Origin of the sequence: Marinitoga aeolica (genome assembly GCF_029910535.1) — a bacterium.
GTDB lineage: Bacteria > Thermotogota > Thermotogae > Petrotogales > Petrotogaceae > Marinitoga > Marinitoga aeolica.
Genome location: NZ_CP069362.1, coordinates 1,672,472 through 1,787,814 on the forward strand (window position 1 = coordinate 1,672,472; position 115,343 = coordinate 1,787,814).

General features: G+C 26.1%; 120 protein-coding genes and 1 riboswitch (1 of these 121 cut by a window edge). Of the genes, 46 read left to right on the forward strand and 74 right to left on the reverse strand.

The window, feature by feature from the left end; all coding sequences use genetic code 11:
• Positions 1 to 77: 77 nt before the first annotated feature.
• Genes fliE through flgB form a run of 3 tightly spaced genes read right to left on the reverse strand, consistent with a single transcriptional unit; the run spans position 78 to position 1,234 of the window.
• Positions 78 to 386, reverse strand: coding sequence for a flagellar hook-basal body complex protein FliE (gene fliE / locus JRV97_RS07865; RefSeq protein ID WP_280997809.1), 309 nt, complete (start codon positions 384 to 386; stop codon positions 78 to 80).
• 12 nt (positions 387 to 398) lie between these two features.
• Positions 399 to 830: a flagellar basal body rod protein FlgC gene (gene flgC / locus JRV97_RS07870; RefSeq protein ID WP_280997812.1), complete on the reverse strand. Its 432-nt coding sequence runs from the start codon at positions 828 to 830 to the stop codon at positions 399 to 401.
• On the reverse strand, positions 830 to 1,234 hold the full coding sequence (gene flgB, locus JRV97_RS07875) for a flagellar basal body rod protein FlgB (RefSeq protein WP_280997814.1): 405 nt from the start codon (positions 1,232 to 1,234) through the stop codon (positions 830 to 832). Before flgB ends, flgC begins: the two co-directional genes overlap by 1 nt.
• Positions 1,235 to 1,296: 62 nt before the next feature.
• Between flgB and JRV97_RS07880 the strand changes: the two genes are divergently transcribed.
• Positions 1,297 to 2,316, forward strand: a complete 1,020-nt coding sequence (locus JRV97_RS07880; protein ID WP_280997816.1) for a polysaccharide pyruvyl transferase family protein — start codon at positions 1,297 to 1,299, stop codon at positions 2,314 to 2,316.
• Here the strand turns inward: JRV97_RS07880 and JRV97_RS07885 are convergent.
• Positions 2,300 to 3,352, reverse strand: coding sequence for a YncE family protein (locus JRV97_RS07885; RefSeq protein ID WP_280997818.1), 1,053 nt, complete (start codon positions 3,350 to 3,352; stop codon positions 2,300 to 2,302). The genes JRV97_RS07880 and JRV97_RS07885 overlap by 17 nt on opposite strands.
• Positions 3,353 to 3,535: 183 nt before the next feature.
• On the opposite strand from JRV97_RS07885, the gene JRV97_RS07890 reads away from it, so the two are divergent.
• From JRV97_RS07890 to mtnA, 3 genes are read left to right on the forward strand one after another with little or no spacing between them, the layout of a single operon-like run.
• The gene (locus tag JRV97_RS07890) at positions 3,536 to 3,952 is read left to right on the forward strand and encodes an OsmC family protein (RefSeq protein WP_280997820.1); all 417 of its coding nucleotides are present in this window, start codon (positions 3,536 to 3,538) and stop codon (positions 3,950 to 3,952) included.
• Between the two features lies 1 nt (position 3,953).
• Positions 3,954 to 4,775, forward strand: a complete 822-nt coding sequence (locus JRV97_RS07895) for an Mrp/NBP35 family ATP-binding protein (protein ID WP_280997822.1) — start codon at positions 3,954 to 3,956, stop codon at positions 4,773 to 4,775.
• Positions 4,772 to 5,809 (forward strand): S-methyl-5-thioribose-1-phosphate isomerase, encoded by a 1,038-nt coding sequence (mtnA, locus tag JRV97_RS07900; RefSeq protein WP_280997824.1) that lies wholly within the window; start codon positions 4,772 to 4,774, stop codon positions 5,807 to 5,809. The genes JRV97_RS07895 and mtnA overlap by 4 nt, the downstream gene beginning before the upstream one ends.
• Positions 5,810 to 5,846: 37 nt before the next feature.
• Here the strand turns inward: mtnA and JRV97_RS07905 are convergent, their stop codons facing one another.
• Positions 5,847 to 7,157: a chemotaxis protein CheW gene (locus JRV97_RS07905; protein WP_280997826.1), complete on the reverse strand. Its 1,311-nt coding sequence runs from the start codon at positions 7,155 to 7,157 to the stop codon at positions 5,847 to 5,849.
• Between the two features lie 203 nt (positions 7,158 to 7,360).
• A riboswitch (molybdenum cofactor riboswitch) is annotated at positions 7,361 to 7,478 on the forward strand.
• Positions 7,479 to 7,488: 10 nt separating this feature from the next.
• On the opposite strand from JRV97_RS07905, the gene JRV97_RS07910 reads away from it, so the two are divergent.
• From JRV97_RS07910 to JRV97_RS07920, 3 genes are read left to right on the forward strand one after another with little or no spacing between them, the layout of a single operon-like run.
• The gene (locus tag JRV97_RS07910) at positions 7,489 to 9,288 is read left to right on the forward strand and encodes an aldehyde ferredoxin oxidoreductase family protein (RefSeq protein WP_280997828.1); all 1,800 of its coding nucleotides are present in this window, start codon (positions 7,489 to 7,491) and stop codon (positions 9,286 to 9,288) included.
• Positions 9,285 to 9,566, forward strand: coding sequence for a MoaD family protein (locus JRV97_RS07915; protein WP_280997830.1), 282 nt, complete (start codon positions 9,285 to 9,287; stop codon positions 9,564 to 9,566). The genes JRV97_RS07910 and JRV97_RS07915 overlap by 4 nt, the downstream gene beginning before the upstream one ends.
• 1 nt (position 9,567) lies before the next feature.
• Positions 9,568 to 10,233: a HesA/MoeB/ThiF family protein gene (locus JRV97_RS07920; protein WP_280997832.1), complete on the forward strand. Its 666-nt coding sequence runs from the start codon at positions 9,568 to 9,570 to the stop codon at positions 10,231 to 10,233.
• 314 nt (positions 10,234 to 10,547) lie between these two features.
• Here JRV97_RS07920 and JRV97_RS07925 read toward each other — a convergent pair whose 3' ends face one another.
• Genes JRV97_RS07925 through JRV97_RS07960 form a run of 8 tightly spaced genes read right to left on the reverse strand, consistent with a single transcriptional unit; the run spans position 10,548 to position 15,733 of the window.
• Positions 10,548 to 11,030, reverse strand: coding sequence for a MogA/MoaB family molybdenum cofactor biosynthesis protein (locus tag JRV97_RS07925; protein WP_280997834.1), 483 nt, complete (start codon positions 11,028 to 11,030; stop codon positions 10,548 to 10,550).
• A complete protein-coding gene (gene moaC / locus JRV97_RS07930; RefSeq protein ID WP_280997836.1) occupies positions 11,030 to 11,503 on the reverse strand; it encodes a cyclic pyranopterin monophosphate synthase MoaC in 474 nt (157 codons plus the stop codon). The genes JRV97_RS07925 and moaC overlap by 1 nt, the downstream gene beginning before the upstream one ends.
• 1 nt (position 11,504) lies before the next feature.
• A complete protein-coding gene (moaA, locus tag JRV97_RS07935) occupies positions 11,505 to 12,446 on the reverse strand; it encodes a GTP 3',8-cyclase MoaA (RefSeq protein ID WP_280997838.1) in 942 nt (313 codons plus the stop codon).
• A gap of 5 nt (positions 12,447 to 12,451) precedes the next feature.
• Positions 12,452 to 13,228, reverse strand: a complete 777-nt coding sequence (locus JRV97_RS07940) for an ABC transporter permease (RefSeq protein ID WP_280997840.1) — start codon at positions 13,226 to 13,228, stop codon at positions 12,452 to 12,454.
• A complete protein-coding gene (locus tag JRV97_RS07945) occupies positions 13,200 to 13,862 on the reverse strand; it encodes an ATP-binding cassette domain-containing protein (RefSeq protein ID WP_280997842.1) in 663 nt (220 codons plus the stop codon). Before JRV97_RS07945 ends, JRV97_RS07940 begins: the two co-directional genes overlap by 29 nt.
• 1 nt (position 13,863) lies before the next feature.
• The gene (locus JRV97_RS07950) at positions 13,864 to 14,781 is read right to left on the reverse strand and encodes an extracellular solute-binding protein (protein ID WP_280997844.1); all 918 of its coding nucleotides are present in this window, start codon (positions 14,779 to 14,781) and stop codon (positions 13,864 to 13,866) included.
• On the reverse strand, positions 14,781 to 15,242 hold the full coding sequence (locus JRV97_RS07955) for an MOSC domain-containing protein (protein WP_280997846.1): 462 nt from the start codon (positions 15,240 to 15,242) through the stop codon (positions 14,781 to 14,783). The genes JRV97_RS07950 and JRV97_RS07955 overlap by 1 nt, the downstream gene beginning before the upstream one ends.
• Positions 15,239 to 15,733 (reverse strand): MOSC domain-containing protein, encoded by a 495-nt coding sequence (locus JRV97_RS07960; protein ID WP_280997848.1) that lies wholly within the window; start codon positions 15,731 to 15,733, stop codon positions 15,239 to 15,241. Before JRV97_RS07960 ends, JRV97_RS07955 begins: the two co-directional genes overlap by 4 nt.
• Positions 15,734 to 15,878: 145 nt before the next feature.
• On the opposite strand from JRV97_RS07960, the gene JRV97_RS07965 reads away from it, so the two are divergent.
• Genes JRV97_RS07965 through JRV97_RS07975 form a run of 3 tightly spaced genes read left to right on the forward strand, consistent with a single transcriptional unit; the run spans position 15,879 to position 20,114 of the window.
• Positions 15,879 to 17,795, forward strand: a complete 1,917-nt coding sequence (locus JRV97_RS07965) for a molybdopterin biosynthesis protein (RefSeq protein ID WP_280997850.1) — start codon at positions 15,879 to 15,881, stop codon at positions 17,793 to 17,795.
• Positions 17,792 to 19,021, forward strand: coding sequence for a molybdopterin molybdotransferase MoeA (locus JRV97_RS07970; protein ID WP_280997852.1), 1,230 nt, complete (start codon positions 17,792 to 17,794; stop codon positions 19,019 to 19,021). Before JRV97_RS07965 ends, JRV97_RS07970 begins: the two co-directional genes overlap by 4 nt.
• 7 nt (positions 19,022 to 19,028) lie before the next feature.
• Positions 19,029 to 20,114 (forward strand): tungsten cofactor oxidoreductase radical SAM maturase, encoded by a 1,086-nt coding sequence (locus tag JRV97_RS07975; RefSeq protein ID WP_280997854.1) that lies wholly within the window; start codon positions 19,029 to 19,031, stop codon positions 20,112 to 20,114.
• Between the two features lie 21 nt (positions 20,115 to 20,135).
• Here the strand turns inward: JRV97_RS07975 and JRV97_RS07980 are convergent, their stop codons facing one another.
• Together JRV97_RS07980 and JRV97_RS07985 are read right to left on the reverse strand one after the other, a co-directional pair.
• A complete protein-coding gene (locus JRV97_RS07980) occupies positions 20,136 to 21,500 on the reverse strand; it encodes a transporter substrate-binding domain-containing diguanylate cyclase (RefSeq protein ID WP_280997856.1) in 1,365 nt (454 codons plus the stop codon).
• A gap of 23 nt (positions 21,501 to 21,523) precedes the next feature.
• Positions 21,524 to 22,426 (reverse strand): phospholipase D-like domain-containing protein, encoded by a 903-nt coding sequence (locus tag JRV97_RS07985; protein ID WP_280997858.1) that lies wholly within the window; start codon positions 22,424 to 22,426, stop codon positions 21,524 to 21,526.
• Between the two features lie 80 nt (positions 22,427 to 22,506).
• On the opposite strand from JRV97_RS07985, the gene JRV97_RS07990 reads away from it, so the two are divergent.
• The 3 genes from JRV97_RS07990 to JRV97_RS08000 all read left to right on the forward strand — a co-directional run bounded on the left by JRV97_RS07990 (position 22,507) and on the right by JRV97_RS08000 (position 26,236).
• Positions 22,507 to 24,060 carry an ATP-binding protein gene (locus tag JRV97_RS07990; RefSeq protein WP_280997860.1) on the forward strand — a complete coding sequence of 518 codons (1,554 nt, stop codon included), beginning with the start codon at positions 22,507 to 22,509 and terminating at the stop codon, positions 24,058 to 24,060.
• A 681-nt stretch (positions 24,061 to 24,741) separates the two neighbouring features.
• Positions 24,742 to 25,617 (forward strand): ABC transporter ATP-binding protein, encoded by an 876-nt coding sequence (locus JRV97_RS07995; RefSeq protein ID WP_280997862.1) that lies wholly within the window; start codon positions 24,742 to 24,744, stop codon positions 25,615 to 25,617.
• On the forward strand, positions 25,601 to 26,236 hold the full coding sequence (locus tag JRV97_RS08000; RefSeq protein ID WP_280997864.1) for an ABC-2 transporter permease: 636 nt from the start codon (positions 25,601 to 25,603) through the stop codon (positions 26,234 to 26,236). Before JRV97_RS07995 ends, JRV97_RS08000 begins: the two co-directional genes overlap by 17 nt.
• A gap of 236 nt (positions 26,237 to 26,472) precedes the next feature.
• Here the strand turns inward: JRV97_RS08000 and trhA are convergent, their stop codons facing one another.
• The 11 genes from trhA to JRV97_RS08055 form a co-directional block, all read right to left on the reverse strand.
• The gene (gene trhA / locus JRV97_RS08005; protein ID WP_407081583.1) at positions 26,473 to 27,126 is read right to left on the reverse strand and encodes a PAQR family membrane homeostasis protein TrhA; all 654 of its coding nucleotides are present in this window, start codon (positions 27,124 to 27,126) and stop codon (positions 26,473 to 26,475) included.
• 13 nt (positions 27,127 to 27,139) lie between these two features.
• The gene (locus JRV97_RS08010; RefSeq protein WP_280997868.1) at positions 27,140 to 27,514 is read right to left on the reverse strand and encodes a methylglyoxal synthase; all 375 of its coding nucleotides are present in this window, start codon (positions 27,512 to 27,514) and stop codon (positions 27,140 to 27,142) included.
• Positions 27,515 to 27,693: 179 nt separating this feature from the next.
• Entirely contained in the window at positions 27,694 to 28,302 is a 609-nt protein-coding gene (locus JRV97_RS08015) for a V-type ATP synthase subunit D (RefSeq protein WP_280997870.1), read from the reverse strand.
• A 30-nt stretch (positions 28,303 to 28,332) separates the two neighbouring features.
• Positions 28,333 to 29,703, reverse strand: coding sequence for a V-type ATP synthase subunit B (locus tag JRV97_RS08020; RefSeq protein ID WP_280997872.1), 1,371 nt, complete (start codon positions 29,701 to 29,703; stop codon positions 28,333 to 28,335).
• 21 nt (positions 29,704 to 29,724) lie between these two features.
• Positions 29,725 to 31,473 carry a V-type ATP synthase subunit A gene (locus tag JRV97_RS08025; protein WP_280997874.1) on the reverse strand — a complete coding sequence of 583 codons (1,749 nt, stop codon included), beginning with the start codon at positions 31,471 to 31,473 and terminating at the stop codon, positions 29,725 to 29,727.
• Positions 31,463 to 32,047: a V-type ATP synthase subunit E gene (locus JRV97_RS08030; protein WP_280997875.1), complete on the reverse strand. Its 585-nt coding sequence runs from the start codon at positions 32,045 to 32,047 to the stop codon at positions 31,463 to 31,465. The genes JRV97_RS08025 and JRV97_RS08030 overlap by 11 nt, the downstream gene beginning before the upstream one ends.
• Positions 32,040 to 32,354, reverse strand: coding sequence for a V-type ATP synthase subunit F (locus tag JRV97_RS08035; protein ID WP_280997877.1), 315 nt, complete (start codon positions 32,352 to 32,354; stop codon positions 32,040 to 32,042). Before JRV97_RS08035 ends, JRV97_RS08030 begins: the two co-directional genes overlap by 8 nt.
• Positions 32,355 to 32,357: 3 nt before the next feature.
• Positions 32,358 to 32,798 carry an ATP synthase subunit C gene (locus tag JRV97_RS08040; protein WP_280997879.1) on the reverse strand — a complete coding sequence of 147 codons (441 nt, stop codon included), beginning with the start codon at positions 32,796 to 32,798 and terminating at the stop codon, positions 32,358 to 32,360.
• Positions 32,799 to 32,825: 27 nt separating this feature from the next.
• Positions 32,826 to 34,682, reverse strand: coding sequence for a V-type ATP synthase subunit I (locus tag JRV97_RS08045; protein WP_280997880.1), 1,857 nt, complete (start codon positions 34,680 to 34,682; stop codon positions 32,826 to 32,828).
• A complete protein-coding gene (locus tag JRV97_RS08050; protein WP_280997881.1) occupies positions 34,675 to 35,724 on the reverse strand; it encodes a V-type ATPase subunit in 1,050 nt (349 codons plus the stop codon). The genes JRV97_RS08045 and JRV97_RS08050 overlap by 8 nt, the downstream gene beginning before the upstream one ends.
• Positions 35,725 to 35,739: 15 nt before the next feature.
• Positions 35,740 to 36,057, reverse strand: a complete 318-nt coding sequence (locus JRV97_RS08055) for a hypothetical protein (RefSeq protein WP_280997882.1) — start codon at positions 36,055 to 36,057, stop codon at positions 35,740 to 35,742.
• 257 nt (positions 36,058 to 36,314) lie between these two features.
• On the opposite strand from JRV97_RS08055, the gene JRV97_RS08060 reads away from it, so the two are divergent.
• Complete coding sequence (locus JRV97_RS08060) at positions 36,315 to 36,572, forward strand: ArsR/SmtB family transcription factor (protein WP_280997883.1); 258 nt, start codon at positions 36,315 to 36,317, stop codon at positions 36,570 to 36,572.
• A gap of 15 nt (positions 36,573 to 36,587) precedes the next feature.
• Complete coding sequence (locus JRV97_RS08065; RefSeq protein ID WP_280997884.1) at positions 36,588 to 37,178, forward strand: sulfurtransferase TusA family protein; 591 nt, start codon at positions 36,588 to 36,590, stop codon at positions 37,176 to 37,178.
• A gap of 20 nt (positions 37,179 to 37,198) precedes the next feature.
• Here JRV97_RS08065 and gcvH read toward each other — a convergent pair whose 3' ends face one another.
• The 5 genes from gcvH to JRV97_RS08090 form a co-directional block, all read right to left on the reverse strand.
• A complete protein-coding gene (gene gcvH / locus JRV97_RS08070) occupies positions 37,199 to 37,558 on the reverse strand; it encodes a glycine cleavage system protein GcvH (RefSeq protein ID WP_280997885.1) in 360 nt (119 codons plus the stop codon).
• A 37-nt stretch (positions 37,559 to 37,595) separates the two neighbouring features.
• Positions 37,596 to 38,948, reverse strand: a complete 1,353-nt coding sequence (lpdA, locus tag JRV97_RS08075; RefSeq protein ID WP_280997886.1) for a dihydrolipoyl dehydrogenase — start codon at positions 38,946 to 38,948, stop codon at positions 37,596 to 37,598.
• A 116-nt stretch (positions 38,949 to 39,064) separates the two neighbouring features.
• Complete coding sequence (tusB, locus tag JRV97_RS08080) at positions 39,065 to 39,334, reverse strand: sulfurtransferase complex subunit TusB (protein ID WP_280997887.1); 270 nt, start codon at positions 39,332 to 39,334, stop codon at positions 39,065 to 39,067.
• 8 nt (positions 39,335 to 39,342) lie between these two features.
• Positions 39,343 to 39,699: an intracellular sulfur oxidation protein gene (locus tag JRV97_RS08085; RefSeq protein WP_280997889.1), complete on the reverse strand. Its 357-nt coding sequence runs from the start codon at positions 39,697 to 39,699 to the stop codon at positions 39,343 to 39,345.
• An 11-nt stretch (positions 39,700 to 39,710) separates the two neighbouring features.
• Positions 39,711 to 40,145 (reverse strand): sulfurtransferase TusA family protein, encoded by a 435-nt coding sequence (locus tag JRV97_RS08090; RefSeq protein WP_280997891.1) that lies wholly within the window; start codon positions 40,143 to 40,145, stop codon positions 39,711 to 39,713.
• Positions 40,146 to 40,457: 312 nt separating this feature from the next.
• Between JRV97_RS08090 and JRV97_RS08095 the strand changes: the two genes are divergently transcribed.
• From JRV97_RS08095 to JRV97_RS08125, 7 genes are all read left to right on the forward strand, one after another.
• Entirely contained in the window at positions 40,458 to 40,664 is a 207-nt protein-coding gene (locus JRV97_RS08095; RefSeq protein ID WP_280997893.1) for an SLAC1 family transporter, read from the forward strand.
• Between the two features lie 147 nt (positions 40,665 to 40,811).
• Positions 40,812 to 41,237 (forward strand): 4Fe-4S dicluster domain-containing protein, encoded by a 426-nt coding sequence (locus tag JRV97_RS08100; RefSeq protein WP_280997894.1) that lies wholly within the window; start codon positions 40,812 to 40,814, stop codon positions 41,235 to 41,237.
• Positions 41,238 to 41,350: 113 nt separating this feature from the next.
• Entirely contained in the window at positions 41,351 to 41,665 is a 315-nt protein-coding gene (locus JRV97_RS08105) for an ArsR/SmtB family transcription factor (RefSeq protein WP_280997895.1), read from the forward strand.
• A gap of 11 nt (positions 41,666 to 41,676) precedes the next feature.
• Positions 41,677 to 42,447 (forward strand): sulfite exporter TauE/SafE family protein, encoded by a 771-nt coding sequence (locus JRV97_RS08110; RefSeq protein ID WP_280997896.1) that lies wholly within the window; start codon positions 41,677 to 41,679, stop codon positions 42,445 to 42,447.
• Positions 42,448 to 42,545: 98 nt separating this feature from the next.
• Positions 42,546 to 42,896, forward strand: a complete 351-nt coding sequence (locus JRV97_RS08115; protein WP_280997897.1) for a hypothetical protein — start codon at positions 42,546 to 42,548, stop codon at positions 42,894 to 42,896.
• 104 nt (positions 42,897 to 43,000) lie between these two features.
• Positions 43,001 to 43,288, forward strand: a complete 288-nt coding sequence (locus tag JRV97_RS08120; protein WP_280997898.1) for a hypothetical protein — start codon at positions 43,001 to 43,003, stop codon at positions 43,286 to 43,288.
• Positions 43,288 to 43,707, forward strand: coding sequence for an OsmC family protein (locus JRV97_RS08125; protein ID WP_280997899.1), 420 nt, complete (start codon positions 43,288 to 43,290; stop codon positions 43,705 to 43,707). The genes JRV97_RS08120 and JRV97_RS08125 overlap by 1 nt, the downstream gene beginning before the upstream one ends.
• A gap of 39 nt (positions 43,708 to 43,746) precedes the next feature.
• Here JRV97_RS08125 and JRV97_RS08130 read toward each other — a convergent pair whose 3' ends face one another.
• A complete protein-coding gene (locus JRV97_RS08130) occupies positions 43,747 to 44,043 on the reverse strand; it encodes an ArsR/SmtB family transcription factor (RefSeq protein ID WP_280997900.1) in 297 nt (98 codons plus the stop codon).
• Positions 44,044 to 44,106: 63 nt separating this feature from the next.
• Positions 44,107 to 44,460: an SPW repeat domain-containing protein gene (locus JRV97_RS08135; protein ID WP_280997901.1), complete on the reverse strand. Its 354-nt coding sequence runs from the start codon at positions 44,458 to 44,460 to the stop codon at positions 44,107 to 44,109.
• 303 nt (positions 44,461 to 44,763) lie between these two features.
• Between JRV97_RS08135 and JRV97_RS08140 the strand changes: the two genes are divergently transcribed.
• Genes JRV97_RS08140 through JRV97_RS08150 form a run of 3 tightly spaced genes read left to right on the forward strand, consistent with a single transcriptional unit; the run spans position 44,764 to position 46,946 of the window.
• Positions 44,764 to 45,126 carry an ArsR/SmtB family transcription factor gene (locus JRV97_RS08140; protein WP_280997902.1) on the forward strand — a complete coding sequence of 121 codons (363 nt, stop codon included), beginning with the start codon at positions 44,764 to 44,766 and terminating at the stop codon, positions 45,124 to 45,126.
• A gap of 1 nt (position 45,127) precedes the next feature.
• Positions 45,128 to 46,165, forward strand: a complete 1,038-nt coding sequence (gene arsB, locus JRV97_RS08145) for an ACR3 family arsenite efflux transporter (protein WP_280997903.1) — start codon at positions 45,128 to 45,130, stop codon at positions 46,163 to 46,165.
• A 4-nt stretch (positions 46,166 to 46,169) separates the two neighbouring features.
• A complete protein-coding gene (locus JRV97_RS08150; protein WP_280997904.1) occupies positions 46,170 to 46,946 on the forward strand; it encodes a metallophosphoesterase family protein in 777 nt (258 codons plus the stop codon).
• Positions 46,947 to 46,969: 23 nt separating this feature from the next.
• Here the strand turns inward: JRV97_RS08150 and JRV97_RS08155 are convergent, their stop codons facing one another.
• Complete coding sequence (locus JRV97_RS08155) at positions 46,970 to 48,244, reverse strand: ArsB/NhaD family transporter (protein WP_280997905.1); 1,275 nt, start codon at positions 48,242 to 48,244, stop codon at positions 46,970 to 46,972.
• Positions 48,241 to 48,570, reverse strand: coding sequence for an ArsR/SmtB family transcription factor (locus tag JRV97_RS08160; RefSeq protein WP_320415412.1), 330 nt, complete (start codon positions 48,568 to 48,570; stop codon positions 48,241 to 48,243). Before JRV97_RS08160 ends, JRV97_RS08155 begins: the two co-directional genes overlap by 4 nt.
• 158 nt (positions 48,571 to 48,728) lie before the next feature.
• Between JRV97_RS08160 and JRV97_RS08165 the strand changes: the two genes are divergently transcribed.
• From JRV97_RS08165 to JRV97_RS08190, 6 genes are all read left to right on the forward strand, one after another.
• Complete coding sequence (locus JRV97_RS08165) at positions 48,729 to 49,976, forward strand: amidohydrolase family protein (protein WP_280997907.1); 1,248 nt, start codon at positions 48,729 to 48,731, stop codon at positions 49,974 to 49,976.
• Position 49,977: 1 nt separating this feature from the next.
• Positions 49,978 to 51,417, forward strand: coding sequence for a sensor domain-containing diguanylate cyclase (locus JRV97_RS08170; RefSeq protein WP_280997909.1), 1,440 nt, complete (start codon positions 49,978 to 49,980; stop codon positions 51,415 to 51,417).
• A 79-nt stretch (positions 51,418 to 51,496) separates the two neighbouring features.
• On the forward strand, positions 51,497 to 51,805 hold the full coding sequence (locus JRV97_RS08175; protein WP_280997911.1) for a MoaD/ThiS family protein: 309 nt from the start codon (positions 51,497 to 51,499) through the stop codon (positions 51,803 to 51,805).
• A 25-nt stretch (positions 51,806 to 51,830) separates the two neighbouring features.
• Positions 51,831 to 53,546 (forward strand): phospho-sugar mutase, encoded by a 1,716-nt coding sequence (locus tag JRV97_RS08180; RefSeq protein WP_280997913.1) that lies wholly within the window; start codon positions 51,831 to 51,833, stop codon positions 53,544 to 53,546.
• 77 nt (positions 53,547 to 53,623) lie between these two features.
• Positions 53,624 to 55,147, forward strand: a complete 1,524-nt coding sequence (locus JRV97_RS08185; RefSeq protein ID WP_280997915.1) for an AAA-like domain-containing protein — start codon at positions 53,624 to 53,626, stop codon at positions 55,145 to 55,147.
• Positions 55,148 to 55,170: 23 nt separating this feature from the next.
• On the forward strand, positions 55,171 to 55,902 hold the full coding sequence (locus JRV97_RS08190) for an SDR family oxidoreductase (protein ID WP_280997917.1): 732 nt from the start codon (positions 55,171 to 55,173) through the stop codon (positions 55,900 to 55,902).
• A 118-nt stretch (positions 55,903 to 56,020) separates the two neighbouring features.
• Here the strand turns inward: JRV97_RS08190 and JRV97_RS08195 are convergent, their stop codons facing one another.
• The 7 genes from JRV97_RS08195 to JRV97_RS08225 all read right to left on the reverse strand — a co-directional run bounded on the left by JRV97_RS08195 (position 56,021) and on the right by JRV97_RS08225 (position 62,713).
• On the reverse strand, positions 56,021 to 56,554 hold the full coding sequence (locus JRV97_RS08195) for a hypothetical protein (protein WP_280997919.1): 534 nt from the start codon (positions 56,552 to 56,554) through the stop codon (positions 56,021 to 56,023).
• Positions 56,554 to 56,763, reverse strand: coding sequence for a hypothetical protein (locus JRV97_RS08200; protein ID WP_280997921.1), 210 nt, complete (start codon positions 56,761 to 56,763; stop codon positions 56,554 to 56,556). Before JRV97_RS08200 ends, JRV97_RS08195 begins: the two co-directional genes overlap by 1 nt.
• Before the next feature lie 120 nt (positions 56,764 to 56,883).
• Positions 56,884 to 57,567, reverse strand: a complete 684-nt coding sequence (locus JRV97_RS08205) for an ATP-binding cassette domain-containing protein (protein ID WP_280997923.1) — start codon at positions 57,565 to 57,567, stop codon at positions 56,884 to 56,886.
• A 205-nt stretch (positions 57,568 to 57,772) separates the two neighbouring features.
• A complete protein-coding gene (locus tag JRV97_RS08210; protein WP_280997924.1) occupies positions 57,773 to 59,368 on the reverse strand; it encodes an ATP-binding cassette domain-containing protein in 1,596 nt (531 codons plus the stop codon).
• 9 nt (positions 59,369 to 59,377) lie between these two features.
• Entirely contained in the window at positions 59,378 to 60,943 is a 1,566-nt protein-coding gene (locus JRV97_RS08215; RefSeq protein WP_280997925.1) for an ATP-binding cassette domain-containing protein, read from the reverse strand.
• 2 nt (positions 60,944 to 60,945) lie between these two features.
• Entirely contained in the window at positions 60,946 to 62,220 is a 1,275-nt protein-coding gene (locus JRV97_RS08220; RefSeq protein WP_280997926.1) for a radical SAM/SPASM domain-containing protein, read from the reverse strand.
• Between the two features lie 361 nt (positions 62,221 to 62,581).
• Positions 62,582 to 62,713, reverse strand: a complete 132-nt coding sequence (locus JRV97_RS08225; RefSeq protein WP_280997927.1) for a hypothetical protein — start codon at positions 62,711 to 62,713, stop codon at positions 62,582 to 62,584.
• Positions 62,714 to 62,993: 280 nt separating this feature from the next.
• Between JRV97_RS08225 and JRV97_RS08230 the strand changes: the two genes are divergently transcribed.
• Complete coding sequence (locus tag JRV97_RS08230) at positions 62,994 to 64,418, forward strand: hypothetical protein (protein ID WP_280997928.1); 1,425 nt, start codon at positions 62,994 to 62,996, stop codon at positions 64,416 to 64,418.
• A gap of 219 nt (positions 64,419 to 64,637) precedes the next feature.
• Here JRV97_RS08230 and JRV97_RS08235 read toward each other — a convergent pair whose 3' ends face one another.
• The 5 genes from JRV97_RS08235 to JRV97_RS08255 all read right to left on the reverse strand — a co-directional run bounded on the left by JRV97_RS08235 (position 64,638) and on the right by JRV97_RS08255 (position 68,870).
• Positions 64,638 to 65,444 carry an ABC transporter permease gene (locus JRV97_RS08235; protein WP_280997929.1) on the reverse strand — a complete coding sequence of 269 codons (807 nt, stop codon included), beginning with the start codon at positions 65,442 to 65,444 and terminating at the stop codon, positions 64,638 to 64,640.
• Positions 65,438 to 66,202 carry an ABC transporter permease gene (locus JRV97_RS08240; protein ID WP_280997930.1) on the reverse strand — a complete coding sequence of 255 codons (765 nt, stop codon included), beginning with the start codon at positions 66,200 to 66,202 and terminating at the stop codon, positions 65,438 to 65,440. The genes JRV97_RS08235 and JRV97_RS08240 overlap by 7 nt, the downstream gene beginning before the upstream one ends.
• Positions 66,199 to 66,927, reverse strand: a complete 729-nt coding sequence (locus JRV97_RS08245) for an ABC transporter ATP-binding protein (RefSeq protein ID WP_280997931.1) — start codon at positions 66,925 to 66,927, stop codon at positions 66,199 to 66,201. The genes JRV97_RS08240 and JRV97_RS08245 overlap by 4 nt, the downstream gene beginning before the upstream one ends.
• Positions 66,924 to 68,216 carry a radical SAM/SPASM domain-containing protein gene (locus tag JRV97_RS08250; RefSeq protein ID WP_280997932.1) on the reverse strand — a complete coding sequence of 431 codons (1,293 nt, stop codon included), beginning with the start codon at positions 68,214 to 68,216 and terminating at the stop codon, positions 66,924 to 66,926. The genes JRV97_RS08245 and JRV97_RS08250 overlap by 4 nt, the downstream gene beginning before the upstream one ends.
• Before the next feature lie 522 nt (positions 68,217 to 68,738).
• Positions 68,739 to 68,870 (reverse strand): hypothetical protein, encoded by a 132-nt coding sequence (locus JRV97_RS08255; RefSeq protein WP_280997933.1) that lies wholly within the window; start codon positions 68,868 to 68,870, stop codon positions 68,739 to 68,741.
• Positions 68,871 to 69,150: 280 nt separating this feature from the next.
• Here JRV97_RS08255 and JRV97_RS08260 point away from each other — a divergent pair, with 280 nt between their 5' ends.
• Entirely contained in the window at positions 69,151 to 70,581 is a 1,431-nt protein-coding gene (locus tag JRV97_RS08260; RefSeq protein WP_280997935.1) for a hypothetical protein, read from the forward strand.
• 118 nt (positions 70,582 to 70,699) lie between these two features.
• Here JRV97_RS08260 and JRV97_RS08265 read toward each other — a convergent pair whose 3' ends face one another.
• Both JRV97_RS08265 and JRV97_RS08270 read right to left on the reverse strand, forming a co-directional pair.
• Positions 70,700 to 70,858 (reverse strand): hypothetical protein, encoded by a 159-nt coding sequence (locus JRV97_RS08265; protein WP_280997937.1) that lies wholly within the window; start codon positions 70,856 to 70,858, stop codon positions 70,700 to 70,702.
• A gap of 118 nt (positions 70,859 to 70,976) precedes the next feature.
• Positions 70,977 to 72,581: an IS1634 family transposase gene (locus JRV97_RS08270; protein ID WP_280997939.1), complete on the reverse strand. Its 1,605-nt coding sequence runs from the start codon at positions 72,579 to 72,581 to the stop codon at positions 70,977 to 70,979.
• Between the two features lie 306 nt (positions 72,582 to 72,887).
• Between JRV97_RS08270 and JRV97_RS08275 the strand changes: the two genes are divergently transcribed.
• Positions 72,888 to 73,124 carry an acyl carrier protein gene (locus JRV97_RS08275; protein ID WP_280997941.1) on the forward strand — a complete coding sequence of 79 codons (237 nt, stop codon included), beginning with the start codon at positions 72,888 to 72,890 and terminating at the stop codon, positions 73,122 to 73,124.
• Between the two features lie 120 nt (positions 73,125 to 73,244).
• On the opposite strand, the gene JRV97_RS08280 is transcribed toward JRV97_RS08275, so the two are convergent.
• Complete coding sequence (locus JRV97_RS08280) at positions 73,245 to 73,994, reverse strand: hypothetical protein (RefSeq protein ID WP_280997943.1); 750 nt, start codon at positions 73,992 to 73,994, stop codon at positions 73,245 to 73,247.
• Between the two features lie 2 nt (positions 73,995 to 73,996).
• Positions 73,997 to 74,929: an ABC transporter ATP-binding protein gene (locus JRV97_RS08285; RefSeq protein WP_280997945.1), complete on the reverse strand. Its 933-nt coding sequence runs from the start codon at positions 74,927 to 74,929 to the stop codon at positions 73,997 to 73,999.
• A gap of 122 nt (positions 74,930 to 75,051) precedes the next feature.
• On the opposite strand from JRV97_RS08285, the gene JRV97_RS08290 reads away from it, so the two are divergent.
• From JRV97_RS08290 to JRV97_RS08300, 3 genes are all read left to right on the forward strand, one after another.
• Entirely contained in the window at positions 75,052 to 75,786 is a 735-nt protein-coding gene (locus JRV97_RS08290) for a hypothetical protein (RefSeq protein WP_280997948.1), read from the forward strand.
• An 816-nt stretch (positions 75,787 to 76,602) separates the two neighbouring features.
• A complete protein-coding gene (locus tag JRV97_RS08295) occupies positions 76,603 to 77,007 on the forward strand; it encodes a transposase (protein ID WP_280997950.1) in 405 nt (134 codons plus the stop codon).
• A 17-nt stretch (positions 77,008 to 77,024) separates the two neighbouring features.
• Positions 77,025 to 77,999: an IS3 family transposase gene (locus JRV97_RS08300; protein ID WP_280997953.1), complete on the forward strand. Its 975-nt coding sequence runs from the start codon at positions 77,025 to 77,027 to the stop codon at positions 77,997 to 77,999.
• Between the two features lie 335 nt (positions 78,000 to 78,334).
• On the opposite strand, the gene JRV97_RS08305 is transcribed toward JRV97_RS08300, so the two are convergent.
• A complete protein-coding gene (locus JRV97_RS08305; RefSeq protein WP_280997955.1) occupies positions 78,335 to 78,499 on the reverse strand; it encodes a hypothetical protein in 165 nt (54 codons plus the stop codon).
• A 115-nt stretch (positions 78,500 to 78,614) separates the two neighbouring features.
• On the opposite strand from JRV97_RS08305, the gene JRV97_RS08310 reads away from it, so the two are divergent.
• Positions 78,615 to 78,776, forward strand: a complete 162-nt coding sequence (locus JRV97_RS08310) for a hypothetical protein (RefSeq protein WP_280997957.1) — start codon at positions 78,615 to 78,617, stop codon at positions 78,774 to 78,776.
• A gap of 91 nt (positions 78,777 to 78,867) precedes the next feature.
• Here the strand turns inward: JRV97_RS08310 and JRV97_RS08315 are convergent, their stop codons facing one another.
• On the reverse strand, positions 78,868 to 79,272 hold the full coding sequence (locus tag JRV97_RS08315) for a hypothetical protein (RefSeq protein WP_280997959.1): 405 nt from the start codon (positions 79,270 to 79,272) through the stop codon (positions 78,868 to 78,870).
• Positions 79,273 to 79,617: 345 nt separating this feature from the next.
• On the opposite strand from JRV97_RS08315, the gene JRV97_RS08320 reads away from it, so the two are divergent.
• Positions 79,618 to 80,043 (forward strand): 6TM ABC transporter family protein, encoded by a 426-nt coding sequence (locus JRV97_RS08320; RefSeq protein WP_280997961.1) that lies wholly within the window; start codon positions 79,618 to 79,620, stop codon positions 80,041 to 80,043.
• A gap of 198 nt (positions 80,044 to 80,241) precedes the next feature.
• Positions 80,242 to 81,864 (forward strand): IS1634 family transposase, encoded by a 1,623-nt coding sequence (locus tag JRV97_RS08325; protein ID WP_280997963.1) that lies wholly within the window; start codon positions 80,242 to 80,244, stop codon positions 81,862 to 81,864.
• Between the two features lie 134 nt (positions 81,865 to 81,998).
• Here the strand turns inward: JRV97_RS08325 and JRV97_RS08330 are convergent, their stop codons facing one another.
• From JRV97_RS08330 to JRV97_RS08345, 4 genes are all read right to left on the reverse strand, one after another.
• Complete coding sequence (locus tag JRV97_RS08330) at positions 81,999 to 82,649, reverse strand: ABC transporter ATP-binding protein (RefSeq protein ID WP_280997965.1); 651 nt, start codon at positions 82,647 to 82,649, stop codon at positions 81,999 to 82,001.
• Positions 82,649 to 84,238 (reverse strand): ABC transporter permease, encoded by a 1,590-nt coding sequence (locus tag JRV97_RS08335; RefSeq protein ID WP_280997967.1) that lies wholly within the window; start codon positions 84,236 to 84,238, stop codon positions 82,649 to 82,651. The genes JRV97_RS08330 and JRV97_RS08335 overlap by 1 nt, the downstream gene beginning before the upstream one ends.
• 11 nt (positions 84,239 to 84,249) lie before the next feature.
• Positions 84,250 to 85,266, reverse strand: a complete 1,017-nt coding sequence (locus JRV97_RS08340; RefSeq protein ID WP_280997969.1) for a Fe(3+) ABC transporter substrate-binding protein — start codon at positions 85,264 to 85,266, stop codon at positions 84,250 to 84,252.
• A gap of 292 nt (positions 85,267 to 85,558) precedes the next feature.
• Positions 85,559 to 87,307 (reverse strand): M3 family oligoendopeptidase, encoded by a 1,749-nt coding sequence (locus tag JRV97_RS08345; RefSeq protein ID WP_280997971.1) that lies wholly within the window; start codon positions 87,305 to 87,307, stop codon positions 85,559 to 85,561.
• Positions 87,308 to 87,580: 273 nt separating this feature from the next.
• On the opposite strand from JRV97_RS08345, the gene JRV97_RS08350 reads away from it, so the two are divergent.
• Positions 87,581 to 88,312 carry a metallophosphoesterase family protein gene (locus JRV97_RS08350; RefSeq protein WP_280997973.1) on the forward strand — a complete coding sequence of 244 codons (732 nt, stop codon included), beginning with the start codon at positions 87,581 to 87,583 and terminating at the stop codon, positions 88,310 to 88,312.
• Positions 88,313 to 88,331: 19 nt separating this feature from the next.
• Complete coding sequence (locus JRV97_RS08355) at positions 88,332 to 90,245, forward strand: BMP family ABC transporter substrate-binding protein (RefSeq protein ID WP_280997976.1); 1,914 nt, start codon at positions 88,332 to 88,334, stop codon at positions 90,243 to 90,245.
• Positions 90,246 to 90,330: 85 nt separating this feature from the next.
• Here the strand turns inward: JRV97_RS08355 and ppdK are convergent, their stop codons facing one another.
• The 6 genes from ppdK to JRV97_RS08385 are packed head-to-tail and all read right to left on the reverse strand — an operon-like array spanning position 90,331 to position 97,793.
• Positions 90,331 to 92,994: a pyruvate, phosphate dikinase gene (gene ppdK, locus JRV97_RS08360; protein ID WP_280997978.1), complete on the reverse strand. Its 2,664-nt coding sequence runs from the start codon at positions 92,992 to 92,994 to the stop codon at positions 90,331 to 90,333.
• A 30-nt stretch (positions 92,995 to 93,024) separates the two neighbouring features.
• A complete protein-coding gene (locus tag JRV97_RS08365) occupies positions 93,025 to 94,008 on the reverse strand; it encodes an NAD(P)H-dependent glycerol-3-phosphate dehydrogenase (RefSeq protein WP_280997979.1) in 984 nt (327 codons plus the stop codon).
• Positions 94,009 to 94,023: 15 nt separating this feature from the next.
• The gene (locus JRV97_RS08370; RefSeq protein ID WP_280997982.1) at positions 94,024 to 95,205 is read right to left on the reverse strand and encodes a metallophosphoesterase; all 1,182 of its coding nucleotides are present in this window, start codon (positions 95,203 to 95,205) and stop codon (positions 94,024 to 94,026) included.
• Entirely contained in the window at positions 95,198 to 95,593 is a 396-nt protein-coding gene (locus JRV97_RS08375; protein WP_280997984.1) for a MazG nucleotide pyrophosphohydrolase domain-containing protein, read from the reverse strand. The genes JRV97_RS08370 and JRV97_RS08375 overlap by 8 nt, the downstream gene beginning before the upstream one ends.
• A 10-nt stretch (positions 95,594 to 95,603) precedes the next feature.
• Positions 95,604 to 96,506 (reverse strand): ABC transporter substrate-binding protein, encoded by a 903-nt coding sequence (locus tag JRV97_RS08380; protein WP_280997986.1) that lies wholly within the window; start codon positions 96,504 to 96,506, stop codon positions 95,604 to 95,606.
• Positions 96,507 to 96,518: 12 nt separating this feature from the next.
• Complete coding sequence (locus JRV97_RS08385; protein WP_280997988.1) at positions 96,519 to 97,793, reverse strand: hypothetical protein; 1,275 nt, start codon at positions 97,791 to 97,793, stop codon at positions 96,519 to 96,521.
• Between the two features lie 69 nt (positions 97,794 to 97,862).
• Here JRV97_RS08385 and JRV97_RS08390 point away from each other — a divergent pair, with 69 nt between their 5' ends.
• Entirely contained in the window at positions 97,863 to 98,993 is a 1,131-nt protein-coding gene (locus JRV97_RS08390) for an MFS transporter (RefSeq protein ID WP_280997989.1), read from the forward strand.
• Between the two features lie 142 nt (positions 98,994 to 99,135).
• Positions 99,136 to 100,488, forward strand: a complete 1,353-nt coding sequence (locus tag JRV97_RS08395; RefSeq protein WP_280997991.1) for a glutamine synthetase family protein — start codon at positions 99,136 to 99,138, stop codon at positions 100,486 to 100,488.
• Between the two features lie 52 nt (positions 100,489 to 100,540).
• On the opposite strand, the gene JRV97_RS08400 is transcribed toward JRV97_RS08395, so the two are convergent.
• From JRV97_RS08400 to deoD, 10 genes are all read right to left on the reverse strand, one after another.
• Positions 100,541 to 100,780: a glutaredoxin family protein gene (locus JRV97_RS08400; RefSeq protein WP_280997993.1), complete on the reverse strand. Its 240-nt coding sequence runs from the start codon at positions 100,778 to 100,780 to the stop codon at positions 100,541 to 100,543.
• 281 nt (positions 100,781 to 101,061) lie between these two features.
• Positions 101,062 to 101,376, reverse strand: coding sequence for an STAS domain-containing protein (locus JRV97_RS08405; RefSeq protein ID WP_280997995.1), 315 nt, complete (start codon positions 101,374 to 101,376; stop codon positions 101,062 to 101,064).
• A gap of 44 nt (positions 101,377 to 101,420) precedes the next feature.
• Positions 101,421 to 103,409: a glycoside hydrolase family 13 protein gene (locus tag JRV97_RS08410; protein ID WP_280997997.1), complete on the reverse strand. Its 1,989-nt coding sequence runs from the start codon at positions 103,407 to 103,409 to the stop codon at positions 101,421 to 101,423.
• A 4-nt stretch (positions 103,410 to 103,413) separates the two neighbouring features.
• A complete protein-coding gene (abc-f, locus tag JRV97_RS08415) occupies positions 103,414 to 105,213 on the reverse strand; it encodes a ribosomal protection-like ABC-F family protein (protein ID WP_280997999.1) in 1,800 nt (599 codons plus the stop codon).
• Between the two features lie 21 nt (positions 105,214 to 105,234).
• A complete protein-coding gene (locus tag JRV97_RS08420; RefSeq protein ID WP_280998001.1) occupies positions 105,235 to 105,951 on the reverse strand; it encodes a DUF1175 family protein in 717 nt (238 codons plus the stop codon).
• Between the two features lies 1 nt (position 105,952).
• Complete coding sequence (locus tag JRV97_RS08425; protein ID WP_280998003.1) at positions 105,953 to 106,318, reverse strand: hypothetical protein; 366 nt, start codon at positions 106,316 to 106,318, stop codon at positions 105,953 to 105,955.
• On the reverse strand, positions 106,275 to 110,537 hold the full coding sequence (locus JRV97_RS08430; protein WP_280998005.1) for an MG2 domain-containing protein: 4,263 nt from the start codon (positions 110,535 to 110,537) through the stop codon (positions 106,275 to 106,277). Before JRV97_RS08430 ends, JRV97_RS08425 begins: the two co-directional genes overlap by 44 nt.
• Before the next feature lie 12 nt (positions 110,538 to 110,549).
• Positions 110,550 to 111,038, reverse strand: coding sequence for a GGDEF domain-containing protein (locus JRV97_RS08435; protein ID WP_280998007.1), 489 nt, complete (start codon positions 111,036 to 111,038; stop codon positions 110,550 to 110,552).
• A 126-nt stretch (positions 111,039 to 111,164) separates the two neighbouring features.
• The gene (locus JRV97_RS08440; protein ID WP_280998009.1) at positions 111,165 to 112,301 is read right to left on the reverse strand and encodes a PAS domain-containing protein; all 1,137 of its coding nucleotides are present in this window, start codon (positions 112,299 to 112,301) and stop codon (positions 111,165 to 111,167) included.
• A gap of 109 nt (positions 112,302 to 112,410) precedes the next feature.
• Positions 112,411 to 113,118 (reverse strand): purine-nucleoside phosphorylase, encoded by a 708-nt coding sequence (gene deoD, locus JRV97_RS08445; protein WP_407081584.1) that lies wholly within the window; start codon positions 113,116 to 113,118, stop codon positions 112,411 to 112,413.
• Positions 113,119 to 113,255: 137 nt separating this feature from the next.
• Here deoD and JRV97_RS08450 point away from each other — a divergent pair, with 137 nt between their 5' ends.
• A complete protein-coding gene (locus JRV97_RS08450) occupies positions 113,256 to 113,786 on the forward strand; it encodes a chromate transporter (RefSeq protein WP_280998013.1) in 531 nt (176 codons plus the stop codon).
• Positions 113,779 to 114,297, forward strand: coding sequence for a chromate transporter (locus JRV97_RS08455; protein ID WP_280998015.1), 519 nt, complete (start codon positions 113,779 to 113,781; stop codon positions 114,295 to 114,297). The genes JRV97_RS08450 and JRV97_RS08455 overlap by 8 nt, the downstream gene beginning before the upstream one ends.
• A gap of 278 nt (positions 114,298 to 114,575) precedes the next feature.
• Here JRV97_RS08455 and JRV97_RS08460 read toward each other — a convergent pair whose 3' ends face one another.
• Positions 114,576 to 115,343, reverse strand: partial view of a bifunctional 5,10-methylenetetrahydrofolate dehydrogenase/5,10-methenyltetrahydrofolate cyclohydrolase gene (locus JRV97_RS08460; RefSeq protein ID WP_280998017.1) — the 3' portion only. Its footprint extends 33 nt past the window's final position; the window shows 768 of its 801 coding nt (coding positions 34–801); the start codon falls outside the window, past its right edge — the gene reads right to left on this strand; it ends in the stop codon at positions 114,576 to 114,578.

A 115,343-nucleotide genomic window follows, 5' to 3' on the forward strand; every position in this document is an offset into this window, starting at 1 on the left:
TTCAAAATCAGCCTCTGGATGTTTTTCGAAAAACTCATCTACAGCTTTAATAATTTCTTCCATTATCTTACCTCACTTTAAATTTGCATTCTCATGATTTCTTTATAAGCTTGAACAATCTTATTTGTTACTTCTGTGGTTAATTTTAAAGATAAAGATGCCTTTTCTGCAGAAATAATGACATTATGAATATTATCAATTTTTCCTGCAGCATAATCAGCACTCATCTGTTGGGAAATTTTTTGAGTTTTATTAACATCATCAATTGCATTTCTTAAAATATCAGCGAAATTAAGATTTTTCGATGATGTTTTATTGTTTTTTTGCGTCCTTGCTATATTATTAACTCCATTTATTCCTGATACTCCAGGGATTTTCTCAATCATAATCTACACCTCCTAAGCTCCACGACCTATAGATAACGCAGAATTAAACATTGTTTTTGCAGAGTTGACTACAGCAACATTAGCTTCATAAGCTCTTTGGGCAGTAATTAAATCGACCATTTCTCTGAGAGGATTAACGTTTGGATATTTTACATAACCGTTTTTATCAGCATCTGGGTGTCCTGGATCATAAACCAGCCTAAAGGGACTTTTGTCTTCTTCAAGTTTTGCTACCTTTACACCAGATAATTGCTCATCTTCTGAATTAAATTGTTTATTTAAAACTTCTTTAAAAGTAACGATTTTTCTTCTATAAGGTCCTCCATTTTCTGTTCTCGTTGTATTTGCATTTGCAAGGTTATTTGATATAACTTCTGATCTAAATCGCTCTGCAGTCATGCCACTTGCAGCAATATCCATTATCTTAAATGCATTTAAATTCATTATCTAATTCCTCCTATAGCTGTTTTATAATCTGAAAATCTATAATTAATTAGTCTCGTCAAAGCATTGTATTGTAAAGTGTTTTCCATCATTTTCACCATTTCAACATCAATATCAACGTTGTTTCCATCTTCTCTATTAGATCTTGAATTATCTTCAATAATTTTATAATTAACTTCATTTATAGAAGGAATATTTTTTAAATGTTTACTGTTGTTCGTTTTTAATTTAATTTCATCAGAGTCGCCCATAGCTTTTCTTAATTCTTGTTCGAAAGTAACATCTTTTCTTTTATAACCAGGTGTGTTATAATTAGCTATATTATGTGAATAAATTTTTTGTCTTGTTTCTACAGCATCTAAAGCTTTTGGTATAATATTTATTGCAAGATCTTTTATAAACATTTTATCCGCCTCCTGAGTTATAATTCTATATGTTAGGACAAAAAACCTAAGGAGTTGAAAAAATGAAAAAAATATTTCTTATTGGATATTACGGTTATGCGAATTTTGGTGATGAAATGCTTTTTGAATCGATATTAGAAGTATTTAAAGAAATCAATTTTGATGGAAAAATCTATACAATTTCAGATAAAATAAAATTAAATAAAAAATATGAATTTAAGATTATAGGAATAGATAAATATGATTTTCCAAAAATTATAAGCACAATAAAAGAAATAGATTTATTAATTTATGGAGGAGGAAATCTTTTTCAAACAGAAACATCATTAAGGAGTTTCTTGTATTATGATTTTTTATTTAATGTAGCAAAACATTATAAAAAGAATGTACTATTTTTATCTCAAGGATTTGGACATTTTAAACATAAATATGCTACAGCTAGGTTAAAAAAAATATTGAAATATAAAAATTTATATGGAATATTAAGAGATGAGACAAGCTTTAAATTTGCCAAAATGTGTTCTGATAATTTTGATCTTGGAACAGATATAGGAATGCTTAAATATAAAAATATTATCTTTGAAAAAGATCCTCAAAAATGTCATATTTCATTAATCATAAAAAATAGAAAAAACTGGGATAAAATAATATACATATTAAAACAAGTTAATATTTCAAGAATAACTCCTATTGTTTTTAATAAATCTCAAGATTCAATTTTTGCATATGAATTTTTTGAAAAATATAAAGGCAAAATAAATATTTCTTTTCCAGTTTCGGAGGAGAATAAGATAATAAATGAAATATTAAAATCGCAGTTTATTATTTCAGATAGATTGCATGGCGGTATATTATCCTTATATTTGGGTGTTCCGGTTATAATGTATAAAAATCATAAGAATTATAGAGTTTTTAAAACAATAGACAAAGAATATGATTTATTTTTTAGATCTGAAGATGATATGATAAATTCTTTATCAAAATTAAATAGCTTTGAATTTGAAAAAATGCAAAAAAAGTATATAACTAAATTAAATGAAACACATGAAAAAATTGTAGGAATGGTCAAAACCTTCTTATAATATTTAATGTTTTTCCATCAGTACAGAGTACCAAAATAATATCATCTGTAGGAACTTCGACATCTATAGGATAATCATCTAATTTTAAAGTTTCATAAATTTGAAAATTTTTATCAATAACAAAAAACTCTCCGGTTATATGGGATATAGCGAACAAAAAATCATTTTTAGAATTATATGCAAAATCAGTAATGGGAATATTCTTCAAAATAACTTTTGTTGTTTTATCTTTTAAAGAATAAATATATAAACCACCAAAAAGAGAATTTCCTATGATATTGTCATTAAAAATACCTATGTTAATTAACATTTTCCCAAATTGTGCAATTTTCTTCTGATAATTATCCCAAAATTCATATATTCCTCCATCAAAATATTCTCCTAAATAATATTTATCTTTGTATTTTTCTATATCTATAGGAAATACAATTCTTTTTAAATTCATAATAAATTTTTTATCACTTACTCTGAATAAAAGTTTATATGTATTTAATATGTTATCTTTTTCGTTTTCATACATTGGAATTAATACGTCATTATTTATAATTGAAATAAAAGGTGTTTTTACTGGAAATTCGTAAAATTTTTCTATTTTTAAAGATTTTTTTTCCACAATATATAAACCATATGGATTGGTAGTAGTTATATAAAATTTATCATTTAACACTTTCATATTTATTGGTCTGGCTTTTAATCTTAATTTTCTGCTTAAATTGCCCCATTTGTTTATAACTTTAACGGATGGATCACCGTTATCTATAACATATAAGTAATTATTTATATAATAACCAGCCATTGGGCGAGAAATAATACCATTATCAACGTATAATGTAACATCTCCGTTAACATAATCGATTACCTTTACTGTCCCACTGTAATTACATATTGTGGCATAATTTCCATAAATATCAATATGAAAAGTCCTTTCGCCAACAGGAATCCTATCGACAATCTGGAAAGTATCAGGTGAAGCAAAAGATAATCCAGATATTAAAATAAATAAATATAGAATGATTTTTAAATTTGTTTTTAGCATATAATACCTCCAGCAATTCTTTATTTCAATTTTCGTTTATTACCACAATTCTTAAGTAATTATACATCAAAAATATTAAAAACTCAAAAAAGTAATTTTTAAAAATTTTGTTATCCATTATTATAAGTATAGCGTTATAATTAATTATACTTGACATAAAAAATCCTAATTAGGAGGGAAAATATGGAAATAGAATTAAAAAATACTTTGGGAATGCAATTTGTATCTAAAACACCATCAGGACATGAAGTAATAATTGATGCTTCACCAGAAGTAGGAGGAACAAATAGTGGTCCTCGTGCATTAGAATTATTTTTGCTTGGAATAGGTGGGTGTACTGGTATAGATGTTGCAATGATTTTAAAGAAAATGAAAGTTGATTATAAAGATTTAAGAGTAAAATTAGAAACAGAAAGAAATGAAGAACATCCAAGATATTTCAAAAGAATAAATGTGAAATATATATTTAAAGGTAAAGATTTACCAATGGAAAAATTAGAAAGAGCAGTAAAATTATCTCAAGAAAAATACTGTTCTGCTTCTGCAACAGTAAAAGGCATGGCAGAAGTTACATACGAAATTATAGTTGAGGAGGAATAATATGGCTGATAAAAAAATACCGTTTCACTTACCAGATCAAAATGAGTTGAAAAACATTAAACACATTATAATGGTAATGAGTGGTAAAGGTGGAGTTGGAAAATCAACAATTGCCGTAAATTTAGCAGTTGCTTTATCATTAGAAGGTAGAAAAGTTGGACTGATGGATATTGATATGCATGGTCCTAATGTTATGAGAATGTTAGGAGGTACAGAAAAAGATCATCCATATCAGGTTGGAGAAAAAATAGTTCCACCAGAAGTTAATGGAGTTAAAGTTATATCTGTTTCACAATTTGTTCCTGAATCAGGGAAACCAATTGTATGGAGAGGGCCAATAAAAACAGGGACAATTAAACAATTCTTTAATGATATTGAATGGGAAGATTTAGACTATATGATTATAGATGCACCTCCAGGTACAGGTGACGAACCATTAACAGTAATGCAAATGTTAAAAAAATTTGATGGTGCAATAATAGTAACAACACCATCAGAAGTTTCAAAAGATGATGTAGAAAGAGCAATAAATTTCTTTAAGGTTATGAATAAAAAAGTTTTAGGTTTAGTTGAAAATATGGCATATTTTGAATGTCCAAACTGTCATACAAAACATTATATTTTTGGTAAAAATGGAGCAAAATCATTAGCAGAAAAATATGAATTACCAATTTTAGCAGAAATACCAATTAGTGAAGAAATTAGAACAAATATGGATACAGGAAAACCTGCAGCATATTTTGGAAAACCGGAACATGTAGCTCCATATGTTCAATTAGCAAAAAGAGTTATCAATGAAGTTGAAAAGGATGATAAAGAATGAGCAAGTTAAAGACTATAACAATGGAATGGACAGGAGATTCATTGATTTTAGTCGATCAAAGATACTTGCCTTTAGAAGAAACATATGTAACATGTAAAAATTACAAAGAAGTTGCTGTAGCTATAAAAGATATGATTGTTAGAGGTGCTCCAGCTATTGGTGCATCAGCAGCTTTTGGATATGTACTAGGGGTAAAAGAGTTTATAAACACAGAAAATTTTGATGAAAAAATGAAAGAAGTAAAAGATACATTAGCAAATACAAGACCTACAGCAGTAAATCTTTTCTGGGCATTAGACAGAATGGAGAAAAAATTAAATGAAATAAAAAATGAAGAAAATTTAATAGAGTTAATTGAAAAAGAAGCTTTAGATATAGCCTATGAAGATATTGAAGCAAATAAAGCAATGGGGAGATTTGGTGGAGAATTATTAAATGACGGAGATACTGTATTAACCCATTGTAATGCAGGAGCATTAGCAACAGTTGATTATGGAACAGCATTAGGAGTTATAAGAGGCGCAAGGGAATTAGGTAAAGACATAAAAGTGTATGCAGATGAAACAAGACCATATTTACAAGGTGCAAGACTAACAGTATGGGAATTATATAAAGATGGATTTGATGTAACGTTAATTTCAGACAATATGGCTGGTTGGGTAATGAAACAAGGAAAAATAAATGCTGTAGTAGTTGGTGCAGACAGAATTGCTGCGAATGGTGATGTTGCTAATAAAATAGGAACATATTCTGTAGCGTTATTAGCAAAAGAACATGGAATTCCTTTTTATGTTGCAGCACCATTATCAACAATAGATTTAAATACGCCAACTGGAAATGAAATTCCTATAGAAGAAAGATCTCATAAAGAAGTTAGATATTGTCATAAATCGAAAATGGTTCCAGAAGAAATTAAGGTATATAACCCAGCATTTGACGTAACTCCAAATGAATTGGTAACAGCAATTATTACAGAAAAAGGTGTGGTAAGACCACCATATTCTGAAAATTTAAAAAAACTATTTGAAAAATGATTAAAATGGCTCTCAAAATTTTGAGAGCCATTTTTCTTTAAATGGAAAATTTATCAACATCAATAACAAAGATTAATACATCTTTCTTATTAATAACATTTCTTAGATATTTGCCATTAGCTGTATTTTTTAAAATTTCTTCAGGCACAGGTTCTATTTCATGTTTAAGAACATTCATTATTTCTTCTACTTCATCCACAATCATTCCAAAATCCTTTTCTTTTCCTTTTACTATAACAACATTTTTTGAGTTATTTTTTGCATGATAGAATTTATCTTTTAAATCTATTAATGGAATAATTTCTCCTCTAATGTTTACAACATCCTCAACATTATCTTTTTCTAATGTTGTAATTTCTCTAATTTTTTCTATTTCTATTGCATAATATTCTTCTAATAATTTAAATCTTAAGAATAATTTTGATTCTTCATGTGAAAAAGTGGCTTCTTTTGTTTTTTCTTCAATTTTTTCATTTATTTCTATTCCTAATTCTCCAAATACTTTTTCTAAATCTAATAAAGTAATTATTTCATCGCCTAAATTAACAATACCTATTACCTTAGAATTTTTATTTGTAACCGGTAATTTGTTTATTTCGTCTATATTTATACTTACAATATTTTTTACTTTTTCTACATGTAGTCCGAATTTTATTCCATGAATTTCTATTACTATTAGTTCTCTAAGATTTAAATTTTCTTTTTTGAATAATTCATTTAAATCGATAATCTGAATAATTTCTCCTCTTAACGAAGTAACTCCTTTTACAAAATCAGGCATGTCTGGAACAGAGTATATTGTTGGTTTTTTAACAATTTCCTGAACATTTTCTACAGGGATAGCCATTATTTCATTACCTAATTTAAATTTAAGAATTTGGACTAAATTTTCATTTATTAATTCTTGAGATTCTTTTGGGTTACTATTATTATCCACATATATATTTTTACTACCTTCAAATAATTTTTCTATATTTATTACTTTATATAATGAATCTTCCTTTTTTATAACAGAAGAAAAGTATTCAGATCCTTTTATTTTTTCTATACTTGACTCATCTTTTATATGCAACATCTCTGCAGTGTCATCAATAATTATACCTATTAAAGTACCCCTATGAGTTAAAATTACTATTTTTGAGTCAGGGACTATATTCTTTCCAATATTCATTTTGCTTTTTATATTCATTATAGGGATAGTTTTATCTCTTAAATTAATAATACCAATAATATGACTATCTGTACCTGGGACTTTTACAATATTCTCGTATTTTATTACTTCTTGAACGTTCTCCATTGGAATTGCATATTTTTCTTTTTCTAATATTATCGTGATAAATTGTAACATACTATTACCCACTTATATTAAATATTTTATAATTCTATTCTTTTAAAGAATTATTTTCTTTATTCATTAATATTATATCATATATTAATCTAATAATCAATAAAAAATTATGCTCTCTTTTTTCTAAAATATATAGAGTTCTTTATTAAGAATACTCATATATTTATTGAATTTTATGTGAAAATGTGATAAAATTAAAGTGAATACATTACCCCTTCCGAGCCTTTATACCTAAAGCTTATGCCATGGTAAAAGGCCAATGGGTATGGTTGGAAACGGCTATGCCTCCCGTGTTTGGAAAGGAAGGAAAAATTATAAGGGGGGGTAAAAAGTGTCATTTAACGGAAAAGTTTTAAGAGTAAACCTTACAGAAAGAAGTGTTAAAGTTGAAGAATTGCCAAAAGATGCAGAACTTTATTTAGGTGGTAGAGGTCTTGCAACAAAAATGTTTTACGATGAAGTAGATCCGAAAGTAGATCCATTATCACCAGAAAACAAATTATTCTTTTCCACAGGACCGCTTTCTGGAACTGCAGCACCAACTGGTGGGAGGTATATGGTTGTTACAAAAGGTCCATTGACTGGCACCATAGCTTCAAGTAATTCAGGAGGCTATTTTGGTGCAGAACTGAAGTTTGCAGGATATGATATGGTTATTTTTGAAGGAAAAGCTGATAAACCTGTTTATCTATGGATTAAAGATGACCATGTTGAATTAAAAGACGCTGCACATTTATGGGGAAAAGATGTATTTGAAACAACAGACACATTATTAGAAGAGGTTGGAGAACCAAAAGCAAGAGTTGCATGTATAGGTCCAGCTGGTGAGAAACTGGTTAAATTTGCTGCTGTTATGAATGATAAGCATAGAGCAGCAGGAAGAACTGGTGTTGGAGCTGTTATGGGTAGTAAGAATCTAAAAGCTGTTGTTGTTAGAGGAACAAAGAGACCTGAGGTAAAAGATCCTGCTAAGTTTATGGAAACGGTAAAAGAAAAGATAAAGAAATTAAAGGAAAATGGAGTAACAGGAGAAGGATTACCAAAATTAGGAACAAAAGTATTGGATAACATTATAAACCAAAATGGGTTATATCCAACAAGGAATTTTCAGGATTCTGTATTTGAATTAACGGATGAAGTTTCAGGTGAAGCTTTAGTTGAAAAGGGTTATTTAATAAAGAATATGCCGTGTTTTGGTTGTCCTATAGCTTGTGGTAGAAGAGTAACATTACCTAATGGAATAGAAACAGAAGGACCAGAATATGAAACTGGTTGGGCATTTGGTGCAGATTGTGGTGTTTCAAATTTAATTGCTATAGTTGAAGCTAACCATCTATGTAATAAATATGGTCTTGATACAATTTCTGCAGGTGCAACAATAGCAGCAGCAATGGAGTTATATGAAAAAGGTATTATTAAAAGGGATGAATTGGGTAATGGCCCTGAATTAAAATTTGGAAGTTCAGAAGCTATAGTATTTTATACAAAACAAATAGGATTAAGAGAAGGATTTGGAGACAAATTAGCAGAAGGCTCGTACAGATTAGCAGAAAGTTATGGTCATGTAGAATATTCAATGACAGTTAAAAAACAAGAGCTTCCTGCATATGATCCAAGGGGTGCTCAGGGACATGGACTTGAGTATGCTACAAGTAATAGAGGTGGATGTCATGTTAGAGGATATATGATATCACCAGAAATTTTAGGTGCTCCAGAAAAATTAGATCCACAACAATTAGAAGGTAAAGCAGAATGGGTAAAAACATTCCAGGATTTAACAGCTGTTATTGATTCAGCAGGGTTGTGTTTATTTACCTCATTTGCTTTAGGATTAGATGATTATAAAGATCTTATTAATGCAGCATTAGGTTGGAATTTATCCTCAGAAGAAACATTAAAGATTGGTGAAAGAATTTGGAATTTAGAAAGAAAATTTAATTTAGAGGCAGGAATTGATCCATCACAGGATACATTACCAAAAAGATTGCTTGAAGAACCTGCAAAAGAAGGTCCTAATAAAGGCCAAGTTGTGCATTTAGATGTATTGTTGCCAAAATATTATGAAGTAAGAGGATGGAGTAAAGAAGGAGTTCCAACAGAAGAAAAATTAAAGGAGTTAAATATTTTATGAAAATAGAAGTAAAGTTTTTCGCTACCCTGAGATTATATCTCGGGGTAGCTTCAATAAATCTGGAAATTAATAAACCGATAACAGTTGATAATTTAATAGATATGCTTGTAGAAAAATTTAATGACAAGAAGATAAGAGATTACCTTGTAGAAGGTAAAAAAATAAAGATTGGAACTATGATTTTGATAAATGGGAAAAATATTATTCATTTAAATGGATTGGATACGATGGTTGAAGAAGGAATTATATCTATATTTCCTCCAGCGGGTGGTGGATGATATGGATAGATATTCGAGACATATGAAATTATACAAAAACTTTGATAAAATTAGAAATGCTAAAATAATGGTTGCTGGTGCTGGTGGTTTAGGTAGTAATGTTTTAATGCATCTCTCAAGATTAGGGATTGGAGAAATACATATTTTTGATAATGGGATTCTTGACATGCCAGATCTTAATAGGCAAATATTATATGATCATGAAGATTTGGGTAAAAAAAAGGTTTTTGTAGCAAAAGAAAAATTAAATGAAATTAATCCAGAGGTTAAAATACATATTTTTGCCGAAAAAATTCAGGAAAAAACAGTATTGCCAGATGTTGATATTGCAATTGATTGTTTTGATAATTTTGAAAGTAGAAAGATTTTGGATAGAAAAGTACATGAAAAAAATATTCCTTTAATTCATGGCGGTGTAGAAAGATTTTTTGGACAGGTAACAGATATTATCCCAGGCAAAACTAAAACGTTAAGTGAAATTTTAGGTGATGTAAAAGATACGGATGAAATAAAATATGTTACACCTTATGCTGTTTCTATTATTGCTTCAATTCAAGTGAGTGAAGCAATGAAATTACTTTGTGGAGATTATGATAATGCGTTGATAAATAAGTTATTGGTTGTGGACCTTTATTTTAATACTTTTGATATTATACAAATAAAATAATATGTCAGACTGTTGACAAAGTATTTTCTAAAAAAATAATATGAGCGAATACTTGAAAATTCCCAAACTTTCGCTTCGCGAAATTTTAAATATTATAAACTAAAATAATTGCTCTATTTCAAACCTATATTAATTATTATAATTTTTTTAATATAAAAACCTTTATTTATTTTTAATGCTTCGCATTAAAAATATATCCATGAGTATTTTTGAGGTTTTAGAATTTTCCGTATGAGTGAATATTATTTTTGAAAATACTTTGTATTTATTTTTGAGTTTGTCTACAAACTAAGGTGATTGGTATCACCTCTTGTTTATCTTGCGCAATCGCCACCCAAATTTTTAATTTTTTCTACGGCATGTGGAATAGCAGGTAATAATACATTAAGGTTTTCTTTTACTGCTTTTGGGCTTCCTGGGAGATTTATAATTAAAGTGTTATTTGCAACACCTACAACAGCTCTTGATAGCATTCCGTGAGGAGTATGTTTTAAAGCTTCTATAATCATAGCCATTTCCATTCCATATATTCTTCTTTCAATAACTTCCATTGTTGCTTCTGGTGTAACATCTCTTGGAGTTAATCCGGTTCCACCAGTGGTTAATATAATATCTATATCTTTTTTTACCAAATCTTTTAATTCATTTGTGATTAATTCTTTTTCGTCAGGTAATATTTTATATCCTATTAATTCTCCGTTTATAGAATCCATGATTTCTTTAATAACTTTCCCGCTTAAATCTTCTCTTTCGCCTTTTGATCCTTTATCGCTTAATGTTAATACAAAATATTTCATTAATTACCACCTCTTTTGAAATGGCCGCTTTTTCCACCGGATTTTTCGAGTAAATATATTTCTGTTATTTCCATTTCTCTATCTATAGCTTTACACATATCATATATCGTTAAAGCTGCTATGTTTACAGCCGTTAATGCTTCCATTTCTATACCAGTTTTTGATTCAGTTTTAGCCATGGAAAAGATTTCTATATTGCCTTCATTTATTTTAAATTCTATATCTATTTTCGATATAAAAATATTATGGCACATTGGAATTAATTCTGAAGTTTTTTTAGCTCCCATAATGCCAGCGATTTTTGCCGTTGTTAATACATTACCCTTTGCAACTTTTCCAGAAACAATAGCATTAAGTGTTTCTTTTTTCATTTTTATTTTTCCATGAGCTTTTGCAATTCTAAGAGTAATATTTTTTTCTGATACATCTACCATTTTTACATTGCCGTTTTTATCTAAATGTGTGAATTCCATTTTATCCCCCCATTTTATGCATAGGTGTTACTTTTTTTATTTCGTTTAAATAATGTCTCTGTGGTTTTTCTAAAATGGCAAACTGTATTTTTTCTTTTAATTTTTCTTCTTTTAAAATTACATCCTTTATAGGAATATGATAATCGAAAGCAAGGCATGGATATATATTTCCATTTGCTGAGATTCTGATTTTATTACATGAAGAGCAGAAATTATGTGTCATAGCGGAAATAAAACCAATTTTTGAATTTAATTCTTTAATTATGTAATATTTTGAAGGACCAATTCCGAGCTTTTTATCATATGGAATTAATGAATACTTTTCTGAAATTTTTGATTTTAATATATCTTCGCTTATAAAATCGTTTTCGTTATAATTATTACCTATAGGCATTAATTCTATAAATCTTATGGGTAATTTATATTTTGCGGCAAATTCTATTAATTCAAAAACTTCATTAAAATTTCTTTTTTGAATTACAGTATTTAATTTTACATTCAATCCAATTTCTAAAGATTTCTCTAATCCATTAAGAACATTATTAAGGTCATCTCTTTTTGTAATTTTTGTAAATGTATATCTATTTAATGAATCCAAACTAAAATTTACATTTTTTAATCCGTTCTTTTTTAAATCTTGTGCCAATATATGCATTAAAGAACCGTTTGTAGTAATACTGAATTCACCAAAGTAATTTTTAATTATTTTAGCTATATCGATTATATCTGGTCTTAAAGTAGGTTCGCCACCAGTTAATCTGATATTTTTGAATTTTAGATCTTTTAATACTTTTACTAATTTTTCTATTTCTATTAATGAAAGTAATTCGTTATCTTGCATGAATCGCACATTTTCATTCATACAATAATTACATCTGAAATTACATTTATCAGTTATGGATAATCTAACATAATCAATTTTTCTATTATATTTATCTATCATATGAATTACCTCGATTCTGTATGTTTCCAAATATTTTGAATGATTCTAATAATAACAAAAATAATCATAGACATAATAAATATTAAAGCAGTAATAGCTAGAGCTTGTTTTAAACCATATCCCTGAAATTTATCATATGTAAGAACAGATAATGTCATTGGATAATATGCGAGAATAGCGACAGCTCCAAATTCAGAAATACCTCTTGCCCACATTAATAATGCTCCACTTATAATATCATGTTTTATCATGGGAAGGGTTACGAAAAAGAATGCTTTAAAAGGTGTAGCCCCTAAAGACCGGGCAACTTTTTCATATCTAATATCAATTTTTCTAACACCTTCTTTTACAGCGTTTACAAAAATACTAAAACTTAAAAAACCCATTGCCGCAACTACTCCCCAAAAGGTATGAACGAAAGATATACCTAATAATGAAGTTCCCTTACCAATGAAAGAAGAACGACCTAATGTCATTAATAATGCAATACCAGCGGCAGTGTGTGGTATTGTTTGAGGTATATCAATAATTGCCTCAAAAACGCTTTTAAATGGGAATTTATATCTGATTACCGCATAAGCAAAAGGAATACCAAAAATTATAGCAATTAAAGTTGCAACAAATGCTGCTAAAAATGTGGTTTTTACAGCATTAAGAAATTCTGCTGTTTTGGAAATTTTATATAATAAATGATAATCTACATTTAAAAACACAGTGATAAAAGGTAAGGAAATAAATATGATAAATAATAGACTAATAGTTATAATTAATTTCTTGAACATTTTTTTTCTCCTCTGTTAGCTGACCATTTTTAATTTTAAAAACTCTACAATTATTTATTATTTCATTCTTATCATGAGTAACATGAATTGTTGTTAAAGTGTATTCTGAATTTAGCTCATGTATCAATTTTAATATATCACTTTTTGTATCTTGATCAAGTGCGGATAATGGTTCATCTAAAAGTAATATTCTAGGTTTTATTACAAGAGCTCGTGCTAATGCTACACGTTGTTTTTCTCCTCCAGAAAGATTTTGTATCTTTCTATTTAATAAATGAGATATATTCAATTTTTTTATAATATAATCAAGAAAATTAGCATCTTTTATTTTTTTCATTTTTAGTCCAAATTCGATGTTCTTTTTTACTGTTAAATGTGGAAATAAATGATAATTTTGGTACATAAACCCAACATTTCTTTTTTCTGGAGGTAATTGAGTAACATCTATGTTATTAAAGAATATTTTTCCTGAAACTGGAGAAATAAAACCAGCTATACTTTCTAATAATAAGGTCTTTCCTGCTCCAGTTGGGCCGATAATATATATATATTCTCCTGAGGTTATTTTTAAGTCATCTATAAATAAACTAAAATTTTCGATGTTTATGGATAAGTTTTTAATATATAAATCCAAATCAATACCCCCAAAGTGTTTTTAAATTGTAAGGAAGATTTCCAGGATAATCCACATTCACAAATAAAGACATACCTTTATCTTTAAAGATTTTTTGACCTTTTTCAGAATACATAAATTTAATGAAGTTTATAGCATCTTTTTTATTATTAGCATTTTGAGGTATAGTGAAACTATAATTAATAGATTTACCGTATATTCTTGTTTTTTCTCCACTCTTTCCTGGAACTTCTACAAATGCCTTTTTGTAATTTTTTTCAAATTTTACAGATGATAAATTTATTTCTTCAGGAAGTTCCAGATAATTCAAATTATGTTGAAAAGCCTCGGATTTGTATAAAAAAGCATAATCCATTTCATTGGCTTCTAAATAAGCAATTAAATCTATAGATTTTTTTAATACCATTCTATTTTTAGAATTTAAAAAATTCTTATATAGTCCATTTAGATTATAATATTTTTCTGCCAATTGCATGGTTATTAATGTTCTATAACCACATGGGTCTAAATCTGGATTTGAATGACCAAAGATAACCCCTTTATTAAAAATAATCTTATACCAATTGTCTTTGTTTATTTCTTTTCTGTATTTTGAATTATCTGTATAAGCTAATACCATACTATTATTTGAAAAAATTACATTGAAATTAGCATATTGAGGATATAAAAAATTTGGAATTATTGAATAATCTGCAACAAAAGCTAAATCGGCAATTTGACCTAATTCTGTTATTTTTCTTGCTACAACAAGACTACCTGAACCCATTAATTGAACTTCTACATCAGGATTATCTTTTTCAAATTCCACAGCAATAGCTTTTAATACATTAGTTAAAGAACCAGCATGGAAAATAATTAGTTTTTTAGAAAAGGAAATGATAGTTAAAATAATGAATAAGAAAGTTATAAGTTTTTTCATCAAATGACCTCCTTTACTAAATCATCAGTATAAAATATTACTTTATCACCAACTTTTATTTCACCGCCTTTTAATACTTTAAGAAAAATTCCCTCCAGAGGCATTACACATTTTCCGATTGTTTGAGAAATTGCGCATGAAGTATGACATTCTTTCCCAATTTGAGTTATTTCTAATAAAGTATCTCCGATTTTTACTTTTGTTCCTATAGGAAGTTTGAAAATATCGCCATTTTTTACAGTAATATTTTCTGCAAAATCGCCATATTTTAATTCATAACCATATTTCCTCATTTTATCAATACTTTCTTCTGAAAGCATAGAAACCTGTCTATGCCAATTTCCAGCATGGGCATCTCCTATAATCCCCCAATTTTCTTTTAGAGTTGCGTATTTAATAGGCTCTTTAGTAATTCCTTTTTTTCTTGAAATATTAATAGATACAACATGAGTAGTAATCATATTTTTTCCTCCGCATAAAAGATAATTTCATCACCAACGTTTATTCTTCCACCTTTTAATACTTTTAAAAATACACCTTCTTCTGGGGTTATGCATTTTCCTGTTAATCTTCTAACGAGATTATCTTTTTCACATGCCTTTCCGATTTGTGTGATTTCTAATTCAGCATCGTTTATTTTAACTTTTGTACCAATTGGTAAAGTGTGTATTATTACATCTTTTACGATGATGTTAGCTGCAAAATCACCATAACTTAATGTTTTTAATTTTTCTTTATCAATTTTTTCTATACTTTTTGTTGAAAGCATAGAAACCTGCCTATGCCAATTTCCAGCATGAGCATCTCCTATGATTCCCCAATTTTCTTTTAATATAACATTTGATACTTCGTTTTTTCTGGTTCCCCTTTTCTCGGAAATATTTAAAGAAACAATATAGCTTTTTATAAAACTCCCCCCTTGAAAATTTAAAATTGATAAAAAAACTCCCACTTATCAAGAAAGATTATATCACTTTTCATTTTTTTTACAAAATAGCGTATTATTATTTCTCGGGTATTAAATTAAAAATAATCTTCATTTTTTTGTTATTTTGTTGTATAATTTAAGTTAGCTAACCTAACAAGGAGGGATAGGATTGAAAAGAAGATTTTATTTAAACAAAAAGGATTTAGAAGAGACTGTGGGAATATATTTTAATGAATTAAAGGACTATTTTTTAAAAGATGATATAGAATATATAAAAGCAAGGGAAGGTATAAATAGAATTACAGCTTTACCAATAATAGCAAATGAAAATGTGCCATCATATAATAGTAGCGCTATGGATGGAATAGCGGTTATAAGCAAAAGAACATATGGTGCAAATGAATCTAATCCTGTTATTTTAGAAAAAGGAAAAGATTTTGAATATATAAATACAGGATATCCTATAAACAATCCATATGATAGTGTTATAATGATTGAAAATATAGAAATAATAGATGATGGACATGTTCAGATAAGAAACAGTGTTTATCCTTATAAAGATGTAAGAAAAGTGGGGGAGGACATTTGTAAAGGCGAAATGGTATTTCCCAGATATCATACATTAACATCATCTGATATTTCATTTTTAATGATGGCAAAGGTTTTTGAAATTCCTGTTATTAGAAAAATGAAAATATTATTAATACCAACAGGTAATGAAATAGTTAAGCCGGAGGAATTGACGGAAGAATTTCAAATTCCTGAAACTAATTCTTTAATGATAAAAAATTATTTAGAACACTTTAATGCTGTTGTTGATATAAATGAAATTCTTCCTGATGATATAAATATAATAAAAAATATCATTGCTGAAAAAATAAAAGAGTATGATTTAATTCTTTTAAATGCAGGTTCATCAGCAGGTTCAAAAGACTTCACTTATCATGCAATAAATGATTTAGGAAAAGTTATTATTCATGGAATAAATATAAAACCTGGGAAGCCAGCTGTTTTAGGTATTGTTAATGAAAAACCAGTTATAGGGTTACCTGGATTTCCGGTATCTTGTAATATTATTATGGAAGATATAGTTAAACCATTAATTTTAAATAAAACTAAATATGAAATATATTATGATAATGAAATTATTGAAGGTATTTCTGCAAAAAGGATACATTCTTCGATTACAGAGAAGGAATATTTAAGAGTAGGTGTTGGAAAAGTAGGAGAAAATTATGTAGCTATTCCTTTAAAAAGGGGAGCTGCTAATATTTCTGCTATTTCTAAACAAGATGGAATAGTTTATATAGAAAAGGGAATTGAAGTGGTAGAAGATGGTGAAGAAGTATCTATACATTTAAAAAGAAGTAAAAAATTAATTGATAATAATATCTTGATTATAGGCAGCCATGATTTGTTATTGTATTTGCTTGCGGATTTTGTAAAAAAATATGATAAGAATATAAATATTGTATCTGCAAATGTAGGAAGTCTTGGAGGGATTTTATCAATAGCAAAAGGCTACTCACATTTAGCTGGTATGCATTTACTTGATCCGGAAACTGGAGAGTATAATATTTCATATATAAAAGAATATATGGATGATTTTAAATTAATGAATTTATCTTATAGAGAACAGGGATTTATAGTACAAAAAGGTAATCCTAAAAAAATTAAAGATTTTGAAGATTTGACAAAAGATGGAGTAAGATACATCAACAGACAAAAAACAGCAGGGACAAGAATATTGTTAGATTATAATCTTGATAAAAAAGGAATATCTCCAAAGGAAATACACGGTTATTCTGATGAAGAATATTCCCATGTTAATTTAGCTTTAAAAATAAAAAAAGATATGGCTGATGTAGGGTTAGGAATAAGAGCAGCTGCTAATATTTATAATCTTGACTTTGTTCCAGTGGCATTAGAAAGGTATGATTTGTTGATTCAAGATAGTTTCTTAAATGATAAAAGATTTGAATTAATTATGAATATTATAACTTCTAATGAGTTTAAAGAAGAAGCAGAAAAATTGGGAGGATACATTTTAAAAGATACTGGGAAAATATGGGAGGTTGTAAAATGAAAAAAAGATTTCAGGTATTCGTTCCAAGACAGGAAATTTATGAAAACTTTATTGATAAATTAGATATCAGAACAGAAATAATGAAAATAAAAACAGAAGATTCTCTTGGATATGCATCTGCAGAAGATATATATTCACCAGAAAATTTGCCAGGATTTGATAAATCTACAGTTGATGGATATGCTGTATATGCAGAAGATACATTTGGTTCTAGTGATGGGAATCCTGCATTTTTAAAGATTGTTGGAGAAGTTTTTATGGGAGAGGAATATATAGGAGAAATAAAATCTGGTGAATGTGTAAAAATACCAACAGGAGGTATGCTGCCAAAAGGTGCAAATGCCGTAGTTATGGTTGAAAATACTAAAGAATTTGGGAAAAGAGTGGAAATTTATAAATCAGTTGCTCCAGGAGAAAATGTTTTATCCAAAGATGAAGACGTAAAAAAAGATAGCATTATGTTAAACAAAGGCGAATCTATCAATATAGGTCATATTCATAATTTAATGAGTTTGGGAATAACATCTATAAAAGTATATAAAAAACCAACAATTTGTATTATACCAACAGGAGATGAAGTGGTAGAACCAACAGAACAAAGAATAAAAACACAGATTAGAGATGGTAATTCATATGCTTTAATGGCGTGGTTAAAGAGTTTTGGCTATGAAGTTAAAAGGTTTAGATTGATAAAAGATGATCCTGATGAATTTAAAGAAGGGGTGAAATGGGGATTAGAAAATGGTGATATAGTAGTTATTTCTGGTGGAAGTTCTTTAGGAGCAAGAGACTATTCATTATCCACCATAGAACATTTTGGTGAGGTGCTATATAATGGAGTACAGGTTAAACCAGGGAAACCTGTAATTTTTGGTAAAACTAAGGAAAAAGTAATATTAGGTTTACCAGGGAATCCAACTTCTTTTATTGTAAGTTCATTTTTATTTTTATTTCCTACTTTGAAGAAATTGTCTGGCCATAATTTATTTAAACCAGAACCTGATTTTTATGTAAGGATTACAACTAATGTTCCAACTGCCCAGGGTAGAGAGAGATTTATTTTTGTAAAATTAGAAAAGGGTAAATATGAAATTTTAGCTCATCCAATTTTAGGTGAATCAGGTATAGCTTCACCATTTAGAATGGCTGATGGAATAGTAAGAATACCATTAGGAAAAGAAGGATTGTATAAAGACGAATTGTGTGAGTTTTATTCATGGAGATGATAATAATATGAAAGAGTATATTTTTAAAATGAATGCAGGTGAATTAATTTTAAAACCACAAAAAGATTTAAAAAAATTATATATTGAGTTATCTTCAAGATGCAATCTTGATTGTCCTATGTGTTTTAAAAATACTTTTACAGATCCTGAAGGGTTTATGTCAAAAGGAACTTTTGATAAAATTATAAAAGATTTAAAAGAATTTCCAGAAGTTGATCATATAATTTTTGGTGGTATTGGAGAATGCACAATGAATCCGCATTTTCTTGATATGGTTAGAAAAGTGAAAAATGAAGGATATATGATAACCATTACTTCTAATGGTTATATGTTGTCAGATCTTTTGATAATGCAATTAATAGATTTAAAGGTTGATGAATTAGTTGTTTCTGTAGAGACAGGCGATGTAGGTCATCCCAGTTTTAAATATGTTGAAAAATTATTGGAGAAATTTTCTAAATATAAAGAACAAAGAAATACAGGAAAACCAGCGTTATCAATAGAAACAGTTTTAACTAAAAAGAATTATATGGATTTTGGGAATATAGTAAAATCATTATTACCATATGGCATAAGAAAGGTTGTTATATCCAATCTTTTACCAGTATACGAACATTTCCTTGGGCTCGAATTATATAGTGAAGATAGTAAAGAAAAAGATGTTGAATTAAGAAAATTAATATCTAATGCTGTAACAGCAAAGGTTAGTGCTGTAATACCGAATTTTAAATTAAAAACAGAAAGACATTGTAATTTTATTGAAAAGAATGCAACAGTTATCAGATGGGATGGAGAAGTTGTTCCATGTTATAGGTTTTTGCACGATGGAATTGAATATGTGTATGGACAAAAGAAAGAAATAAAAGCATATTCTTTTGGTAATATTGAAAAAAATACTTTATCTGAAATATGGACTTCGAAAGACTATACATGGTTTAGATATAAAGTTAAGAATTCTCTATTTCCGTCATGTACAGATTGTGATTTAAAAGATGGTTGTCAGTTTGTGGAAACAACACAACAGGATTGTTGGGGCAATGAACCTTCTTGTGCAGATTGTCTCTGGTGGAGAAATATAATAATGTGCCCATAGACCATAAAAGAAAAAAGAAGCTTAATGCTTCTTTTTTCTTTTATTTTGGTACATTATTTCATCGGCTTTTGAAATTATAGAATCCAATGTTTCTTTATGATCATACTCAATAAAACCAAAGCTTACACTATAATTAATATTTTCTTTTTTGCTAATTTGTATAAGATCATTTGTAATATTTTCTTCAATACGCTTTGCATCTTTTAATTTGCAGTTATAAAGAGCAATGAAAAATTCATCTCCACCAAATCTTGCAATTATATCTGATTTTCTCATATGCTTTTTAATGGTTTTAGCAACGACTTTTAAAACTTTATCTCCTACAGAATGGCCAAAAGTATCATTGATTTTTTTTAGATTATCAACATCAATAAATCCTATAGTAATAATTTTATTTTCTCTTTTTGCAATTTGGGTGAGATGGGCTAAAAATTGGAATCCTGCTCTTCTATTGTATATATTTGTGAGAGGATCAATTTGAGCAAGTTTTTCCAGTGTATCTTTTTGCCTTTTTATTATTTGATTTTGTTTTATTAATTCTTTGGTTTTTCTTTTTATAATCCTATCCATAATGGCAATAATTAAGAGTAATAAAAACAAAGTAATAATAGAAATTATCAAAAATAATTTTAGCCATTTTGGAAATTCATGAAAATTTATATATTTATCAATTATCTCATAATATATAGAATTTTTATTGCTTTTTAGTACTTTTAAATCTTTGTCTATTATAGAAATTATTTTTTTTAATTTCGGATTACGATAAATTATATATAAATCTATTAAATAAAATTCTAGAGGTGTTTCAGCAACCATTTTCTTTTTATAAAAATATTTTCCAATAAAATAATCAAACACTCCAGCGTCGATTTCCTTTTTCAAAACGGCATTGAATATATCAGAATAATTATCGTATTCAATAAATTTAATATTTAATCCCATGGTTTTAGCTATATTTTTAATCCCATAGGGTCCTTCATAATATATATCTTTTTTCAGAACTCCAACTTTTTTATTATTTAAATCTAAAAAAGAGTATATATCAGAATTTTTAGAAGTAAAAATTCCACCATGAGAATTTAAAAATGGTATTTTATTGTAATCAAAAATAGAATCTCTTTCTTTTGTATATCCAACACCCAGATAAATATCTATTTTATCATTTTTTAAATTATCGAATCCATCTGCAAAAGTTGAATATACATATTTTATGTCAAATCCTTCTTTTTTAGCAATGTATTCTAAAATTTCTGGTAGAATACCCTTTATTTCTTCTCCTTCTTTATAAATTATAGGAGGATATTCATATATTCCTACTTTTAAAGATAAACTAAAGGAAATTATTATCAGAAAAATATATAAATAAATAAGGAAAAATTTTTTCATTTTTAGACCACCGCCTGATGTTTTTATTGATAACTATTCCAGAGATTTTCAAATGGCCTTTGAAAAGCATTTTTTATTGTGTTTTTATATATAATCATAATATATTCATCATTTTTTTCTCGGGCTCTGTAGGTTAAATTATAACTTCCTAACAATACACCGTTTTCGTTAATTAGAACTTTTAAATGCATATTTCTATATTTTTTTATTATCTTATATTCTATACCTTTTAAATATTTAATATTTGAATAATTTGTAATATTCCATTTATCAGCTATTATTTTTATTTCAACGTTTCTTGAGGATAATTTTTCTAAATCATACAATATTCTTCCATCAGTGAAAGAGAAAGAAAAAATGTATAAAAATTTTTTTGAAGACTTTATAAATTTATCAACTTCATTATATATATTTTGCGATGGTCCAGTAACAAATTTAATTTTTCCTAAATCGTGAGATTTTACCTCTTTATCTATAATTCTTTTTTTATTACCAAAATTCCCATTTTTAAAGTTTTGAAACTCTTTTAAAAACAAATTAACAATTTTTATATCTTCTGAATATATAAAGACATTTAAATCTTCAAAAATACTACCTGATGTAAAATTACCTGTACCAAATAAAACGCTTTTATTATCAAAAATAATAAATTTTTCATGTAAATATCCATTTATATTTTTATCAGGTAATATGTTAGCGCTTTCAAAATTCATCATTTCATATTCTATGAAACCAGTTGTTTTATTATTATCAAGTATATCTATAAAAGGTTTGTCTATACTTAAAGAAACAAATTTTATATTATTTGATATTAAACTTTTTTCTTTTATAAAATCATATAATTCATATGATGGAGTCAAGAAAATTTTATAAGAAAAAGAAATTGAAAATATTAAAATATAAATTATAAATGCTAATTTTTTCATTTTACCCTCCTGATTATAAGAATCTATATCTAATTATATCAAATAAAATATATGGTATAATTAAATCGGAGGTGGAACCGATGAAAAAATTACCAATAGGGATACAGGATTATAAGGAAATAATAGAAGGAAATTACATATATGTAGATAAAACAAAATATATATTTGATTTAATAGATAATGGAAAATATTATTTTCTATCTCGACCAAGGAGATTTGGAAAGAGTTTAACAATATCGACATTATATTACATATTCAAAGGAGAAAAAGAATTATTTAAAGATACATATATATATAACAAATGGGAATTCAAAGAATATCCAATAATAAAATTAGATATGTCTGATAATATATTAAAAGATTTAGAATCATTTCTAAAATCATTGGATAATAATATAGAAAAAATATATAAAGAATACGAAATAACACCAGATATAGATGATGTATCAATGAAATTTGGTAATTTAATAGAGTTTTTGAATAAAAAATATAATAAGAAAGTAGTAATATTAATAGATGAATATGAATCACCAATATTAGAGCATATAAACAATAAAAAAGAAGCAGAAGAAATAAGAGGATTTTTAAGAGAATTCTATAAAAAAGTAAAAACAAAAGATGAATACATAAAATTTGTATTTATCACAGGAATAACGAAATTTACTTTAAAAAGCAATTATTCAGGTTTAAATAATTTAAATGATATATCTTTTGATAATGACTATTCGCAAATGTTGGGATATACACAAAAAGAATTAGAACATTATTTCAATGACCATATAGAAGAAACAGCAAAAGAAATGGGGATAAGTAAAGAAGAATTATTAAAAGAAATAAAAACATATTATAATGGATTCTCATTTGATGGAGAACACTTTGTATATAATCCATTCTCAGTATTAAGATTCTTTGATGAAAGGAAATTTCAAAATTATTGGTTTGAAAGTAGATCACCATCATTCATATACGAATACGTAAAAGGAAGAAAAATAGAATACGAAGATTTAGTAAAATACACAGTAGATTCATTAGACTTCACAACAAGAGAAATAGAAGAAGCAAATGCAAATATATTCTTTGCACAAGCAGGATACTTAACCTTTAAAGGAATAAAAAAATATGGAATAACAGAAAAGTATATATTAGACTATCCAAATCTTGAAGTAAAAAATAGTTTTTCAAAACTAATATTAGAAGCAAATTATAGCCTAAACGAAGAATCATATGAAAAAATATATGAAATATATGAATTAGTAGAAAAAAATAAAATAGAAGAAATAATAGAGGAAATAAAAAGGATAATAAGTGCAATACCGTATAACTTACAACAAAAAAGAGAAAGTTATTATCACTCATTAATATATACAATATTAGCATCAGCAGGATTAAATGTAACAGCAGAAGAATTAACGAATCTTGGAAGAAGTGACTTAGTATTAGAACATAATGACAAAATATATTTGTTTGAAATAAAATTAGATAAAAGCGCAAAAGAAGCAATTGAACAAATAAAAGAAAAAAAATACTATGAAAAATATAATGGGAAAGAAATATATATAATAGGAATAAATATAAACTCAGAAAAAAGAAATATTGATGAGTATATTATTGAAAAAATACAATCACAGCCTTAACTATGATCAGATTATTTACAAACGCTATATTTAAATACAAAGTATTTTCAAAAAAAATATTTCTCATACGGAAAATTCTAATCTTCAAAATAGGAATCAAAATAAAACTCATTCAAACGCTCGATTGCTAATCTGAAAAAATTAATCATTCCCGGTTTCCGTTCAGACTCGCATCCATGCTCGGCTTCACTCAAAATCATATCCATGTGATTTTGGAAACCTTCATTCATAATTTTTTCAGGCAATCTTCGAGTTTTCATTTGTTTTATTTTTGAATTCCAATATATTTAACTCTATTTATAATTTTTGGGAATTTTCAAGTATTTGCCTATATTATTTTTTTGAAAACATTTTGCCGATAGTTCAAAATCCCCTGAAAAGGGGATTTTGTTATATAAAAATTTATGTGTGAATTAAAGCATTTATTCCTTGTAAACTAAAAAATTAACAATAAAAATATATCATATGATATAATAAAGATGTAAATTTATTGAATTTAAGAAAAGAAAAATTTGCCACATGTTTACTTTAATGTTTTTATTTTTTGCTAAAATTATTATTAGATAAAATTTTATTTATATATTCTTTTGTCATATATTCATTAATTTATGTCATATTGTTAAATAAATCACATTTTGCTTTTTTAAAGAAAAACTTAAAATATATAGTTGAGGTGTTTTTATGAGTAAAGTGCTTGAAGTTATTGATTTAAAGAAAAACTATAAATATTTCAATTTGAATGTGAGTTTCAGTTTGAAAATAGGAAAGATTACTGGATTTATTGGAATCAATGGTTCTGGTAAAACTACTACTATAAAATCAATTCTTGGTCTTGCATTAAAAGATAGTGGAATAATAAAAATATTTGGAAAAGAGCTAAATGAAAAAACAGAAAGAGAAATAAAAAATCGAATAGGAGTTGTATTTGATGAAGGATACTTTTATGAAAATTTAACTTTAAAAGAAATGAAAGATATAATATCACCTGCATATACAAACTGGGATGAATCAATTTTTGAGGAATATATGAAAAGATTCAATTTAAGAATAGATCAAAAAATAGGCAATATGTCTAAAGGAATGAAAATGAAATATTCAATAGCCTTGGCTCTTTCTCATGAACCAGATCTTTTAATCATGGATGAGCCAACAAGTGGATTGGATCCATTAATAAGACATGAATTAATGGAAATATTATTGGAATTTATGAAAAATAAAAATAAAAGTGTATTTTTTTCGACACATATAACTTCTGATTTGGATAAAGTAGCAGATGATTTAATATTAATAAATAAAGGTAAAATAGTTTTTTGTGAAAACAAAAATGAATTATTAGATAGATATGCGATAATTAAGGGGCCAAAAGAGATTATTGATTCAAAAATAAAAAGTATGTTTTTAAGTTTGAAAATAAGGGAGAAAAGTTTTGAAGGAATAACAGATGAAAAAAATAAAATAATTAATATGTTATCAAAAAATATTAAAATCGAGAAGCCAACTATTGAAAACATAATGCTTGGACATATAGAAGGTGATAAAAATGAAATTAATATTTAATTTAGTAAAAAAAGATATTTTACTTGCAAAAAACTATTTGTTATTAACTTTTATTACAGCTATAATTATTCCTATATTTGTAAATAGCAAAGTAGGTAATATGGGTGGAAGTTTTTTAAATTTTTTTATTATGATAATATATACACAGTATTTATTATATAATTCCATATCTATAGTTGAGCATAAATATAAAGGGTCATATTTACTAAGTGCAACTCCATATGGAAGAAAATTACAGATAAAAGCAAAATATTTCTTTATACTATTAATTTTTATATTGTGCTTTTTTTTATATAATATTCTCTCAATAGCTTTTTCTATTCCTAAATTAACTTTGGTTTCAGTAGGATTAACCTTATTAATAATAAGTATTTTTTGGGGGGTTATAATTCCGCTTCAATATAAATTTGGATATGAAAAAACAAAATATATTTTAGCTATGTTTATTTTTTTAACTCCTTTTTTATTACCAAACATAATAAAAAATTTATTTGTTAAAGGATATAATTTAAGCATTTCTGGGGGGATTTTTGATATATTATTATATACTTTTTCAATATTATTTTTATATATATCTATGAAAGTATCAATATTTATATATTTAAGAAAAGATTTTTAATTAATAGGAAGGAGAATAAAAATGGAGACAATTTTATTTGTCATAGCCTTTATTGCTTTAGTGGGTATATCAGAATTAGTAAAAAAGTGGAGAAATAAAAACAAATTTTAATTATTTAGATATATAGCAAAACAAAAAATAATTAGATGATATATGATTACTTTGAAGTATAATAATAAAAAGTTTAAGAAAAATTTATTAAAACAAGCCACAGTTTTTAAACTGTGGCTTGTTTATTATTGATTAAGTACGTAAAAAAATACCGCTATAAAATGAGATATACTACCACCTAAAACAAATAAATGCCATATCATATGGCCATATGGCAACTTTCTCCAGACATAAAATATTGCACCAATAGTATATAATAATCCACCTGTAACCAGCCATGCAATTCCACCAAAAGGTAAAGTGGACACTAAAGGTTTAATAGCAAATACAATCATCCATCCCATTGCAATGTATAGAAGTGTCGATAATATTCTAAACTTTTTAACAAAAAAAGGTTTTAATGCTATACCGATAAAAGCAAGTGTCCATACAGTAATAAAAATAGTCCAACCAATTTTTCCATTTAAAGTTACAAGGGTAAAAGGTGTATATGTTCCTGCAATTAATAAATATATAGAAGAATGGTCTATAATTTCCAAAATTTGTTTTGCTTTTTTGTGTTGAATACTATGGTATAATGTTGAAGCTAAATATAGTAAAAATAAACTAATACCATATACAGTTACGCTAAAGGTTTGTAAAGGAGTCCCTTTTAATGCTGAAAACACGATTAAAATTATTAAAGCTGCTAAACTCAATAGAGCTCCGATTCCATGAGTAATAGAATTAGCAATTTCTTCACCTAAAGTATATTTTTCGTAATTATCTAAATCTTTTATATCAACCACCTTCTCACAATTTTTTTTCGATTTCTAAAACTAAGCCTTCTGCAGTAGCTAAATTAGTAGCTAAAGGAATATTATGAACATCACAAACTCTCATTAATGCAGAAACATCTGGTTCATGAGGCTGTGCAGTTAATGGATCTCTTAAAAATATTACAAAGTCCATATTTCCGGAAGCTATTAATGCTCCAATTTGCAAATCACCACCATATGGACCTGAAGCGAATTTAGTAATTTTTAATCCAACTTTTTCTTCTATTAAAGTACCTGTTGAGCTAGTAGCATATAGATTACATTTTTCAAAAACATGTTTCCATTCTTTAACGAACATTACTAAATCTAACTTTTTCTTATCATGTGCAATTAATGCAACATTTATCATATTTTTCCCTCCGATATCTTTTGTCTCATGTTATTATAACATAATTTAATGAATAAAATTATAAGTAGTTTTAAGTAAAATTTATTAAAAATAAAAAAACGACCTGAAAATTTCAGGCCGTTAAAAATGATTATCAATTAATATTATACCACAAAAAATAGTTTTTGTCAAGGGGTAATTTATTTTTTCAACATTTTTAATTTAAAGAATTCTTCTCTTTCAAATTCTTCTAAGGTATCTTGAATAAATTTTATGGATTCTTTTAAGTTTGGAATTACAACATTTTCAAGAGCAGACACTCTCTTTTTTGTTTTCTTAACTTCATATGCAAGCTTATATACTTTGTTTTCTATCATAGAAGCTTCGGTTATTAGTTCTAAAACAGTTTTAAAAGAAATATATGCCTGATCAAGAGCAGCATCCGTTCTGTATATTTCATAAGGTATATCTATTTGTTGCTTTTCTCTATATATTTCTGGTACTTCTACTCCCATAATGCTTCTAAACCTGATTTTTAAATTATCATATTCAGGCACGCCATTAGCATATTCTTCTACATTTTCTATACCTAAATCTAAATTTGCTAATTGTAAAGATTCATATGCTTTTTCAAAAATTTTTAAAATTCTTTCCTGAATTTCTTTAGCTTGATCTATTAAATCGACTAATTCTTTCATTATGATATTTCTTTTCTTTTCTAATAAATCATGTCCTTGTTTGGCAAGACTAAACTGTTGTTTTAAATTTATTAAATTACCTTTTGTAGGAATGGTTTGATTAAAAATCATATTTTCACCTTCAATCTATTGGTAGAAAGGTTAAACTTCATTGTAATACTTTTCTATATATTCTTTCTTTACTCTGGTTAATTCTGTTTTTGGAAGTATAGAAAGTATTTCCCAAGCTAAATTAAGTGTTTCTTCAAGAGGTCTTTCTTCATCAAACCCCTGATTAATAAACTTTTCTTCAAATTCTTTTCCAAATTTCAAGTATAATTTATCTGTTTCAGATAAATCATCTTCACCAATGATTGCAGCTAAAGATCTTATTTCGAAAACTCTTGAATATGATGCAAATAATTGAGAGGATACATCAGGATGATCATCTCTTGTATAACCTTTACCTATACCATCTTTCATTAATCTTGAAAGAGAAGGTAAAACATTGATTGGTGGATAAATATTTTTTCTGTGTAATTCACGAGATAATACAATTTGTCCTTCTGTAATAAATCCTGTTAGATCAGGTATAGGGTGTGTTATATCATCATTTGGCATTGTTAAAATTGGTATTTGTGTAACTGAACCTTCTTTTCCTCTTATCATTCCAGCTCTTTCATAAATAGAAGCAAGATCAGAGTATAAATAACCTGGAAATCCTTTTCTTCCAGGGATTTCGCCTCTATAGTTTGATAATTCCCTTAATGCTTCACAATAGTTTGTCATATCGTTTAAAATAACGAGCACATGTTTGCCTAATTCAAATGCGAGATATTCTGCAACTGTTAAAGCCATTCTTGGAGTTGCAATTCTTTCTACAACAGGATCACTGGCTAAATTTAAGAATACAACCATATTTTTGATTGCACCGCTTTCTTCAAAATTCTTGATAATAAAATTAGCGTCATCTTTTTTAAGACCTATTGCACCGAAAACAACGGCAAATTCTTCATTTGATTTTAATTTTGCTTGTTTTGCAATTTGAACAGCTAACTTATTATGTGGCAATCCGTTTCCGGAAAAAATAGGTAATTTTTGTCCTCTGATTAATGTTAGCATACTATCTATTGCAGAAATTCCTGTTTGTATAAAGTTTCTTGGATATTCTCTTGCTGCGGGATTAATAGCAGAACCGTTAATATCAATACTTTTTTCTGCTATAATTTCACCCATTCCATCGATAGGTCTTCCTAATCCATCAAATGTTCTACCAAGTATATCAGGTGATAAATTAATTTCTAATGGTTTTCCTAAAAATTTAATTTTTGGATCAATTAAAGATAAACCTTGAGTTCCTTCAAAAACCTGAATAACTGCAGCATCCTCGCTGACCATAATAACTTTGCCAGTTCTTTTGATATTTCCTGATTCTATTTCAACAACCTCATCATATTTAATGTCTTTAATGTTTTCTATTATCATAAGCGGACCATGAATTTGAGATACACCACTATATTCCCTTATTGCCATGAGCTCACCTCCGGTGAGATATTATTTGCTATATATTCCTTCTAGTTTTTCAAAGTGTTCATTTAGCATATTTTCAATATTTTCAAATTCATTTATTTCTTTTATTTCTTCTTTCATAGTCATTAATTTTGAAATAATTTCAGAAGGTAAAATTTGACTTAAAGCTATAGATTTTTCTACATATTTTTTTGCTTTTGTATAAGTATCCATTATTATTTTTATTAAATGATATTGTTTTTCCAAAGGACAATAAGAATCAACTTCGCTAAAAGCACTTTGTTGCAACACACCAACTTTAATGATTTTTGAAATTAAAACGACTAATTTTTGATCATCAGGTAAAACATCTTCACCAACGATTTTTATTATTTGTTGTAATCTGTCGTCTTCTGTTAATAATTTCATAGCTTCATCCCTATAATAATTCCAGTCATCAGTTACATTTTCAGAGAACCATTCTTTTAAGTCTTCTGTATATTCACTATAACTAGTAAGCCAATTAATAGATGGGTAATGCCTTGAATAAGCAAGGTTTTTATCCAAACCCCAGAAACATTTTACAAATCTTTTGGTATTTTGAGTTACAGGCTCTGAAAAATCTCCACCTGGAGGTGATACTGCACCTATTATAGTAACTGATCCTTTTGTACCATTTAAATTTTCTGAAAGACCAGCTCTTTCATAAAATTGTCCTATTCTTGATGCAAGATAAGAAGGATAACCTTCTTCAGCAGGCATTTCTTCAAGGCGTCCTGATAATTCCCTTAATGCTTCTGCCCATCTTGATGTTGAATCAGCCATTATTGCAACGTTATATCCCATATCTCTAAAATATTCAGCTATTGTAATACCTGTATATATAGATGCTTCTCTTGCAGAAACAGGCATATTTGAAGTATTTGCAATCAATACAGTTCTATCCATCAATGGAGCGCCTGTTTTTGGATCTTTTAAATTAGGGAATTCTTCTAAAACTTCTGTCATTTCATTACCACGTTCTCCACAACCAATATAAACTATTACATCGGCATCAGACCATTTAGCCAATTGGTGTTGAGTAATAGTTTTTCCTGTTCCAAATCCACCAGGAATTGCTGCAGTTCCACCTTTACTTATTGGGAAGAAAAGATCGATTACTCTTTGTCCAGTTATTAGTGGTATTTTTGGTTCTAATCTATTTTTAACAGGTCTTGGTATTTTAACAGGCCATTCCTGATACATTTTAACTTCTTCAATACCATCTTTTGTTTCGATTTTTGCTAAAACATCGGTAACCTTGTAACTACCATTTTCTTTAAGTTCAACAATTTTTCCATTGATATTTGGTGGAACCATTATTTTATGAATTAAACTTTGAGTTTCTCTGACTTCTGCAATAATATCGCCACCAGATACAATATCTCCAACTTTTTTAACAAAAGTAACTTCCCATAATTTTTTATCATCTAACCCAAAAGCATCAATACCTCTTCCAATAAAAGAACCTGATTTTTTTATTAATTCATCTAAAGGTCTTTGGATACCATCATAGATACTGCTGAGTAATCCAGGTCCTAAAGCTACAGAAAGCATTTTACCCGTGCCTTCTACGGGTTCTCCAGGTTTTAACATGGAAGTTTCTTCATATACTTGAACAGTAGCAATATCACCGTTTATTCCAATAACTTCACCTGTTAACTTAAAATTTCCTACTTTAACCATTTCATTCATAAATAAACCTTTTGTACCCTTTACTTTGACAACAGGACCATTGATTTCTTTAATTTGCATCAATATCACCTACCTCTTCTAAAACAAAGCCAAATATTTTATTTTTGTTTTCCTGAATATATGAGTCAATGGTATTTCTAATAATTAAATTTTTACCTTTTAAAATGATTCCGCCCTTGATATTTTCATCAGTTTCTATTTTGTGTTCACTAACAAATGATTTTACAATATCTATATCTTTTGGATTGCATAACACTACAAAATCTTCATTTATAATTTTAATAGCATCGTTATACAGTTTTTCATAAAAATATTTTTTCTTTTTAGGTTCAAGATTTATCAATTTTTCTTCTAAAATAGATAAAATTTTCATCAATAATTGATTTTTTAATTTTAATTTTTCTTGTTTTAATTGAAGTCCTGCTTTTGATTTAGCCAATTTAATAATATGATTAGCTTTTTCTTTAGCTTCTTTTAGTCTTTTTTTACTTATTTCTTTTGTTTCTTGTTCGTAATTTTTTAGAACTTTATTATATTCATCGTCATATTTTCTTTTTAAAGAATCATATTCCACTTTTAAATCATCATCCAATAATTTAAGCATTTTATTAAGTTTATTTTCTATTTCATTCATTTACTCTCACCCCAATAGCTTCCTCAACGTATTTGGTAATAAAATCTTTGTCTCCACGCCAGCCATGTCTATCTGGTATAACAAATATTAGAGGAAGTTTTCCAGAAAGTTTATGCGCTTTTAATTCTTCTGGTATTTTTTCAGCAGCTAATTCTGTTATAAGAATGACTCCATATTCCTTATTATTTAAAGCATTATTAAAAGCTTCCAATATTTCATTTCTTTCATGTACAACGACTCCATTAACACCGCTTAATCTGAGTCCGGCGGCAGTATCAATATTGTCGCTGATAAGAAAGAATTTCATTTGTTATATCCTCCCAAGGATCATTATAGTAACTATTAAACCATAAATTGCAATACCTTCTGCTAATCCAACATAGATTAAAGTTTTACCTAATAATTCAGGTTTTTCACTAATAGCGCCAACGGAAGCAGCACCAACCATACCAACACCAACACCAGCACCAACAGCAGCTAAACCAGTTGCCAATGCAGCACCAATTAATCCTAATCCGGTATTATCAGTAGTATCTACTGCAGTTGTTGTATTAGGATTGGCAGAAGCAGCATAAGTTGTTGAAGGGCTTAAACTTATTAATGCGAATACCATAATTGCTATGAAAATAGCTATATTTCCTGCAAATACCTTTTTTGCAAATTTTCTGGATTTTTCTGGATTTTTTGCAAAATAAAAACCAAATACTACAGTTAAAAATACTAAAATAGAAAGAGAAATAACGTATGCCATAACTAACACCTCCATAAAAATTTTGTATTAAAATTTGTATTTTATAGGTTTAAATTCTCTACCATTACCATTAAAAAATCTTGTGAAAAATTCATAATATTCAAGCCTTAAAGTTTGTATGAAAACAACTAAGCCTTCTAATACAACGATTAAAATATTACCAAATAACAAAATAATAAAAGATAAAATAGAATTATGTGTCATTTGAGACATCATATAAAATGCAAGGAATAATCCAGCATGATTTAAAGCGAAAGCGCCTAATCTGATAAAAGATAAAGTATTGCTTAAATATCCTAATAAAATTTCAAAAAGTTCAAAAAATCCTTGCACTAATTTTTCTCCAATCTTTCCTTCTTCAAATATAATGCTTTTAAGATATATAACAATAATTAATCCTATAATGAAAAAATAACTAATTTTAGGAAAATTACCATTTTTTATCATATAAAATATAGACCCCAATAAAATCCAATATAACGAAATACCCGCGAATCCATTTGGATCGAAAATTAATTCTTTGTTTTTTCTATTTTTTATTTTGTTTATTATATTTAAAATCATAGCTAGTGTGAGTATTGTAATTCCAAAATAAATTGATAACATTAAAAAGAAATTTATATTATCCATAGGTCGCTTCCATAATGGTTTAATTATATCTTCAAAACCGAAAAAACTTCCGTATAATATACCAAATATCATAGAAAATATTCCAGCTGAACCTATAACATAAAACAGATCTGATTTTTTCTTTTTATATATCCAAAAACCAAATAAAGTTAATATTAAACCATGGCCGACATCTCCAAACATCATTCCATAGAATAGTAAGAATAAAACGGAAATTATAGGAGTTGGATCAATTTCATCACTTGATGGTGTGCCAAACATTTTTACAACAAATTCAAAATGTTTAAAGAATCCATTGTTTTTTAATAATGTTGGTGCTTTTTCATTAAAAGAATAATCAAGGAATAGAATATAATCATTAGATTTTGAATAATTAAATAAATCAAAATATGTTTTTTCTGTAGTCCATCCGGAAATCAAAAAGAAATTTTCTGTAAATTTAATTGAATGAGTTAAATCATAAATATTTTTTAAAACAAATATGTAATCGAAGTATTTATATATATGTCTTCTATTTTCGAAAAATAATTTTTTTAAGGACATGTTTAACATTTCAATTTCGTATTTTAATGAACGATGTTTATCATACAACTCCCATAATATTTCTTTAGGTGTTCCTGAATAATTTTCTGAAATATGGTATTCCATAAAATTAGCAACTGATAAAACTTTTTCAATATCAATATTAGAATCGTAAATAATAATTATCCAATCAAAACTCTCATCTTTTGCAAAATTTATAGATAATGCATTTTTATCATTTAAACTTTGAACAAATCTCTCATAATACATAGTGCTAATTTTTCCAACTTTATACTTTAATTTTCGCATTTTTCTGAATCTTTCAATTTTTATGTTTATGGAACGGAGTTTTTCAAATAATTCTATTTCTGTTTCCAGGCTTTTTCTTTCTTCCTTTAATTCTTCAATTTTAAAAAATATTTTCTCCATTTTCTCATTTAATTCATTTGAAAAGTTCAATATTTCATCTTTATCGATTATTAAAGGAAATTTTATTTTCTTGGTTTTAGGTTCAGGAGATTTTTCAGCATAGTTAAATATTTTCATAAAATTGTCATATATTTCTTTGTAAGCATTTTCTTTTTGAATTTTTAATTCTTTCAATAATTCTTGTTTTATAATTTTTTCAAGTGGTATTATTTCAACTTCTTGTGAATCTAATATTTTCTTTGAAATTTCCTCTAATTCGTATTTATTTGAAATTATAGTAAATGGTTTTAATTTCTCATGCATCGTTCTCACCTGCCAAAATCAAGAAACTTTTAATTTTTTCATCAGGTATTTCATATCTTTTTCCTTCAATTAAAGTAATCAGATCTTTGTACTCGTATTCTCTTACATATAAGTAACCACTCATTACATCAAATCCATTTTGAGTTCTACTTAATAAAGTTTTCGCATTTTTTAAAATGATTTTTTCACAGGTTCTCTCTATCACATATGGGAATATATCTTTATCAATATTGTGAAAATACTGACCATATGAACAAATAGAAATTTTATTTATAAAATCATCGGTGGTTTCAGCAGAAGCCATGCTTTTTAATTCGTCTTGAGATAAATTAAAAGAAATAGGCATCAAAAAATTTAATACTTCTTCAGTAGAAAGTTTAAATAAAATTTTAGCTCTGTAAATCCATTGTATATTTGCTAAATCCATTTGTATGTAATATAATTTTTTTAAATTTTTTCCAAATGACGGCATCGTACTTAAAATAGATTTCATTTTTGTAAAATACCAAAAATCAAAAGCATTTAATAAATATTGAATTTTCTTTGTTTTTGCATAATTTTGATAAACGGAGTTTATAATAGGTTCGTAAATAGTATTTTTAAATATATTGAGTGCATCATCAAAAGAGGATATATTGGTAAGCGTATCTTCATCAACAGTTTTGTGATTTAAAGGGAAGAGCTTTTCTTTTTTAATATATTCGGGATGGTTTGAATGAAGTGATCTTAAAATAAATTTTATATTTTCAATTTCAAATCTTTTTTCCATTAATCTAAAAAATTTTTGTCCTTCTATTGGAAGGAAGAAATATATATTATACATATCCTCTAGCATAGCTTTTCTCAATAATATTTCTATATCTCTTCTATGAAGTTTTTCAATATCGAATCCTTCAAATAATTTTTTATAATGTGTATTATTTTTTAAATATTCTGCAATTTCAGTTACGGTATCGGTATTTATTAAATTTTGAAAATCGTTATCATTAAGTATTTTAGAATTTAAAACTTTTATTTTAGCCATTAATGCTGGAAATTTCAATTTAATCATCCCCAATTATGAAATTATTTTTTCAACGACAGAAGAAGCAATGCCATCTATTTTTTCATCAAAAACATTAAACTTTTTTCTTAAAGACTTAATATCTTTTTCGGATTCTTCCATAATTTTTTTAGCTGTATTTTGTGCATTTTGTATAATATTTTTACATTCTTCATCTATTCGCTTAATATCTTCTTCTTTTTTCTTTTCCAAAAGTAATATTTTTTCTTTTAGTTCTTTTTTTAGATCGTCTTCTGCTTTTTTTAATTTTTTATTCGTTTCAATTTCAGCACTTACTATTTTATTTAATATTTCATTAGGGGATAAGTCCATTTTACCACCTCCTAATAATCATTATACTCCTTTGATTTTTAAGAATCTACTAAAAAAATGAGTATTTTTTGTGATTAAAACTGTTAAGAAATGATTAAACGTATTTAATAGCAAAAAACAATAGAATTTAACAGTTTCTAATTTTTACAAATTTGCATTTAAACATATGAAGAATATTAGGTATATTGAAATCTTCATATTTAAATCTTTTTATAAAAAAATGGTATAATATATAAAAAATAATTGGAGGTAGTAAAATGGAGGCATATAAAATTTTTAAAGCCTTAGGTTGTAAATGGAGAGTTGAAATAGTGAAAAAAATAGCTAAAAATAAAAATATTTGTTTATGTGAGTTGCAAAAAGAATTTCCGCTTGATGTAAGTACTCTTTCAAGACATATTAGTATGTTAAAAAAAGTTGGAATAATAGTAGAAGAAAGGCAAGGTACTTCAAAAATTCTTTCTATATCTTCAAGAAAAGTAATGGAATTAATAAAACAGGCAGAAAAATTATAAAAAGAAGGAGAAAATATGAAAAAAAACCTCACATTACAAGATTTATTTAAAGCATTAGCTAATCAAATAAGAATGGAAATATTAATTTCGATATTTGATAATTATTTAACAGCTTCTGAAATTGCTGAAAAATTAAATCATGATATTTCTACTATATATAGACATTTGCTTCATATGAAAAAAATAGGAATTTTAAAATCTGAAAGAAAAAATGGTATAGAATATTTTGATTTTTCTTCAACTAAAATATTTCATATAATAGAAAATGCGATAGAATTTATTTCTGAAATAAAAGGAAATAAAGTTATAGATTGTACACATATGGGAAGATGTTTATTAGATCAAAACTCTTTAAATATTGAACCAGATATGATTCTTGATATGAGAGGTGAAATTTGTCCTGTTCCTGATATACAAACAAGGAAAGTATTAAAAAACATGAAAAAAGAGCAGGTGCTTTTAGTAATAGTGGATTATCCACTTTCGGCTGAAAGAATTCCTATTTCAATAGCAAAAGAAGGGCATATATTATTAGGGAAAATAAACGAAATCCCTGGTGAAACAAAATTATACATAAAAAGAGCCAAAAAAATCAGGAGAGCTTAAGCCTCTCCTGAATTTAAAAATTATAATGATTTTTTATATTCTTCTTCTGATAATAATTCATCGAGTTCTTCTTTATTAGAAACTTCTATCTTTACAATCCAGCCGTCTTTTTCAGGTGAATCGTTTATTATTTCTGGGTTGCTATCTAATGTGGAATTAACTTCTACAATTTTTCCGCTTATTGGTGCATATACATCACTTGCTGACTTTACAGATTCCAATGTACATAATACATCACCTTTTTTTATTTCTTTTCCTACTTCGGGCAATTCAACAAATGTTACATCTCCTAATTCCTCAGCAGCATGTTCTGAAATACCAATATAAGCAATATTATCTTCTAATAATACCCATTCATGAGTTTTAGCAAATTTTTTCATATTATTCCTCCTTTTTTAATCATTTAAATTTTTATATTTATATATGTAATGCCATTCCTTCAGCATCTTCAAAAGCTCCAAGAATTGTTTCTGTTAAAGTAGGATGTGGATGTATAGAATTTGAAACTTCTTCAACGGTTAATCCGTGTTTAACAGCTAAAACACCTTCCATAATCATATCCGTAGCAGAAGGTGAAACAACAGCAAATCCTAACACTTTTTTTGTTTCTTTATCCGCTATAACCTTAGCAAATCCATCTCTTTCTTCCATTGTTCTAGCTCTTCCATTAGCTGAAACAGGGAATTTTCCTATTATTATCTTATCTGGATCTAAATCTTTTTCTTTTAATCCTGTCGAAGCAACTTCTGGAGAAGAGAAAATAATAGATGGAACTGCTGAATAATCCATTTCCATTTTTTCTCCAGCAATATTATGTGCAGCAACAATACCTTCAAACATTGCTACATGGGCTAACATAATTTTTGCTCTAATATCCCCTATAGCATATATATTATCAATATTTGTTTTCATAGTATTGTCAGTAACGACTCCTCTTTCAATTGTTACACCTAATTTTTTAACATCTTCCGGGATATTTGGCCTTCTTCCAACAGCTAATAATACTCTGTCAGCAGTTAATTCTATTTCTCCATTTTCAGATTCTGCTATTACAATATAATTTTCATCCTTTTTAACATCTTTTACTTTTGTTTTCTCATATACTTTAACGCCTTTTTTAATTAATGATTTTTTCACTTCTTGAGCAACATCTTCGTCTTCAAAAGGTAGAATATGCTCAGCTAATTCTACAATATGAACTTTTTTGCCTAATGAAGCAAAGAATGTCGCAAATTCAACTCCTATAACTCCACCACCAATAATAACAATGCTATCTGGTAATTCTGTCATTTTAAATACATCATCACTTGTCCATATACCTTCTACTTGATTAAAAGGTGGGAACATTGAAGGAACAGAACCATGGGCTAAAATCAAATATTCGCTTTCAATGATTTCATCATTCACTTTTATGTGATTTTTATCTATTATTTCTCCAGTTCCTTTAAATACTTCTATATTGTTTTTCTTCATTAAATATTCAATACCTTTACGCGACATTGTAATTGATTTATTCATATGTTTCATAATTCCAGAAAGTTCATAAGAAATACTATCAACTTTAATACCAAATTTCTTTGATTTGGAAATAATATCCGTATATAAATGTGCAGCAGTTAAAAGAGCTTTTGTTGGGATACAACCCTTATTTGTACAGGTGCCACCTAAATTTTCTTTTTCTATGATAGCAACTTTTTTCCCTAATTGAGCCAATCTAATTGCAGAAACATATCCGCCAGGACCACCACCAATTACAATTACATCATACATTTAATCCACCCCTTTGCGTTATTGTCGCAAGTATTTTATCGTTTAGACAGAAATTTTATTTTACAAAAAAGTTAAATGATTAAAAAGAAGGGGAGAAATCTCCCCTTCTATATCCTTTAACCAATAAATTTAGGTTCTTTTTCAACTAAATCAATGAATTCATGATAATCAATTAAGTTAGTATTAGCATCTTCTTCTGTATATCCTCTTGCTAAAAAATCATCTTTTACTAAATAAGTTTTTCCTTCTGTTAATTCAGATAAGTTTTCAAAATTCCAATAAATACCGTCTTGTATAAATACAATAGAATCATCTTTTTTTGCACTTTTTATTTTTAGTTTTTCAATAGGATGATCTATACCAAATTTTACTAATATTAAAGCCATGTTTCACCTCACATGAAAATAACATAATCAAATTGATGGGAAAAATCAGTTAATGAGTCTTTGTTAATAATTTCAGCATTGAAATTTTTGTCAATGTTTTTAACTCTGTATTTTTCAATATCTTCTTTTATACCATATACAGGTGTTTCGTAACGTTTTATAAATCTTTGAACAATTCTTATTGGCAATAATCCAAGTGATTCAGGAGAAGTGTTTTTTGATAAAGCTACAGAAGCACCTTCCATTAATAAAACAGCTGGTTCAATATCTTCTCCATACATTCCAAATGTAGTTCTAAAACCTTCATTTACCCAAATTGAACCTACTGGAGATTGATAAACAACAAATAAAACTTTTTTTCCCATTTTATATCACCTCACGCCATTAAACTAATGAATCTATCGCTTTCATATATTAATGCAGCGAGTTCTGGTAATCCACTTGGATTAGATCCCTCAACTATCATATCAGTAGTGATTCCTCTGTAATCCATACATATACCACATATTTCTACTTTTCCGCCTCTATCAATAACTTCTTTTAAAAGGTCTGGAATTTTTCTATCAGATCTCACGGGTTTGATTTGATTATTTGAAGCGATTGCAGCATCACAGAATAAAAATATAATAACTTCATGGCCCATTTTTTTCATACCTTCTGGAATTCTTTCCTTTGACATTGGATAGTCAATCCATACCTCTAAAATTTCACCAGGTTTCATTTTTTTAACAACTCTTTTAGCTTCAACGTCTGGAACTGGACAAACTTCACCCCTTACATCAATACTCTTAGTAACTTCATATTTACTCATAATAATCCCTCCTTAATAATTGTGATTTTATTCACTATAGTTAATTTTTTTTGATTCTTATAGTGATTATTTTCACTTATAACCACATTATAAAAGAAAAAATTAAATATTATTTTCAAATAAATTAAGATTTGGTAAAACACAAAAAGATAAAAATTTTAAACTGTTATTAGTAAGTGAAAAATCAGATATAATTTTTTTATATTAGGAAATTAGTAGCTTTGATAATATAAAAAATATAACAAAGTAAGAAATTTAAAACTAAAAATATTACAATGATTTTTGTATAAAAATGCAAAAAGGAGGTAGATTATGGAAGAAAGAATTAAAGGTTTTGCTCCATCATGGTTTACAATTATATCCCCTCTTGGAGCATATGTTGCATCAACTCACAATATTTCCATGTTTTTCAAAATAAAGCTTATCGATTATATAGGATTGGGAATGTATTTCTTATTAACAGTTATATGGTTAATTACCTTTGTTAATTTAACTATTTTTATATTTAGAAAAAAATAATAATCATAATGGCGCTATATTTTATAGCACCATTATTTTTAATTATCATTTGTATATTTAACCAAATTGTATAACATATAAAATTTAAAATAAACATTAAAGTTTTAGTATTTAATTGAGAAAAATTTCATTATTGGAGGTGAAAGTATGTCAACACCAAATAATATGCCGACAATTGGCAAAGACGCTTTAGGTAGAGAAGTGAAAGATTTAACAAAGATATCCTGGTGGGGAATGAATAGAAAAGAAATAAATTGGTATCCAACTATTGATCATGATAAGTGTGCAGGTTGTGGATTGTGTTTTGTAACTTGTGGAAGAAGAGTATTTGATTGGGATGATAAACTATCAAAACCTGTAGTAGCTCAACCATATAATTGTATGGTTGGATGTCAAACCTGTGCGAATCTTTGTCCTACAAGTGCGATATCTTTTCCTGATGTTTCAGAAATGAAAAAGCTGGTAGCAAAAAATAATGTTGTGAAAAAATCTTTTGAAAAAATAGCTCCGCTTATTAATTGTGATAAACCATTAGATGATGAAGAAACTGAATCAAACTTTAATAAATCCTAAGTCTCCCTTTTGGGAGATTTTTTGTTGACAAAATTAAAGATTTAATATATAATATCATTATGTACATATAAACAACTTTTCATATGTGAATTGGTTATATTGGAGGTGTAATTATGTCTAAAAAAGCAGAAATGACGGAATTAAAGCATGATCATGATTATTATTATGATATGGCAGAGTTTTTTTCTATATTTGCAGATCCCACAAGATTAAAAATTTTACACGCATTATTAGATGGTGAAAAATGTGTCAAAAAAATTTGTCAAATAGTTGGTTTAAATCAATCTACATGTTCGCATCAATTGAAGATTTTAAGACAATATAAAGTAGTAAAAGCAAAAAGAGAAGGTAAATTTATTCGTTACTCATTAGACGATTCTCATATTAAAGATTTAATTGAAGTTGGTGAAGAACATATCAATGAATAGGAGATGAAGTAATGATAGCGCTTGGAATTGTTTTATTTTTTATAACTATTGTTTTATCCATGCTTGGAAAAGGTGGTGGAGAATTTTTTGTACCAATTTTTTTAGCATATGGTATATCCTATCAACAAGCGGCATCAGCTTCTTTGTTTATTTTAATGGTATCTGGTTTAATAATGATGTTGGTATATCATAAAAAGGCGTTAATAGATTGGTATACAGGTACAATAATGATTTTATCTGTTGCAAGTGGTTCTTTTTTAGGAGGATTTATTTCTGCAAAAATTAGTGTAGTGCTATTAAAAATTATATTTTCAACACTACTATTATTATCAGCATTTTTTATTTCAAGAAAAAAAAGAAATTTAAATATAAAATTTGGACCTGTGTTAAGAAGAAAATGTTGCGACCACGAATATGATATTCCCCTTATTATTGTAATTCCAACAGTTTTTGTTATCGGATTTATAGCTGGAATGGTTGGAATTTCAGGTGGTGGATTAATTGTTCCATTACTTATTATAATTGGTAATATGCCTATGCGTTTAGCTTTTGCTACTAATTCCATGATGGTTTTGTTTTCTGCAACAACGGGATTTATTGGAAGAGGTTTGAGTGTAGGAATTGATTGGAAGTTTAATATAACTATGGCAACATTTGCAGCGTTGGGATCATTGATTGGTTCCCATTTTTCAACAAAGGTAAAAACAGAAAACCTTAAGAAAATATTTGTATATGTCATTTTGTTTGCTGCTGTGTGGATGATAATAAAAATATTTATTTGATATAGTGACAGAAATGTCACTATATTTTATAAAATCAGCTTGCATATTTAACCAAAAAGCAAAAATAAAAACATAATATATTCAGCGGAGGTGAAAAAATGGAAATTATTAAAAAACTAGCATCTAATATAAAGAGATTTTTGGTGTTATATTCATTATTAGCAATAACTACAGGATGGCTACTTGGAATAAAGTTTTCGTCATATGCATCTTTGCACAAAGGCATATATTCTAACTTAATAGTATTATTTGTATTTTTTATGATATATCCAATGTATCTTCATTTTATTGCAAAAGGAAGCAATATTCATGTGCCTATGAATTCAATTTTAAAATCGATTTTAATTGTAGTCATATTACCTATGATTCTTGGTTATATAACAAGAATATTTATAATAAAATTTAAAGGGAAAAAAGGATTGAAGAATATAAAGCCATTGACGGATTGATAACACCTTTTTCTATGTTGTTTGTGATCTTTTTTATCTTCTTTTTAAAAGGTAATATGCTACTCTCAAAATGGGGGATTTTAGTTCAGTTAGGAATAATTACATTGATATATATAATTTTGGCATTGCTATTAGAAACATTTATTAATAAGAAATCTGGATTAAGTTATAAGGAGCATATGGGAATAGTTTTTCTGAGTACAGGAAAAAATAATGGTACAGCTGTAGCTTTAGCAACTATGGCATTTGGACCGTTAGTAGCAATTCCAGCAGCAGTATTACCTATTTTTCAAATAATTTTACTTATATTGTATATTCATATGGAAAAAATTATATGGCACTATTTTGAAGGCAAAAAACACAAATCAAATTTGATAAGGGAGGAAGAATGATGGAGTTTTTACAAGAATTTAAATTAAAAACAAAGTTTTTACCTGAAGAGTCTGTTGCGTTGCATATTGCCAGAGATTTAGAAACCAAAATATCAGTAAATCCAGATAGGAAACATAAAAATGCTCATACACCTGTAGAGATGGTAATAGCAGCTTTAGGATCATGTGTAATGATAAATCTACAAAGATTTTTATTAGATGAAGGTGTAAAATATTCAGATATTGATATGGAATTAAAAGGTTATAGAGATCCAGAGATACCTAAATTAGTTAAGATTGAATACAGTATTAAAGTAGATGGTAACCTTAAAGAGTATGACCTGGAAGAAGTAAAAGCAAAAATTGAAAAAAGTAGTACAACTTATAATACTTTAAAAGATGCAGTAGAAATAATTGGAAAAATAGAATTCTCAAAATAGTTTTGTATAAAAATACCATCCTGTTGAAGGATGGTATTTTTATAATTCTTCGGTAAGTAAATAACCAAAATCAAAAATTTTTTTAATATATTTATTATTAATAAAGTAAAAAATATGTTGTCCACGTCGTTCTGATTTTACTATGTTGGATTGTTTTAAAATTTTTAATTGATGAGAGCATGTTGATTGTTTTAAATTTAATGTATCGCATATTGTTTTGACATTTTTTGCCCCGGATAATAAAACAGTTAGAATACGCAATCTTGTAACATCAGAAAATATAGAAAAAATAGTAGCTATATCATGAAATTTCTTATCATTATATGAAATATTCAATATTTCACCTCCATATAGAAATTAATAAACCCTGTACTTTTTAGTACAGGGTTTATTAGATCTTTACTTGTTGTTATTTTGTTCAAAGAAAACTTCTGGAGAGGATTTTCTATCAAAAAAAGCGAATATTGCAGTTAAAATACCAAATAATAAATCATTTGTCATTGCACCTGCTTTTGAACCAGTAACTCCAGGAATGAAAGCGGAAATAAGTAACCATACACCAGAAATTAATATTATCCATGCAGCTGTCTTATTGGCGTTTCTAAGCATTGGTAACCCTGCTGCTATAAATACAATACCGGCGATTAAGAAATTTGTTAAATTAGCACTTGATGAACCAACAACACCAGGAATAAATGCTGCGATAATTAACCAAACTGCAAAAATTAATACTGTCCAACCTTTCCATGTCATACCTAACACCTCCTATAAAATTTTAAAACTTTTATATACCAGCATATAACGATATATACATAACTACATATGAACAACTGCTGATATAACCATCTAATAATATTATATTCCAAAAAAATATAAAAGTCAACTAAAATAGAAAAAAATATACAGTCTAAAATACCTATAAATAAAGCATTTTAGCCATATATCTAAAACTTAATCATTTTTTAATGTTTTTGCAATATAAAAACTCTTTATTTTTTATATTATCTGTTATAATTATATAACCAAATAATCATATAGTTATATGGAGGTAATAATATGAATAAATTTGTTGAAATGATAAAACTTTTTTCTGATGAAACAAGGTTAAGAATATTAAACATCCTTTTTCAAGGTGAACATTGTAATTGTGATTTGGAAGAGGTTTTAGGATTATCTCAACCAAATATTTCAAAGCATTTAAAAAAAATAATGTTACTTGATTTGGCTACAAGCAGAAAAAGTTCATATTGGACATATTATAAGATAAATGAAGAAGTCTTTAATAAACATCCTTTTATGATTGAAATAATGAAAGAAATACAGGAATTAGAACCATTCAAATCTGATTTAATAAAATTAAGAGAATATAAAAATTCACCTGGAAGATGCCAAATAAATTTGAATTCAAGGGAGGTATAATATGGAGAAAAAAATGAACGTATTTGAAAAATACCTAAGTTTATGGGTTGCAGTTTGTATCGTTTTAGGAGTTTTAATAGGCAAAATTATACCTGCGTTTCCTCAAACATTAAGTAAATGGGAATATGCTAATGTTTCGATACCTGTAGCAATATTAATATGGTTAATGATTTTTCCTATGATGCTGAAAATTGATTTTTCCAGTTTAAAATATGTTGGGAAAAATCCAAAAGGATTAATTGTTACTTTAACAGTAAATTGGATTATAAAACCATTTACTATGTATTTTTTTGCATGGATATTTTTTAAATATATATTTGCTGCATTTATAAACCCAGAACTTGCTAGCGAATATATTGCAGGAGCAGTATTATTAGGAGCAGCTCCTTGCACTGCAATGGTATTTGTTTGGAGTTATTTAAGTGATGGTGATCCTGCATATACTCTTGTTCAGGTTGCTATAAATGATTTAGTGATTCTATTTGCATTTGCTCCAATAGTCTCATTTCTATTAAAAGTTGGAAATGTAGATGTTCCATTTGACACATTATTATTTTCTGTTATAATATTCGTATTATTCCCTTTAATTGCTGCAATAATTACTAGAAGATATATTATAAATAAAAAAGGTATTGAATGGTTTAATAATGTATTTTTGAAAGAATTTTCTGTAGTATCAACTATAGGATTATTATTGACTTTAATAATTTTGTTTTCATTCCAGGGGGAAGTTATTTTAAATAATTATTTGCATATATTATTAATTGCTGTACCATTAATAATACAAACATTTTTCATTTTTTCAATTGGATATTTTTGGGCATATAAATGGAAATTACCTCATAGAATAGCTGCTCCAGCATCTATGATTGGTGCAAGCAACTTTTTTGAATTAGCTGTAGCAGTAGCTATATCATTATTTGGTTTGGAATCTGGAGCTGTTTTAGCTACTGTTGTTGGAGTTTTAGTAGAAGTACCTGTAATGCTTACATTGGTAAATATCGCCAATAAAACAAGAAATAAATTTGTATGGGAGTGATAGAATGAAAATAGCTTTTATTTCTGATATTCATAGTAATTTAGAGGCATTAAATGCTGTATTAGATGATATTAAAAAAAGAAATGTTGAAAAAATTTATTGTTTAGGAGATTTAGTGGGTTATGGACCGAATCCTAATGAAGTAGTTGAAATTATAAGAAAAATGAATATTGAAAGTATTATGGGAAATTATGACGATGCTATTGGATATGAAAAAGAAAGTTGTGGCTGTGCATATAATCCAGGAAGAGAAACAGAAGTTGGAGATGAATCAATAAATTGGACAATAAAAAACACAAGTAAAGAAAATAAAGAATTCTTAAAATCATTGCCGATGAAAAAAGAAATTGAAATTGAGGGAGTAAAAATATTATTGGTACATGGTAGTCCATTAAATCATTTATTAGAATATGTAAAGCCTAATATAACACCGGAAAGATTAAAGGAATTAACAGATAATGTAAATGCAGATATAATAATTAATGGACATACACATTTAATGATGGCAAAACATTTACATGGAAAAACTGTACTAAACCCCGGGAGTGTCGGTAGAACAAAAGATAGGGAACCATTAGCAACATATTTAATATTAAATATTGAAAAAGGTGTATATAATTATGAGTTTGTTAAGGTAAAATATGATGTAAAAATCACTGTTGAAAAAATTATAAAAGTAGGATTACCTGTAGAGTTAGCAACAGTATTAGCATTAGGTGGAACATTTAATATGGGAAAAGCGAAAAACATTAAAAAGAATGATATAGGATTTAAAATATAAAAACAGCTCAGTCTGAGCTGTTTTTATACATATAATAAGTATCCGACATATAATAAACCAATAATTAAAGATATTAATACAGGAACTATTTTCCATCTCATATATTCCATAAACCCAAATTTTCTTCCCAGATTTTTTTCAAGATAATTTACAGCTACAATATTTTGAACTGCTCCCAATGGAGTTAAACTTGTAGCGAAATTAGCTCCTATAGCAAAAGCCCACCATAATACAGGAGTCATTCCCTGTCCAACCAGTATTTTAATTACAGGTGCTAAAATTAATGCAGAAGGTACGTTATTTAAAATTGGAATTGTAATAATAGCTATTAAATAAAACACACCTATAAGTAGAAGTGGGGTTCCTTCTAAAGGCATAAACATGTGGGCTATTTTTTCAGTAAATCCAACTTCTTCTAAAGCATAAGATGTCATATATAACCCAGCAAAGAAAAACAACATATCCCAATCGATATCTTTAGCGATATCTTCATATCCATGAGCAAATTTAAATACAAGAATAGAACCTCCTAATAGAGCAATTACCGCTAATTCTACATGAAGTGTAGAATGTAGAATAAATAAAACGATAACTATAACAAAATCTATTAAAGAGTATATCATCATTTTTTTATCAGTTATAGCTTTATTTTCATCCATTTTTTTCAATTTTTCGATGTTTAACAAAGCTTTTTCATTAATTTTTAGATGTTTTTTGAAATATATCAATACACCTATAAATGCTAATATAGATACCGGTCCCATTTTTACTATAAAATCATTAAAAGAATATCCGCTAATAGAACCTATAACAAGGTTTAATGGACTACCAATTAATGTAGCAGCACCTCCAATATTATCCATTAATATTGTAAGCATTATTAAAGGAATAGGACTTATTTCAAGCATATCTGCTATTAAAAAAATCATTGGTGCCATAACTAAAATAGTAACAACATTATCTAAAAAAGCTGATGTTAAAGCAACTATAATCATTAACATTGTTACTGTTAGAAAAAACCTCTTTCCACCAAGCTTTATTATTTTTATTGAAAAAAATTCAAAAAAACCAGATTTGCTTAAAAAAGCAACTATCATCATCATACCAGTTAAAAGCCCAAGTGTATCAACATCGACAACATGACTAAAATTTTCTGTATCCAAGCCTTCAACCAATCTTAGTGCTGAGATTAATAATGCAAGACTAAAAACTACAACTGGTTTGTTTTTCTTTCCAAAAATAATATATAAATAGGCAGCTGCAACAATTATTAATACAAGAATGGCATTTGTTGTCATTTGATCACCTCTAATTTTTTAATTTCAGAAATTAATTTGTTGAGAAATTCTTTAAATTCTTCAGAAGAAATTTTATATCTAATTCTTTGTGCATCTCTTTCACAAATTACAAATCCATTTTCTTTTAATGATTTTAGATGTTGAGAAGCTAATGGTTGAGAAATATTCAAAGATTTTGATATATGATTTACACAATAAGGTCTTTCCAATAATAAAGATAAAATTTTGATCCGGATAGGAGAACCTAATACTGAAAATACATTAGCTAATTTTTCAACGTCTTTTTCAAAGATAATATCACCCCACTTGTATAAAAGATTTTTTATATAAAGAACAGTTTATATAATATTCCTCTAATATAATAATTTTCTTTCAAAAAATTTTAAATAGTGAGAAGAAAATATTACAAATTATGATATAATAAAAGTGTAAAAGATTATAATTAAATTAATAATATATTAATAATAATAAAAGAGGTGAAGAAATGTATTATTTAACAAAAGATGGAAAATTCGTATATAAAAACACTAAGCATAACTTGAATAAATATATAACACCATTAATAACAGATACGCATATGCATATTTTAGGTTTTGGTGAAAAATTATTAAATCCTGATATTGAGGGTTTAAAAAAAGAAGATATAGAGAAAATAATAATAGATAAATTAAAAGATAATCCAGAAAAAGTTGTTTTAAGAGGTTGGAGTGAATTAAATATAGATTTAGATATATATTCTAAAAATACACCTATAATACTTATAAGAAGATGTGGTCATATAGCAATTGTAAATTCTGTTATTTTAGAAAGGCTTACAAAAGAAGTTGATAATAAGTATATAGATTTTAAGAAAAAAATAATTAAAGAAAAAGCCCTGGAAAAATTTCATGAAATATATGGTTTTTATTCTGATGTAAAAAGAGCATATTTAAAAGCAAAAGAATATCTATTAAATAAAGGGTATGGATTTATTCATTCTGACGATTTACATGGTATAAGCAAAGAAGATTTACCTTTTGATGATGAATTAAAGGTTTTTGAGAAGGTTGCTATTAATAATTATAATGAATTAATCGATTATTATGAAAAAGGATATTTTAATACTTTTAAAGCAGTAAAAATATACGTTGATGGATCTTTTGGAGGAAGAACTGCATATTTAAGAGAAAAATATAATGATGGTAAGGATAAAGGATATTTAGTTTGGAAAGAAGATGAATTAAAAAAAGTATTAGAATTTTGTGAAAATAATAATCTTCATTTATGTATGCATGCAATAGGTGATGGAGCTATAGATGTAATTTTGAATGTATTTGAAAAAACAAAACCAGAGTATTATCATAGAATTATTCATGCATCAATTTTACATGACGATCAAATAGAAAAAATTAAAAAATATAATTTGATATTAGATATGCAACCACAATTTATTGAATCTGATAAAAAAATATTAAAAAATAGGTTAGGAAAAAGAAGTAAACTAACATATAGATTCAAGAAGTTATTTGATGAAAAAATTCCAATGTTTTTTTCTTCGGATGCACCAGTAGAAATACCAGATTGGTTTAGAGATGCAAAAATATTAAATAATAGCGGAATACCTTTAAAATATATAATATACAATATGACATATTTTCCAGAGTTTATAGATAAATTTAATAGAGAAAATAAGTATCTTATATTTAATGAAAATCCGTTTGAAAGATTAACAATTCCTGATATAGGAGGATAAAATGTTATATATTTCTATTATTTTTTTTATTATTGCTATATCAACTTTTGCTTATCTTTATTTAAAAACAAAAAATAAATTAAAAAGAGAAATCAAGAATTTTTATTCAATTCTTGATAAATTGCCGTTTTTTATTGCTATTCATAATATGGAAGATATTTATTATTTAAGTCCAGGAGTAGAAAAAGTTATTGGTAAAAAGATTAATAAAGTAAGTGAATACTTAGATCTTTTTAGTAAAGGAGAAAAAGTAAAAATATTGCAAGTTCTTTCTAATGAAAAAGAAGGATTTTTTCAAAATACTATTAGAGAAATAATGGGAAAAATTTATTATATAACATCATCAAAAATAAACTTTTTTGATACTGAGTTTGTTCTTGAAGTTTTTAAAGATATAACTGAACTTTCAAATAAAAATAAAGAATTAGAAGAAATGCAACGTAGTATAGAAGTACTGGATAATATTCGGAATTTAACATATACAAAAAATTTTAATTTAAGTGGTACAATGGAAAGTATGTTTAATTATTTAAGAAAAATAAGTTTAATAGATATATTTGCATATAATACTCTTTTGGAAGATAAAAGAAGTGCAAAAGTAACTATTTATTATGAGAATAAAAAAATAGAAAAAAAATTAGACAAATCGGAAAAAACTTTGGCATGGTATTTTTTTGATAACAATTTAGACAAATTATACGTTCCGGAAGCTTTTTCTTTTTCAAAAGATGGTTATAAGAGTAGTATTGATTCATATGAATTCGATGAGAATCTCAATGAATTAACACTGTATATTTTTCCTTATTATTTTGAAAATAAAATTCACGGATTGTTTGCTTTTGGGAAAAAAGGGAAAGATGCTTATTCTGAGAAAGATAAAAAGATACTGGAATCAATAGCATCTCATATCGATTTTGTTATAAAATACCAATATATTCTCAAGAAATATAATGAAGAGAAAAATCATTTTAAAGAACTTGCTACGAAAGATGCATTAACTCAATTATATTCTAGATATTATTTTAATGAGTGGATATTAAAACATGCTGAATATCTTAAAAGAAAAAATAAGGTATCCATTTTGGTGATGATAGATATAGATAAATTTAAACATATTAATGATACATATGGGCATGTTGTAGGAGATGAAGTGTTAAAATTTATTTCAAATCGTTTTCTGGAAAATATCAGAAGTATGGATATAGGGGTTAGATTTGGCGGTGATGAATTTCTTCTTGTATTTCCGGAAGCTTCTATTGATGATATAGCTAAAAAAATGGAAATAATAAGTGAAGAATTGAAAAATAATCCTTTTGACTTTGAAATTTCAATATCATATGGTATATCTGAGTTTAATGGTGAAAATTATATTAAAGCATTAAAAAAAGCAGATGAAGAAATGTATAAAATGAAAAATATGAAAAATGGAAATAATAATTAAAATATTTTGTCAACATTCTGAAATGCATCGCATGATGCATTTTTTTATACTTATGATATAATAAAAATGAGGTGAAATAATGTTGAAGATAAAGTTTATGAGTAATTTAAGAACAATTGTTGATAAAAAGTCTATTGAACTAAAAATTGAAAAGGAAAAAAGTATTGAAGATTTGTTAAATTTTATTGGTAAAAAGATAGATTCTAAATTTGAAATAATAAAAAAAGAAAAAGATCATATGGTCTTAAAATTATATATTGATCTCATGGGTCAAAAGAGTTATATAACAATGAGGGTAAAATTTATACACAATAATGAATTTATTACAACTGACAAAAAAATTAAAGATGGGGAATTACAAATATTGCCATTACTTGGCGGCGGATGATAAATAAGATAAAGGAGTGGTAAGAATGGATTACATGAAAGTATATGAAGAATGGTTAAATAGTCCTTATGTGGACGAAGAAACTAAAAAAGAACTATTATCTATTAAAGATAACGAAAAAGAGATTATGGAAAGATTCTATAAAGAACTGGAATTTGGTACAGCTGGTTTAAGAGGTATATTAGGTGCTGGAACTAACAGAATGAATATATATACAGTAGGTAAAGCTACCCAGGGTTTAGCAGATTTTATTAAATCTAAAGGCGAAGAATATATGAAACGTGGTGTTGTTATTGCCTATGATGTAAGACATAATTCAGATCTTTTTGCTAAAACTGCAGCTTTAATTTTATCAGCTAATGGAATTAAAGCTTATTTATTTGATCATATAGCACCAACACCATTATTATCATTTTCTGTAAGAAGATTACATACTGCAGCAGGTATAGTTGTAACAGCAAGTCATAATCCAAAAAATTATAATGGTTATAAAGTGTATTGGGAACAAGGTTCTCAAATTTTAGATGATGTTGCAATACCTGTTATGGAAAATATAAAGAAATTAACAGATTTTTCTATGATTAAAAAGATTTCAGAAGAAGAAGCTTTAGAAAAAGGATTATTAGAATATGTTGGAAAAGAAATTGAAGATGAATATATAGAAAAAGTAAAAGGTTTAGCAATAAGAGAAGATATTGATAAAGATGTGAAAATTGTGTATACACCTCTTAATGGGACAGGTAATAAGCCAGTAAGAAGAGTATTAGCAGAAAGAGGATTTAATAATGTATTTGTTGTTCCAGAACAAGAAAATCCAGATCCAGACTTTACAACAGTTGGATACCCAAATCCTGAAGATATTAAAGCATTTGAATATGCTAAAAATCTTGCAAAAGAAAAAGATGCTGATGTAATAATTGCAACAGATCCAGATTGTGATAGAACAGCAGTTGTGGTAAAACATAATGGTGAATATGTTCCTCTAAATGGTAATCAAACTGGTGCAATATTAATTAAATATATAATCGAAGGTAGAAAAGAAAAAGGAATGCTTTCAGATAAAGGTATGATTATAAAATCAATAGTTACAGGTGATTTAGGAAAAGAATTAGCAGAAAAATATGGAGTAGTTACATTTGAAACATTAACAGGATTTAAAAACATTTGTGGGTTAGAGAATGAATTAGAAGGAAAATATGATTTTGAATTTGGATATGAAGAAAGTATTGGTTATGTAACAGGGACATTTGTAAGGGATAAAGATGGTGTTATTTCTTCAATGTTTGTATCTGAAGCAGCTGGATATTATAAAAAGCTTGGTAAAACATTAGTAGATGTTTTAAATGATATGTACAAAGAAATTGGTTATTATTTTGAAAATAATTTCTCCATAATTATTGAAGGTTTAGAAGGTATGGCAAAAATGAAAAGAATAATGGAAGTATATAGAAAAGAATTTCCAAAAGAAATTGGTGATATGAAACTTGTAAGATATATAGATTATTTAGAAAAGAAAGATATAGATTTAAAAACAGGTGAAACAAAAGAAACTGATGTTCCAAAATCAAATGTATTGAGATTCTTCTTTGATGATGGTTCATGGTATGCTGTAAGACCTTCAGGAACAGAACCAAAACTAAAGATCTACATTTATTCAAAAGATAAAGAAGAAGAAAAATCAAAAGAAAAATTAAAATTGATGAAAGAAAAAATAATGGAAATAATAAACTCAGTTGAGTAATTCATCACCCCCTCTGATTTTCAGAGGGGGATTTTTATTATTGAAATGTGATATAATTCTGTTGTGGAGGTGAAAAGATGAAACGATTTTGTACATCAGGACCTGTTGATAAGAACACTTGTTATTATATAGAAAGACCAGAATTGATGAAAGAAGCAATTGATCATATAGAAAATTGGAGATACTTCACAGTATCAGCACCAAGGCAAACAGGAAAGACTACATTTTTGAATGAAATAGTGGAAAAAACAAAAGATAAATATTTGCCTATATTTATTTCATTTGAAAATCTTGGAAGGATTGAAGATGAAAATGAATTTATGGAGTTGTTTAAAGAAAAAATAGATTTTTATTTACAATTCAAATATGGAAAATCATTTGAGTATAAAAATACAATGACAATAAGGCAAATAAGTAAATATATAATAGAAATGAGTGAAAAATTTGAAAAAGAAATAATACTAATGATAGATGAATTTGAGAAGTTTAACAATGAAGAATTAATGAATGAATTTTTACACGCAATAAGGGAAATATATCATATGAGAAAAGGATATAAATTAAGAAGTGTGATATTAATAAGTGTAAGTTATTTAAGTGGAATATTAGAAGATAATGCAAGTCCATTTAATATAGCAGAACATATGGAAGTGCCATACTTTACAAAAGAACAGGTATATGATTTATTAAACCAACATGAAAAAGAAACAGGGCAAATATTTGAAGAAGAAGTAAAAGAACTTATATGGCATAATGCAGGAGGACAACCTGGATTAACCAATGCATTATCCTATGATTTAGTAGCGAAAAAAGCTAAGAATGAAAAGATAATAACGAAAGAATATTTTGAAAAAACATTAAATGATTTTATGTATGTATATATAGATAAAAACATAGCAAATATAATAAACAAAGCGAAAAAAGAAAAAGAATTGGTAATGAAAATATTATTTGAACCAGGAAGCGTTGAATTTAATATATATGATGAAAGGATAAACTACTTATATTTAAATGGAGTAATAGATAATTGTGAAAGGAAATGTTGTGTAAGAGTACCGTTATACTATAAAGCATTATATGACAGATTTAAACCACAAATAAATGGCGAAAAAGAAAAAATGAAACCATTTGGAGAAACGGTTAAGAATTATATAAATAACGGTGTATTAGACCTAAATAAATTGATGAAAAGATATACAACATATATAAAACAAAGAGGAGCAAAAATGTTTAAGGGAAGAAATTACTATGAAGGTGTATATCAATATAATTTAGATCAATTTCTAAGTTTATATGTAGAAGCAGCAGAAGGAAAAGTATATCCAGAAACAGAAGTAGGTGGAGGAAGAATAGATTTACTAATAAATCTGGATAACAGAGAATATTTAATAGAAGTAAAAGCAAATATAGATAGTGATGAATATGAAAAAGCGAAAAAACAATTATTTGAATACGTAACAAGAAGAGGATTAAAAGAAGGATGGTTGATAATATACTCAAACACAATAGAAGATTTTAAATATTTAATGGAAGAAAAAGATGGAGTAAAAATTCATGTGTGGTTTATAAAAACAAATTTTGAAAATCCATCGAAAATGTAAAATATAAAAATGGGGGGAGAGAAATGGATTTAGGATTAAAAAATAAAACAGTATTAGTTACTGGAGGAAGTTCGGGAATAGGTTTAGCTGTGGCAAACACATTTAACAATGAAGGGGCTAAACCTGTAGTAATATCCAGAAATGAAGAAAAATTGAAAAAAACAGGATTTCCATATATTATATGTGATCTTTCAAAAAAAGAAGATATAGATAATATGAATAAAAATTTTGAAGAGAAATATGGAGTTCCTGATATTATATTTTTAAATGCAGGAGGACCTAAGCCTGGATATTTTGAAGAAACATCTGAAGAAGATTGGCAATATGGATTTGAACAAAATCTTATGAGTACCGTTCGTATTTTAAAATATTTTTTGCCTAAAATGAAAAATAAAGAATGGGCGAGAGTTGTATTTTTAACTTCCCTTTCTGTAAAAACACCAATAGAAAATCTTTATATATCCAATTCAATAAGATTAGGAATAACTGGATTACTCAAAACGCTATCTTTAGAATATGGGAAGTACAATATAACTTTTAATGCAGTGGGGCCTGGCTGGACAAAAACAACAAGAGTTAGAGAATTAGTCAATGAAGAAAAAGAAAAGCAAATTTCAGATAATATTCCTTTAAAAAGAATGGCAATGCCTGAAGAGATAGCTAATGTGGTAGTTTTTCTTTCATCCGAAAGAGCATCATATGTTAATGGCCAAACTATTTTAGTAGATGGTGGATTGTCAAAATTCCCATTATAATAAAGTCCATAAAATTGAGACCATAAAAAATTTTGTGTAAATAAAAATAAAACCCTTCTTATTTTACAATATCAAGAAGGGTTTTTTCTGTTTTTAACAGCGTATTTATAATTTAACTTCAATTTTTGTATTTCCATATGTTAATTATTGTTATTTTTAATAAAATGTATCCTATAACAAAACAGAATACAGCATTTAATGCTGAAACTGGTGTTGATATTCCCGATAATGTCATTGTTTGAATTAATAAAAATATAAATACAATTATAAACTTTAAAAATCCCAGATGTAAATATATTAAATTTACTAATGTTAATGCATATAACAATACTATAGTATTTAATAATCCCATTCTAAAGAATTTTCCAAATATTAATGTTCTCATTTTTATTGGTAAACTTAATTCAAAATATATCTTTTGTTTTGTCACAAATTCTATTCCTAATTCAACTCCGCCAACTATTGAAACTATTATCATTGCCAGAGATATTAACCCTATTGATAATGCCTGTGAATACATATCGCTATTAGAAATTTTTCCCAAACCATATGGTAATATCATTATAGATATAGTCTGGGATATCAATAATGTGATTATTTTTGATTTTTCCAGAAATAAGTATTTGGCTTCATATTTATAATATTCCAGCATTAATTTACCTCCATACTCAATATCTGCACTTTGTATTCAACAAATGTCTTTAATACATCATTTTCTACTGTTTCAATATTGTCATTTGTGTATACTTCTATAACATGTTTTAATTCTTTATTTTCCATAGTTGCTACCTGTGTTTTTTCAATACCTAATTTTTCCAGAACATCATCAACCGATATATCAGTATTTGATAAATCAACCACTTTTATATTTGCATTACCAAATTTTTGTTGAATATCATTTTTTATTTTATCTAATTCTGCTTTAACAACTACTTTTTCTACTCCTTCTATTTTTTCTATCTTTTCCTTTATTTCTTTTTTTCAATTTTTTACTGTAAATTTCAATATTTTCATTATTTTCCCCTCCCTAAAATCTTTTATTTTTCCATCTATTATTATTTTTTTAGTATCTGCCAATTCATTTAATTCATTTCTCATATTTGTAACCAATAATATTATCTTCTTTTCTTTTTTTAAACTCCTTATATGATCCCAGGCCGTTTTTTGAGATTCTGGATCGAATCCTATTGTGGGTTCATCAAATAAATGAAATAGAGCATCTTTATATATTATGGATTTTAAAAATTCTATTTTCTTTTTTGTTCCACCTGAAAGATGTGTTATCTTCTTTTTCATATCTTCATTTTTTATCCCATAACTTTCTGCTAAAGAGATAATATCTTTTTTTCTATATGGACTTTTTACAATTTTTGAATAAAATAATAAAAAGTCTATTGTTTTAAATCCAGAAGGCACTATGTTTTCCTGAAAAACTGCACATATATCTTTTTTAACTTTATTATTTTTATGTATATCTTTCCCATTTAGAAATATATTTCCATTATCTGGCTTCATTATTCCACTCAATATCTTCAATAATGTACTTTTACCACTTGCGTTATGCCCAAATAAACTGAAAATTTCTCCTTCTTTAATTTCAAAAGTTATATTATTTAATATTATTTGCTTTTTTAAACTTTTCTGCAATTGTTCTACTTTGAGCATTATTACTTACCTCCAGTAATATATCTATTAAATCAGTATTTTCATATTTAATCAATTCTAAATTTTTTATCCATACTTTTATTATTATTAAAAATTTGAATAGCATCAATAAATAATGTTGTAATTATCCTTCTTACCCAATTTATATCTTTTATATATTTCTCAAGTAAAAAGAATTCAAATTATAATTGAAAACTTATTATAATTAAAAACTCGAAAATTGCTCAATATCTATAATTTTTCCAATTTTGCTTATATCTTTATCATGGGTTGATATTATTACAATTTTATCTTTTAAAAACTTATTTATACCATAAAGTATTTTTTGTTTTGTTTTTTTATCTACTCCATTTAAAGGCTCATCAAGTAATATTATCTTTCTTTCTTTAGCTGTTAACGCTCTTGCAAGTAGAATTCTTGATTTTTGTCCTCCAGATATATTATTTCCATTTTTTTCCAATTTATAATCAAGATGAATATCTTTTAAGCTAAAAAAATCAAGCATTTCTCTTATTATTTCTTTATTTATATTTCTTCCCAGAGATATGTTTTCATATACACTTTCATTAAATATATAATCATTTTGTGTCATATAAGATATTTTATTAATTATATTTTTAACCTCTAAATTATTATCGTTGTTTATTTTTATTTTGCCTTTTCCTATTTCTTTTCTTCCACTTAAAATATCTAATAAAGTTGTTTTCCCCGTTCCACTTTTTCCTTTTATTATTATAATTTCATTTTTATATGCAGAAAATGAAAGATTTTCAATTAAATTAGTTCCATTATATCCATAGGATAAATTTTCAACTAAAATATTGTTTATTTCTTCTTCGGATATTTTAGATAAATTTTTTTTATTATTTTCAATATATTCTAATAAAATATTTTTGTTTGAAAGAGCTCTTGATATATCTGAGGTTATTATTGATAATTGCTGAGCAACAATAAATATTGTTCCTGAATAATTTAATATCATCTGAAATGTTCCTATTGTAATTGTTTTAGAAATTAATTGATATATAGATATTATCAATATCATTGAAAAAGATATTGTTCTTATATATTCTGGTATCATATTAATATATATATGATTAATTGAATATGCTTTTTTATTTTTTTCTGTAAATTCATCAAATTCTTTATTTTGTTTTTCAAAAAAATATTTGATTTTATTATATAAATATAAGTCCACACGTGTCTTTAATAGATTTTCAACTTTTGCTTTTAAATCTCTTTTTGTATTTTGAACTTTCTGAAATCCTTCTGAATTTTTTTTAAAAGCTATCTTAAAATGAAAAAATATACTTACGAGATAAAAGACTATTATTGCTGTATACAATATATTTATTTTGAACATTATATATCCTGAAATAAGTATATATAATGTGTATAATGATGTTATAACTATCCTCGGATTCATTATGGATAAAAATATTTCTATGTCATCAAATATTAATGTTTGAATATATCCTATACCTTTTTCAGATATTTTTTCACTTTTATTATTAATTATATTTTTTAATAATTTTTTTCTTAATTCTTTTTCTGAAGAAGCTTCTGTATATGTTGATAATATTCCGCTTATTAATTCAGTAATTTCTGATGCGATATATATTAAAAATAGGGAGATAATCATTTGAATTTTTACATCTTTATTATTAATTGTATAATCAATTATCTTTTTTATTTGTAATGGTATTCCAATTTGAAATATCATTGATAATATTCCAAATATTATAGCTAAAAAGAATATAATCAAGTTTTTGTATCCAACATTTTTTAATAATTTCCACATATTATCACCTTATAAGTTTATGACTTTATCAGCCATTTTATCAAGAATATTTTCATGACTTATTACTATACACATCTTTTTTTCTTTTATTTCTTCTATTAATTTTATTATTAAATTTCTATTGAATTCATCTAAATTTGTAAATGGTTCATCAAATATTACTATTTGTGAATTATCAATTATGGTTCTTCCTAATAATATTCTTTTTAATTGCCCTCCTGAAATATTTTCTCCATTAAAATCAATTATATAATCAATATTTTCTTTAAATTTATTTAAGGCTATTTTTTCGAGCGTTCTAATTATTTGCTCCATTTCATAATTTCTTCCAAAATCAATATTTTCTCTTATAGAGTCATATATAACAGAACTATCTTGCATTAATACTTTTATGTTATTTTTTACATAATTAATATTCTCTTTTTTTATATTTATACCATTTAAATTTATTTCACCAGATTGTGGTTCTGTAATTCCCAATATCAATTTTATCAATGTACTTTTTCCTCTACCACTTTCTCCTTTTATTACATATAATCCTTTACCGGATAATTTTAGATTTAAATTTTCAAATATTATTTTTTTATCATTATATTGGAATTTAATATTTTTTAATTCTATTTGAGGACTTTCTGTTGTTTCTAATACATTTTCAACATTTTCAGTTAATTCTATTTCTTTTAATTTATCTATTTCTTTTAATTTATTTCTACTAACCTTTATTTTTTTATATTCATTTATTAGAAATTTAAAAACCTCTATTGGATCTACAACGTTTTCTTTCAGTTCAAATATCATGAAATATGTTCCTAACGTTATTAATCCATTTTTTATATCCATTAATAGCATATAAATTATCATTAAATTAAAAAAAATCACAATTAAAGAATTTATTTGATTCAAAAGGGTATATTTTATATAATATTTCATATGTTCTTTTATATTTTCATTTTCATATCGTTCTTTTATTTTATAAAATTTATCAAATACATTATATTGAGAAATTGATTTATATCCAGAAATAAAATCCATTTGATTATCTACAAGTGTTTTATATTTTTCATTAACTTTATCGTATTTTATCTTACGGTGTAATCGTAAATTTAAAGCTATTAATATTATATAAATTAAGGATAATGTAAAATACTTAATCCCTGCTATATATCCTATGAGTGCAAGTGATATTATGCTTATTATCAATCTTCCATAAAACATAGCAAAAAATATTTGGTTTGGTTCAACATCATTATATGTATCATCAAATATCATATTTAGCAATGTACCATTATCAAAAAGTTTTTTCTTGTCATGTAAGGATTTAAATAAATAGAATTTTATTTTTTCCTTATAAAATATAGGCCATATATGTCTATTTGCGACTCCAAAATATAATAATAAAGTTAATTCAATAATAATTATTATAGTATATAAATATGCTCCATATAACGACATTTTAGGAGCTTGTGTAATCATGTCTATTGTCCATTTAAGCAACAGGGGTAATAATACAGCTTTTACAACTCTTAGTAATATTTCAAATAAAAACAATAATTTATTTTTTAACTTTATATCCATTTTTACACCTCTAATTCTACATTTATAGCTTCTTTAAGATAATATTTTTCTGGAATACAAAAATCATTTTTCTCTTTTATTTTTCTTGCATAGGCACAACCACCAAAACAAATAGGAAGTAAGTTGCATTTTCTACACTCTTCAAATTCAAAAACATCTCTATTTCTGCTATATAATTTATTATATAATTTTTTATTTGTTATTATTAAATTACCTTTTGGATCAAGATATCCCATATTATTTTCATTGTTAAGTGGATCTATTCCTGTACATATTGTAATTTTACCATCTGGGGTAAATGTAAAAGTATTTGGTAATCCAGCACTGCAACTATATAATGGATTTTTAAAAAAGCTAGAAATTTCAAAACCTTTTTCTTTCGCTTTTTTTAACAAATTATATACATATTTATCGTTATTTGCATTTTTTTCTTGTTCTGGATTATTAAATATTCCTACAATAGAAAGAAAATAATTTATATTTTTGAATTTGTACAAATCATCAAAATCTTTTTCTGTAAAATCTTCATTAATATTTAATCTATAAACGACGTTAATGTTTTTAATCTTTAAATTATCCAACTTTTTTAAATTTTTTATTATAATTTCATATGAACCATTGCCTGATTTAAAAGGTCTCATTTTATTATGTCGCTTTTTTGAACCATCCTGTGTTATTTGAATATTAATGTGTTCAGAAATTTCTGATAGTTTTATATAAAATTTTTCATCAAAAATCGAACCATTTGTTACTATATTCGCAATTAATTTTATATTTTTATTATTTATTATGTTATATACAGATTCTGAAATTTTAAAAATTTTATCCTTTAATAACATAGGTTCCCCACCGAAAAACGTTAAGACAACCGACTTAATGTTTGAATTTATTTTGTTTTTTATAAAATTAATTATAGCATTTTCATAAATATCCGATATATGAATTCTTTGATGATTTTGATAGCAATATGAACAATTAAAATTACAATAATGTGTTAGAAATATTTTGATTATCAAATTTTCATTAATAAATGATTCATAATATTTCCTTAATAAATCTAGTTCGTCTATATCATCCTCTATTAAAAATTTATTTTCTATTAATACATTATAAAATTCTTGATTAAAATTTTTTAGAGAATCATTAGGAGAAGACAATATTTTCATTAGTTTTTTTTCATGATAATTATCAAATATAACAAGGGATTGATATAATGTATTAAATAAAATTATTTTATTATCTATTTTTTTATATATTGTATATTTAGATTTTCTCATAAGATCACCTCTAAAAAACTAAATATTAATTTTAATTGGTTTTAACTATGTAGTCTGTTCTATATCATTCTAACTATCATGGAGGGAGTACTCCCTCCTATTAAAAATTTTATTTGCCATTGCAATTACAATTTGTATTTGTACATCCATCATTATTAGTGAAAATACTTGATAATTTTGATTTAGGCTTCTTTATTACTTTTACACCTTGCATTTTATACCTCCTTTCGATTATATTATCTTCTAGTACTAGATAATAACAGCCGGCTGAAAAATTTTAATTTTAGTTTATAAACCACATTGTATTACAAAAAATCATATGTTATAATGTTAATAAAACAATTGAGCATAAAGATGTTTTTTATTCAGAAACTTCAGTTTGAATTTGAGGATTAGTTGAATGAGTAGTTGAATTACTTTTATCATCACCACCATATACCATTGTTGAAGATAATATTATGATTGCCATTATTAATATAATTATTTTTTTCATTTTTTCACCCCCCTCATTTATCTTAGCATTTCTCATATGACTGTCAAGTGTTTCCTTTGTGGCCTGAAATTAGCTTTTTATAAACATTTTAAACCGCAATATCATTTTTAATAAATGGTAATATTTTAGACATATAACTTCAACTTCTGAAATTCTTTATTTTGGATATTTATATATTTTTAAGTAATTGTTCTGTAACAAAATGTAACTTAACCTTAATTAAATATCATTCTTTAAGTTTTTGTTTTGATATTTATAATTTTTATTTAAGAGGTGTTTTATGAAACATTATTCCTTAAATAAATTAATTGATATTATAGAATATGGAGCTTTTTCTAAACCTATTGTGAATTATATTTTAACTAATACTGAGGATGAAGATTTGGTTTATTATCTTTTATGCTTAAAATCCATTTGGAAAAACAAACACAGAGAAGCTTTTAAATATGCCGATCTCGTTACTACTACTACTACTACTACAATTTTAAATGAACTTGCTACTCTTGAAAAAATTAGTATTTTATTTAATAATAATAAAATTAAAAAAGCTAATATTGAATTAAGAAAGATTAAAAATAATATTCAATCTCTTAATAAAAAAGCAAGAAAAATTATTATTCCTGCTTTGAGATTTATGGAAATAAGATTTTCAAATTTAATTGATGAAAATCTTGTTAGATATTGGAGTGCAGAGTATGAAAGTAGTTATGCACAGAAATCATTATTAAAGTATTCTGAAGCCAGAAAATATTTAAATAATAAAGATTTTCATAAAGCTTTTGATTTATTTATTGAAGGGTTTAATTTTGCAAAAAGGTTTCCTCATCCCACAATGATATGTTCTGGATTGAATAATGCAGCATGGTGGATAAGAAATATTGATAAAAATAAATCTTTATATACTGCGATTTTATTGGAGTATAATATTGGTTATTATTTTGAAGACTTATTTAAAATTTATAATTGGTTTGATACTATTTTTGATGTTTATTCAATTAATAATTATATTGGTTTATATGAAATTTCAAGAATTGTGAATGAATTAAAAAATAATATAAATGTTGATAATAAATTTAATAAAGATTTTTATAATAGTTCAAATAAAAAACATATTAGTTTTTTATTTAAGAATAATATTAACCAAATTATGACTATATTTGATTTCAATTTTCCAATAGTATTTTTATCAACATATTCAGCATTAATAGAAAAACCATATTTTACAAAGAGTCGGATTTTGAAAGTGATTTTTGAAGGAGATAAAGATAAAATCATTAAATACTTCTCAAATAATTATGAGAAGATGTATTTTTTTAACTTAATGCTATCTGAATTTAAGGTTAAAGAAATCGAGAAAAGGATAATGAATCCTAATGATTTCGAAAAGATAAAACCTGATGTATCTCCATTTTTCATATCAAGAAAAAAACTCATCTTTAATCTTTTAAAAAATGCGAAAAAATTCAAGGAGTTTATTCTTAACTATTTCGAACTCAATGAAGAAGAAATGAGAACTTTTGATATGTTTTTAAGAAATTGTGTTCGTTATGATATAAAATGGCCAATTACACCTTATCCTAAAGGGAAAGTTCGTGATTTTGCAATTAAATATGGTCTTGGTCAAAAACGTGTTGCTTTAGGACATTATTCTTTTGAAGACAATGAAAGACTTTTTCTTGATTCTATTATTGAGAAGTTTTTATAATGGAATTAGTGGATACTATATAAATAAATATTTAAGAACTGAAGAAGTTGGAATAGAATAGGCCATAAAAAATTTTGTGTAAATAGAAAAAATAAAAACCCTCTTCTTTGTATAGTAGAATGCCAAGAAGGGGGTTTTCGATCTATTATTGGTATGTTATTTCTGAAATTATCAGGTTTTATATATTTTGTTTTATTTACTATACATAATTATCATTTTTTAAAACCCATGAATTCCTTGTTTTCTGGATTTTGTTTCTAATAATTTAAATGAAATTATTCCTGTTATCAAATAAAATAAAGATAAAATTAATAATATTATATATTCTGTTTTTATATCTATAATAGTATTTGTATTCATTAATAAGTAACGCATTATATCTAATCCCCAGCTAAATGGAAATAAATATGATATCCACCTCAAAAATGCTGGTAAAACCGTTATTGGAAAAAACATACCTCCTATTAAAGGAGCGGCATTTCCCATTAAACTAACCAATTCATCCCCATCCTTAAATAATAAAGTTATTCCAAAAAAGAAAAAAACATATCCAAATGATGCTAACATAGAAATTATAAATACAGCTATTGCACCTAAAAAATTAATAATATTAATTGTTGTTATATTTGATATTATTGCTAATATTATTATTGGTATTGATTCTATGGTTACTTTTAATATTCCCAATACAGACCATCCAAATATATAACCCAAAGGATTTATTGGCATCAAAAAAATTTCCTCCAATTGCCCTATTTTCATATGATGCCTTAATGTAAATATCACTCCCCACAATACTTCTATATAATTCCAATATGCTGCACCAATTAAAACATATCCGAATATATTTTTGGTATTGGTATTTCCATAAAAGAATTGCGTTAATCCGCTTTTTTCTCCGAAAAAATATAATAAAAAAACAGGTATTATTGTTAATAATGGTGTAAAAAATGCCCCATACCAATCTATTCTATATTTTTTTGCTGTTAAAAAATTTGCTTTTGCAAGATACAAACTATTTACCATGATTCCCACTCACCTTTTTCACGTGTATATCTTTCTACTTTGTTTAACATTAATATTCCTATAATTAAATATATTAAACTTATTATAGTTAGAACTATTAGAAGAAATATATCCTCTTTACCTATAATACCTTTCTTTATTATATTTCTTCCTAAAGATATTAAATAAGTTAATGGAATTATATAGGATATCATTTTAATATATATGGGGTAATACTCTATAGAACTTGTCATGCCTGATAGTAAACCCACAAAATATTGTACTGCATAGTTCATACTTCCTATCTTTTTTTTCCATAATGCCAGTGCGGCAAAGAATATTGAAAAAAAGGTTATGTATATACCGCTCATCAATAATAGAATAAATATCCATATACTCATTTTTATGGTTATTCCAGATATTGCAAAGAATATTAATGTAAATATGGTTAAATAAATATTTGTGAGAAAAGTATCAATACTTTTTGAAAATAAAAATTTCAACAAGGAGATAGGAGATATTATTATAGAAGTTAATGTACCTTCAGCTCTTTCTTCGCCAAACCCATCTCCTACTCCCCAAAAATATTGATTTAACCAATACCATAATAATGTTCCTATTAATATACTTTCAGAAAAGTCAATTTTTCCAAATAATTTAGATGTAAATATATATGGCCCTATCATAAAAAACGGTGTTAATGCCATATTTATCCATATGAACTTATATTTTTTTCTTATGAGCCAATCTTTTTTTACTAAAGTTAATAATTCTTTCATGCCAATTCCTCACTTTTCACTATATCTTTAAAATATTCATAGATATTGTCATTTTCTTCTTTTATATTACCGAACTTTGTTTTTAATCTAAACACTCCTTCTTTTAGTAAATATATATTCGTATTTTTAGAAAAGCCATGAAGAATATGACTAATCATAAATATAGTTAAACCATCACTATTTAATTCGTTTAAATATTCTATCATTTCATATGTTGCTTCTGGATCAAGACCATTTAATATTTCGTCTAAGAATAATATTTTAGGTTCATGAATTAGTGCTTTACATAGCATTAGTTTTTTTCTCATTCCCGTTGAGAAATTTTCAACTGGAGTATCTTTAAATTGATAAAGATTAAATTTATTAAGTAAAAATTCAATTCGTTCTTTTTTTATCTTCTTTTTCACTCCATAAATGCCACCAAAAATATCTAAATTTTCGTAAGCTGTTAATTTCCAATATAAGCTCCTTTCATTGGTAAGAACCACACCTATTTCTTTTGCTAATTTTTTCCATTCTTTTTTTACATCTCGATTAAGTACTTTTATACTTCCTTCATCTGGTAATAATAAACCTATTGCAATTTTTAATAATGTGCTTTTTCCACTTCCGTTTTTACCTATAATTACTGTAAAATCACCCTTATTAATGGAAAAGTTTATATCCTTCAAAACTTCTAAATTTTTAAAATTTTTCTTTAAATTTTTTCCTTCTATTATCTTCATAATATCACCTGATTTTTATATTTATAATATAGTTCTAAAATTTCTTCATATACTGTATCATGAAAGGCTTTCCAACAATCTTTTTTTGTTTTGTTTACATAAACATTATATCTGCATCCACCGTTGCAAATTGGTAAATATTTACAATCTTCACATATTTTATCTGCGATATGGTTTTCTAACATTTGTGAATATTTTTGTAAAAATCTTTCTGGATTATTAATAAATTCATTATATGAGCAAATTTTAAATTCTTCTATACCTATACCAGATATACAATTATATAGATCACCATTAGGAGCTATTATAATATCACTTTCTTTATTATATGTACATGGCCAAACATTTAAGAAGTCTACTACATTTAATCCATTTGTTAAAATATTTTTTAGTGTTTCAATATATATTTTACCATATACTTTTAAAGGAGGAATATTTTTTAATGTATAAAATGAAAATCCATCTGGATGACTTAATAATCCTATATTAAAAATAAATCTTTCTTTTAAAGTTTCAATACCAAATATTTCTATTAATTTTTTTATCATTTCCATATGTGTTTTAGAAAAATTAGCATTGTCTATCACACTATGCAAAACAATAATTGTTGATGTTTCTCTTAATATATTTTTTATAGTATTAATAATATAATTCCATGTGTTGTTATATTTTTCCGACTTTCTTCTTGAATTATGAATTTCTTCAGGACCATCTAAAGTTATTTGAACAAATTTAATTTTATTCAATACTTCAAACATATCTTTTGAATAAGAAACTCCGTTTGATATTAAGTTAAAATTTTTTATAGGTAAATTTAAATATTCTGATTTTTCAACCATAGATTTAATATATTGTGGATATAGGGAAGGTTCTCCACCAAAAAAAGTTACTACTATATTTTTACTCTTAAATAATTCATAAAGTAAATTCCATAACTCAATTCTTTTTTCTAAGTTTTGTGGTTTTTGATATCCTCTCTTATATGTATTTTGCTGCATGCAATAACTACATTGTAGATTACAATTTAACGTAACAACATCGGTAATTGATAAAGTATTATTAGTATATTTTATTTTATTCATAATATATTTATATAAAAATTTTTCATTGAAATCTTTTTTTACCAGTATTCCTTCATCAATTAAAAAATCTATATTAGAATGATTTTTTTCAATATTTTTAATTACATCTGAATTAATTTCTACATAATTTCTGATCAACAAATTATAGTAAATTTCAATATTTTTCTTACGCTTATGAATTAAATATTTTGAAAATTTATATTCCATTTCTTCCTCCTAGTTTTTAAGTTTATTTTTTTAATAAAATAAAAATATTATAATCTAGTATTCTACAATTTTAAAAAGTCCAGAGATTACTATCCTAATGCATATGATATAATTATAAATAAATCTAAAGATGAAAATAAATATTATTTAATTTAATTCTGATTTTATATTGTTTATATGAAAAACCTTTTTTTATTAAAAATTTTTTAATAATAAATATTTAGAATATTTTTTAAGAAAACTCTTTATTGTATATATATAAGAAAGTCGGCCGACTTTTTATCATTATTGAGTTAAATCAGCACATCTTTGACTTCTATTAGTACATCCACCTAACGGCATTTTTCCGGATATAATTCTTTTTAGAATATTCATTTTTGCCCTCCTTTCGGTTATATTATCTTCTAGTACTAGATAATAACAGCCGGCTGAAAAATTTTAATTTTAGTTTATAAACCACATTGTATTACAAAAGTGTCATATGTTATAATATTAATAAACAATCGAGTATAGAGCTATTTTTCATTCAAGAATTTCAATTTGAACTTGAGGATTAGTTGAATGAGTAGTTGAATTACTTTTATCATCACCACCATATACCATTGTTGAAGATAATATTATGATTGCCATTATTAATATAATTATTTTTTTCATTTTTTCACCCCCCTCATTTATCTTAGCATTTCTCATATGACTGTCAAGTGTTTCTTTTGTAGCCTGAAATTAGCTTTTTATAAACATTTTAAACCGCAATATCATTTTTAATAAATGGTAATATTTTAGACATATAACTTCAACTTCTGAAATTCTTTATTTTGGATATTTATATATTTTTAAGTAATTGTTCTGTAACAAAATGTAACTTAACCTTAATTAAATATCATTCTTTAAGTTTTTGTTTTGATATTTATAATTTTTATTTAAGAGGTGTTTTATGAAACATTATTCCTTAAATAAATTAATTGATATTATAGAATATGGAGCTTTTTCTAAACCTATTGTGAATTATATTTTAACTAATACTGAGGATGAAGATTTGGTTTATTATCTTTTATGCTTAAAATCCATTTGGAAAAACAAACACAGAGAAGCTTTTAAATATGCCGATCTCGTTACTACTACTACTACTACTACAATTTTAAATGAACTTGCTACTCTTGAAAAAATTAGTATTTTATTTAATAATAATAAAATTAAAAAAGCTAATATTGAATTAAGAAAGATTAAAAATAATATTCAATCTCTTAATAAAAAAGCAAGAAAAATTATTATTCCTGCTTTGAGATTTATGGAAATAAGATTTTCAAATTTAATTGATGAAAATCTTGTTAGATATTGGAGTGCAGAGTATGAAAGTAGTTATGCACAGAAATCATTATTAAAGTATTCTGAAGCCAGAAAATATTTAAATAATAAAGATTTTCATAAAGCTTTTGATTTATTTATTGAAGGGTTTAATTTTGCAAAAAGGTTTCCTCATCCCACAATGATATGTTCTGGATTGAATAATGCAGCATGGTGGATAAGAAATATTGATAAAAATAAATCTTTATATACTGCGATTTTATTGGAGTATAATATTGGTTATTATTTTGAAGACTTATTTAAAATTTATAATTGGTTTGATACTATTTTTGATGTTTATTCAATTAATAATTATATTGGTTTATATGAAATTTCAAGAATTGTGAATGAATTAAAAAATAATATAAATGTTGATAATAAATTTAATAAAGATTTTTATAATAGTTCAAATAAAAAACATATTAGTTTTTTATTTAAGAATAATATTAACCAAATTATGACTATATTTGATTTCAATTTTCCAATAGTATTTTTATCAACATATTCATCATTAATAGAAAAACCATATTTTACAAAGAGTCGGATTTTGAAAGTGATTTTTGAAGGAGATAAATATAAAATCATTAAATATTTCTCAAGTAATTATGAGAAGATGTACTTTTTTAATTTAATGCTCTCAAATTTTCAAGAAGAAAATTTGATAAATAATATTAATAATAAGAACTATGACTTTCTAAATTCTACCGGAAGTAGTCTATTTTATATCGCGAGAAAAAATTTAATTTTAAAGTTATTAAAGAATATAAGAAATAAAAAAGAATTTATTGTTCATTATTTTAATTTATCTGATAGCGAAAAAAATATTTTTGATATATTTTTAAGAAATTGTGTTCGTTACGATATTAAATGGCCTATTATTCCAAAAGTTGATGGTGATTTGAAATCTTTCGCTTTAAAATATAATATTACTCAAAAACGTGTTGTTTTAGGATATTATTCTTTTGAAGATAATGAAAGACTTTTTCTTGATTCTATTATTGGGAAGTTTTTGAAAATATAAATTTTATTAAGTTTCCTAAAATTTTTTGTGTAAATATTAATGGTCAAACTATTTTAGTAGATGGAGGATTGTCAAAATTCACATTATAATCAAAAAGAGAAGCATTTTGCTTCTCTTTTTATGTATATATTTCTTCGGGAAGGCCAGTGAATTTTATTTTTCCATTTTCTATAATGATAATTCTATCTGCCAAAGCAAGAGCATCGTTTCTATCATGTGTAACTAAAATAGTAGTTATATTAGCTCTTCTTAATATTTCTTTTCCTGACTTTGACACAGCTTTTATGATTTAACCTCTCAAAAAGAGAAATAATAAGAAAAATAGCAATTGTTAACTTTTTGTAAAAAGAGAAATTAGCCACACACCTCCCTCTTTTTGGCTATTCATGCGTGTTTTAGAAGTATTTTTCTTTAAACTCATCTAAATCCATCATTTTTTTAGGTTTTTCTATTTCTAGTATTTTTAATATTGATTTTTGAAAGTCATTTAAATTGGCTCTTAATGCAAATAATTTATCTTTTAATCTCACTTCTGAGTATTCCATATTTTTAATAGCGTTTCTAATTTTTTCATGTGAGTATTCAATGTTATTTTTTTCTAGTTCTAATTCTAACGTTCTTTGCATTATATAGGATATGAAACTCATTACTATATGACCTTTTATTCTTTTAGGAGTCCAATGAAATATAGGTCTTGTTTCTAGATAATTTTTTAATGTTCTAAATGTTTCTTCTACTTTCCATAATGTATGATATTGTTCTAATATTTGTTTTGGATTTAATTTTGTATTTGTCATTATTCCATAATATCCATCATATTTTTCATCATTTTGTATTTTTTCATTATCTAATATATAATTCTGTTTATTTTCTTCTTTTAAATATTTTTTAGCTCCTCTTTTATTCATCGAATCTATATTATTATTTTCAAGCATTTTCTTTGCTTTTTCAATTAATCTAAGTCTATCTGCTCTATCTTTTTTAGCTTTTTCTTCTGAGTATATTATGAGTAATCTATTATTATCGTATTGAACTTCTCTATATTTTATTCCTTTTGCTATTTCTATGAATTCTCCATCAAATATATTTACTTTTTTTAATTGTTTAATTGATTTACCAACTATAAATTCATAATTAGAATTTTCTACTACTTCTATATTTTTTTTACTCATCATTCCTCTATCTGATACTACTATTACTTTCCCTAATTGATATTCTTTTTTCATTGTTTCAACTGCATCTTTAAATGTATGTCCTTCAAATGTATTACCTGGATATATATCAAAACTCACAGGCATTTTATCTTGATCTATTGACATACCTAATACTATTTGTGATTCATTAAATTTCTTATCTTTTGAATATCCCATTTGTAATAACTCATTTGTTTGTTGTGTTTCAAATGCTAATGTTGTTACATCGTAAAATACTAAATCTACTGTTGTATTAAACAAATTTATTCTTTGATTATACATATGTTTTTCTATACCTTCTTTATTTTCTGCTAATACATCTAATGTTCTATACAACCAATGCAACATAACTTCATCTTTTTCCAATTCTTTTCCTTCACTAACTTCTACAGAACTATATCCTAAATATTCTAAATTATTAAATATTCCTAATTTACTCTTCGGTTCTAGTATCCTGTTCATCACCATTATTTTTAATATTTCTTCTACATCATATTTTATATTTCTTTCTAACCTTTCAAAATATCTTTTCATCTCATATCTTTCAAATATCTTATTTACTATTAATCGTATTCCGTAATTCTTTTTATCTGGAGCATCTTTAATTTCATTAGTATTAATATAATTTTTTAAACCAAATATTTGAATTAATTTATTTACAATATTCTCTGCTTCCTCTTCACTAAATGCATCAACTCTACCTAAATTAGCAATAGTTCTTTGTTTAATCTTTCCGTTTTTACGATAACTTTCAACAATTCTTAAATATTCAACCCCTTTATTATTTTTAACAGTTCTCAAAAACATTAAAAAACCTCCTTGATTTCATAATGCTATTACCATTATACCACAAAAATCATTATAAAATCAAGTATATAACAACAATATTAAAATTATTTGTGTCACTACAAAAATTTTTCAACCCCCATTTTTTACCATTTTTATCGTCGAAAAACCGCATTCTACCGTTTCATTTCCTCTAAAATCACAAAATTACTGTCAAACTCGGGAGAAGGATTTGTTTTTACTGGTGGAGCTGTTTCAAAAATTAATAAAATTCAAAAAGTTGAGGATATCATAAAAGAATTATTCGAAAGTTAAGGAGGAGATAAAATGGGTAAAAAAGAGTTATTTGAAAAAGTAAAAGAAATTATGGCTGAAAGTTTAAGTATTGAAGAAGAGAAAATTACAGAAAATGCAAGTTTAACAGACGATTTAGAATTAGACTCATTAGAATTAGTTGATTTAACAATGGATTTTGAAAATGAATTAGGAATTTCTATTGATGATTCAGAATTAGAAAAAATAAAAACAGTTAGAGATATTGTAGAAATATTAGCAAGTAAATAACCTACACCGACCCTCTTTTTGGAATAAAGAAGAGCGCAAATGCGTTCTTCTTTTATTTACAAATAATTTGTTTCAAAAAATTTTCTAAATATTCAATAAATGCATTTAAATAGTAGCTAATTAATAAATCCCAATAGTTCCATTTTTTCTAGAGAAATTAATGCAAATATCAAAAAATATTAGACCGATTATAAAATATATTATGGAGTTAATTATAAAATAAGATAAATTAATATTGTTTAATGCATTTGCCGTTATATCTTTTAATAATTTTACTCCAGGATTTATAGGTAAAAACCATATATATGGTTCATTTATTTTGGCAAAAGCTAAAGGATAAAGTATAAATTGAAAAATTCCTACAAAGGATGTGATCTTTTTAAAAACAATCGCAAGACCTCCCATTACTAATCCTATACCATAAGCCTGTAATAATGCCAAAAATAATACAATTAAATGCATAATAGAAAGATTAATGGAGATACTAAAAGTAATCATGGACAAAAACATAATAATGAAAATAAGTATTACTTGAAATAAAATATTTATTAGGTTACTTATCATTAATGATATTGAAAATGGTAAATAGCTTAAAAATAACTGTTCAAGGACACCTATTTTTGCATATGTTGTAATATCTCCAGATACACCACCAATACCTGATAATATTATCATAACAAAAATATACCCAAATAAAAATGAAGCATTATTTTCTCTAAAATATTCACCCACATTTCCTCCAATATTTGAAAGGCCTCCATATAATCCTGCAAAAATAAGATATAAAAAAAGAATTGAAAAAATACTATTAAATTTATATCTTTTCATATTTGATATTCTAAGTTCTAATTCTGCTAAAAAAATACCCATTGCTATCGCCCCCTAATTGATATAAATATTTCTTCAAGATTTGGCGTATGAGTATGTATTTTACTGATTTTTAATGGTTTTAAAATTTCTATTATTTCGTATATTTCTATTGAATCATTAAAATATATTTCTATTTCTTTTTTATCTGCATTTAAAACATATTTATTCTTATACATACTAAGTTTGTTTTTTACTAAATCTAAATCATTATGTTCAAAAGATATCATTAATTTTTTCTTTTGAAATTCCTTTTTTAATATATCCAAATTTTTATCAATAATTATTTTTCCTTTATCAATAATTAAAATTCTATCAGCAACTTTTTCTGCAATATCTAATTGATGCGTTGTTATCAAAATTCCCTTATTTTCATATTTTAATTTTTTTATGTATTCAACTATAAATTGAGAAGCTTCATAGTCAAGGCCTAATGTAGGCTCGTCTAGAAGCAAAAGTTGAGGTTTGTGTGCAAGGGATGCTCCTAAAGCTACTTTTTGTTGCATCCCTCTACTAAGTCTTTCGGTTGGAATACCTATTTTGTCTTTTAAATTCAATTTTTCTGTTAATTCATATGCAATTTTTTTTGCTTCTTTTTTCCCTATTCCACGTCTCATTGCAAAATATTCAATATTTTCTACTACATCTAATTTCCATAATATATTTCTATTTCCTTCCAAAATAACACCTAATTTTTTTGCCACTTTATGTGGTTCCTTTTTTGGGGAATAACCACATACATTTATTTCGCCTGATGTTGGAAGAACAAGGCCACATATAGATTTAATTGTTGTTGTTTTACCTGCTCCATTAGGACCTAGAAAAGCTATTATTTCACCTTGATTTACTTCAAAAGAAATCCCTCTTACTGCTTCAATTGTTTTATTCTTATATTTATAAACTTTCTTTAAATTCTTAACACTAAGTAAATTCCTCACTATCTTTCCCCCTCGTATAATAAGTTTGTATAGTGTGTAAATTCAATTTACAGAATACTGAATTTAACTAAGTTTTCGAAAAAGGTATCACCCCCACAACAAAAATGTGGTATTATAGACTTTTGATTCATAATTTTAGTGGAGGTGATACTATCTTTAGAAGTTCTAGAAATATCTTCACTGAATTTCTCCCTGATGATATTACTTTCAACCTTATTTCTGATGCCTTTAATTTCCTTGATCTTGATAATATTTTTAATACACTTTTCTCTTTTTATTCTCATAAACCTAATAAGAATAAACCATATGATCCTACTTCTCTCTTACGTTTGTTCCTTTTACTTCATTCTGTTTTTTCTGAAGATAAATTCACTTTACACAGGGATATTTCTAAAGTTATTCCACCACATTATTTGAAACTTTGTGGATTTAAGGATTCTGTCCCTTCTTATACTACTTATTACTATTTTAAGAAACGTATTGGTCTTTCTCTTTTGCATTTTTATTTTAATTCTTTTAAATTAGCTTTAGCTAAGGCTTATATTTCTAGGTTTTCTCATGTTATTAAGAAGGTTGGGTTTATTGTTCTTTCTGTTGATTCTCAACCTTTACTTGTTGATGGCAATATCCCTAAAGGTATTATTCATTCTCATAATAAATTTTTCAATGGAAAACTCGGTCTTAGATTACACCATGCTTATATTGTCTATCCTTTTTATTTTAATCTTTTTTCTGTTTTTCGTCCTGCTAATCTTCATGATAATTCTGTTTTTAACGAGCTTATCTTCGATAATATTAAATCTTTTATTTCTTTTTGTAGGTCTAAAGGTATTTATGTTTTTTTTTACTTTAGATAAGGGGTACGATTCTATTTCTAATTTTCATAATATTTTACATGCTGTTGCTTTTCCTTTTATTCCTATTAGAAATTTTTCTTCTTTGTTTAAATTTAAACATTTTAAGTTTAAAGAGGGGAGACTATATTGTTCTATTTCTAATATTTTTTTACATTCTGATGGTAATGATTATTCTAGAAATCGTCATCGTTTTATTTGTCCATTAAGAAATAGTTGTATTTATCGTAATAACAATAATAACAATAGTAACAATATTAAGTGTTCTGGTAGAGTTTGGGTACCTATTTTTCCTGAGATTAATTTTTCAAAATCTTTTTCTTTTAATATTTTACGTTTTAAAATTCCTTCTTCTCTTATTTTTGGTTTTGTTTATTCTTTTAGAAGTCGTATTGAAAATATTAACGCTATTATTTCTAGAAAATTCTCTTTTAGAAATACTCACTATTTTAGAAATTTTCAACAATTACTCAAATTTGAACTTTCCATTGATTCTATTATTTTCAATCATTTTAGAATTCATTCTAATGTTTCCATTCACAATTTCCTTTTTCTTAAACGGTTTCCAAAAAAGTTTATTTATTATTTCGATTATCCTAATTTTGTCAAAATTAAAACCTCTAAATTTTTTAGTTTATGTGCTTAATTCCAATTTAATATTTTCCTTACTATCAATACTTGTTGAAAGTATTCTTTTTTCATTCTTTTTTTTCGTTGCTTTTTATTTTTAATTTCTCCTCGTAATCACCCCATGGAATATTTGGAGAAAAAATAAGAAAATGATATCATTAAACTAAAGGAATGAAAGGGGTGTTTGGTATGAAAAATAGAAATAAGTATTCTCCTGATTTCAAACTTCAAGTTGTTAAAGAATATCTTAATTCTGATAAGTCTTTATCCGATATTGCTAGTAAGAATGGTATTCCTTCCCCTCATACTTTACATAAATGGGTTAAAAAATATGAAGATTCTGGTTATGATGACAATATCTTCAATTCTAAGAAAGGAAGGCCTAAGTCCATTATTTCTGATATTTCTAAGGTTCCTCCTTTTATTTATGAGTCTGCTGGTATTGTTAAACCTGATAATAATTCCAATGATACTAATTCTTTAAAGAAAAAAATTGAATATTATGAACGTCTTCTTATTGAAAAAGAGTTGCTTATTAAAATGCAAGAAGATGAGATTAACTTTTTGAAAAAAAAACACAACTGGAAAAAGTGACTTTTATTGGTAATCTTTTGATTGTTTTTAAATATAGAGATTTTGGTGTTTCTACTTCTTTTTTACTCAATCGTTATAACATTAGTTCCAGTTCTTTTTATTATAATACCAGGTTGTTTTTTGTTGTTAAAAGAACCAGAAAGTCTTATTTTAAAGGTCATTCCTATACTGCTGACGGTAAAAAAGTTTCTGATGATTATATTAAACAATTGCTTGTTGATTTGTTATCTATTGATGACCCTTTGAATCCTGAGTTCTTTTACAAAACTCTTGGTTCTAAGAAGTTAGCTGCTATTTTTAGACACAAGTATAATATTATTATTAATCACAAAAAGATTCATAGATTAAGAAAAGAATTAAATCTTATTAGAAATTATCGTCATCATCCAAAACATCCTAAAAGAAGACCTAAAAATCACGATATTACCAGACCTAATCAATACTGGGAATCAGATATTAAATTTATCCCCACTAAATATGATGGTTATATCGCAATACTTACTATAATCGATAGTTTTGATAGGGCTGTTGTTGGTGTTTATATTGGTAATTCTATTAAAGCTAAAGATTTTATTTCAACTTTAAGAAAAGCTATTAATTTTAGAGGTGCTACTCCTGATAATCTCATTATTAGGACAGATAATGGACCACAATTTAAAGCTAAAATTACTGCTGCTTTTATGGATGAATTAAATATTATTCATGAATTTGGTTACAAAAATAATCCTAATTCTCAAGCTTATATTGAATCTTTTCATTCTAGTGTTCAACGTGAATTTGTTGAATCTATTGAATTTGAACATATTGATGATGTTTATAATTACTATATTTCATACATTTATTTTTACAATAATTTAAGGCCTCACGGTTCTTTAAATTATTTTACTCCTGATTTTGTTTTTAATCTTTTTTCTAATCAAGATATTGATTCTAACTTAGACGAAATTAAATCTATTAAATTTAATGATTTTATTGTTTGTGTGAAAAAATGAGTTTTCCTTATTTATTCTCCAATATCCAGGGGGCAAGCCGCACAAAAACACCATACAGCACTTGGTGAATACAACGATCCACTTTTTAAAATGGTCATATTTTCACCTCCTTTCTTTCATTTTTAATGTAACAAATTCATATAAAAAATATTTCTTATTAATAAATATCTTGTCAATTTTGTGAATTATTTCTCAAAAAATTAAAGAGACACATATTTATTACAAATTATTAAATAATTTTATTCTAATAAGAATTAAAACAAAAAGATGTTAATTATATGTTATAATAATATTATTTTTTTGTAATAATAGATAATATTCAGGATTTCAAAAGTTTAATCATCGAAAAAATTAGAAATCTTTTTTAATTCATGACTATGAAAGAGATTAAAAAGGACAATAAAACTAAATAATATAATTGCAACACCAGCAAAAGTTAAATAATTTCTATTTATAACATACCAAATATCTCTGTTCCAAAATATTATCCATAATGCCATTTACACGTCCTATTTTCCAACATAGTTTATAATCATTTTTAAAGGTTGATCTAAAAAATTTCATAATCTATCTATTATACGATTCATAACACTTTGTATTCCTATTATTTAGGTCATGACAAGAATAGAACCAGAAGATTTTATTTTAGAAAGAATATCGTATGTATCATATGCAACATCCAATAATATTTTAGAAAAAGATTTAATTGAATTAAATAATTATCAAAGAAATTTGATTCATGTATATTTCAACAGTAAAATCATAATTCACATCTAAAGATAAATAAAGTTTTTTTACCAAATTCTTTACCTTTAATAGTATATATAAAACCAAATTCATTTTTATTAAAAGATGATTTAGCTTTACCTCATCTACTAGGTTTACAAGGACTAATAATATTAGCATCAATTGCCGCGTGTGTTTTATATAATTTTATATTGTTATATATCCAATTAATCAAATCATTGTTTATTTTTCTAAAATCTAATTTATTAGCTCTATATGAGATTGTTTGAAAAGAAGGTATTTCATTGATTCCAATTAAAGATAAAAATTCAGGATGATTATGAAATAAATTTTCAACTTTTCGATATGATTTCTTTGCTATCTTTAATAATATCAATATCTTTAAAATTGATTTATCAGAGAACTTTTTCTTTCTACCAAAAGTATAGCTTTGTTCTTTAAAAAAGATATCAATAATATTGAAAACAAAGATGATTTCTCTTTTAACAAAAGAAGCCTTGAAATCATTCTTATTTTGTGATAACATTGAATCGGGCACTCCTTTCTGTTATTTATTTGTCCAATTCAATGTTTCGACATTGAATTAAGGAGTGCCTATTTTTTTTATTTCTTACTTTTTGTACAGTCTAATAATAAAAAATATACTAATCCTGCAAGTTAATTATTTACAATGTTTTAATACAGGCAATATTTTAGATTTAAAAATATAATCAAAAAACTTTAATTGATTAAAGATGAAAATATAGATTTAATTGATATATTACTTGGGGTAAGTAATAATGCTCAAAGTAGAATAATTGCAGAAAAAGGTTTAACCTATGATTATGGAGAATTAATAAAATAAAGTATTCTTCATTGAAAGAGGGATAATATGAAAAAATATTTGAAGATAATAAAAAATAGAAGATTGGAGTTTATTATCCTTTTAATTTTTACATCAGCATTAAGTTTTTTTGAGGGATTAATACAACCATTAATGGTTAAATGGTTGTTTGATGAAGCAATATTGAAAATGAATTTCAAAAAATTTGTATTACTCAGTATTATTTATCTTGGTTTGGGAATAACCTTTGTAATATTGTTTTATATACACAGTCTCTGGAAGAAAAAGTTTGAAAATAAAATAGTGCTTAATCTGGAATCTGAATTATTAGAAAAAACTTTAAACCATGATTTAAAAGAATATAAAGAAAAGGGTTTTGGATATTTTGTAAATTCAATACATAAAGATGTTCAAGAAGGAATAGTTCCGTATATTGAAATGATTTTAACTATAGTATCAATGATAATATCCTGACTTTGACAGCAATTTCATGATTTTTGGAAAATTGAAACGGTAAAATGCGGGTTTGCGATGATGAAAAGGGTAAAAATTGGGGGTTGAAAAATTTTTGTAGTGACACAAATATTTTTGACAATAGCATTATATTCTTGATTTCATAATATTTTTGTGGTATAATATGTAATGGTATTATGAAATCGAGAGGTGATTTTTGTGTTTTTAAGAGTTGTTAAAAATAACAAAGGTGTTGAATATTTAAGGATCGTTGAAAGTTATAGGGAAAATGGAAAGATAAAGCAAAGAACTATTGCGAATGTGGGAAGAATTGATTCTTTTAGTGAAAGTGAAGCAAAAAATATAGTAAATAAACTCATACAAATATTTGATTTAAAAAATTATATTGATACGGAAGATATAAAAAAAGCACCAGATAAAAGAAATTACGGAGCAAAAGTAATAGTAAATAAAATATTTGAAAGATATGAGATGAAAAGATATTTTGAAAGACTGGATAAAGATATAAAATACAATGCAGAAGAGATGCTAAAAATAATGGTGATGAATAGAATAGTAGAACCGAGAAGTAAGTTAGGAATATTTAATAATTTAGAGTATTTTGGATATAACAAAGTAGAAGCTGAAAAAGGAAAAGACCTGGAAGAAAAAGATGTAATGTTGCACTGGTTGTACAGAACATTGGATATATTAGCAGATAATAAAGAATCGATAGAAAAACATATGTATAATCAAAGGATAAGTTTATTTAATACAACGGTAGATTTAGTATTTTACGATGTAACGACATTGGCGTTTGAAACACAACAAACAAATGAAATATTACAAATGGGATATTCAAAAGATAAGAAATTCAATGAGTCACAAATAGTATTAGGGATGTCAATAGATCAAGATAGAATGCCAGTTAGTTTTGATATATATGCAGGAAATACATTTGAAGGGCATACATTTAAAGATTCAATAGAAAAAATGAAAAAAGAATATCAATTAGGAAAAGTAATAGTAGTAGCAGATAGAGGGATGATGAGTAAAAAAAATATAGAAGTAGTAGAAAATTCTAATTATGAATTCATAGTAGGAAAATCAATAAAACAAATAAAAAAAGTAAATATATTTGAAGGAGAATTCATAGAAATAGCAAAAGGAATAGAATACAGAGAAGTAGAATATGAAAATAAAAGATTACTCATAATACATTCAGAAGAAAGAGCCAAAAAAGACAGAGCAGATAGACTACGATTAATAGAAAAAGCGAAAAAAATGTTAGAAGAAGGAAATATAGATTCCAAAAGTAAAAGAGGAGCTAAAAAATATTTAAAAGAACAAAATAAACAAAATTATACATTAGATATTAATAAAATACAAAATGATGAAAAATACGATGGATATTATGGAATAATGACAAATACAAAATTAAATCCAAAACAAATATTAGAACAATATCATACATTATGGAAAGTAGAAGAAACATTTAGAACATTAAAAAATTACCTTGAAACAAGACCGGTATTTCATTGGACACCAAAAAGAATAAAAGGACATATTGTAATGAGTTTCATATCATATATAATGCAACGAACATTAGAATTAGAACTGGAAAAAAATAACATTGAATACTCTCATGAAAAAATAAGAGAAGCTATTAAAAAAATGGAATACTCTGAAATAAGATTAAAAGATAAACTATTTGCGTTAAGAGCCAATTTAAGCGATTTTCAAAAAGCCATATTAAAAACATTAAAAATAGAAAAACCGAAAAAAATGATGGAATTAGATGAATTCAAAAAACAATCTCCTAAAACACGCATAAAAAGCTAAAAAGAAGGAGGTGTGTGGCTAATATCTCTTTTTACAAAAAGTTAACAATGACTGTTTTTTCGAATAATTCTGTTTTTTAGAATTTTGTTGAAAAAAATACTGTCAAACCCAGGAGAAGCATTTTGCTTCTCTTTTTATGTATATATTTCTTCGGGAAGGCCAGTGAATTTTATTTTTCCATTTTCTATAATGATAATTCTATCTGCCAAAGCAAGAGCATCGTTTCTATCATGTGTAACTAAAATAGTAGTTATATTAGCTCTTCTTAATATTTCTTTTAAATCATTTCTTATTTTATCTTTTAGCATTTCATCCAAATTACTAAATGGTTCGTCCAACAATAGTAGTCTCGGATTAGTAGCAAGAGTTCTAGCAAGAGCTAATCTTTGCTGTTGCCCACCACTTAATTCATATGGATATCTATTTTCATATCCTTCCAAATTAACTAATTTTAACATTTCTTGTGTTTTACCTTTTTTTGCAAATTCTATATTTTGTTTAACTGTCATATGAGGGAATAAAGCATAATCTTGAAAAACAAAACCTATGTTTCTTTTTTCTGGTAATACAAAATGTTTATTAGATGTTAATATTTTATCTTCTAATCTAACAATTCCTTTTTGTGGCTTTTCGAATCCTGCAATTATTCTTAAAATAGTACTTTTGCCGCTTCCGCTTTCACCTACTATAGCTACAGTTTCTCCTTTTTTGATTTGGAAATCTATTCCCTTTAATATATATTCTTTGTCATATTTAAACCAAATATCTTCTAAATATAAAAACATTATTTACCATCTCCTGTTGTTATCTTTCGTAAAATCATAATAAATATAAATATGATAATTATTATTGTTAATGAGGCAACTGAAGCTTCATGAATCATTTCATCATTTGCATATTCAAATACTTTTGTAGCTAATGTATCGAAATTAAATGGTCTAAGTATCAGGGTTAAAGGTAATTCTTTTATTATTTCGATAAAAGAAAAAATAAAAGCACTAATTATAGCGGGTTTTATCATTGGGATATCTATTTTTAGAAATGTTATAAGAAATGATTTGCCAAGACTCCTTGATGCTTCATGAAAGGATTTTCCTAGTTTTTCGAGATTACTATCAACGGGGCTGTATGCAATATTTAAAAATCTAACAATATATGCATATATAAGCATTAAAATTGAAGAAGTTAATATTAATTTTGAATTTAAACCTAAAATATTATAAATAGAGGATAGATTTTTATCTAATCCAATAAAAATAACCATGACTCCAACTGCAATTACAGCTCCGGGGATCGAATATCCCATTGTAGCTAATTTAGGCAATATAATGGATTTTTTATCTTTAAATCTAAGTGTATTTGAAACGACTAAAGATATAATAATTATTAAAACTGCTGAAATTAAAGAAATAAATAGAGAATTGAAAGTTAAATTAATAAATCTTATATTGGTGTTTTTAAATGAGAAAATTGCCCATTGTATTAATTGTAATATAGGTAATAAGAATGATAATAGGAATAAAAAAATCATATAGGTTAATACAATATATAATTTAAAACCCTTTAATGTTCTTCTTTTTATAGGTTTCTTGTTTTTAATGGCATATGATTTATTTTGTCTTAATATTTTTTCAAAAGATAAAATAGCAAAAACAAATAAAAGTAATATAGCAGATAGCCGTATAGCCGTATTAATATCTCCTAATGAAAACCATGCTTTAAAAATTCCTGTACTAAATGTTGGTATCCCAAAATACTTCACAACTCCATAATCATTTAAAACTTCCATTAATACAAGGCTAGTCCCGCCAACGATTGCGGGTCTAGCCAAGGGAAGAATTACATAAAAAAATGTTGTTAGAGAGTTTTTTCCCAGTGAATATGAGGCTTCAATAATACCTGTGATTTGTTTTGAAAAAAATGATTTTACAGTTAAATAAATATAAGGGAATAAAAACATTGAAAATACAAATATTGCTCCAGGAACAGACATTATATTTAATAAATAAGACTTTCCATTAAATGATGTGTATTTCATTAATAAGGTTTGTATTGTTCCAGTATAACTAAGCATACCTGCATAAACGTATGCGCCTATAAATGGAGGTATTGTTAAGGGTAAAATTAATAACCATTCAAAATGTTTTCTTAATGGGAATTCATAATAACTGATAAACCATGCACTTGAAATTCCTACTATAGCAGATAAGATTCCTGTCCCCAACACAAGTTTTATAGAATTAATAACATAATCACGTAATAAGTAATTATAGATATGATTCCAATTTTCATTTGAGGGGGTTATTAAGTTATATATGATTATAAATATTGGTAAAGATATTAAAAGTACTATTATATAGGTAGTTTTTTTCATATATCCTCCTATTATTTCCAACCAGCCTTATCCATTAATTCAACAGCTTTTGAATTATATTCGCCTAATAATGTTAAATCTATACCCTGAGGAGTAAAATCACCCCATGATCTTAACAATTCAGAAGGTTCTACTTTGGGATTTGCAGGATATTCATAATTGGCTTCTGCAAATTCACCTTGAGCATCTTTACTGGTTAAAAATTCCAATAATTTAATGGCATTTTCCTTATTTTTAGCATATTTAGCAATACCAGCTCCACTTACATTAATATGGGTTTTTTCAGGGAAAAAGATTTTAACTTTTTTTGCAGCTTCTATTTGTTGTGGATCAGAAGAATTTAACATTTTTCCAATATAATATGTATTTACTATAGCAATATCTCCTTCACCAGCAGCTACAGCGATTACTTGAGCTCTATCATTTCCTTGAGGTTTTCTTGCCATATTATTTACGATACCTTTTGCCCAATTGAATGCCCAATCTTCACCATATATTGCTATAAAAGAAGCCACTAGTGATTGATTATAAATATTTGAAGAAGATCTAACAACTATTTTTCCTTTCCATTCTGGATTTATTAAGTCTCCGTATGTTTTGATTTTTGATATATCAACTCTATCAGGAGCATAAGCTAAAATCCTTGCTCTTACTGTTAAAGCATACCAGTAATTTTCTCTATCCCTTAAATTCTCAGGAATGTTATTTGCTAAAATATTGGTGGTTACAGATTGTAATAATCCCAGTGTTTTTGCCCTGTGTAATCTTCCAACATCAGCTGTTATAAATAAGTCAGCATTTGTATCTTTTCCTTCATTTTTCATCCTTTCGATTAATTCATCTTCACCAGCTTTAATGACATTTACCTTAATGCCAGTTAGCTTTGTAAACTCATCATATAATTTTTGATCAGTATCATAATGTCTACTTGTATAAACATTAACTTCTCCACCTTGACCATAACCAAACATACCTGCAAAAAGATTTAATGATACTACTAATACTGTAATAATGGCGAACTTTTTCATTTCGCAACAACCTCCTTTGTATTTTTAAATTATATTTTTCACTAATACGTTTTAATTATAACAATTTTTATCCGTTTTATGGCTAAGAAAAAATTACACCTTCTATATAATTTCTTGCAACATAGTTAGTTTGTTTATATAATATAAAACTAAATATAACTTAAAAGAAAAATAACACCCCTATCATATAGGGGTGTTATGGTGCGATGCAGTATTAATCATAATTAGAGTTTTTTTAATTTTTTGTAAAAAAGAAAACTTATCTTAAAGAATAATTATAAATTTATAATAATTATAATTTGCTAATTAATTCTCTTTCTATATATTTAAAACCTTTTTCCCAGAATTCTCTTTTTGTTATATCAATACCTAATTTAGACAATAATACTTCTGGAGCATCATTACCTCCACTTAATAATAATTCTTTATATTTTGGTACAAAAGATTTTCCCTCTTCTAAATACTTTTCATATAATGCAATTACTAACAAATTAGCGAAATTATATGCATATACATAGAAAGGAACACCTATCATATGAGGAATAGAACTCCATTCATATTTATATTCTTCAGTGATTTTCACAGAATCTCCAAACATGATCTTTAATTCTTTTTCATATAATTCTGATAATTCCTCCCATGTAGCCATACCATTTTCATCAATCATTTGATGAGATTGTATTTCAAATCTTGCAAACATATTTTGTCTAAACATAGTTGCAAACATATCTTCTATTTTTGAAGCTATAAAAATCTTTTTCTCTTCCTCATCTAATTCTTTTAATAATTTATCCATTACTAACATTTCACCAAAAACAGAAGCAACTTCTGCCATTGTTAAAGGGGTATGGTAGTTCAATAAATTTTGTTTTGAAGATAATGTTCCATGAACGCCATGTCCCAACTCATGAGCTAAAGTCATTACATCCCTCATGTTTCCAGTATAATTCAATAAAACAAAAGGTTTATAATTTGGAATATTATATGAACAAAAAGCTCCTCCTCTTTTCCCAGGAACAATTTCTGAATGTATTCTATTTTCATCAAAGAATGATTTTACAATATCTCCGATTTCTTCGTCAAATTCATAATATGAGTCTAAAACAATTTCTTTAGCTTTTTCAAAAGGGACTTCTTTTTTTACAGGATCTAATGGTGCATAAATATCAGCTAAAGTTAATTCATGTCCTAAATATTTTTCTTTCCATTTATAATATTTATGAACCATAGGTGTTTGTTTAGTTGTCACCTCTATAACCATATCTACAATATCATCACTAACTTCGTTTGCCATATTTCTCATTGAAATGGGTTTTGGGTAATTTCTTAATTTTGCTTCAGTATCATAATACTTAGCTACTGAATTAAAGGTGCTTTCTAAAATAATTTTATCCTCACTATATCTTTCAAAGAACATTTTCATAGCTTTTCTTCTTAATTTCTTATTTGGACTTTGTCTTAAAGCTCTAATTTGAGGTCCTGTCATTTTTTTAACTTCACCATCAATTTCTATTTCAAAATTATATGAAGAAGTCAATTTTTCATATAATAAATCAAATGCTTCTCTTCCAGCTGGTTGTAATGCAGATAATACCATTTCAGCATCTTCACTTAAAACATGGGGTTTTTCTTTAATTAGTTTTTCCATGACATGTTTGTATTCTTTTAAATCTTCAGAATTTTTCCATTCTTCTAATTTTTCTATAGGATGGTTTAATAATAAAGGTTTCCAGAAAGATAGTTCTATTTCCCCTTTAGTTAAATAATCTTGTCCCATAGCTACAAGTTTTTGAGCTTGTTTGTTTTGAGTATTTTCTGCATATAACAAATGCGCATATTGTATAGCATAATAAGGTTTTTCAATAACTTGCTCTAAATCTTTAAAGAAATTCCTTATATCTTCTGCTGTTAAATCCTCCGATGAAAGTTTACTATAATATTTTTCTTTTAAAGTTTTCGCATTAGAAACTGCGCTTTCAAAATCTTTTTTTATTTGTTCACTTTCTGGAGAGTCATAAAAAAATGTTAAATCCCACTTCATAATTCTACCTCCTTTTATTTTTATATTAACATAATATTATAACACATTAGCGTATTTTTAATGCTACGCATTAAACTTTCGCTTCGCGAAAATAAAAAATATAATTAAATAATGTTTAAAATAAGTGTTTTTGCAATATTTAAATTTTTGCGAAGCAAATGCTTAGGAATTTTCAAGTATTCGCTCATATTATTTTTTTAAAATACTTTGTTATCAATCTGAGTAAAAATTTTTTTATATGTTATAATATAAAAAAATAGAAAGAAGGATATTATGATTGAAATAGTTGCTGTTTCTGATGAAGAGAGGAATTATTTACCGAAAAAAATAAAAAAATGTGATATTTTATTGGGGTGTGGAGATTTATCTCCAGGATATCTTGATTATTTGTTGAATACATTAAGCCCAAAAATAGGTTATATGATTTACGGTAATCATGATAAAAAATATTTTAAAAACCTTTTTGAAGTGGAGTTATCTGGATATTCTAACATATATAAAGGAATGATTATACTTCATGAGGAAATAGAAAATTTGAAAAAAAGACTTAATATTAAATCTAATGTTTATATTGGAGGTTTTTCTGGGGCTTTTTCATATGGTAAGAAGCCATTTCATTTTTCAGAGAAAGATGTAAAACCTTTTAAAAGAAAGCTTCAACGAAATAGAAATTTTAAATTCATAAAAAATATAGATATATTAATTACACATTCTCCACCCGGCTTGGAGAATATGTTTGAAAAGGAAGTGAGTTCATACCATAAGGGTTCAAAACTAATGGAATTAATTTATAAAAAATTTTTTCCTAAAATATGGTTTTATGGCCATATTCATCCAAGATATACGGACCAATTATTGAATTTTATTGTTCATTATAAAGGTAAAAAGTCTTATTTGCTTAATGTGGTTCCATATAAATATGTAAAATATGATGAAATCAAAAAAGAAATAGTGGAAATTAGAGGTGAGGAAGGAGTTATTCGATTTAAAGATATTTTTCTTTAACTAATGGGGAGAGGATAATATGAATAATATCAGATATGATAGTTCTAAAGAATATAGAACAGCTAAAAAGATGGGAGAAAGAGAATTAATATATTGGGAAAGCAGAGGGAAAGATGGGCATTTGCCATCACTTGAAAATTTGTTAAAAGATAAAAATATTATTAATGAGGTTACTTTAGGAACTATTGAAGTACCAATTAAAAAAGTGAAGGGAACGTTTTATGATTCAAGGAGAAGTGCTTTTGCTAAAAACTTTATGCCTCTTTTAGAGGAAGATACGGAATTTGCTATAAAATGGATGAATCTTTTTGAAGCTCAACAAGAAGAAGGCATTAGGGATGCTGTAATAGCTTATGAATATTTAAATAAATTTTACATAGTAGAAGGGAATAAAAGAACAAGTGTATTGAAATATCTTGATTCTCCGTCTATAATGGCTAATGTTAAAAGGCTTATACCAAAATATGATGAGATGGATTTGAATATACGAATATATTATGAATTTTTGGAATTTTATGAAAAAACAAAGATAAATATGATATGGTTTAAAAGAGAAGGTGGTTTTAAAGAGCTAGAAAATATATTATTTAATTATATAGAAAAAAATAATGAGGAACGAGATGAATTTATTAGATTTTTTGAAAAATCAATATATTGGGAGTTTAGAAAGATTTATCATGAATTGAATGGTGAAAAATTACCGATTACGACAGGAGAAGCGTTTTTGTATTATTTGAAAAAATATGGAATAGAAAAAAATACTTTAGAAAAAGAATTAAGATTAAGGTTAAAAACAGTTATTAAAGAATTAGAAGAAATATATTTTGAAGAGAAAAGAAACTTGATTCAAGAAGTTTTTTCACCATTTATAAAATCAACAGTTGAAAAAAAGTTAAATATAGCATTCTTATATAGAAATTATATTGAAGAAAGCACATGGGTTCAGGCTCATGAATCAGGAAGAAAATATTTAGAAGAGGTATTTGAAGATAAAATAACAACATTTTATGTTGAAAATGTGAAAAAAGATAAATCTTATGATGTAATAAAAGAATTAATTAATCAAAATTATAATTTAATAATAACAACCAGTTATGATTTTATGGATTCTACTTATAAAGCGGCAATAGAATTTCCAAATATAAAATTTTTAAATTGCGCAGGGTATAAGAGTTATAGAAATTTATCTGTGTACTTTGGAAGAATTTATCAACCAAGATTTCTAACAGGAATAATAGCTGGGACCATGACACGAAAAAATAAAATAGGTTATATTGCCCCATATCCACTACCTTTATTTGTAAGAGGACTGAATGCTTTTGCATTAGGAGTTAAGACAGTAAACCCATATGCAAAAGTATTGGTGAAGTGGACAAATAAATGGATAGATCATGATATAGAAAACGAAAAAACGCTGGAGCTAATAAAAGAAGGAATTGATATTCTCGCAACAAATATGGATTCTATTATTCCACAAATTATTGCTGATAAATACAAAGTTTATACAATTGGTTATAATGTAATAAACAAAGAGATTACACCAGATACATACATAGCTTCTGCATATTGGAAATGGGGTAGATTTTATAAAAAGATTGTTAGTAGGTTATTGAATAATGAATGGATTATAACAACGTCTAAACATCTTGAGGATTTAAGAAAATATTGGTATGGAATGGACAAAAAAATAGTCAAATTGTATAAAAATAAAGACATAATTCCAGGTCAAACAGAAAAATTAGTAGGTGTTATGAAATCATTAATAAAAAATAATGAATTTGATATTTTTAGTGGGCCAATTTATGATAATAATAAAAATTTAATAGTTGATAGAGATGAAAGTTTGATTGATGAAGAACTCTTAAAGATGGATTGGTATCTTGATAATATAGAAGGTGATTTACAAAAGGTTATTTTTAATACCGATAAATAGGTATAAATAAATTGGGTGATAAAATATATGAGGAATATATAGAATAAAAAACCGGGAGAATATTCTCCCGGAGTTAATTTTATTATTAGTCAGCGTAATTTACAAATTTTCCTCTTTTGAATTTAACAGCTGCTTGTGCTGCTGCTAATCTTGCAATTGGAACTCTGTATGGTGAACAACTTACATAATCTAATTGTGTTTTGTGGAAGAATTCGATTGATTCTGGATCTCCACCGTGTTCACCACAAACACCTAATTTTAATTCTGGATTTACTGATCTACCATAATCTTTTGCAATTTTTACCATTCTGCCAACGCCTGTTTGATCAACGTGTTTGAATGGATCTTTTTCATAAATTCCTTTTTCAATGTAATCGTTGATGAATTTACCGTAGTCGTCTCTTGAGAATCCTAATGTCATTTGTGTTAAGTCATTTGTACCGAAGCTAAAGAATTGTGCAACTTCTGCAATTTCATCAGCTGTAATAGCTCCTCTTGGAACTTCAATCATTGTACCAACTTTGTAATCTAAATCAACGCCTGCTTCTTCAATTAATTTATCTGCTGTTTCTCTAACGATTTTATCTAAGTATTTTAATTCTTTTACTGTTCCTACTAATGGAATCATAATTTCTGGTTTAACTTTTTTACCTTCTTTAACCATTTCAATTGCAGCCATAATAATAGCTTTTGTTTGCATTACTGCAACTTCTGGATATGTAATAGCTAATCTTACACCTCTATGTCCCATCATTGGGTTGAATTCATGTAAGTTTTCAACGATTTCTTTTAATTCTTCAACTGTAATACCTAATTGTGGAGCTAATTCTTTCATTTGTTCTTCGTCTTGTGGTAAGAATTCGTGTAATGGTGGATCTAATAATCTGATTGTTACAGGGAACCCTTCCATAGCTTCAAATAATCCTTTGAAGTCTTCTTTTTGTAATGGTAATAATTCTTCTAAAGCAGCTTCTCTTTGTTCTACTGTTTTAGATACAATCATTCTTCTCATTTTTTGGATTCTGTCGCCTTCAAAGAACATGTGTTCAGTTCTACATAATCCGATACCTTCTGCACCAAAGTTTCTAGCAACATTAGCATCTCTTGGAATATCAGCATTAGCTCTTACACCTAATACTCTAATTTCATCTGCAAAGTTTAATAATTCAGCAACTTCACCTTCTAAACCTTGTGGTTTTATTGTTTTAACTTTTCCTAAGTAAACTTTACCTGTTGTACCATCTATAGAAATCCAGTCGCCATCTTTTACTTTAACTCCTCTTGCTTCGAATTCTTTTGCTTCTTCATCAATAACGATTTCTTCAGCGCCAACGATAGCTGGTTTACCCATACCTCTTGCAACAACAGCAGCATGTGATGTCATACCACCTGTAGCTGTTAAGATACCTTCAGCAGCATTCATACCTCCAACATCTTCTGGGCTTGTTTCAGGTCTAACTAAGATAACTGGAGTTCCTTCTTTTGCTAATTCTTCTGCTTCATCTGCACTGAATACCACTTTACCTGTTGCAGCACCTGGTGATGCAGGTAAACCTTCTCCAATTTCTTGAGCCTTTTTGATTTCTGCTTCGTCAAATGCAGGGTGTAATAGTTTATCAATTTGATCTGGGGTTACTCTCATAACAGCTGTAGCTTTATCAATTAAACCTTCTTTAACCATGTCTACAGCGATTTTAATAGCAGCTTTTGCTGTTCTTTTTCCTGTTCTTGTTTGTAAGAAATATAATTTACCTTTTTCAACTGTGAATTCAATATCTTGCATATCTTTATAGTGATGTTCTAACATATCCATTATATCGATCAATTGTTTATATACATCTGGTAAAATTTCATTTAATTTTTCTAATGGATATGGTGTTCTGATACCAGCAACAACGTCTTCACCTTGTGCGTTAGGTAAGTATTCACCATATTTTACTTTTTCACCTGTATTAGGATCTCTTGTGAAACATACACCAGTTCCACTGTCATCACCCATGTTACCGAATACCATCATAACAACATTAACAGCTGTACCTAATAATTCTCCTTCTTTAATTCCGTTTATAGCTCTGTATTTAATAGCTCTTTCATTCATCCAGCTGCCAAATACAGCTTCTATAGCAATCCATAATTGTTTTTTAGGATCTTGCGGGAATTCTTTTCCGGCTTTTTTGTAGATTTCTTTGTATAATTCAACAACTTTTTTGAAATCTTCTGCTTCTAATTCGATGTCTAATTTAACACCTTTTTCTTCTTTTACTTTGTTTAATGCTTCTTCAAAGTCATGATGAGGAATACCTAATGCAACATCACCAAACATTTGCATAAATCTTCTGTAAGCGTCATATGCAAATCTTGGGTTTCCTGTGTTTTTTGCTAAAGCTTCGACTGTTTCATCGTTTAAACCCAAGTTTAAGATTGTGTCCATCATACCAGGCATTGATACAGCAGCACCTGATCTAACAGATACTAATAAAGGATTATCTTTATCTCCAAATTTTTTACCTGAAACTTCTTCTAATCTTTTTAATGCAGCTTCAACTTCTGCTTCTAATGTTTCTGGGAATGATCTATCGTGTTTCCAATAATAGTCACAAACTTCTGTTGTGATTGTGAAACCTGCAGGAACTGGTAACCCCATTCTTGCCATTTCTGCGAGGTTTGCACCTTTACCACCAAGTAAATTTTTCATTTTTGCGCTACCTTCAGCGATACCACCGCCGTAAAAATATACCATCTTTTCCATGTGTTTCTCCCTCCTTATCAAATGTAAAGGTCAATTTTCATCTTTTAGTTCTCTCATCATTAATTCATGAATAGCTTTTCTTGGATCTTTGTTTAAATAAAGAACTTCATAAGTCTTTTCAGTTATAGGCATTTCTATGTTTAAATCTTTAATTTCTTCATATAAGGCCTTAACAGTATAAACACCTTCAGCTACCATGTTCATATTTTCTATTATTTCATCTAATTTCTTTCCTCTTCCTATCATTTCACCAACATATCTATTTCTACTATGTTGGCTAGTACATGTTACGATTAAATCTCCAAGTCCAGCCAAACCAGAAAATGTATCTTTTTTTGCACCTTTTTTTATGCCATATCTTGTTATTTCTGCAAGTCCTCGCGTTATTAATGCAGCTTTTGAATTATCCCAGCCACCAATACCATCTATAATACCTGCAGAAATTGCTATTACATTTTTTATAGCTCCACCAAGCTCTACACCTACTATGTCATTATTAGTATATACTCTAAAAGAAACGTTGCTAAAATTTTCTTGGACAATTTTTGCTAATTCCATATTATTTGAAGCAGCAACAATACTTGTTGGTATATCTCGTGCAACTTCTTCAGCGTGGCTGGGGCCACTTAAAACAACATATTTATTTATTTTCAAAACCTCATCTAAAATTTCACTAACTCTTTTTTGAGTGGAAATTTCAAGACCTTTTGCTAAATTTACAATAATTTGATTGCTATATAATGGTTTTATTTGCTCGGCAATACTTCTTATAGCTTGAGCTGGAATAGCTAAAACAATTAATTCGCTATCAGAAATAACTTCTTCTAATTTTAATGTTGGGATTATAGATTTTGGTATAGATATGCCTGGTAAATAATATGGGTTTTCTCCATTTTTTAGTGAATTGAAAACGTGTTCATCTCTGGTCCATATTTTTATATTATGTCCATTATTTAAAAGCACTTTGGAAATCGAGGTTCCCCAGCTTCCTGATCCAATAATTCCAATATTCATAATGTTCCTCCTTAATTATATCATATCTTTTATGATAAATTGAGTGTTCAAGCTTTTGTTACTTTCTTTTACTATAAAATAACTTATTTGAGTTCTTTTTAAAAATTTTGTTTTGTTTTTAACAGTTGTTTTTTTTACGGTATGCTTCCAACTTCCAAGATTGCAGTAGAAAACTTCTTCCTCGTTATTATTTGGAAAAATTTCGTATGCTGGAACATGTATATGTCCCATAATTATTCCCTGTAATTTTGAAGGTATAACAATATCCTCTTCGGAATAACCTATACAATATTTTTTAGGTATAGTTCTGTTTTTGTATAATATTTTTTTTACATTTTCCATTAAATAATTTGTTTTTTTTGCTCCACGTAAAGAGCTTATTAGTCTAACAAGACTTTCTCCAAACTTTATACCACCTATTTTATTGATAAATAAATAAGAAAAAAAATGCATTAAAGGATAATTTGTTTTTAACCATTCTTTTGATTCTTTGCTTCTTACAAATTTTACAAACATGTCAATCCATTTATATTCCAGGTCCAAGCCTATGGAATATTTTTTTCTTATTTCTTCAAGCCACAAGAATATATCCATTTTGGGTTCTATATTGTCATAATCCATCAATATCTCATCGGGTAAAACCTTTAAAACTTCACTATCAAAATATTTTGAAATAAATTTTTCCATTATTTCCCCATATGGAGGAAGTATTTTCCCTTTTTCAGTAATAGATAACCTATTAAGTGCATCAAATTGATTTCCATGAATAATAAAGAGTTCCCATTTTTCATCATAATAATAAGGGTGTATTTCTATATTGTCTCCTAAAAAGTCTTGAAAGCTATTTTTAATTTTTTCATCAAATAATAAATAATAATCATGATTTCCGACAATATAATGTATCTTATTTTTTCGTGAATAATTTCTAAATGCTTTTATTAAATCACTGTGACTATTTTCAATTTCAGAAAGTATAGAATTAAAATCAAGATTTTTTATAATTTCATTTACATCGTTTACTTTTCCATTGTTTTCATATGATTGAAGTATTTCAAATCCATCACCTACAATATACAATTCATTGTTTGATTCTTCATTTAAATCTTCTAAAATTTTAATTAATTCACTATCATATCTGAAATCATCTTTTTTGCTCCCATTTCCAATATGAAGATCGCTTAAATAGAGTTTAGTCAATATTCTCACCCGACTTCTTCTCTGCTTTTTTTCTTTCATGCCATATTTTAGATGCTTCTTCATAGGATATATTTTTATTCCAAAATAGCCAGGGTTTTCTATTTGAAATTTTTGAAACAACCCGCTTTATTGCTTTATGAGATGAAATGTTGTAATCTCTTTCAGCAATTTTTAATATTAAAAGAGCATCGTATATTAAATCTCCGATCTCTTCTTCAATGTTATTAATGTCATTCTTATTTAAAGCCTCTTCTATCTCAGTAATTTCAGAAGAGGCTTCGTTTATCATAATATTAAGATTTATAGATTTTACCCAGGGGCACTTATCTATATTCCTTTGAACAATATCATATAGTTTTTCAAATTCATTGAGAAAAATTTTATCCATAAATATCTCCTTAATAATTTAGATATAAATCTTTTGGAATATTAGAAATAGCACCGTATTCTAATAAATTTTTTAAATATAAATCTGTTATTTCTTTAATGTCTTTAGTATAAAAAATTTCAGATCTTGAAGCAGCTTTTTCTAAAACGGGTTTTGGCATAGTTTGCATGATTTTAAACACATAATTTACAGCATCTTCGAAATTGTTTTTATAAAAATTGTTTGCAGAATATTCGTAAGCGTTTAATACCCGTTTGACAAAATTAGGATTTTCTTCAAATTTTTTGTTTGATACGAATATTCCAGCTATAGGAATCCTTTCATTTTTTAAATTGAATAAATTTGCATATAATTTTTGAAAATCAATTTGAACTTTAATTTTGCCTTTTGTTTTGATTTCTGCGAGGGATACAAAAGGTTCTGGTAGAACGGCAATTGTTTCTTTTCCGGAAGCCAATAATTGAATTATTTCAGGGCCGCTGGTAACATATACTATCTCAAAATCTATATTTTTCATTTTCTTAAGAATTTTTAATATCACATCAGCAGTTTGGCCTGGGCCATGAAGAGTGACAATTCTTTTGCCTTTTAAATCCTCAACATTATTTATATTTTGTGAAGATACAAGATAGAAAGTTTTCCATAATGAAACGCCAGCTAATTTATAATTAGCTCCTTTGTTAATTAATTCTACACCTAAAGCTACCGGCAAAACTATAAAATCTGCTTGTTCTTTTAATACCAATGTTTGTGCCTGATCGAGATTTCTCCAATAATATGTTTGTAAGGTGGGGACTTTATTAATATATAACCCTGCTGCAGGTAATAATGTTGGGCCCAAAGGATTATAAAATGTTCCAGCAAATATTACTGCACTTAAAATTAGTATTAAAACTAAACTAAACTTTTTCATATAAAACACCCCCTAATATAATTTTTCTGTAATTTTTTTTGTATAATTAAAAATTTTTGATGATATATAAAATGTTATTTCTATATTAGATGAATAATCATTTAATGGAAAATGATCTAAAATAAATATATTATCTTTTCTTTTTAGATATTTATTAAGTTTATCATTTATTAAAATTTGAGTTTTATTTGTTCTTATGATGATTTTATTAATAATAATATTATTAGCAAAGTTTGTATTTCCATCTTGAATTGCGAAAGATAAGTATATTGAATTATTTATATCTTTATCTATAAAAATAATTTTCCGTGGGATACTTATGATATTTATTTCGAGAGTTCCATTTAATTTTTTGTCATTGTAATAAAATTCTATTTTGTATTTTCCTGGGTAAACATTTGAAATAATTTCTATATTATTGTTTTTTATATTTATTTTTGGATTTAATATATTTTCAGAAATAATCTTATATTTAAGATTATATAATTTTGTTATGTTGCCAAATTTATCTAAAAGAGTATATTTAACTACAGCATTTTTTGGTGGAAAATGTGAGGTGTCATCATAATAAGTAGCAAGATATATAGTATTTTTCTCGAAATTAATTGAATTCGGGCTACCTGAAATAATCTTAAATGAGATATTTTTTTTGAATAAATTATTTATTTGTAATGTGAAGATATATTTTCCAGGTTTTGTTATGTTATATAGTTCTAATTCATAGTTTTCATTATCTATTTTTTTTATTGTATTTTTCACATATGGAAATATAGAAATATTATCAAAAGAGTTTAATATTTTATTTCCATACTGATCTGTATAGTATAGTTTAAAAGGTATTTTTACTTTTTCAGATGCAAAAAATATATTTTCTGGTGTTTCTATATTTAATTTTTCAGGTTTGTCAGGAAATAAGGTTAAAGTTAATGAAGTGGATATTTTAGAATGATAAAATAACACTGTATATGTTCCCGCTGTTGTAAAATTGCTGAAATCTAAATAATTTTTATAAATTTTTATTGTTGCGTTTTTTGTTTCTGGGAGTATTTTGATTTTATCTATAACTTCTGAAGGTGTTGATGAATACGTATTTAAAGCATAAACTTTAAAAGGAATTCTGAATCTTTTAGAAACGATAAACTTATTATTTTTTATAGATACGTTAAATTTTTTATTGTTTTTAACTATTTTATCAAAACTATTTTTTTTGAAATCAGTATTAAATATTGAGCAACTCTGGAAAATAAAAAGTATTAAAAGGAATATAAATAAAAGAAATTTTTTCATATTGCACCCCCATAGTTTATCTGCTATAATATTATACAATAAAAATTTCTATTTTTAAAGGAGGAAGATATGACTCATAAAAATGAGCAGAGATTAATATTTATTACAATATTTTTTCTTGCTATAATTGTAAATTCTATTCCGCCACTAATGACTACTTTACAATCTAATTATTCTATATCAATAGGTATATCATCTTTTATACCTCTTTCAAGAACTGTGGGAAATATTATTGTTTCTATTATAGGAGCATTTATTATTGCTATACTTGGGTTGAGAAACAGTATATTAATCGGGTTAGGTTTTGAAATAATAGGTATAATTTTGTTTATTTTTTCTTATAATGTTTATATTTTAATAATTTCAATGTTTTTTATAGGTGCATCAATGGGTCAAACTATTTTGTCTTTAATTTCAATGTTTGATCATTTGCCAGAAAAATACCAGAAATATGGACTGCTTCATGCTTTTTTTGGTTTTGGTGGTATAGTTGGGCCTTTAGTAATTTCCTATATTTTGAAAAATAAATTAAATTATAAATTGCCATTTTATTTTTATTTAGTAACCTTTTTATTTATATTTCTATTTATGGTAATAAAAAAATCTCCTGAAAATGTTAAATATCGAGCATTTAATTTTTTAGAAGCTTTTGGAGTATTAAGAAAAAAATTTGTTTTGTATATGATAACAATATTTATTTTATATTCTGGTTCTGAAATTGGGATAGTTACATGGTCATCAAATCTTTTTTATAATCACTTTCATTATTCTAAAGAATATGCATCTATTTTTATAAGTATGTTTTGGGTATTTTTTACTATTGGAAGGGTATTAACCGATTTTCTTTATAATAAATTAAAAGTAAAAATTACGTTGATTTCAGCACTTTTTTCCGCTGGAGCGCTATCTTCGATTTTTTTTCTTGGTAATTATTCGCCATATATATTTTCATTCTTAGGTATTTTATTAGGTCCTATTTTTCCTGCAACACAGAAATATTTAAATTCAAATTTATCCCATAGAGAAGTTGGATTGGTTTCAGGTATGGTTTCTGTTGGTATTGGATTTGGTGCAGCTTCAATAACGACCACTATGGGATTTATAGGTGATTATTCAATAATATACAGTTATTTGATTCCTATAATTTCATTTGTTTTGGTCTCAATAATTTCAATAAAAGTAATTAAGTTAAAAAAATAAACGAAATTCTCCAAAAAATGATTTTTGATAATTATAAATAGAAATATTCGTTTTCAATAACTCGATAGATTAAATAATAGAACTATGAAAAAAATTTCAAAGATGATATAGTATAATGGAAATAATTTTTGGAGGTGAAAAAATGTTTAGTTTTTTTAAGATTGATAAAATCCCAGAAGATTATGATTTTTTAGATATTATGGTTGTAGATATATATGGGAAATTGAAACATGTAACTTTACCTAAAAGCTATATAAGTGAAAAAATTTTCAAAGAAGGGATAGGTTTTGATGCATCTAATTATGGATTTGCAAAGGTTACAGATTCTGATATGGTTTCAATTCCTGATCTTGATAAGATATATCTGGAAGAAAATGATGGGATGAAAATAGTTCATTTGTTTTCAGATGTTATTAGTCCATCTATGGGAAAATTTTTTGATCAATATCCAAGAAGTATAGCAAAAGAAACATTAAAAAATATTAAAGAATCTAAAATTGCAGATGATATTAAGATGCTTGTTGAGCTTGAATTTCATATTTTTGATGAAGTAAACTATAAAACATCAGAAACAGAATCATATTATAGTGTAGAAAATCCAGAAGGATTAGGAGAAGGGCATGATTATCCAAGGGCACATGGTTCGGCATATCATTTAAACGATCCATATGATATTCATTTTCATTTAAGAAATGAAATAGTTAAAGTATTGGAAAATGCTGGGATTCCGGTGAAATATCATCATCATGAAGTTGGAATTGCTCAGCATGAGATAGAATTAAATTTTATGAGTTTAGTGGATGCAGCGGATAATGTCACCTTGGCGAAATACCTAATTAGAAGGATAGCAAATGAATATGGGTTATATGTAACATTTATGCCAAAACCGTTATACAATATGCCTGGAAATGGAATGCACGTACATCAATATCTTGAAAAAGAAGAAAAAAGTTTGTTTGTAGGGGATTCTTTATATAATTTAAGTGATTTAGCTTTAAGCTATACAGCTGGCATCTTATATCATAGTTTAAGTGGATCATTACTTGCATGGTCTAATCCTTCAACAAATTCATATAAAAGATTAGTTCCTGGTTTTGAAGCTCCTATCTCTGCATCATTTTCAAAAGGAAGTAGAAGTGCCGCTATAAGAATTCCGGGATATTTAAGCAAGGCGGATACAAGAATTGAATTTAGAACAGGAGATGCTACAGCAAATGTATATTTCTTTTTATCAGCAATGGTATTAGCGGGGATTAATGGAATAAAAAATAATTATGATCCAGTAGAAATGGGATTTCATTCTAAAGGGGAAAATGAAAAAGAATTTCCATTGGATTTAAAGAATGTCATGAAAGGCCTTAAAAAAGATAATGAATATTTAAAAACTTTTCCAGAGTCTTTGATAAATAAGTGGATTGAGATAAAACAGAAAGAAGCTAATATGATTTATTCAATACCTTTACCAAAAGAGTTTGAGTTATATTTTGAATTGTAAACAAATAACCTGCGCTTTTGCGCAGGTTATTTTTAAAAAGGTAAAATAATTATTATATTCCCAACAATCTTTCGATTTTTGCCTTATCGAACCCAACAATTGTTTGATTGCCAATTTCAATTACAGGAACTCCCATTTGTCCTGTTTTTCTTACCATTCTTTCAGCAGCTTTTTGATCTTTTTCTACATTGTATTCTTTAAAAGGGATACCCAGTTCTTTAAAGAATCTTTTTGCTTTTTTACACCATGGACATCTTGATGTTGTATATATAGCAATTTTTATATGAGCCACACGAACCCCTCCTTAATATTATATACAAATTGTATATACCTAAAATATTTTAAATTATTCGAACCAAAATATTTATATTAAAAATTTTTCATTTTTGCGAAGCTAAGGTTTGGGAATTTTTAAGTATTAGCTTATATTATTTTTTTAGAAAATGCTTTGTCGGCAGTCTATGACATTAGATATATACAAATTGTATATATCTAATGTTATTTATGCCATATAATATTTAAAATTAAAAGCACTTTTTGTTAAAAATAAAAAAATCTTCCCGAAGGAAGATTTTAATCTACATTATATTCCTTTACAGGAATTATCTTATCTAATCTAACAATTTCAATTACTTTTTTTACATTTTCATTTCTTACATTGTGAAGTTCCATTGAACCACCTTTTTTCTTATAATTCATGAAAAAATATAAAATTCTTCCTAACCCACTACTATCAATATAATCTAAATCTGACATATCTATAAATATTCTTTTTATTCCGTTTTCTGCTAATTCATTTAATTCATCTCTTAACTCTTCAGAGTTATTTATGTCGATTCTTCCCTGTAAAAAAATTGTTGCACTATTTCCATAAATTTCTTTTTTCATGATATTCCTCCTTCCACTCTTACATTTTATTATATCACAAAAAATCATAATTTTTTAAATGCAATGGCAGTTTTTTCTGGTATATTTCCCTTTATTATGCCATTATATGCTTCAATTTCTTTAAATTCAACACTTTTTGTATTAAAAACAACTTTTAATTTACCATTTTTAATTTCTGAAAGCCATACGGGAATTTCAAATTTATAAGGTGTATCATTAATATTGATAATAACAACAATATGTTCATTATTATTCCATATTCCATAGGATATAAAGCCTTTATCCCATTTTAAGAATTCTAAAGATCCGTTTCTTAAGGAAAAATGTTCTTTATAGAATTGTATCATATTTTTCATAAAAGTCAAACGATTTTGATATTCAGTTTCATTTAATTTTTCCCATGGAAATGTTCGTCTGTTATCAGGATCTGTCCATCCGGCCAATCCAATTTCATCACCATAATATAATCCAGGAGCCCCGGGGAGTGTAAATGACATCAAATAACCAATTTTAAATATTTCCCAATCAATGTTATTTTCAGCTTCTTTATGACCTGCAGAATATACTCGGCCAATTTTTTTTGTGGTTCGAGTGGCCCATCTTGAATGATCATGGTTGCTCAATTGATTTAAAGAAACATATTTTGAGTTTAAAGGCAATTGACTCCATGCCCATCTTAAATGATTAATAAACCATTCAGAATTTCCTATCAAGTCAGGTTTAAAATCATCATTGTGTTTTTCTGTGCCTGTTAAGAAGTAACTTATTGGATCCATAGAACCAATATAATTCATAACTCCATCCCAGGAAAGATTTTCTATCCACTCTTTTGGTGATTCATAATCTTCTGCAAAAATAATAGCATCTTTATTTGCTCTTTTAACAATTTTTCTAAAATATCTCCAGAATGTTTTGTTAACAGATTTTCTTTTTCCAAGATCTCTGGCAACATCAAGTCTCCAACCATCAGCATTATATGGGTGACTAACCCATTTTTTGCCAATTTCAGAAATGTATTTCCATACAAGCATTGTTTTATCATAATTTAATTTTGGTAATGATTTGTATCCCCACCATCCTTCATATCCATCTTTATTCCAATAGAAATATTCAGATTCTGGAACATTTGGATTATTTGCAACACCAATATCTTCTCCATATATTTTATATTCATTAACCCATCTATGGTAAGAACCACAATGATTAAATACACCATCTAACACAATTTTAATATTCCTTTTATGTGCTTCATCCACTAATTTCTTAAATAATTTATCACTTTCAATTAAATTTTTTTTAGAGGTGGTTCTAATTTTATATTTTTCTTCCATATTATTTGTATCTTCAATAATTATTCCTAAATGTGGATCTATATGGTCATAGTCCTGAGTATCATATTTGTGAGGGCTTGGAGAAACAAATATTGGGTTTAAATATATTACCTCAATACCAAGGTCTTTAAGATAATCTAATTTATCTATTATACCCTGTAAATCACCACCATAAAATTCTTTATGCCCTTTGGTAGGATGGGGTAGCTCATTCCATTGTTTTTTCTTTATGGGTTCTCCATCATAAATATATTCACCATCAACAGGATCATTTGAAGGATCTCCGTTATAGAATCTATCAGGGAATATTTGATAGTAAATAGCACCAATAGCCCATTTTGGGACTTCGAATTCAGGGATAATAACAAAATCTTCAATATGCCTATTCTCAACAATTCCTCTGGCATCGTATTTTATTTTTTTGTTATGATTTATAAAATTTAATTCGAAATGATATCTTATAAATCGTTCTGTTAATAAAAAATTACTGGAGAAATACCAAAATAGTTCATTTTCATTTTCTAAATGCATAGGAGTATGTTTGTATTTATTTGAATTTTTTTGTGTTAAAAGATATAAATTACCAGAAACTTTACCATATTTTTTTGGAACTCTTATTTTAATAGTAACTTCATCTCCGATTTTTGGATTAGTTGGATTTAAAAAATTTTCACTTTGATCGGAGTATATACCAAGAATCATATAATCATCCTCCAATGTTCTCTAATTCCTGTAATTCAAGAATTATATTATTTTCTCTTTCAGAAATGTTTTCAAGTTGTTTTTCTAACATAGCTTTTTCTTTCTCTAATCCTATCAGTTTTTGATAATTTTGAGAATAAGAAAGCATTAATGTTTCAATATTTTCAATTTGAAGTATAATCTCTTCAAATTGTTTTTCTAAAAAAATTTTTTCTCTTTGAAGAGATTTTATCTTATTTTTAATTTTTTTGTTCATTTTATAATTGATATTTTCTTTGTTTTCTTTTTTTATTTTAAAAGAATCATTCAATAATTCTGGTAAAACAGCATCAAAAGACTTATGTTCTAATATCTTGCCATTTTTTATTAAAAATAATCTATCGGAGATATTTTTTATTAAATTTTCGTCATGAGAAACCATAATTATTGAACCTTTAAATTCTTTTAGCGTCTCCTCTAAAGTTTGAATTGTAAAAATGTCCAGATGATTTGTAGGTTCATCCAGTATTAATACATTGGGTTTTTGTAATATGACTTTAGCAAGAGCTAATCGCGTTAATTCCCCTCCACTGAGAGTTTCAACACTTTTAAAGACATCATCACCAGTAAAACCAAAGCGGCCTATATATTTTCGAACTTCGAAATCCTGCCATTCTGGAACATCTTTCCATATAATATCCATTATATTTAATGATTTATTTAGTGAAGAGATAACCTGGTCTAAATAACCAATTTTAATATTATATCCCCAATTAATCTCTCCTTTATTTGGTTTTATTCTATTCATAAGCAATTTTAATAATGTGGATTTTCCGCTTCCGTTTTTTCCAAGGATAGTGATTTTTTCACTTTCATTAATTTCAAAATTAATATTCTTTAATATAATTTTTTCAGAAGTATATCCGAAAACTAAATTTTTAACTTCCAGTACTTTATATCCAGTTCTATTTGGTTCTGGGATTTTAATCTTTATTGCTTGTTCTTCTTTTAAAGAACTAATCTCTTCATATTCTTTTAGGAGCTTATCTCGTATTTTTTCTCTGAGTTTTGCCTGTCTCATCATTTTTTCTGTTCCCCATTTTCTAAAACGCTCTATCATTGCATTTAATCTTTCAATTTCTTTTTCCATATTCTTTTTTCTGGTAGTAATATTTATGAGCATATTTTTTCTATTATTCAAATACTGATCGTAATTGCCTTTGAAATCCCACACTTTAAAATTATTTATCTCCCAGAATCGATTAGACAATTCTTTTATAAATTTTCTATCATGTGAAACAAAAATTAAAGCTCCTTTATAATTTTTTAAATAATTAATTAGCCAATTAATGGAATATAAATCCAAATGATTGGTTGGTTCGTCTAATATCAATAAGTTATAATCTCCTGCAAGGACTCTTCCTAAGCTAAGTCTTGTTAATTCCCCGCCGCTTAACGAGTTTATTTTTCTTTCCCATTCAAATTCTTCAAAGCCCATGCCTTTTAATACAGAACGTACTATTTTATTTTTCATTTCCTCATTAATATTTTTTTCAATTTCTTTTAATACATATTCAAAGAGAGTAAGGTTTAATTCATCGGCTCTGAATTGTTTTAAATAACCTATTTTTAAATTTTTTGTTCTTAATACAGAACCCTCCAATGGTTCTATTTCGCCGTTTATAATTTTTAATAATGTTGTTTTTCCAGAACCATTAGGGCCAATAAGGGCTATTCTATCATGTTCATAAACAGACAAATTGACATCATAAAAGATGTCTTGAGTGCCAAAATTATGAGAGACATTTTCTATTTTAAAAAGCATTTATTTCACCTCGTTGCATAATTATAGCATTAAAATTTTAAATTTATAAACACCCAAAAAATATTTATTATTTTCAACTGGAAGCCATGAAGGATCAAATTTAAAAAAATCTTTCAATTTAACGATTTTTATATATCCGCCACCTTCTATTGGTCCTGTATGATATATAAGATAATTTTCATTATTATATTTTACAAACACCATTAAATGATAAGGATATTCAGGATCCTCTGGATGGAAAAACGCAAGAATATCTCCAGATTTTGCTTTGTTTATATCTTTTGTAATAAAATCCAAATTATATTCTATTAAATATCTTGCAGTAACATATGAAGAAAAATCTTCATTTATTTTATTTAAATCAAATATTCCATCTCTTTTTCTAAAAATTTTAACTCCTAAATATGGAACATTTGAGTAATTATATCTCAAATCCTCGAAAATAGGACCATCATATTGATTCTCTGAAATCCACTTTACATCATGCTTTTTTAATGTTTCTTTATATGCATATTTTACAAGTCCTGAACAATCTCTATAATTTTCTGGCAAATTATTCTTCAAAGCAGTATTTATAACTATATTGGTAAACCAACTTCTAAATATTTTGCTTTCTTCCTCATTAAATTCAAGAGAATCTTCAAAACCATTTAGATTTTTATCTATAGGAATATACTCTTTTTTACAACTAATAAATAAAAAAAGTATAAAAATAATTATAATATATATTCTTTTCATTTTAAAATCCCAATTCCTTTATATATATCTCTTGATATTGATAATTCATCTCATAGAAATTGGTTAAATAATAATGATATAGTTCATGAATAAGCGTTTTTCTAAAAATGTTTAGTCGCTTTAATACGTAAAATGGTTCAGCAATTATAATATTTTTTTCTGGATCATAAATAGCTGCTTTTGAATATGGCTGATTTGTTAATAAGTTATATTCATATAATGTATCCGCCTCTATAATTATCACTTCAAATTTCTTATCAAAAGTATAATCTAAATCTATATTATTTGGATAAATATGGATTTTATATCCAAATCCAAATAAATTAATTATCATAAATATGAATATTAAAAATTTTCGAGCTTCCATATACACCACTCCAATACATTGAATAACCTACAGTATGTAGAAGCATGTAATCACCTACAGCCGTTGGTTTCCAATAATAATCAAAAACTCCTTTATTAAATCCATTAGAAAAAAATGAAATTTTATTTTTATTTATTTGATAAGCACTATACCAGTAATTCCATTTATTATACCAATTATAATAAAATTTATATGAGGGCTTGATTGTATTCTCGTTATAGTTAATCAAAATCTGTGAAGCACCTATAATTGGATCTTCAAATGTCAAATAAGCTGGTATTTGAGAAATAAATTTTATTCTTGTTTTTAAAATATCTGAAATAAATATTTTATGGGCTCCAGTTTTAAATGAAATTTTAAATTTTCCAAAATTCATTAAAGGTAATGAATTCCCTTCAAATTTAACTACACCATAATATGTATTTTCACCTAATAATCTTGAAGCACTTATAGGTAATATATACTCTAAAGATTTATTATTTAATCTATACATAGCATTACCGAATAAATAAATTTCCCCATTTAGTGCATCTATATAATAAATATTTTCATTTACTTCAATAATTTTATTATTCATAATAAGTTGATTGTTTTTTAATATTATTATATTGCCGTTATATATGGCAAAATCTGTTATGTTTTCATCAATTTTAGAATTGGATATAATTTCAAATAATCCTTTTGACGTGTGAATATATATTTTATTTTTAAAAGCTCTCAAAGAATATGGATGACCATAATTTGTATTATCAACCTTTAATTCTCCTTTAGATATTTCAAAATATTTATTATATATTTGAAATTTCTCATCTTTACCTTTATACAACCATATATATTCGTCTTCTCTCTTTTCTACTATATTTGTAGGCAATATGTTTATATTTTCAGGAATATAATTTTTATTTATTGGCATAAAAGCATCCACCAAGTATTTATTTTTATCTTGAGTTATAAATATTGGATAGTTTTTATATAGAGTTTTTTCTATTTTTATACCTTCATCAACATTTTCTTTATTTATAATATCTTTCTTTATAACCTTTAAATTATCAAATTTAAGATCTGAAAAGTCTAACAACGCGATAGTGGCTCTCGCTTTATCTTTTGTAGAATACCATTTATTTAATAATAAATATTTTAATACTTTAAGGGATAATTCTTTTTCGCTTTTTTCAGATAATAATTTTAATAACCATGAATTGATTTCAATTGGACTTATGAAATAATTATTATCATTATATTCTAAATATGCGATGTTATTAATAGTCTTTATTTTTTTCTTTAAATCTTTAAAAGCATTATTATCATAAAATGAAAGAAATAATAGATCAAAAGCATTTTCTGGTTTTATATTAATTTCAACACCATATAATTTTAAAACATACCACACGTACCCTTTATATCTTGAATTTAATATATTTTCTTTTAGATAATTCAACCCATTTTCAATAATATTTTTATCTACATTATCAATATAGTGAAATAATTCTAAAACATATGCTGTTAAATATGGATTTGATTTATCATTTGGCCACCATCCCCAACCACCATCATCATTTTGATATTTGTATAATCTAAATATATTATTTTGAATATTTTTGTATCCGTTTAAAACAGCAGGGAAAATGGAAGATACACTTTGTTCTGTACAATTATATGGATATTTTAGCAATTCATAAATATTATCTTTTATCAATGTATTAACTTCAAAAACACTACCTTCATTACTCTGAACAATTTCTTTTTCATTTCTTTTTAAAATGTTATTATATACATTAAAGTTGAGCTTTACTATATCTTTTTTAAAGTCAAATAAAATAGAGTATTTTCCTTTTTCACTTGTTTTGAGTTTTAATTTAATATATTTACTTGAATTATGTGGGATTTCAACAACTCCAGCTTTTGGTGAAATATTCAATTCACTATTTACATTATAATTGATTTTTATATTATTTTTAGTATTATTATATAAAATTACTGGAAATTCAAATGAATCTCCTTTAATAGCAAATTTTGGTAAAATTGGTCTTATATAAAAATCTTTTGTAGATATATAACTTTTTGTTTTAGTCCCTACACTATTTTTTGAAACACCATTGACTGTTAATCTAAATTTGGTTATAGAATCAGGATTTTCAAATGTAATCTTTGCATAACCATTTTTTGTTTTTACAGAAGGTAACCACAATGCGGTATCTGGAAAAAACTCTCTTGTATTGCTTTTTTGAGAATTAACAGCTTTAGTAGATGCTAAAGCATTTTTTGATATAGGTAATGTTGCTCTAATATTATAAAAAAAGTATTTATCTGACGTATCTATACTAATTTCAGGATTATATAATTTGGGATATAATATTTTTTCAAAATCAAAATTATCATTTGATAAAGCAAAAATAGCTTCATCTACAGTAGCAATAGAAAATTCAGCATCTTCATTAGAATGAATTTCTAATTCAACAAAATCTTTAGGTTTATAAGTATCCTTAGATAATTTAATTGAAAATACAAGATTTCTGTTTTGATTTAAATCTATTCTCTTTATTTTTTTAATAATTTTATGATTATCTATATAAAAAGCTACAACAAATAAATTATTTTCTAATGTTTGTTTTGGAATTTTCAATATATTTCCTTCATCATATAAAAGTCTTCCACATAAATAAGCATAACCATTAAAATTTATAAGTTGTATAATATTATTCTTTATTGCATATTTAATATCTTTTTCTTCTTGATAATATTTAGAAGTATATGTATATACATAAGTATAAGAATCTTTATATGAGAGCTTTATTTTATAAGAGCCTTCTTTAGCAAGTACAATTGGAAGAGAAAAGTTCTTTTCAAAAGAATTTATAGAAGACTTAATAATATTGTTCGATTCATCGAAGATTTCTACTTTTATATCACCAGAAACTGGATTATTATTAATATCTGTAACGGTACCATAAATAGTAAATTTATTATTTAATTTACTCTGATAATAATAATCATTTGTTTTTATTAAATACTTTCCATTATAAACCTTTACTGATAATTCATCTTCCATTTGTCTTTGACTCTCATCAGTAGATACTATCTGTAAAACATAATATCCATTATCCTGCGATTTAACTTTAATTGGAAGATGGATTTCTCCATTATTATTAGTAAAAGAAACTCCATGATATATCATATTTTGATTATTAGAATTTAAAGGATAAAATCTTATATAATACGCAACCTGTGCGTTTTTTACAGGCTCTTCATTATAGTATTTTAATTTTATTTTAAAATGTATAATATCATTGGAAAAATAATAATCTTTATCCGCACTTAAAAAAGTTTTGTATTCTGGTTTAATATAGTTCTGAAGATAAAAACCATGGTATTCTTCTTCATTTCCATATGATACGATTAAAGAATAATACCCTACAGGTAATTCAACATTTAATTTGTAATCTAATGATGCACCACCGAATTCATCAGTGCTTATTTCTCTATCAAATAATTTTAAATCATCAGGTCCTTTTAATTTTATAGTAACCTTTTCATTTTTGGCTGGTGAATATATATTTTCTTTTTCATTGAAAAGATGGATTTTTACATGTAGATTATCTCCGGGTTTATAAATAGGTTTGTCAGTAATAACAACAATTCTATTATCTGTATATATTTTATATTGATTATAAAATTCTTTTACAGCATATGAATCATTTTTCCTCACTATAATTTTTTTAAGATTGTATATTCTTACATTAATTTCTGATATATCTTTATATTGTAATGTTTTATTATTTTTATCTATTAAAAATACATCAGCTTTAGATAAATTTCCATATTTCAAGTCAACAACTTTCAACTTTAGATTTTTACCATCATAAATAGATATGAAGTCTATCTTTCTTATTATAATAATATTATAATATGTAGTTTCCTTACCCTTTAATTCAAATAAATATACTCCTTCTTTTTTTATCTTTTCATAATATTTATTATTTTTTATTCTGATATTTTTAGAATACAAAAAGTATTTGTTCAGATCTTTAATTCTTGTTTTCTGAACAAATATTTCCATAGGATCTATTATTTTATATACTTTCATTTCTATAATATTTTCGTTATATCCATGAATCACAGCATTTTCCCCAGGATATAATTGTTTGTTTCCCATATATACATAAGAAAATACATTAGTTAATGAAAAAATAAAAATAGTAAAAACTAGAAGTTTTTTCATTATAACTTCTCCTCAAAGATTTTTTTTGAAATTACTTTTATATTTATACATTCTTTTATCTGCAATTTCAATTAATTTATCAATATTATCCGAATCATCAGGATAAATAGCGCAACCATAACTAAATCCTACTTTTATAGTTATTCCATCATATTCAAAAGGTTTTTTAAACTTTTTCTGTATTTTATCAATAATAATTTTGATACTGTTTTGGTCTGTATTTGGAAGTGCTAAAACAAATTCATCTCCACCAATCCTACCGAGTAAATCACTTTCTCTTATTGATAATTTAATATTATTTGTAAAAAATTTCAAAACTTCATCTCCAACTAAATGTCCATGTGTATCATTAACTTGTTTAAAGTTATTAATATCAAAATATAATATTGATGTTTTCTGTTTATATCTTTTTGATAGTTTTAAAATTTCTTTTATTTTATACATAAAGGATTTTCTATTATATACTTTTGTTAAATAATCAAATTCAGCTGCTTGACGCAATTTTTCATCTGCTTCTATTTTCCATAATAAAAAATCTAAATTTGTTTTAATAATCTTCGAAAAATTTAGTTCATAATCTTCAAATTTATAATTAAATGTATCTAATGTTATAGCTCCATATAACTTTCATTTAACAGTTAAAGGAATATATAATGTTTCTTTAATTTCATGTATTCTTCCATATTTTTCAAATATATTTTTTTCATTTTTCGGATATTTATATTCTTTACTCCAATTCTCAACTAAAAAAGGTTCTAAAACATTTAAATCATTTATTTCATTCTTCAACCTAACGTCAATAAAATATTTAATTTCATATCCGTTCATAGCCTTATATACATATTTCCCTTGATCATTCAAAAGAACAAATGCTCCTGCTTGAGCATGTGGAATTATTTCTATAAGATTATCTATGATAATTTGAAATATATTTACATTATTTTCAATGTTTAATAGTTTATTTGATAATTTAAAAAACTCATTAATAAAAATATTTTCGTATTCAATTCTTTCTAAATATTTTTTTTCTCTTGTTATATCAATTCCAGAAGAAATTACATAAATAACTTCATCATTTTCTTTAATATAACTGTTTTTCCATGATATAATTCTTTTTTCACCATCTTTTGTAATAATTTCGTTTTCATAACTTTCTGCACGTTTAATTCTACCGTCTACCATATCAATAAATACTTTTTTTATGTTTTCTTTAATATCTTCAGGAATAAAATTATCAAACCAATTCATCCCTATAGCTTTTTCTTTAGCAATTTTTAAAGTTTCACAAGCTTTTTTATTAATATCATAAATATTCCCTTCACTATCTAAAACCACATTTATTGTTTGAGATAGTTCGAAATATTGCTTAAACTTTTCTTTTTCTAATTCAATATTCTCTTCAAGTTTCTTTCTTTCAGTTAAATCATAGTCTATTTCTTGAATTATAAAGTCTCCATTTTTAAGTTGCAGTGGAGACAGATGGGCTTCTACCCATAATATTTCATTATTTTTAGAAATATATTTTTTTTCGAATATTTCAAATATCTTTCCACTTTCAAGAGCATTTTTTATTTTTTTTATAATTTCCTCATCTGTTTCATCAATATGTTTTTCGTACGGAATACCTATCATTTCATCCACAGAATCATAACCTAGTATTTCTGCTGCTTTTTTATTAGCTTTTATTAATTTTAAATTTTTATCCCAATAAAATATTGCATTTTCTGATTTTTTAAAAATGTTTTTTAAAATTATGTTTTCCATATTTATCACCCAAATTTTTTATTTTATATTTAAAACATACTATATATATAGATTATATCATAAAAAATAAAAACGAGCACAAAGTGCTCGCCTTTTATTTTGATTTCTATTATGCCATTTCTAAAGCTATTTTCATCATATTTGTAAATGATTTCATTCTTTCTTCACTTGTTGTAGCTTTCATAGTTACCAATGAATCAGAGACAGTTAACAAACATGCTGCATTCTTTCCTGTAACTTGTGCATTAGCAAATAATGCAAATGATTCCATTTCAACTGCTATACAACCATAATTATCTCTTATCTTTTTGTAATCATCAAAATTTTGCCTATAAAATACATCAGAACTGTGTATTCTACCTTTATGAACAGGAATATTTAATCCTTTTGCAGCTTCTTCTAATTTTTTATTTAATTCTTCAGATGGTTTTAATATATTATCTTCAATACCTGCCATTACTTTAGCATATGTAGACTCGCTATATGATTCTTCAACCAATATAACATCATATAAATCAATTTCTTCTGAATAAGCACCACATGAGCCCACTCTTATAATATTTTGAACATCATAAAATTTAAAAAGTTCATATGAGTATATTCCGATACTTGGCATACCCATTCCGCTACCCATTACACTAATCTTTTTACCTTTATATGTTCCTGTATAACCAAACATATTTCTTACTTTATTAAATAAAACCGGATTTTCTAAAAAGTTTTCTGCTATGAATTTTGCTCTTAATGGATCCCCTGGCATAATAACCGTCTCTGCAATAATTCCTTTTTTATCTACTTCAATATGTGGTGTTGGTATCATATCAATTCCTCCCTTAATAAAATTTATTTTTATTTGAGATTATATTATACACTTTTTTAATTAAGAAGAAAATTCAAAAATAAAAAAATATGATAAAATAGAGGAAATAAGATTATATGAAAGAGGTGTTTTGCTTGATAAGATTATTTTTTATGTTTTTTAAAATATCAGCATTGGCTCTTGGTGGCGGATATGCGATGATTCCCGTAATGCTAAAAAATTTAACTGCAGCTAAACTATTGACAGAGGAAGAGTTTAAGGAGATATTATCTATTGCTCAGGCAATGCCGGGTCCAATTGCTTTTAAAGTATCATGGTTAATAGGAAAAAAAATAAATGGAATAAAGGGTTCGATAATAACTTCTTTAGGTGTATTAATTCCTCCCTTTTTTAGTATAGTTTTAGTAGCATCAATATTAAAAAAATATGCCGATAATAATTTTGTATTAACCTTTACAAAAGGAGCTTATGCTTCATTGATAGGAATGGTTGCCGGAATTTTATATGATTTTCTAAAAACCACCAAAACCAAAATATATGACATATTAATTATCATATTATCGACTACAATAATGTTTATTTATCCAAAATATACAGTATTAATATTTTTTTCTTCTATAATACTTTTTTACTTCTTAGAAAAAGGATTTGATAAAGATGCTTAAAATGATATTATTATTTTTTCAAATAGGTTTTATTTCTTTTGGTGGTGGATGGGCATCATTAGGAATTATAAAACAATTGATATTGGAAAATAATTTATTAACAGAAACAGCTTTACAACAGGCTATTTCTATATCCCAAATGACTCCTGGACCTGTTGCAGTAAATCTTGCAACATACATTGGATATTTAAAATATGGTTTGTTGGGAGCAACATTAAACACGATTTTTTTGGTTATTCCTGCAATAATATATTATTATATAGCAAAATGGCTTTTATCAAAACTCAAATTAAATAGGAAAAATATTATGCAGTCTTTAAAATTAGGAACGATAATTCTTATCTCAATGACATTTTTATCAGTATTAAAACCTGTTTTACTTGTAAAAGATTTTGGAAGTATTATTATAGCTATATACGCATTAATACTATTTACAAAAACAAAATTAGATCCTATTTATATAATATTGAGTTCTGCGATAATAGGAATGATACTTTTTTCTATTATATAAATAAAAGGGAGTAAAACTCCCTGCAGTTTGTAGACAAACTATATAATTAAATACAAAGTATTTTCAAAAATAATATTCACGCACATATTTTTAATACATAGTATTAAAAATAAATACAAGGCTTTACAAAGAATATTTAAAATTTTTTCGAACCAAAATATTTATGTTAAAAGTTTTTTATTTTCGCGAAGCGAAAGTTTGGGAATTTTCAAGTATTCGTTTATATTATTTTTTTAGAAAATACTTTGTCAACAGTCTGAAGGGAGTAAAACTCCCTGTTATTTATATAAAATGGTTTTTGTGAGATTTTCGAATAGAATTAGTGAGGTTATTTCACCAACTCCACCTGGAACTTCAGTTACATGAGCAATATCTCTCACGGATTTTTCAACATCACCAACAATTTTTCCATTAACAACATTTATACCAACATCAATTATTATAGAATTTTCTCTAACCATATCTTTTGTAATAAATTCAGGATGTCCTACAGCAGCAACTATGATGTCTGAATTTAATGTAATTTCTTTTATATTTTTAGTATGACTATGACATATAGTCACAGTCGCATTATTTTCCTTACTTGCTAACATCACAGAAACTGGCATTCCAACTATCACACTTCTACCAATTACAGCAACTCTCTTTCCATCAATCTCAGTAAAATTATTCAATATTCTCACAACAGAATCTGCTGTACATGGTTTAAATATAGATTTTCCATATATAAGATTTCCTAAATTATGGGGAGTTATCCCTTCTACATCTTTTTTAGGATCAATATATATAGATACTTCATGAGAATCAAAAGGCAACGGTTGAGATAAAAAAATCCCGTTTACGTTCCTATTATCATTTAACTTTTTTATAGTTTCTATCAACTCTTCTTTTGAATTCGTTTTTATTATTTCATAATTAATATTCAATTTCTTAGATAAGTTCCTTTGTGAGTTTAAATAAGCAAGTGTGGCTTTGTCTGGTTCTAAAGCCACACTAACTAATTTTAATTTATGTTTTGTTGAAATATTAATAATATTATTTCTTAT

Coding starts and splice junctions, on each gene's coding strand:
- fliE (WP_280997809.1), bottom strand. CDS start 386: ATGATTGAGAAAATCCCTGGAGTATCAGGAATAAATGGAGTTAATAAT.
- flgC (WP_280997812.1), bottom strand. CDS start 830: ATGAATTTAAATGCATTTAAGATAATGGATATTGCTGCAAGTGGCATG.
- flgB (WP_280997814.1), bottom strand. CDS start 1,234: ATGTTTATAAAAGATCTTGCAATAAATATTATACCAAAAGCTTTAGAT.
- JRV97_RS07880 (WP_280997816.1), top strand. CDS start 1,297: ATGAAAAAAATATTTCTTATTGGATATTACGGTTATGCGAATTTTGGT.
- JRV97_RS07885 (WP_280997818.1), bottom strand. CDS start 3,352: ATGCTAAAAACAAATTTAAAAATCATTCTATATTTATTTATTTTAATA.
- JRV97_RS07890 (WP_280997820.1), top strand. CDS start 3,536: ATGGAAATAGAATTAAAAAATACTTTGGGAATGCAATTTGTATCTAAA.
- JRV97_RS07895 (WP_280997822.1), top strand. CDS start 3,954: ATGGCTGATAAAAAAATACCGTTTCACTTACCAGATCAAAATGAGTTG.
- mtnA (WP_280997824.1), top strand. CDS start 4,772: ATGAGCAAGTTAAAGACTATAACAATGGAATGGACAGGAGATTCATTG.
- JRV97_RS07905 (WP_280997826.1), bottom strand. CDS start 7,157: ATGTTACAATTTATCACGATAATATTAGAAAAAGAAAAATATGCAATT.
- JRV97_RS07915 (WP_280997830.1), top strand. CDS start 9,285: ATGAAAATAGAAGTAAAGTTTTTCGCTACCCTGAGATTATATCTCGGG.
- JRV97_RS07920 (WP_280997832.1), top strand. CDS start 9,568: ATGGATAGATATTCGAGACATATGAAATTATACAAAAACTTTGATAAA.
- JRV97_RS07925 (WP_280997834.1), bottom strand. CDS start 11,030: ATGAAATATTTTGTATTAACATTAAGCGATAAAGGATCAAAAGGCGAA.
- moaC (WP_280997836.1), bottom strand. CDS start 11,503: ATGGAATTCACACATTTAGATAAAAACGGCAATGTAAAAATGGTAGAT.
- moaA (WP_280997838.1), bottom strand. CDS start 12,446: ATGATAGATAAATATAATAGAAAAATTGATTATGTTAGATTATCCATA.
- JRV97_RS07940 (WP_280997840.1), bottom strand. CDS start 13,228: ATGTTCAAGAAATTAATTATAACTATTAGTCTATTATTTATCATATTT.
- JRV97_RS07950 (WP_280997844.1), bottom strand. CDS start 14,781: ATGAAAAAACTTATAACTTTCTTATTCATTATTTTAACTATCATTTCC.
- JRV97_RS07955 (WP_280997846.1), bottom strand. CDS start 15,242: ATGATTACTACTCATGTTGTATCTATTAATATTTCAAGAAAAAAAGGA.
- JRV97_RS07970 (WP_280997852.1), top strand. CDS start 17,792: ATGAAAAAAAGATTTCAGGTATTCGTTCCAAGACAGGAAATTTATGAA.
- JRV97_RS07975 (WP_280997854.1), top strand. CDS start 19,029: ATGAAAGAGTATATTTTTAAAATGAATGCAGGTGAATTAATTTTAAAA.
- JRV97_RS07980 (WP_280997856.1), bottom strand. CDS start 21,500: ATGAAAAAATTTTTCCTTATTTATTTATATATTTTTCTGATAATAATT.
- JRV97_RS07985 (WP_280997858.1), bottom strand. CDS start 22,426: ATGAAAAAATTAGCATTTATAATTTATATTTTAATATTTTCAATTTCT.
- JRV97_RS07990 (WP_280997860.1), top strand. CDS start 22,507: ATGAAAAAATTACCAATAGGGATACAGGATTATAAGGAAATAATAGAA.
- JRV97_RS07995 (WP_280997862.1), top strand. CDS start 24,742: ATGAGTAAAGTGCTTGAAGTTATTGATTTAAAGAAAAACTATAAATAT.
- JRV97_RS08000 (WP_280997864.1), top strand. CDS start 25,601: ATGAAATTAATATTTAATTTAGTAAAAAAAGATATTTTACTTGCAAAA.
- JRV97_RS08010 (WP_280997868.1), bottom strand. CDS start 27,514: ATGATAAATGTTGCATTAATTGCACATGATAAGAAAAAGTTAGATTTA.
- JRV97_RS08015 (WP_280997870.1), bottom strand. CDS start 28,302: ATGATTTTTAATCAAACCATTCCTACAAAAGGTAATTTAATAAATTTA.
- JRV97_RS08020 (WP_280997872.1), bottom strand. CDS start 29,703: ATGGCAATAAGGGAATATAGTGGTGTATCTCAAATTCATGGTCCGCTT.
- JRV97_RS08025 (WP_280997874.1), bottom strand. CDS start 31,473: ATGCAAATTAAAGAAATCAATGGTCCTGTTGTCAAAGTAAAGGGTACA.
- JRV97_RS08030 (WP_280997875.1), bottom strand. CDS start 32,047: ATGAATGAAATAGAAAATAAACTTAATAAAATGCTTAAATTATTGGAT.
- JRV97_RS08035 (WP_280997877.1), bottom strand. CDS start 32,354: ATGAAATTCTTTCTTATCAGCGACAATATTGATACTGCCGCCGGACTC.
- JRV97_RS08040 (WP_280997879.1), bottom strand. CDS start 32,798: ATGGCATACGTTATTTCTCTTTCTATTTTAGTATTTTTAACTGTAGTA.
- JRV97_RS08045 (WP_280997880.1), bottom strand. CDS start 34,682: ATGCATGAGAAATTAAAACCATTTACTATAATTTCAAATAAATACGAA.
- JRV97_RS08055 (WP_280997882.1), bottom strand. CDS start 36,057: ATGGACTTATCCCCTAATGAAATATTAAATAAAATAGTAAGTGCTGAA.
- JRV97_RS08060 (WP_280997883.1), top strand. CDS start 36,315: ATGGAGGCATATAAAATTTTTAAAGCCTTAGGTTGTAAATGGAGAGTT.
- JRV97_RS08065 (WP_280997884.1), top strand. CDS start 36,588: ATGAAAAAAAACCTCACATTACAAGATTTATTTAAAGCATTAGCTAAT.
- gcvH (WP_280997885.1), bottom strand. CDS start 37,558: ATGAAAAAATTTGCTAAAACTCATGAATGGGTATTATTAGAAGATAAT.
- lpdA (WP_280997886.1), bottom strand. CDS start 38,948: ATGTATGATGTAATTGTAATTGGTGGTGGTCCTGGCGGATATGTTTCT.
- tusB (WP_280997887.1), bottom strand. CDS start 39,334: ATGGCTTTAATATTAGTAAAATTTGGTATAGATCATCCTATTGAAAAA.
- JRV97_RS08085 (WP_280997889.1), bottom strand. CDS start 39,699: ATGGGAAAAAAAGTTTTATTTGTTGTTTATCAATCTCCAGTAGGTTCA.
- JRV97_RS08090 (WP_280997891.1), bottom strand. CDS start 40,145: ATGAGTAAATATGAAGTTACTAAGAGTATTGATGTAAGGGGTGAAGTT.
- JRV97_RS08095 (WP_280997893.1), top strand. CDS start 40,458: ATGGAAGAAAGAATTAAAGGTTTTGCTCCATCATGGTTTACAATTATA.
- JRV97_RS08100 (WP_280997894.1), top strand. CDS start 40,812: ATGTCAACACCAAATAATATGCCGACAATTGGCAAAGACGCTTTAGGT.
- JRV97_RS08105 (WP_280997895.1), top strand. CDS start 41,351: ATGTCTAAAAAAGCAGAAATGACGGAATTAAAGCATGATCATGATTAT.
- JRV97_RS08110 (WP_280997896.1), top strand. CDS start 41,677: ATGATAGCGCTTGGAATTGTTTTATTTTTTATAACTATTGTTTTATCC.
- JRV97_RS08115 (WP_280997897.1), top strand. CDS start 42,546: ATGGAAATTATTAAAAAACTAGCATCTAATATAAAGAGATTTTTGGTG.
- JRV97_RS08125 (WP_280997899.1), top strand. CDS start 43,288: ATGGAGTTTTTACAAGAATTTAAATTAAAAACAAAGTTTTTACCTGAA.
- JRV97_RS08135 (WP_280997901.1), bottom strand. CDS start 44,460: ATGACATGGAAAGGTTGGACAGTATTAATTTTTGCAGTTTGGTTAATT.
- JRV97_RS08140 (WP_280997902.1), top strand. CDS start 44,764: ATGAATAAATTTGTTGAAATGATAAAACTTTTTTCTGATGAAACAAGG.
- arsB (WP_280997903.1), top strand. CDS start 45,128: ATGGAGAAAAAAATGAACGTATTTGAAAAATACCTAAGTTTATGGGTT.
- JRV97_RS08150 (WP_280997904.1), top strand. CDS start 46,170: ATGAAAATAGCTTTTATTTCTGATATTCATAGTAATTTAGAGGCATTA.
- JRV97_RS08155 (WP_280997905.1), bottom strand. CDS start 48,244: ATGACAACAAATGCCATTCTTGTATTAATAATTGTTGCAGCTGCCTAT.
- JRV97_RS08165 (WP_280997907.1), top strand. CDS start 48,729: ATGTATTATTTAACAAAAGATGGAAAATTCGTATATAAAAACACTAAG.
- JRV97_RS08170 (WP_280997909.1), top strand. CDS start 49,978: ATGTTATATATTTCTATTATTTTTTTTATTATTGCTATATCAACTTTT.
- JRV97_RS08175 (WP_280997911.1), top strand. CDS start 51,497: ATGTTGAAGATAAAGTTTATGAGTAATTTAAGAACAATTGTTGATAAA.
- JRV97_RS08180 (WP_280997913.1), top strand. CDS start 51,831: ATGGATTACATGAAAGTATATGAAGAATGGTTAAATAGTCCTTATGTG.
- JRV97_RS08185 (WP_280997915.1), top strand. CDS start 53,624: ATGAAACGATTTTGTACATCAGGACCTGTTGATAAGAACACTTGTTAT.
- JRV97_RS08190 (WP_280997917.1), top strand. CDS start 55,171: ATGGATTTAGGATTAAAAAATAAAACAGTATTAGTTACTGGAGGAAGT.
- JRV97_RS08195 (WP_280997919.1), bottom strand. CDS start 56,554: ATGCTGGAATATTATAAATATGAAGCCAAATACTTATTTCTGGAAAAA.
- JRV97_RS08205 (WP_280997923.1), bottom strand. CDS start 57,567: ATGCTCAAAGTAGAACAATTGCAGAAAAGTTTAAAAAAGCAAATAATA.
- JRV97_RS08210 (WP_280997924.1), bottom strand. CDS start 59,368: ATGTGGAAATTATTAAAAAATGTTGGATACAAAAACTTGATTATATTC.
- JRV97_RS08215 (WP_280997925.1), bottom strand. CDS start 60,943: ATGGATATAAAGTTAAAAAATAAATTATTGTTTTTATTTGAAATATTA.
- JRV97_RS08220 (WP_280997926.1), bottom strand. CDS start 62,220: ATGAGAAAATCTAAATATACAATATATAAAAAAATAGATAATAAAATA.
- JRV97_RS08225 (WP_280997927.1), bottom strand. CDS start 62,713: ATGAAAAAAATAATTATATTAATAATGGCAATCATAATATTATCTTCA.
- JRV97_RS08230 (WP_280997928.1), top strand. CDS start 62,994: ATGAAACATTATTCCTTAAATAAATTAATTGATATTATAGAATATGGA.
- JRV97_RS08235 (WP_280997929.1), bottom strand. CDS start 65,444: ATGGTAAATAGTTTGTATCTTGCAAAAGCAAATTTTTTAACAGCAAAA.
- JRV97_RS08240 (WP_280997930.1), bottom strand. CDS start 66,202: ATGAAAGAATTATTAACTTTAGTAAAAAAAGATTGGCTCATAAGAAAA.
- JRV97_RS08245 (WP_280997931.1), bottom strand. CDS start 66,927: ATGAAGATAATAGAAGGAAAAAATTTAAAGAAAAATTTTAAAAATTTA.
- JRV97_RS08250 (WP_280997932.1), bottom strand. CDS start 68,216: ATGGAATATAAATTTTCAAAATATTTAATTCATAAGCGTAAGAAAAAT.
- JRV97_RS08255 (WP_280997933.1), bottom strand. CDS start 68,870: ATGAAAAAAATAATTATATTAATAATGGCAATCATAATATTATCTTCA.
- JRV97_RS08260 (WP_280997935.1), top strand. CDS start 69,151: ATGAAACATTATTCCTTAAATAAATTAATTGATATTATAGAATATGGA.
- JRV97_RS08270 (WP_280997939.1), bottom strand. CDS start 72,581: ATGTTTTTGAGAACTGTTAAAAATAATAAAGGGGTTGAATATTTAAGA.
- JRV97_RS08275 (WP_280997941.1), top strand. CDS start 72,888: ATGGGTAAAAAAGAGTTATTTGAAAAAGTAAAAGAAATTATGGCTGAA.
- JRV97_RS08280 (WP_280997943.1), bottom strand. CDS start 73,994: ATGGGTATTTTTTTAGCAGAATTAGAACTTAGAATATCAAATATGAAA.
- JRV97_RS08295 (WP_280997950.1), top strand. CDS start 76,603: ATGAAAAATAGAAATAAGTATTCTCCTGATTTCAAACTTCAAGTTGTT.
- JRV97_RS08305 (WP_280997955.1), bottom strand. CDS start 78,499: ATGGCATTATGGATAATATTTTGGAACAGAGATATTTGGTATGTTATA.
- JRV97_RS08310 (WP_280997957.1), top strand. CDS start 78,615: ATGACAAGAATAGAACCAGAAGATTTTATTTTAGAAAGAATATCGTAT.
- JRV97_RS08315 (WP_280997959.1), bottom strand. CDS start 79,272: ATGTTATCACAAAATAAGAATGATTTCAAGGCTTCTTTTGTTAAAAGA.
- JRV97_RS08320 (WP_280997961.1), top strand. CDS start 79,618: ATGAAAAAATATTTGAAGATAATAAAAAATAGAAGATTGGAGTTTATT.
- JRV97_RS08330 (WP_280997965.1), bottom strand. CDS start 82,649: ATGTTTTTATATTTAGAAGATATTTGGTTTAAATATGACAAAGAATAT.
- JRV97_RS08335 (WP_280997967.1), bottom strand. CDS start 84,238: ATGAAAAAAACTACCTATATAATAGTACTTTTAATATCTTTACCAATA.
- JRV97_RS08340 (WP_280997969.1), bottom strand. CDS start 85,266: ATGAAAAAGTTCGCCATTATTACAGTATTAGTAGTATCATTAAATCTT.
- JRV97_RS08345 (WP_280997971.1), bottom strand. CDS start 87,307: ATGAAGTGGGATTTAACATTTTTTTATGACTCTCCAGAAAGTGAACAA.
- JRV97_RS08350 (WP_280997973.1), top strand. CDS start 87,581: ATGATTGAAATAGTTGCTGTTTCTGATGAAGAGAGGAATTATTTACCG.
- JRV97_RS08355 (WP_280997976.1), top strand. CDS start 88,332: ATGAATAATATCAGATATGATAGTTCTAAAGAATATAGAACAGCTAAA.
- ppdK (WP_280997978.1), bottom strand. CDS start 92,994: ATGGAAAAGATGGTATATTTTTACGGCGGTGGTATCGCTGAAGGTAGC.
- JRV97_RS08365 (WP_280997979.1), bottom strand. CDS start 94,008: ATGAATATTGGAATTATTGGATCAGGAAGCTGGGGAACCTCGATTTCC.
- JRV97_RS08375 (WP_280997984.1), bottom strand. CDS start 95,593: ATGGATAAAATTTTTCTCAATGAATTTGAAAAACTATATGATATTGTT.
- JRV97_RS08380 (WP_280997986.1), bottom strand. CDS start 96,506: ATGAAAAAGTTTAGTTTAGTTTTAATACTAATTTTAAGTGCAGTAATA.
- JRV97_RS08385 (WP_280997988.1), bottom strand. CDS start 97,793: ATGAAAAAATTTCTTTTATTTATATTCCTTTTAATACTTTTTATTTTC.
- JRV97_RS08390 (WP_280997989.1), top strand. CDS start 97,863: ATGACTCATAAAAATGAGCAGAGATTAATATTTATTACAATATTTTTT.
- JRV97_RS08395 (WP_280997991.1), top strand. CDS start 99,136: ATGTTTAGTTTTTTTAAGATTGATAAAATCCCAGAAGATTATGATTTT.
- JRV97_RS08405 (WP_280997995.1), bottom strand. CDS start 101,376: ATGAAAAAAGAAATTTATGGAAATAGTGCAACAATTTTTTTACAGGGA.
- JRV97_RS08410 (WP_280997997.1), bottom strand. CDS start 103,409: ATGATTCTTGGTATATACTCCGATCAAAGTGAAAATTTTTTAAATCCA.
- abc-f (WP_280997999.1), bottom strand. CDS start 105,213: ATGCTTTTTAAAATAGAAAATGTCTCTCATAATTTTGGCACTCAAGAC.
- JRV97_RS08420 (WP_280998001.1), bottom strand. CDS start 105,951: ATGAAAAGAATATATATTATAATTATTTTTATACTTTTTTTATTTATT.
- JRV97_RS08425 (WP_280998003.1), bottom strand. CDS start 106,318: ATGGAAGCTCGAAAATTTTTAATATTCATATTTATGATAATTAATTTA.
- JRV97_RS08430 (WP_280998005.1), bottom strand. CDS start 110,537: ATGAAAAAACTTCTAGTTTTTACTATTTTTATTTTTTCATTAACTAAT.
- JRV97_RS08440 (WP_280998009.1), bottom strand. CDS start 112,301: ATGGAAAACATAATTTTAAAAAACATTTTTAAAAAATCAGAAAATGCA.
- JRV97_RS08455 (WP_280998015.1), top strand. CDS start 113,779: ATGCTTAAAATGATATTATTATTTTTTCAAATAGGTTTTATTTCTTTT.